The organism is Asticcacaulis taihuensis (genome assembly GCF_900100255.1).
Lineage (GTDB): Bacteria > Pseudomonadota > Alphaproteobacteria > Caulobacterales > Caulobacteraceae > Asticcacaulis > Asticcacaulis taihuensis.
Genome location: NZ_FMTS01000008.1, coordinates 1 through 115,343, shown reverse-complemented (window position 1 = coordinate 115,343; position 115,343 = coordinate 1). Strand labels below are relative to the sequence as shown.

Below are 115,343 nucleotides of genomic sequence, written 5' to 3'. Positions count from 1 at the left end.
AGGGGCCACGATCCATTCAGGCGGCAGCCCCGTTTTTTTAGCGAACGGCGGATCGATTTCTTCGGGATTTAACGTCTCGGAAAGCATGTCGCTTCAATGTGTCATAAGTTGTTAAGAGGCAAGGCCCTAATATAGGGGTTCCCTCGGAGTTTTTTTTATTTTGTCGCGCAATTTATCCGAAAACCGGGCCGCCGGTGCGGTGGCGTCCACTTTGTCAGATTGCGCTTCGGATGTGTGGGTTTAAGGGGCTGTTTTTTCGTGTCTAACCAGGTGGGCGCCGTCCCCGTTGAAATTTCGGTTCTGCTGGGGCGTTCGGTTTTGCCGATGGCGCAACTGCTGCGCATGGGTCGTGGCGCGGTGATTCCGCTGGATGCCCATGAGCATGACGAGGTGTGGATCCTGGCCAATAATCACCCGGTGGCGCGCGGCGAAATCCAGATTTTCGAGGAAAAGATCTCGATCGTGGTCACCCGCCAGGCCAATGTCTATGACTTTATGGCCATCGGTTCGTAAGCGTGACCGCTAATATTTTGGGATAGTTGCGATTAAGGGCTTCCCAAAGCGTAAAAGTGTTGCTATCTGCGCCCCTCTCCGGATGGCGTGCGGTCATGGCGGAATTGGTAGACGCGCAGCGTTGAGGTCGCTGTGGGGCAACCCGTGGAAGTTCGAGTCTTCTTGACCGCACCAATCCGGAGATCATTTTTGAGGCATACGCGATAGCGTCTGAATGGGGAGCCTGAGCGATGAGCCAGAAGTCCGAAACCCCTCAAAAAGCAGATATTTCTGAAAATGATGTACTTGTCGCCGCGCCGGTTAAAGACCGCCGCGACAATGAGGAGATTGATGCCGGGCTGATCACGCCCGAGCAGATCGAGGATTTCGCCCTTAAGGACGACTACGCCCTTAATCCGCAATATATCTCGCTGGTTATCGATGCCGCCGATCGCGGCGATGGTCTGCGCCTGCGCGAACTGCTCGACGCCCTGCATTATGCTGATATCGCCGACCTGCTGGGCTTCCTGTCGGAAGATTACCGCGAGGAGGTCATTCCGTGGATTCCCTCCGACGCCCTGGCCGATATCCTGCCGGAACTCGATGACGATATCCGCGAGGAAGTTATTGAGAGCATGCACACGGCCGATATCGCCGAGGTGCTCCAGGAACTCGATTCTGACGACGCGGCGGCCGTTTTCGAGGACCTGGAGGAAGACCAGCAGAAGGCGGTTCTGGCCGCCATGCCGGAATCCGAGCGCGAGGCCATCGTCACGTCGCTCGCCTATGAGGAAGAAACCGCCGGCCGCCTGATGCAGCGCGAAGTCATGGCCGCGCCCAGTTTCTGGACCGTGGGTCACGCCATAGACCATATGCGCGAAGCCGGCGACGACCTGCCGGAGTTGTTCTTCGACATCTATGTCATTGATCCCTCGCACAAGCCGGTGGGCGCCGTGCCGGTATCGGTGCTGATGCGGACCAAACGCGATATGGTTTTGTCGACGCTCATGGACCCGACGACGGAAATCACCGTCGACATGGACCAGGAGGAGGTCGCCTACATCTTCGAGAAGTACCACCTGATCTCGGCGCCGGTGGTGGATGCCTCCGGCCGGCTGGTCGGGCAGATCACGGTCGACGACATCGTTAACATCATTCAGGCGGAAAACCGCGAAGACATCCTGGCGCTCGGTGGTGTGTCGGATATCGAGGGCCGCGACACCGGTATTTTCGGCATGGTAAAATCGCGCCTGCCCTGGCTGCTGGTCAACCTGCTGACAGCCTTTGCCTCAGTAACGGTGATCAGTGCCTTCCAGGGCGAGATTGTAAAGATGGTGGCCCTGGCGGCCCTTATGCCGGTTGTGGCCTCGATCGGCGGCAATTTCGGCACCCAGGCCCTGACCGTGGCCGTGCGCGCCCTGTCGGCGCGTGAGTTGACCGCCGCCAATGCCGCGCGCACCTTGTGGCGGGAAATCATGTCGGGCTGGTTGGTCGGCGCCTGTGTGGCCATTGGACTGGCCGTGGTCACCTTGATCTTCTGGCATGACGCCAAACTGGCTTCGGTGATAGCCGGCGCCATCCTGATCAATTTTACCATGGCGGCCCTCGCCGGCACCCTGATCCCGATGGCGGCGTCGAAATTCGGCATCGATCCGGCCGGTGCCTCGCCGATCTTCGTGACGCTCGTTACCGATTTCTGCGGGTTTTTCAGTTTCCTTGGTCTGGCTGCCATAATCCTCTTGTAAATCTTAAATGGTCTGTGGTTTGCTAGATTGGAACACAAGGCTCGAAAACTGTCTTGTTTTGGAGCAATCGGGCGGTTGCCGCCTGTGGTGTTCGGCCCTGTGACGTTCAGTCAGGGGCCAGGTTCAGGGACTGGGATTACGGATGAGAGCGCGTCAAAAAGTCTCCCGCGCGGGGGTCGAGCTCATCAAGAGTTTTGAGGGGCTGCGCACAACTGCGGCCCGTTTGCCCGACGGTCGCTGGACCCTGGGCTATGGCCATACCTTTTCCGCTCGCGAAGGCGCCCGCGTCACGCAGGAAGACGCCGATGCCCTGTTGCGCTTCGACCTGCTGCCGGTGGTGGACGCCATCAACAATCTGGTGCTCGTGCCGCTGAACCAGAACCAGTTCGATGCGCTGGTGTCCTTCTGTTTCAATATCGGCGCCGAGAATTTCGCCCAGTCAACCGTGCTCAAGCGTATCAACGAAGGCCGTTACGCTGAAGCGGCGCTAGCCATGGATAGCTGGCGTTCGGCCGAATTCAACGGTCAGACCTATGTGCTGGCGCCGCTGATCCGCCGCCGCGCCGCCGAAAAGGATCTGTTCCTGACACCCGAAGAGGTCAGCCACCAGGCTGCCACGCTTGGGCGACCGGTGGAAGATGTGCGGCCGTCGGCTGCCGCCCCTGAGGCCAGCTATATCAATCCGTATGCCTCGCCGGCCCCGGCCGCAGCGGAACGCCAGGTCATCGATCTGGGCACGTCCGCGCCATCTGAAACCGTTGTGGAAAGCCTGCCGCAAGGTTTTACCGGTACGCCGGTGCCTCCGGCTGCGCCTGAACCAAGGACCAGCATCGATATTCAGGCCGCCATCGCCCGCGCCCAGGACGAACACAGACGACTTGAAGAGGCTCAACGGGCAGAGGCCCTGCGCGCTGAGGCGCAGCGTATCGAAGCCGAGCGTATCGAGGCCCAGAAACTTGAAACCCAGCGCCTTGAGATGCAGAGGGAGGCCGAGGCGCTTGCGGCCGCTGAAGCGGCGCGTCTGCAGGAACAGCAACGCCTGGAAGCCGCGCGCATCGAGCAGGCCAGAATTGAGCAAGCCAGACTTGAGCAGGCCAGGGTTGAACAAGAGCGCCTGGAACAATGGCGCCTGGAACAGGCCCGTATCGAAGCGGAGCAGGCCGAGGCCGCCCGTCTGGCCTCTATCCGTGCCGAAGCCGTGCGTCAGGAACAGATAAGGCTCGAACAGGTCCGTCTTGAACAGGCGCGCATCGAAGCGGAACGTCTGGAGCGGGAACGCCTGGAAACGGAGCGCCTGGAAGCTGAACGGCTCGAAAACGAGCGCCAGGAAGAGATACGCCAGGCGCAGGCCCGCCTGGAAGCCGAACGTCAGGCTGTCGAGCGCGCGCAGGCGGAACAGGCCAGACTTGAGCAGGCCAGACTTGAACAAGCGCGTCTTGAACAGGCCCGCCTTGAGCAGGAAAAGCGTGATCGGGAAGCGGCGGCCGCTCAATCGGCCCCTCCGGCTGATGACGAAGCGGAAATGGCGCGCAAGGCCGAGGCCGCCGCCGCCCTGATGCGGCTGTATTCGCCTTATGGCGGCGGCAATCTGGGGCGTCCGCTGGCCGGGCCTTTCCCGAAGCCGGCGCCAGACCCACAATATGCGCCGCAAGCCGCGCCGCAACCTGCCCCAGTGGTAACACCGACGGTGCAGCCAGGCCCCGAATTTACCAATCACAGCCTCATTTCGCCTTCGACCGCTGAGTCGGCGCCATTTGAAATTTCGTCACGCGCGGAAGCTGTGTCAGAAACCCCTGAGCCGGAAGTGGCGCCAGCGGTGGTGGATTTCAGCCCGACCGGTTCGGCCTCGACCATGCCGCCGCCGGTGATTACCGCCCTGAACCCCTACGCCAGGCCGATCCCGGCCGCCGCGCCCGTGATCGCGGCGGCAACTGAAACCCTGGTCGAAGTCCCCCGTCCAGCGCCGGTCGATCTGTCGGCGCCGTCCAATGCGCCGATTGCGGCGGAAATGGCCGGCCTGCACTGGCGCGAACAGCTCCAGCGTCCGCTGCCGCAGGATTACCAGGCCCCACAGGCAACACCGCAAAGGACGGAGCCGGAACAGCCTTTCCTGCGCGCTGGCCCGTCATCGAATTTCCAGACCGCGGCCTATGAGGACGACAGCGAGTCGTGGATGATGAATGGGGATCGCATCGCCCTGTCCGCCGAAGAGGCCGATGAGCCGCATGAGACCTTGTGGCAGATGATCATGAAGACGCTTTGGCTCATCACCATCAGTGGTATTGGCCTGGGGTGCCTTGGAGCCGCGACGGGTGCGTGGTGGCAGGCGACGCACGATCAGACCGTCATCCGCAACGGCATGGTCGATACCTACACCTTTATTTCCATAGGCACCGCCGCGCTGGGCATCCTGTTCGTTTCGATATCGGTGTGGCTGATCCTGAAACGCCTGGGCGGCTTGAAGGATTAGGTTCTGGCGCGTCCCGTATTCGCCGGCGGCTCGACGGCGGTTGCCATATAGCTGTCGTCCGGCGTGAAGGCCGGGATATTGGGATGCACACTCTTGCCCAGCTTGCGCAGGGTCGTCACCGGCGAATCGAGTTGCGCCAAGGTGGCCACGGTCGTCTGGTAACCGCTCTCCACCGCCTTGTCGTAGGCTTTCCAGTCACGGATCTCGACGCCTTCCGGCTCTGGAATGATCAACAGGTCGGTGGCGGCGCGCGAAAGCGCCAGGTCGGCGGCGGTGATGATGGTGGCCGAGCGCATCATCACCGAGACAATCGGCGGGCCGCGGCGCCAGTCGCCCTTTGCAAACCACGAGCCGAGGTTTTTCGGGATGACCAGTGCCCGCGGATCAAGCCCGCGCGCCCGCGTGACATCGACGCCGATGACCGTGCCCAGGTGCGTATTGCGCATCATGGTGGCGGGGAAGGAGCGCATGACCGCACCATCGACCAGCACCTCGCCATCCTCCACCACCGGTGGCAGGACCCCCGGCAGGGAAATGGAGGCCCTGAGAGCGCGGCGCAGTGTTCCGGTCTTGTGAACCTTCAAAACTCCGGTGGTCAGATTGGATGACAGGCAGAAGAAAGGAATGGGCATATCCTCGATCTGAACATCGCCGAAATGCTTTTCCAGCCGTTTGTCGACCTTGGCGCCGGATACCATCGAGATAAATGGCATGACGATGTCATCGAGTGGCGAGGAGTTGACGAAGGCATCACGGATACGCCAGTCGATTTCGGCTTCGTCCCAGCCCAGCGCCAGGCTGGCGGCGAGAATGGCGCCCATAGAAGAGCCGCAGACGAAATCAACAGGAATATGCGCCTCGCGCAGGGCCTGAATGGCGCCGATCTCGGAAAAGGCGCGGGCGCCACCGCCCGAAAAGACGACGCCGACACTGTGGCCGGTGATGATACGCGCCAGACGGGCGGCGTCATTGACATTATCGGGATGGGTATGGAACCAGCGCGTCGGCTCGATGACATTCAGCCAGGCTTTTGTGCGGCCGGGGATATGCGGCCGGATGTCATTCGGATAGAGCAGGATCAGGTCGGGCGCGCGGTGGAGCAGTGATTTCTCCCAGGCGCTGGCCAGGGCATCGGGTGGCCGCTCGGCATTGGCCAGCAGGAAGACATGATCGACCTGGCGGGCGCTCAAAAGCCGCCAGTGGCTTTCATGGCATTCGGCCACATGCAGCACATAGTCGTTCTCGGCTTCGATCTGGCTGAAGGCTTCTGGCGCGGTGCCGTGGAAGGCCTTGTCGATGATGGCGACCGTATAGCCAAGCGCGCGCACCTGCACGGCGATACGGTCGATCAGGGGGCGGATCGGCTGGTCGCATATGGCGTAGAAGGCAAAGACATTGGGCGTGACATTCGGCGTTTCACGCCGGGCGCGCTCGATCATCTTGCGGGCCAGGGCGAGCGTCAGTTCCGGACGCGATTCCATGGCGGCGAAGAAGGCGTCGCGCGGCATGGCCAGAAGGTCGGAATCACGCAGGGCCATGACCGTGGAACTGTGCGAGGTGCCGGCGATCAGCGACATTTCACCGACCGGTTCGCCGGGCCGGATAATGCCGATCAGGGAAAGTTCGTCGTGGTCTTCATCATGGCGAAAAGCCCCAAGTCGGCCGGAGCGCAGCAGGTAGAGGTGATCCGACTCATCGCCGGCGCTGAACAGGCGCGATCCACCGGGCAGGGAAATCAGGCTGGCGCTCTGGCCCAGGGCGGTGCCGAACAGGCTTTCCATTGCCGCTTGCAGGGAAGGGGTATCCTTGGCCATTCGTATACGCAAAACCTCTTATCGCCGGTACGCACTTTAACTATAGAAGTGCGCCCGATTTGCTTCTAAATATTTAAGCCTCTTTTTTAACGCTGTTAAGGGCACTGTTCGTTTGAGTGACATACATCTGGTAAAATTATGCGTCGGCGCCGACAGCCTGGATGACCTGCTGCGCTGGGAAAAGGCGCGCGGGGAAATCTCCTACATTCACACGCGCAACCGCCCGACGCGCTGGGAAGAACTGCTGGAAGGCGGTTCGCTCTATTGGGTGATCAAGGGCGTGATCCTGTGCCGGCGCGAGATCGCTTCGTTTGACGAGGAAGCCGATCACTGGCGGATTGGTTTGCGGACGAAGAACATCCTGACCGAGGCGCAGCCGCGCCGCGCCTTCCAGGGCTGGCGGTATCTGAAGGCGGAAGATGCGCCGCGCGACATCATAGAAGGCGAGACTGACCTGCCGCCGGACATGATGAAGGCGCTGAAGGAAGCGGGTGTGTGGTGATCAAGCCGGAATATTATCGATCAGGCGCGTCTTGCCGAGCCACAGGGCGGCCAGCAGACGGCGAGAGGTCGTCTCCGGCGTGACCTCGCCGAGCGTGTCGGCATCACGCAGGGCGATATAGTCGATCTGGCCGAAACCGGCGGCTTGCAACTCGGTCTTGGCCGTATCGATTGTCAGGTGGCCATCGCGGATGGCTTCCAGCGCCTGATGCAGTTTCGGGGCGATGGCGCGTTCTTCCGGAGAGAGGTAGGCATTGCGCGAGGAGAGGGCGAGGCCATCGGCTTCGCGCACGGTCGGCATACCGATAATCTCTATGCCCATATCGAAATCACGGACCATGGCGCGGACGACCGCCAGTTGCTGGAAATCCTTTTCGCCAAAGACGGCGACGTCCGGCCGCACCTGGTTGAACAGCTTGGAAACGACCGTGGCGACGCCGGAGAAGAACTGCGGGCGGAAGTCGGTTTCCAGGCCAAGCGCCGGGCCGGCCAATTCAATCCGGCTGACGAAGTTTTTCGGATAGAGCACATCGACGGTCGGCAGGTAGACCAGGTCGCAGCCAACACTTTGCAGGCGGGCGATGTCGCCGGCTTCGTCGCGCGGATAACGGTCGAGGTCTTCGGTCGGGGCGAATTGCAGCGGATTGACAAAGATCGATACCACCACCTTGTCGCACAAGGATTTGGCGTGGCGTACCAGGGCCAGATGGCCGTCATGCAGGGCGCCCATGGTGGGGACGAAGCCGATGGTGGCGCCGCCGGTGCGCAAGGCGGCCAGTTCGGCCTTCAGCGCGGGCAGGGTACGAGCACGGGCGATTTCGAAGGGTTTGGCGGTATCCGGCATAAGCGCTTTCCGAAAAGTGTAACGCACTTTTTGGTTTAAAAAGCGCGTATACTAGAAAGATTAGAGCGTTTCGGAGATGGTGATCAGATCGAAGACGCCCTAATCACTTGTCCGTTATTAACCATATTCGCTAACCCTATTTTTGCGGGTCTGGCGCATAACCGGCCTTATGACTGATATGGCCCCCTTTCGTAAAGCTCTCATTTTGTGCGCTGCGGCGATCTGCGCCATCAGCCTGACGGCGTGCGACAACCAGAACCTCAAGGAATCCCTGGCGAGGATCAAGGAAATCCCGGTCGATGACAGCGGTGCGAACCAGTCGGCGGATGCGGATGCGAAGAGCCTGAGCAAGGAAGACGTACAACTGGTCGTCAACACCGCGAAAGATCTGGCGGTCGGTAAGGGCGGCCTGCTGCATGACGGCGATGGTCCGATCGCCAGACCGAAGGTCAGGATCGCCATTGTAGACCCGCTCAAGATGCCGACCGAGGCCAATGCACCACTGGAAACGGGTGCCGCGGCCTCTTCGCCGACGCCGCAACCGGTGACGACGGTGGTGACCACGCGCGGCAATCGCGTCATTCAGATCGGCTCGTTCGGATCGGCCGAAGCGGCGCAAAACGCCTGGCTCGGCCTGCAGGCGCGCTATCCCGGCGTCGAGCAGTATCATCCGGTCTACCAGAAGATCACCACGGCTTCCGGCAAATCCATGGTACGGCTGAAGGTGGGGCCGGTGGCCAGCGAAGACCAGGCGCATTCGCTCTGCCTGCAACTGGATATCCGCGATAGCTGGTGCAGCAAGGCCAGCTAGACCTTGGCCGCGAATTGTGGTGAATAGCCACGCATGACGGCCCTACAGCATCGCGCGAACCTCAACCATATATTGTTCGACTTCGCCACGCGGATGATCCCTGCGGCGTTTGCCACCGTCATGTTCGCGGCGGGCACCCTGCTGCTGCTGTCGATCCTTACCCCCATTGATCCGGCCGTCATGCCATTGGTCAAGAAATGGCTGCCGCTGGGACTGGTCGAATTCTCGCACATTATCGGCCTGGTCATCGGCGTCATGATGATCTTCCTGGCGCGCGCCCTGTGGGAGCGCATTGAAACCGCCTGGTATCTGGCTATCGGATTGTTCTGCGCGGCTGCGGTCCTCTCGCTGACCCGTGAACTGGCGCTGATAAATGCGGTCCTGCTGACCATCTGTGCCCTGCTGCTGATCCCTTGCAAGGGGGCTTTCAACCGGCGCTCTAACCTGCTCAGCCTGTCGATCAATCCGTTGTGGGCCTTCACCAGCCTGTTCACCCTGGGCCTGATCATCTGGGGCGGCTTCTATGTCTACCAGCATGTGCCCTATGCCCACTCGATGTGGATCGACTTTTCCTACCATGCCAATACCTCGCGCTTTCTGCGTGGTGTTGTCGTCATCATTGTCACCATTACGCTGATCACGCTCTACCGCCTGTTTGGCATCGCGCGCCAGACGCCGCCCGTGCCGGACATGTCGGACATGGACTCCCTGAAACAGGTGGTTTCCGGCGCCTCCAATCCGCAGGCATGGCTGGCCCTTTTGCGTGACAAGCAGATATTATGGAATGACGCCCGCACCGCCTTCATCATGTATGGTGTTTCGGGCAAGCAATGGGTGGTGATGGGCGAGCCGGTCGGGCCGCGCACCGAGGCGACGGCGCTGTGCTGGGAACTGAAGGAAATGGCGGCCATGGCCAATGCCCGCCTCAGCTTCTACCAGGTCAGCCCGGCGCTTCTGCCACTGGTGCTCGATCTGGGCCTGTGGCCATACAAGATCGGTGAGGAGGCCATGGTCGATGTGCGCTGTTTCGACCTGGCCGGCAAAAAGGGCTATGGCTTCCGCCAGACCCTGAAACGCTTCGAGGGATTAAACGCGACCTTTGAAGTCATTGCACCCGAAGATCTGGAGCCGCATATGCTGCGCCTGAAGCAGGTGTCCGATGCCTGGCTGCAAACCAAGTCGGCAAAAGAAAAGAGCTATTCGCTCGGCTCCTTCAAGGCCGATTACATGCGCCTGACGCCGGTGGCGGTGGTGCGGCTGGAAGGCGAGATCATGGCCTTCGCCAATCTGTGGCCGACCCAGGACAAGACCCTGCTGACGCTTGACCTGATGCGCTACGATCCGGCCTCGCCGCCAAGCATCATGGAATATCTCTTCCTGCAACTGATCGCCTACAGCCGCGAGCAGGGCTATGGTCATTTTTCGCTGGGCATGGCGCCGCTGGCCGGTCTGGAAGCCAAGCCGCTCAGCCGCGCCTGGTACAAGATCGCCTCGGTCATCTATCAGTTCGGCGGCGACTTCTATAATTTCGAGGGCTTGCGCGCCTATAAGGAAAAATTCAAACCGGACTGGGAGCCGCGTTATTTCGCCGTGCCAGGCCAGGAAGCCGCACTGATGCCGGCCCTGCTGGCGGTGGTGGCGCTCGGTTCCAGGAAACCTGGACACGGCAAGGCTGTCAGATGATTTCCAGCCCAGTGGCCAGGCGCAGGCCCGTTTCGGAAAAGCCAAATCCGGTGGCGATAAACTCCACGCCGGCCTCGCGGGCGGCATCATAGGCGCGGCCGAAACCGGGATCGCAGTCGCGGGCGATATCGAAACGCTGGCAGTCATCGCGCTGAACACAAAAAACAACGACGGCGCGAGAGCCGGTCTTCACCATTTCGATCAGTTCATAAAGATGTTTAGTTCCGCGTTGCGTCACGCAATCGGGGAATTCCGCCAGACCTGCTTGCCGTGAAAAATGGACGTTCTTGATCTCGATATAGGCGTCAGGGCGGAAAGCGTGGCCGCTGGTATAGAGGTCAATGCGCGAATTGCGGCCGTATTTTTTCTCCGGCTGTATGGCGGCGTAGCCGGTCAATTCGGGCACGAGGTCCAGCGCGACCGCCTTGTTGATCAGGCGGTTGGGCCACTGCGTATTGATGCCCACCCATATGTTATCCTGCGCCAGCGCCTCCAGCCGGTACTGCAACTTTTTCTTGGGATCATTGAGTGGCGTGACCAAGGCAGGCGTCCCTGACGTCAGCAGGCCCAGCATCTTGCCGGGGTTCGGGCAGTGTGCTGTAATGATTTCACCTGTATCGAGTTCGATATTGGCGAAGAATCGCTTGTATCTGGTGACGAGCCGCCCTTTTATGAGACCGCTCATGCCGATAAGTGAATCTGAGACCACTGGAGCCCTTCCCATGACGACCAATCCGACCGCCGCCATTCTGATTATCGGCGACGAGATCCTGTCCGGGCGTACCACTGACTCCAATATCAATACAATCGCCCGGTTTCTCGGCGCGCTGGGTATCGACCTGCGCGAGGTGCGGGTTGTGCATGATGAGGCGGACCAGATCATCGAGACCGTCAATGCGCTGCGCAATACTTATGAATATCTTTTTACCACCGGCGGCATCGGACCGACGCACGACGATATCACGGCCGACTGCATGGCAAAGGCTTTCGGCGTGGATATCAGCGAGCACCCGGCGGCGCTGAAATTGCTGATGGATCGCTCCATCGCCATGGGCTGGACGCTGAATGAAAACAGCCGCCGCATGGCGCGCATTCCCCATGGCGCGGAACTGATCAAAAATCCGGTTTCGGCCGCGCCCGGCTTCCAGTTGGGCAATGTGTTCGTCATGGCGGGTGTCCCCAAGATAATGGAGGCCATGCTGGAAGACGTGGCGCCGCGTCTGCGCACCGGCGCGCGCGTGCTGTCGCGCACCCTCAAGCTATCCTATGTCGGTGAAAGCGCGGCAGCCGATGCCCTGCGTGAGATTAATGCACGTTATCCCGACCTGTCGCTCGGCAGCTATCCCTATGGCCTGTCGCTCGATGGCGCCTTCGGTACGCACCTGGTGGTCCGCGGCCGGGATGCCGAGCAGGTCGATGCTGCCACGAATGAACTGAAGGCGGCGCTAGCCTCGGTGGTGGAAGCCGGCAAGGCGCGCAATCCGCTGGCCAGTTTTGAAGAAATTACCGCGTAACTTTGAGGAATATCATGAAATTAGCTGTCACCGGCCTTGCCGCCGTTCTCACCCTGAGCGCCCTACCGGTTATGGCCAAACCAAAGCCTGTCCCTGTGGCGGCCGCGCCGGTGTCGGTCGAGGTTCAGGCGGCCGCTTTGCGTGACGACGCGCTGAAATCCAATGTCGCCTATGATTTCCTCTCGGAACTGACCACGCGCTTTGGCCCGCGTCCGGCCGGCAGCGATTCTGAAAAGCGCGCCGCCGAATGGGCCGCCGCGCATCTGAAGGAACTGGGCTTTCAGAACGTCCATATCGAGACCTTTCCGCTCCATGTCTGGGCGCGCGGCGGTCCGGAAACCATCGCCATCACCGGTGAATTTGCCCAGCCCCTGGTCGGTGTGTCGCTCGGTGGCACCACGGCCGGCGAGGTCGAGGCCGAAGCCGTCATGTTTGATACATATCAGGAATTTCTCGATTCCGCGCAGGACTTGACCGGCAAGATCGTTGTCATTCTCCAGCCCATGGCCAAGGCCAGCAATGGCTCAGGCTATGGCCGCATGTCGGGCACGGTGCGCGCCAAGGGGCCGATGGAGGCCCAGAAGCGCGGCGCGGTCGGCTTTGTCATGCGCAGTCTCAGCACGGATGGCAATCGCTTCCCCCATGCCGGCGCCTCGGCCTGGTCGGATGGCAAGGGCATCCCGGCCATGGCGATCAGCGCGCCGGACGCTTCCCAGCTTGGTCGCATCGAAGCCCTGCAAAAGGCCGGGAAGGGCGGACCGGTCCGCATTCACATGAAGACGACCGGCCAGTTCCTGGGGCTCAAGACCTCGCAGAACGTGGTGGCGGATCTGGTCGGGTCTGAAAAACCGCAGGAAACCATCGTGGTCGGTGGTCACCTCGATAGCTGGGACCAGGGCACGGGTGCGATTGATGATGGTTCCGGCATCGCCATCACCATGGCGGCGGCCAAGGTGATGATCGATCATAATCTCAAACCGAAGCGCACGATCCGTGTTGTTTTCTGGGGCTCGGAAGAGGTCTCGCAACCAGCCGGGGATACGACTGAAACCGGCGGCGGCGCTTTCCGCGAGGCGCACAAGGCCGAACTGGCCAACTATGTGGCGCACGCCGAGTCCGACTTCGGGGCCGACAAAATCAACAACTTCTCCCTGATGCCGACCGACGATGCGGCTTTTGTCACCAAACTGGGCAACCTGCTTTATCCGCTGGGCATCTATCAGGACACCAAGGCCACGCCGGGCGGCGGTGAGGATTCCGGCGCCATGAACGGTTTCGTGCCGGCCTTCGATCTCAATCAGGACGGCTACCGCTATTTCGATACCCACCATACGCCCAACGATACGCTGGACCGCATCGATCCGCAGCAACTGAGCCAGAACGTCGCCGCCTGGACCGCCACCCTGTGGCTGATGGCCAATACTGATGTCCGCTTCAAGCTGCCCGCGAAAGACACAAAGTAGGCTTTACGACTCCCTCCGTTTCAGGCAGAAGCATCCCCCTGCCTGCCTGGACATGCGGCCATGGCGAAATTGGTAGACGCAGCAGACTTAAAATCTGCCAGGAGCAATCCTATGCCGGTTCGACCCCGGCTGGCCGCACCACCAGGGGGCAAGCCCCCTGGACCCATAAGTTTTACAGAGCAGGCGGCACTGTCGCTGTTTATCGGAATGTTTTCACAATGTTCCCATTGCGCGCCAACAACGTGGTCTGTGGTTCGACAGGCGTCCATGTCTCGTTGCGGGTGAGGGGTGTCGAGGCCAGGATAACCACGCGGTCATCGGGCGTTGTTTCCTGGGCGAAATCGACCTCCATGTCCTCGTCGATCAGGCTGGCCTGGCCAAAAGGCGCGCGGCGCTCGACATAGCACAGTTTGGTCGAGCAACTGGCATAGAGGGCGCGGCCGTCGCTCAGCAGCGCATTGAACACCCCCAATCTGCGCAGTTCCGCGAACAACTCGGCTATCGCGCGGGCCAGCACGGGATCGGACGGACGTTTCGGAAACTGCGTGCGCAACCGATCGAGCAGCCAGCAGAAGGCATGTTCGCTGTCCGTCGTGCCGATCGGTGAATAAAAGGTCAGGGGGCGCTTCTTGATGCCCTTCAACTGGCCGTTATGGGCGAAGCTCCAGGCGCTGCCCCACAGTTCGCGGCTGAACGGATGGGTGTTTTCCAGCGCTATCCGGCCGCGATTGGCCTTGCGCACATGGGCAATGACGATCAGGCTCTTGATGGGATAGGACTTGATGAACCGCGCCAGCTCCGAATGGGCGCTGGGATTGGGGTCGTGGATGCTGCGGCAGCCCTTCTGCTCGTAGAAGCTGATGCCCCAGCCGTCGGTATGCGCGCCCGTGGCACCGCCACGTTGTGATAGGGCGGCGAAGCTGAAGCGCACATCGGTGGGCACATTGGCGCTCATCGCCAGAAGTTCGCACATAAAGGGTCTCGTCAGAAGCAGGGCCTGGGGAGCCCTCTAAAAGCATAGATGTTTGTGCCTGGCCACAGAAGCCTTGATTTGGGCTCGGATAAGTGTTCTTATTTTGTTCTGAAAAATGAGAGCGCTGAATGCCTGCCTTACCGAGCCTGTCCCTGTTTGAAGATGAGCTGATATCCGGCCTGGATTACGTGGACGACTATATCACGCCGTCGGAGGAGGAGGCCCTGATTGGTGAGATCGACAAACAGCCTTGGTCGATGGAACTCCTGCGTCGGCGACAGTGGTATGGCTGGGCCCCGGATGACACGGCCTATGGCGCGCCGGACGAATACCGGCCGCAGCCCATGCCGGACTGGCTGCGCTGGCTGGCGGCGCGTCTCCATGCCGATGGCATTTTCCAGGGCGTGCCGGAGCGGGCGCTGGTCAATGAATATCATCCGGGGCAGGGGATTGGTGCCCACAAGGACCGGGACGCGGAGCGCATAAAATCCGTGGCTATTATCAGCCTGGGGTCTCCGATCATGATGGATTTTACGCGGCTGGGCCACGCCCCGCGCGCACAGTATCTTTATCCCCGCAGCCGGTTGACCATGCAGGGCGAGGCGCGGGAAAAATGGATGCACGGCATTACCGGCCGTAAGACGGACAAGGTGGGCGGGCTGATCCTGCCGCGCCAAAGGCGACTGTCAGTGACCTTTCGCTATGTCAGCCCTTGATCAGGGCGGCGCGTTCTTCCGGCGTGATAAACCGCCATTGGCCTTCCGGCAGGTTTCCGATGCGCAGACTGCCAATGCGGACGCGGTAGAGATCGACCACGCGCAGTTCGCACATGTCGCACATGCGGCGGATCTGGCGATTGCGGCCTTCTTTTAGTATGAAAGTCAGGGCCTGATCGCCGGTCTGGATGACCTTGGCGGGCTTGAGCTTGCGGCCGTCGAGTTCGAGGCCGTGGCGCAGCCATTTCAGTTTTTCCTCGAAGATCGGCCCGCGCACTATGACGCGATATTCCTTTTCCAGGTCGCTTTCCGGGCCGATGATCGCCTTGGCCAGCACGCCATCTTCGGAAAGGATCAGAAGGCCGCGCGAATCCTTGTCGAGCCGGCCCACCGGCGCCAGCTTGCTGTTTTGATCGGGATAGACATCCGCGGGGCCGAAAACATTGGCGCGGCGGATCATACGGATAGCCGGCGTTTCGCCCGGCTCCGGCTGGCCGGACACGATGCCGATGGGCTTGTGATAGATAATGGTCATGCGGGCATCGAGCGCCGCTGCGCCGCCGTGGTCGAGCGTCAGCGTCTGGCCGGGCTCGATCTTGTGGCCGGCGGATGTGATGGTTACGCCATCGATTTTAACCAGTCCCTCCGCGATCAGGCTGTCGGCCTCGCGCCGCGAGCATACGCCGCTCTGGGCCAGCCACTTGTTGACCCGTACCGGCTCATCGCCATCATATGTTTTGCTTATGGACATGCGGCTTCCTACAGCCTGATTGCCGGGCGGGCAAGTCTGGGCTAGGTTTGGTGGGATGACTTATGCGCTTTATACCGACTGGCTGAAAACCGCACCGCCGCGCGCCGAAATCATGCGCGGGCTGCATACGCGCTTCGAGCCAATCCGTCTCGATGCCCAAGGCGCGCGGAGGCTGGGGCTGATAAACGGCCTGTCGGGTGATGCCGTTCTGGCAAAGGGTTTGCTGGTTGGGGGCTATGACGAGGAACGGGCTATCTATTCCGGACCGGTGTTTGAAACGCCTGATGGCTCTGAGCCGCGCACCATCCATCTCGGAATCGATCTTTTTGACGCGGCCCGAATGCCTGTTTTTGCGCCGCTGGCAGGGCGCGTACACAGCTTCCAGGATAATGCCAATCCGAAAGACTATGGGCCGACGATCATTCTCGAACACGAAGTCACGTCAGAACTGATTTTTTACACACTCTATGGTCACCTGAGTCGTGACAGTCTTGACGGCCTGTTTGTTGGCAAGCCCGTGGCGGCGGGCGAAGAGATGGCGCGACTGGGCGAAGCGGCGGTAAATGGCGACTGGCCGCCACACCTGCATTTCCAGCTTATCCTCGATATGCAGGGCAAGCGGGGCGACTATCCCGGGGTTTTCAAGAAGAGCGAGCGCGAACAATGGAAACAAATCTGTCCCGATCCCGCCCCGTTGCTGGGGATTTGATGAGGCCGCTGCTGGCGGGCCTGTGTCTGCTGATGACCCTGGCCTTGCCGGCCTGTTCAAAGGCGGCTTCGCCGGAGCAGATTGCGGCAGGCAAGGCGGTTTTCGCCGCTAATTGCGCGCTGTGCCACGACGCCAGCCCGGCCATGGGAACGTTTCAGGGGCCGCCCCTGTTTGGCGTAGCCGGCCGCAAGATCGGCGGCGTGGCGGGCTTTGACTACTCCGATGCCCTGAAGGCGGCTCATGGCCGCGGCGAAACCTGGGGTGAAAGCAACCTCGATGCCTTCCTGGCCGATCCGCAGCAGGCCATGCCGGGCACGCAGATGCCGGTCAATGTGCCGGACGCTACCGACCGCCGTAACCTGATCGCCTACCTGACCAGCCTGAACGGCAAAGCCGCTGCCGCCACAAAGGCTGTGGCGCCGGTGAGCGGAAACGGCAATTTTGACTGGCGAAAAGACGCGCCGGGCGTCCTGCACCAGGTGACGGTGGCGGATTTGCCGAAGCCCTTTGCCACCAATTCCGCCGGCAACAGCGCGCAATATGTCGCGCCATCGGCGAATTTCCTGCCGAAGGCGCCGGCAGGTTTTACTGTGTCGCAGTTCTCGAATGACCTGGACGGGCCGCGCAATATGCGCACGGCGCCGAACGGCGATCTTTACATAGCGGAATCCGGCCGGGGGCGCATCAGCGTATTTCGTAATCAGGGCGGCAGGGTCAGCGCCGCACGGGAGACCTTTGCCGAAGGACTGGATCAGCCGTTCGGCATCGCCTTCCTGAACGGTTATGTCTATATCGCCAATGTTGGCTCGGTCGTGCGGATTCCGATCGCTGGTGGTAAAGCTGAAACGGTGGTCGCCAATCTTTCAACGACCGGCGGCCATTCGACGCGCGATATGGCTGTCTCAGGCGACGGCCAGTATATCTATGTCAGTGTCGGTTCTGCCAGTAATGTGGCGGAAGGGATCGGCAAGGCGCCGAAGGACTTCATCGCCGGTCACGCCCTGGGCGAAAGCTGGGGCAGCGAGGCGGGGCGGGCTTTGGTGCTGCGTTTCCGGACGGATGGCAGCGACCGGCATGTGTTCGCCACCGGCATCCGCAACTGCGTTGGCCTGGCCTTCAGGCCCGGCACGGATGACCTCTACTGCACGACCAACGAACGCGATATGCTGGGCGACAATCTGGTGCCGGACTATTTCACCCGTGTCGCCGACGGCCAGTTTTTCGGCTGGCCGTGGTACTATCTCGGTGATCATGAAGACCCGCGCCAGGCCGGCGTGCGCCCGGACCTGAAAGGCAAGGTCAGTGTGCCCGATACGCTGTTCGTTTCGCATTCGGCTCCGCTCGGCTTTACCTTCTACCAGGCACCGGCGGGCGCGGCCTCGGCCTTTCCGCCGCAATATGACGGCGCGGCCTTTATCGCCTTGCATGGCTCATGGAACCGGGCGGCGCGCACTGGCTCTAAGGTGGTGATCGCCCGTATGAAAGACGGCCGCCCGACTGGCGAATATGAGGACTTCCTGACGGGGTTCATTCTCGATGACCGGCATGTGTCGGGCCGCCCTGTGGGTGTTGCGGTCGGGCCGGATGGCGCGCTCTATGTGTCGGATGATGCGGGGAGCCGTATCTGGCGCGTGGCGGCCGGATAGAAATTTCCGGCGCATTAGCGGTTCTTAAATGACCTTCGTATAACATCGGTTCATTCGATTTGCGTAGAAGGTTTACCTGAAATGGCCATGCCGGAAAAAGCTCAGATTATTCAAGTGCCAAACACCTTACGCGCCAAGGTGGGCGGACGGCTGGGCGCGCTGGATGCCCAGGCCGTCGCCAAGGCCGAGGCGGCCCTGGCCGATCTGTCCAACCATTTTGAAGACTGGTTGATGGATGAAATCAGGAAGCTGGAAGAGGTTCAGGCCCGGATCAAGGAAGAAGGGCTGAACATGGTGAATTCCGACCAGCTCTTTTATCGCGCCCATGATCTCAAGGGGTTGGGCACAACCTACGGGTTCCCGCTGATCACGCGCGTGGCCGGTTCGCTGTGCAAGATGCTGGACGAGGAAGAAAAGCGCATGATCGCGCCGTGGAAACTGGTCGAAGCCCACCTCGATGCCATTCGCGCTATTGTGCGCGGCCAGATCAAGACCGTGGATCATCCGACGGGCCTCATGCTGTCCGAAACACTGGAAGCCCGCGTCAAGGAACACCTCGAAGCGGCTGGCCTCTACACCTGATTTCCCGCTGAATCTGGAAACAAAAAGCCCCCGCTGGCAATACCGGCGGGGGCTTTCTTCATTATGCAGGCAGGTATTTAGTCCAGCGAAACGACCGTGACCGATTCCGGCGCCAGCTTCAGCACCAGTTTACCGCCCTCGGCCGTGGCTGAGATGGCCTTGGGCACGACCGTATTCGGCTTGTCGAAGGTGTTGATGCTGTCGATCTTCGGCGCCGTCAGGGTCTGGCCGGAGGCAGATTTGGCCTTCAGGCCCAAGGCATCCAGGTCAACTTCCAGCGGCTGTGTCGGGTCGATATTGGTGATCGAGACATAGACCTTGCCGTCTTTTGCCTTGGCGGCGGCGATATCGGCACGCGGCAGGGTGACGCCGCCGTGGCTATAGGTACCGGCGTCATAGGTGACCGGCAGGAAGGTGGCATCCTGCCACGGCACGTACATCTTGAAGACGTGATAGGTCGGGGTCAGCACCATCTTGTCGCCATCGGTCAGGATCATGGCCTGCAGGACGTTGATCATCTGGGCGATATTGGCCATGCGGACACGATCGGCGTGGCGCGTGAAGATATTGATCGTCACGGCGGCCAGGACGGCATCGCGCTGCGAGTTCTGCTGGAAGAGGAAGCCAGGATTGGTGCCGGGCTCGTTCTTCAGCCAGGCACCCCACTCATCGACGACGAGCGCGACCTTCTTTTGTGGGTCGTACTTGTCCATGATGGCCGAATGTTTGGTGACCAGTTCGTCCATGCGCAGGGCGGTCTTGATCACCTTGGCGTATTCGGTCTCATCGAAACCGGAGGCCGGCTGGTAGGGCGGCCAGTTTTCAAAGCCGGAATAGAAGTGCAGCGACAGGCCGTCGATCTCCTTGCCTTGGGTGTCCTTCATGACCGTTTCGGTCCAGTTGTAGTCATCGACATTGGCGCCGGAAGCGATCTTCATCATGCGCTTGTCGCCCGTCTGTTCCGGATTGTAGTTCTTGGCGTAGGTCGAGAAGGCACGATACTCGTCGGCATAATGTTCCGGCGTCATGTTGCCGCCGCAGCCCCAGCTTTCATTGCCGATGCCGAGGAAGTTGACGGCGTAAGGCGCTGGGTGACCGTTTTCGCGGCGCGCCATGGCCAGGCTCGTTTCCTTTTCCGAGGTCATATATTCCAGCCACTCGGCGGTTTCGCGCGGGGTGGAGGAGCCGACATTGGCCGAAACATATGATGCGGCGCCGATCTGGCTCAGGAAGTCCATATATTCGTCGGTGCCGAAGGTGTTAGGCTCGATCACGCCGCCCCAGTTGGAATTGAGCGTGACAGGGCGCGGCCCTTTGCCGATGCCCTTCTCCCAGTGGTATTCATCGGCGAAGCAGCCGCCGGGCCAGCGCACGTTCGGCACCTTGATCGCCTTCAGGGCGGCTACGACATCATTGCGGATGCCACGGGTATTGGGGATGGGCGAATCCTTGCCGACCCAGATACCGCCATAGACGCCGGTGCCGAGGTGTTCGGCGAATTGTCCGAAGATCTGGCGGCTGATCGGCGCGCCGGGCTTGGTCGTATCGACGGTGACCTGGGTGACAGGCGTCGCGGCATTGGCCATGGCCGCCCAGCCAAAGGCGACCAGGCCGAGCGCGGTTAAGGAAACTGCGTAGTGACGCATGGAAAAAAACTCCCTGAGGTGTCCGGTATTATGATTGGGTTATTTTGTAGGACAATTGAAACGGGCTGACAAGGCGTCTTTTTCGGCTATTTTTCGCGTAAGGATTGGCCGAGCGCCTTGACTTCCTCACGCAAAGCCATGAGGCCGTCGAGTTCCATGCCGGAGGCGCACAGTATGGCCTGCGGGATGGCGCGGGCCTTTTCCCTCAGACTTTTGCCCTGTGGAGTCAGGTGAACACGCACGATGCGTTCATCCTTTGCGTCCCGGCCACGTGTCAGCAGTCCGGCCTTTTCCATGCGCTTGAGCAGGGGGGTGAGGGTGCCCGAATCGAGATGCAGGGGATGGGCGATCTCGTTGACCGAACGGCCATCCTGGTCCCACAGAAGCAGCATGACGAGGTATTGCGGATAGGTCAGGCCCATAGGCTCTAGGTGCGGTTTGTAAGCCTGTGCAAAAGCGTGCGCCGCCGAATAGACGGCGAAGCATATCTGGTTTTCCAGTTTCAGCTCTGGCGGGGAGGTATCGGGCATGGCTAGGCTCACAAAACTTTTTTAATTATATAGCGCACAATTTAGTTGACATCAAATTGTGCGCAATATAATTGTTCATTATTGAATTTAACGAAGGAGACTGACCAATGACTGAATCTGTAACCGTTCTGTACACCGCCCACGGCAAGGCCACCGGCGGCCGCGAAGGCACCGCCTCGGCGGGCAATCAAAACCTGAAACTCTCGACGCCGAAGGAGCTGGGGGGCGCCGGTGGTGACGGCACAAATCCGGAAGAACTGTTCGCCATGGGTTATGCCGCCTGCTTCATCGGTGCCTTGAAAGCGGTGGGCGCCGGCCAGAAGATCGCCGTGCCGGCCGATACCCACATCGAATCCAGCGTCGGCATTGGCAAGATCAGCCACGGCTTTGGCATTACGGTCGAGCTGAAGATTTCCCTGCCGGGCTTGTCACCGGAAGTGGCTGATAAGTTAATTAACGACGCGCACCAGGTTTGCCCGTATTCCAACGCCACGCGCGGGAATGTCGACGTAAAGCTGTCGCGGATATGAATTGACCTGATCTACAGGATAAAGCCCTCCGGTTTTCCGGAGAGCTTTTGTTATGCGGCGGGTTTTACCGGATGATAGATATCAGCGATGATATGCCAGTCGGCAGCGTTCGGGCCGTCCTTGCGCCAGACGCGGATATAGTAGCCCTGAATGGTGGCGTCATGATTGTCCGTGGCGGAATGTCCCCAAGTATAGCCGAAATCACCGGCCTTCGAGACGCCCTGGCCCTCAGGTGTCCAGGCGAGTCCCTGGGGACGGGCATCGAGGATCGGCAGGCGGGATTCCAGCGTCTGGGCCGGCGCGCCACTCTCCTGGCTGGCTATGCTCGGCGGCACGAGGAAGCCATTATAGGCCGTGGTGGCGGCCTGTACGGTCAGGGCCTTGTTGAGCGTGACATCGGCGGCCATCATTTCGCCGGCGGCGGTGCCGGGGCTGTCGCTTGTGCCGTGAGGAATGAAGTCGGTATAGGTCGGTTGTTTCGGCGGCAGGGCATCAACGGAACCACTGCCGGCGCGCGTATCGATCAGCCATTTCCATGAGCCGTCCGCCTGCTTTTGCCAGACCGTGAAGAACCAGCCGCCGTCTGGATTGTCGCCATACGTCCAGCCGCCGAGATCATAGGCGAGATCGCCAGACGACGAAATGCCGAGCCGCGCCGGCCACCATCTGAGTTGCGAAGGCGGCTCGTTTGGAGTGGCGGCTAGGGCAGCGGCGGTTGTGTCGTGCGTCCGTTCCGGCGCGGGACCGAAGGTCAGGGCGTCCGGCGCCGAGAACTCATGGAAGCCGGCATTGAAGCCGTGTTCGGCGGTGAAGGCGTCAAAGGCGCGCTCGGCAGCGATGACCTCTTCGGAAGGCAGGGGCGGCGGCGCGGGCGGCGCCTTTTTGGCAAAGGCCGGCGCGGCCAATAGGCCGCTGGTCAGAATGCCGATGACAACCTTTTTCATGCAGACCCCCATCTAACCCATACAGATTATAATGCGCCGCAATATGAATTTGACAAGGGGCGTGCGCCGGAAAAGGGAATCAAGCGAATCCGGCCGCTATAGACAGGGCCATGGCGTCGCTGACAGCGCGTTTGTAGTCGTTGTCGAGCGGGTAATATTCCAGCCCCATCGGTCCTTTATAACCGGCGGCCCGGATGGCTTTCAGCAGGTTGACATGATTGACCTCGCCGGTGCCGGGCTGGTGACGGCCGGGCACATCGCCAAGCTGGACGTAGCCGACCTGATCGATAGCGGCGGTGAACTTTTCGATCAGATCGCCATCTTCGAGTTGCATATGGTAGAAGTCCCATTGCAGTTTGATCATCGGCGAATTGACGGCGTGCAGCATGGCCACTGCCGGACGTGAACCATTCAGCAGATGGCCCTGATGATTGACTGTATTGAATGGCTCGATAAGCGCCGTCAGGCCGGCCTGTTCCAGCAGCGGGGCGATCCGCATCAGGCCCGTCGTATAGCCGCTCAGCATGGCTTCGCGCGACATTCCGTCGACAATGTGATGCCCGACCAGGGTGATGGCCTTGCAACCGAGAATGGCCGAGTCGGCTATGGCCTCGCGGATCATGGCCGTGAGGGCGTCATGATTGGCCGGATCGGAAAAGTTCGGCGCCGCGGGCGCGTATTGTGTAAGCGTCAGGCCATTGGAATCAAGCAGGGCACGGGCCTTCGTGGCGTCCATGCTCTCTTCATTCTTGGCACGCCGCACCGGCCAGAACTCCACCTGTGTGAAGCCGATTTTTGCCGCCAGCGCGAAACGACCGGCGAACGGCGTATCCATGAACCAGGTATCGAGATTACAGGCAAAGGGTTTAAGCGCCATACGGATGTCTGTCGCCGCCGCTGCCGGCGTATTCAGGGCCGGGGTTGTGGCCGCCAGTCCGGCCAGGGCGAAAGCCGCCCGGCGCGTCAGATTGCTCATAAAGTATCTCCCTGTTTGGCAGACACCTTATGATGGTCAGGCGATTTGCGCCAGCCCGCGTTCGAGGGCGGCGATCAGGTCGGGCGCTTCTTCCAGTCCGATCGACAGGCGGATGAGACCGTCGCTGATACCGGCCGTGGCCAGGGCTTCGGCCGACATGGCGGCATGGGTCATCGAGGCCGGATGGACGATCAGGCTCTCGATACCACCGAGTGATTCCGCCAGCGAAAACAGCTCGATATGATCGAAAAGCTGCTTGACCGCTTCCAGCCCGCCGGCCAGTTCGAAACTCATCATGGCGCCGAAACCGGCCTGCTGCTTTTTCGCCAGTTCGTGCTGCGGATGCGAGGGCAGGCCGGGATAGTGGACAGTCTTGACCTTTGGGTGGGCATAAAGGAACTCGGCCACGGACTGAGCCGATTGCTGCTGCTGGCGGACGCGCACGAACAGGGTGCGCACACCGCGTAAGGTCAGGTAGCTGTCGAACGGGGCGGCGGTGGCGCCGACGCAGTTCGCCCACCAGCGATAGAGCGTCACGTCTTCCGCCGTGGTGCAGACCAAGGCGCCGCCAATCACATCCGAGTGGCCATTGATATATTTAGTCGTCGAATGAACGACGAAATCGGCGCCGAACCTGACCGGGTTTTGCAGGGCGGGCGACAGGAAGGTGTTGTCCACGGCCACTTTCGCGCCAGCCTTGTGGCCCAGGGCGATCAGCTTTTCCAGATCGATCAGGCGCATCAGCGGATTGGAGGGCGTCTCCAGCAGGAACAGGGCGGTCGGTTCGGACAGCGCGGCCTCGATTGCCGCGTCATCGCCCTGATCGACATAGACGACCTTGATCAGGCCCTGTCTGGCGCGAGCATTGAGCAGGCGCTGGGTGCCGCCGTAGCAATCGTGCGGCACGACGACGCGGCGATTACCGGGCAGATCCTGCCAGAGGAGGTCGAGCGCCGCCAGGCCGGAGGCGGTCATCACCGCGCCGACGCCGCCTTCCAGTTCGGCGATGACCTCGGCGATGATGTCGCGGTTCGGGTTTCCCGACCGGCCATAGTCGTAGGTCCGCTTCTTGCCGAAGCCCTCGAAGCTGTAATTGGTAGTCAGGTAGATCGGTGGCATGACCGCGCCATGCGTCGGATCAGAATCGATGCCGATATTGATGACCTTGGTGCCGAGGCCGGCATTCTTGAGATAGTCTTTGGACATGTTACTTTTCGAGAGACGTGCGAACAATATCGGAAACGAGCTTGATTTCCTTAAGGAAAGCATCGTGACCATAAAGTGAGGGGAAGTCGTTGAAAACGCTGTCGGACAAGGCTTCATGCAGCGCCTTCATGTCTTCGTAAGGCACCAGCCGGTCGGTGGGAACGGCGGCCAGGAAGACCCTGGCCTTGATCTTCGACGGATCGACGCGGTGGCGGTCAAGGCTGTCGGACATAGAGATCCAGCGGTTGACGTCGGTGGCGGTATAGGCGTCACCACGGGCGCGCAGATAGCCGCAGACGACATAGTTGCCGCCGGCCGCTTCAGGCGGCGGGCCGTCGAAGCGTTCGGAAAATTCGGCGTCGGAACGATAGGTCGTCATGGCCAGTTGCCGGGCCAGGGAGATGCCATCCTGCGGCCGGCCGGTCTCTTTTCCGAATTGCAGCAGGCGGCGTTGCAGGCCGCGGAAGGCGGTCGCCATCGGATGGGCACGGTGGGCGGCGGAGATCACGCACAGGCGCTCGACGGCATCCGGATAGAGCTCCGCAAAGGCCAGGCCGATCATGGCGCCATAGGAGGCGCCGATAAAGCTGTAGATTTTCTCGACGCCGATCTGATCGAGCAGCAGCTTTACCAGTCGCGCCTGATCATGCGTAGTGATGGTATAGACCTGGCTGGCCGGCAGACGCGGGGCAAATTCGATGGAAAGAACTCGGAAACGGTTGAGATCGAGCGCTTCGCCCGGACCGGCGACGCCTTCCCACCAGCCGGGGGCGGTGTCGGTGGTGTCTTCCTTGGCGAACAGCACGCGACCGGCCGAAATGCCGCCGGCGGCCACCACCATAGGCGCGTCCTTCGGGCCATAGAGCCGCGCGACCACATCCTCTTGTTCCAGCTTCATGCCGCTTTGCAGGCGGAAATCGGCGGGAATAGGAGCGATGATATCGGTGCCAATCAGGTCGGGCGCTGAAAAGGTGAGAGCGTTCATGGTGTGTCCGGTCACGGGTTTAGATAATCATCGTGACCAGTCGAGAGAAGGGGACGCACCCGCGCAAAGGCGGATCATGTCTCGTCTCTCATCTGTCAGGGCTTTCTTGCTTTATCGCTTTCGCAAAAACGCGAAAGCTTGGGCAGCCCCGTAGGAGTTGGCACCATACCAGATATCTGGCGGTTGCCCCAGCGTCGTCGGGCCTTTCCCTCGGCTGGTCTCGATGAGTAAGGCCTATATGCGCAAATGCTGCGCTTGCGTCAAGTAGCTGACAAAATCTGCCAGCGCTGAAAATAAGACGGCCAACGAAATTGTCTTTGAAAAGTCATGAAATTCTTATAGCGACGCCTTAAGCGGCAAACAGCTTTGGCTGCGGGTTTGGGGAGAGGGTGCATGACAGCAGGCACACTGACATCAGGTACGGACAACACAGACACGACCGTCCCTTCGGATCACATGGCTGAAACGGAAGCCATGGCCGAAGCCATGAGCCACAGCATTTCCGAGGCGAAGGTCAAGGCCCTGCGCCTGCGCGATGCCATTTCCGGCACGACCCTGAAAAAGAAGGACGCCGTGCGCATTGACGATCTGCGCCCGACCCTCGTCGATTATATCCGTATGGACCACCCGCAAATCGGCTCTGATGACTATATCAGCCGTAAATCCGTGGATGAGTATCGTGGTCGTTATATCTCGGAATTGCTGGTTAATGAACGGGGGGAACTTTCGACTCTTGAGGGGGATGTTGTTGAATCTCTCCGCACCCACGATACCCTGGCCGAGAATATTGAAGAGGACTACGACGAAACCCGGACGCTGGGGGACAGGGTCGCAGATCGGGTGGCCAGCTTCGGTGGGAGTTGGACCTTCATCATCTCTTTCAGTGCTTTTCTGGGCGTCTGGATGGTTATCAATGTGGCGCTTGGGCAAAAGAACGCCTTTGACGCCTATCCCTTTATCCTGTTGAATCTGGTGCTTTCGACGATCGCTGCCCTGCAGGCGCCGGTGATCATGATGAGCCAGAGGCGAACCGAAGCCAAGGATCGTCTGCGGGCGCTGAATGAATACAAGGTCAATCTGAAAGCCGAACTGGAGATTCGCCATCTCCACGAAAAGGTGGACCACCTGCTTAACCGGCAATGGGAGCGCCTGACTGAAATCCAGCAAATCCAGGTGGAGATGATGCTTGAACAGGGCCGCAAGGCCAGCAAGGTCGTCAAGGTGCGGCGGGTGGTGAAACGCAAGGCGAAGGGAGCGAAGAAGTCTCCGCGGACGAACACGCCGGCCGAGCCAGCCGCCGACACGGACGCTGTTTAGGTTTTAGCCGGACGCAGACGGCTCCATTCCGACAGGACGATGCCGCCGCAGACCAGTGCCAGAGCCACCAGATGGAAGCCGTGCAGCGGTTCACGCAGGATCAAAACAGCGAGGAATACGCCGAAGATCGGCAGCAGATTGATGAACAGGCCGGCGCGGTTGGGGCCGATCAGTTCGATGCCGGCGATATAGGTGGTCGAGGCCAGCAGGGCGACGAATAGCGAAGCATAGACAACGACGCCCCAGCCGGTGACGTCCGGCGCGCCAAAAGGATGGGTAAAGGCGCGCCAGATCAGGAAGGGCACGCAGGTCACGGCGCCACCGATGCAGGGAATGGCCAACAGGCTCTGCCAGTGGATCATCGGCTTCCATTTCAGGCTGATCGTATAGCCGCCATAGACAAGGATAGCGCCCAGCATCATGACGTCGCCGATATTGAGCTTGAGGTGCAGAAGCTGGTGGATATCGCCGTGGCTGGCGGTGATCAGCACGCCGGCGAAGGTCATGACGAAACCGACAAGCTGAGCCGCCGTCGCCTTGATGCGGAGCAGCAGGAAATTGCCGAGGAAGATGATCAGCGGAATCCCGGCCTGCTCGATCATGACATTGACCGCCGCCGTCTGGGTAAGGGCGGAATAGAGCAGGATATTGAACAGGGCAAAACCGCTGGCGCCATAGCCGAACAAAAGCGGCCAGTGATGTTTGATCACCGGCCAGTCGGCTTTCAGGTGCTTGATCGAAAGCGCTGTGATGACCAGGGCGGCGATGGACCAACGCAAAGTGGTCAGCAGGATCGGATCGATATGGCCGGCGGCGATCTTGCCCGCCACGCTGTTTCCGGCCCAGATCAGGCTGGTGAGGGTAAGGAGGCCATAGGCCCGGAACAGAACGGCGCGACTGTGCATGGGCCGGTTATTAGCGGCATATCGGGATTGACTGCAAGCTGTTATAGGCTGCGTCTTCTTGGCTAAAGGCAGCCTTCAGTATACCGGATTGATCGCCCGCCCGCTGATATGAGCCAGACTTTACGCTGAATATCCGTCTTGAAACGGATGCCCGAAACATCTTCCTTTACCCACAAGGTCAGATTGAGCGCCGGCGCTTCTTCAAAATCTGCCGGTTCGATCTTCAGATTTGTGTAAGCGGCTTTAACATCGGTCTCGGAGCTGCCGATACCAATGCCTTGAAACGTTTTCACCTCACTTGGCTTCGTAATGAGTACGCTTGTGAGGCGGCGCTTTTCGAACAAAAGGAACAAGCCGCCGTAACCGGCGGGCTGTATTTGCGCGCATACATCAGGATCGTCGCTAATCTCATCGTCAGTAAGGTTAAGCTGAGCGTCGATAGCCTTGGCGGCCTGTTCGACCGTCATGCCGATTTTTAGTGGTCCGATGCCGTCGGGGGAAATGGTCCAGCGTGGTGCTGCTTGTGCATTCGCACATGCCAGCACAAAAAAGGCGATAAAAAGCGCTGCCGATAACTTGTGCATCCCATCCCCTATGCCCACCCTGATCATATGTCAGTTGTTTTGAATTGTCATCCTGGCTGACGGGTGAAGATTGCTTTCCAGATGATTGCGTCCGTAACCAACATCAAGAATCTTAACGGTAAAGACGTTTTTTCTTGGCTCCGGCGCCAAAGTCTTATAGCGACCGTGCAAATTGGTCTGAAACGGGTGAATTATGTCTGTCCTGGTCGTTAAATTCGGTGGGTCTGTGCTGACGAGCGAAAGCGCGCTGCAACGCGCCGTCTCAGAGATTTACCGCTATGTCCGCGACGCCCACAAGGTGATCGCCGTGGTTTCGGCCTTCAAGGGCCAGACCGACCAGCTTCTGCGCCTGGCCGGCAGCTACACGCAAGCCTCGGTCTCCTCGGCCACGCCGCACCTGGTGGCGACCGGCGAAATGCGCGCCGCCACCCTGCTGGCCATGGCCTGCGAGCGCTCCGGCATCGTGACGCAGTTCCGTTCGGCCAACGAAATCGGCCTGATTGCCGAGGGCGAACACCTGAACGCCAATCCGGTCTCTATCAAGTCCGAAGTGCTGACCGGTGACCTGGCAAAGGTCGATCTGGTGGTTGTGCCGGGCTACGTAGCGGAAAACGCCGCTGGCGAGCCGGTCCTGCTTGGCCGCGGCGGCTCCGACCTCACCGCTGTCTATATCGCCAAGGCGCTCGGTGTCACCGCCCGCCTGATCAAGGACGTTGATGCCGTCTATGACGCCGACCCGGCCACTGTCGGCGATTCCGCAAAGCCTTATGAGTCGCTCAACTGGGAAGAGGCGCTGAAGATCGCCTTCCCGGTGGTGCAGGGCAAGGCCATGCGCTTCGCCGCCGATAACGGCCTGACCGTACAGGTGGCCGGCCTGGCGCGCAGCTATGAAACCACCCTCGGCACTGAGACGGTCTACCGCAAGGCGGCCGTGCTGAAGCGCCCGATCCGCATTGCCGTGATGGGCGCTGGCGGGGTCGGCTCGAAATTCCTGGAGCGCTGCCTGGAATGGCCGGAAATGATCGAGGTCGATCGCATTCTGGTGCGCGATGCCTCGAAGCGCCGCGATCATCCGCTGGCGGCGAAATTCACCTCGGACGCGCGGTCGTTCGTGCGCAATGATGTCGATGTCTTCGTCGATATCGGCACCGGCGTGTCGCCCTCAGCCGAACTGTTGGAAGGCTTCCTCAAAGCCGGCGTTTCGGTCACCAGCGCCAACAAGCAGGCCGTGGCCGCCTCGGCGGATAAGTTACGTGCCGCCGCCAAGGCTTCCGGCGCCATGCTGACCTATTCGGCTTCGGTCGGTGGCGGTGCCCCGATCATCGAGGCGCTGAAACGCGCCGTGGCCACTGGTCACAAAATCAAATCGCTGGCGGGCGTGCTCAACGGCACCTCCAACTTCGTCATCGACCAGGTGGAGTCGGGCAAGACCTTCGATGCGGCCATGGATGAGGCGCGCCGTCTGGGCTTTGCCGAGCCGGATTCAACCGCCGATCTCGACGGCACCGATGTCGGCGCCAAATTGAAACTGCTGCGCGAAATCGCCTTCCCCGGCCAGACGCCGAAACATATCGAGGTCGGCCAGATCACCGAGGACTCGCTGGTCATTCCGAAAGGCAAGGGGCTGCGCTATGTGGCGCGCGCCTATCCCACAGCCGACGGCCTGCAAGGATCGATGAAGCTGGAAGTGCTCGACGCCGATCATTATCTCGTCGGTGCGCGTGGCGAGCAGAACCGCGCGATCATCGAACTGGATAATGGCGAAACCTGGTACGTCACGGGCAAGGGCGCGGGCGCCTGGCCGACCTCGGAATCGCTGCTGGCCGATACCCTGCAAATCGCCCGCGAGATGCCGCTCAAGTAGATGACGCCAGTCGCTTTCAACGCCTTCTGCGCCACCTTGCCTCAGTCCACCCATGTGGTGCAGTGGGGCGGGGCGGATGTCTGGAAGGTGGGGGGCAAGGTTTTCGCCATCGCTGGCTGGACGGAGGATATCGGGCTGTCGGTCAGTTTCAAGGTGACGCCGATCGGCTATGAGATCCTCAGCGATGCCGAGGGTTGCCGACCGGCGCCCTATCTGGCTTCACGCGGCATGAAGTGGATTCAGGCGCGGGGCATTGCGGATGATGACCTGAAGGCTCATGTGCGCGGCTCTTATGATCTGATCGTGGCTGCCCTGCCGAAGAAGACGAAGCGCGAACTGGGACTTTCATGAATTACCGTCACGGCTTCCACGCCGGAAATTTCGCCGATCTCGCCAAGCACGCCGCAATGCTGACCCTGCTGCGCCTGCTGCGTAACAACGAAAAGCCGCTGCTGGTGGTCGATACCCATGCCGGTGCCGGTTATTATGACCTGTCCAATCCGGATTTTGCCCGCTCGAAGGAAGCCGAGGCCGGCATCAAATACCTGATGGGGCGCGACGTGCCGGAAAGCCTGAAGCCCCTGGCCGATTATGTCCGGGCTAAGAATGCCAAGGCGGGGTTCAAGGGACAGATTGGCATCTATCCCGGTTCGCCGGTGCTGATCCTCGATCATCAGCGCGCCGGTGACCAGTATGTCGGCTGCGAACTGCGCGATGATGATTACCGCCTGCTGCATGACCGCATCGAACCGCGCGGCCAGGCTATCAAGGCCGATGGCTACAAGGTGGCCCTGCAAACCACCGAGGGCGATGAGGATTTGCTCTACCTGATCGATCCGCCCTTCGAGAAACCGGACGATTACAAACGCATCACCGAGACGGTGCGCGATGTACTGACTTTGCGGGCGGATGCGCGCTTCCTGATCTGGCTGCCGCTCAAGGATCTGGAAACCTTCGATTCGTGGCTGCGTCACATGGAGCGTGAAATCGGCGAAATGGCTCCGATGGTGGTGGCCGAACTCCGCCTGCGCCCGTTATGGAACCCGATGAAGATGAACGGCTGCGCCCTGGTGACGGTCAATGCGCCGGACGACTTCGCACCGCTTTTAACGGCAATCTGCGAAGACGTGGTGGCGACCTTTGGTGAAGCCAGCGGTCAGGCGCGCATACGGATTTTATGATCGCCAATCTTTTGTGATCGCTCGCCATATTGGCGATTTATGCCCCCTATGCTATGTTGCGCCGCAATATTCCCATAACCCAGAGGCCGAGATGTTGAGCATGACCGATTATCCTACGCCGAAATTTCCCGCCACGCCGGAAGAGGTCAAGGCGGCCTCCGAAAAAGTGGTGAACTTCTGGGTCGGTGCGCTGTCGCCGATGTGGGTGCCCTTCTGGGCTGCTTCCAGCTTCGGCCTGGGCGCCTGGGCGATGACGCAAAGCCTCAGCAAGAGCGAAGGTTTGCTGAAGGACATACCGCAAATGACCGACCTCGCCGGAAAATGGCCGGGCTTCGGTGTTTGGGGAGCGTCAACGGCCGCTGCGGAACCTGTGGCCAATGCGGCTGAAAAGGAGGCCAGCGCCATGGCCGATAAAACAGCGGATGTGGCAAAGGCTACTGTCAAGGTCGCCGCGGAAGCCGTAGAAAAGGCAACGGATACAGTCGCGGAGGTCGCGCCGGAACCTGAAGTGGTCTTTGATCCGGTGATTGAAGCCCCCGTGGCGGTCAGTGATCCGGCGGTGAAAGCGCCGGCCGTTCTTAAAGCGGCCGCCAAGGTCGAACCCAAGCCGATCGCCAAGGCCGTCTCGGCTGTGAAGAAGCCCACGAAAAAGGTTTAAGCGCCCGCCGGCCGGATATCGACCACAATCGGCCGGTGGTCCGATCCGTTATCCGGCCCCACCTTGCGGCGTGACAGGCTGAAATGCTTGCCGGCGAAAGCGTTGTCGATGCCGATGCGCAATACGCCCGGCAATACCGATGGCCATGTGCCGATCGGCGCCGCCATCGGCCTGAAACCCATGTCGTGCGCGAAATCCTGTAACAGATAGGCGCTTAGGTCAGAGTTGAAGTCCCCGACCATGACTGTGTTCGGGCGCTGATCCGCTGTTATGTCTGCCCGCAAACGCATCATTTGCGACGACTGGCAGTCATGGGTCTCGATCTTCGGCTGGCAGAGATGCACGACCGCCAGGTGCATCAGGCCCTGGGGCGTGCGGATATCGAGCATGTCGAAGCTGTATTCCGTATCGCCGCGATGGCTTGCCAGTATTGGGTAACGTGAATAGACGACCGTATCGCGGTATTTGTACTGGTAAGGATAGCGGCGATTGACCGTCGGCGTGAATTTGGGATCGGTCAGGTTTTCAACCGTGGCGATGATGTCAGGCTTTTCCGCATCCACCCAGTCCAGCAGGCGCTCGGGCGTTTTGTTGTAGATATACAGGTTGGAAAACATCAGCCGCACAGCAGGCACCTTGTCCGGCGCCGGAGCTTGCGTCACGAAGGCTTGCGGCGCCAGGGCCAGCAGCCAGACGCCACTGGCGACCGCACCGAGCCGCCAGGCGGTTTTTTCACGGATCAGCCAGAAGGCGATGGTCAGACCCACTGTCAGTGTCAGAAACGGCAGGGTGAAGATATCGATGAGATAGAGCAGGGGGTAATGAAAGGTCTTGAGGCAGATCAGTCCGCCCGCCAGTGACAGGGCTGATGCGCCGATGCACAGACTTGACCAGCTTGTTCTGAGGACAGTGATCACGCGCATCTGAGTCCAATCAGTATTGACAAAAGCGGTGTCCGCCCCGCTACTGGTTAATAGTGCCAGTCTGTAGCGTCTATATGTGTCGATCCATTGGGGGGCAAGGGCCATGTTCGCAAAAACACATGACGAAGTGCGGCGCATCTATGACTCGGTCGATACGGTCAAGCGACTATCCGATCGCATCATCGGCATCGGACCGATCAATATCATCGGTCTGGATGGTATTTTGGCCTGGTTTCCGGGCGTAGCACCCGTCTATTCGGTGCTGGCCGGCGGGTTTATCCTCCTCCAGGGGCTACGCGCGCGCTGCGACCCGGTAACCCTGGTGGCCGCCTTTATCGTTCTGGCCATGGATAGCGGCATCAGCGTGTTCGATGGTATTATTCCGGTAATCCCTGCCGGCAGTATCCTGGATACCTTCTTCCAGGGGCATCTCTATGCCGCCCACATGATCCAGAAGGATATCGATAAGACGCTCTTTATCGAAGGTAGCGCCTCCCAGGCCCACCGGGACGGCAGTCATCAGGACAATATCGGCGAAATGCGCGCCACAAAAGGCAAGAAGCGGCTTGTCTATCTCGGATAAATAATCCCCGCTGATCGTTACCGCCTCATCCTTCAGGCATCTGTCCATTCCTGAAGCAAAGGTGAGGCGTGAGCGATACGACACCCCGACTCCAACTGCCGCTGATCGGCGATCACAGCCAGAAGCGCATTGTCATGAACGCCGGCCTGATGCGGCTGGAAAGCCTCGTCCAGGCGCAGGCGCTCAGCCGAACCCTCAGCGCGCAACCGGCCACGCCTGCCGACGGTGACAGCTATATCCTGCCGGCCACCCCCACGGGTGCTGCGTGGGCGTCGCTTTCCGCCGGCACTTTTGTGCGCGCCGAGGGCGGCATCTGGGAAACGGTCGTCTTTCCCGAAGGTGCCATTGTCTTTGTCAAAAGCGAAGGCGTTTTCCTGCTGCGCACGGCCTCGGGCTGGACGGCGTTCGAGGACGCGATCAAGGCGCTGGCCAATCTTAGTCGCCTCGGTGTCGGCACGACGGCGGATGCCTATAATGTGCTGGCCATGAAGGGGCCGGCGGCGCTGCTCAGCGGCAGGACGGTGGCCGAAGGTGGTAGCGGCGACATTTCGCTGACCCTCAACAAGGAGGCCGATGGCAACAGTGCGCAGATACTGCTGCAGAAAGGCTATAGCGGCCGGGCCATCATCGGACTGCTTGGCAATAATGATCTGACTTTGAAAGTTTCAGGCGACGGGGCGGCGTGGCGCAATGCCCTCACGATCAACCGTTTCAGTGGTCGCGCGCGCTTCGCCAAGGGCAATTTTCAGACGCCCCATATTCCCGCGCGTAATTACGTGACGGGCGCGGCCTGGCTGGTCAGCACCAGCGCCGCTGACAACGGCTGGCGATCGCTGTGCTGGTCGGCGGAGCGGGGGCTGTTCTGCGCTGTCAGTGAAACCGGCACGGGCAATCGCGTGATGACCTCACCGGACGGCATTACATGGACGGCGCGGACCAGCGCGGCCGATAATAACTGGCTTTCGGTCTGCTGGTCACCAGAATTGGGGCTCTTCTGTGCGATTGCCAATTCCGGCACAGGTAACCGCGTCATGACCTCACCGGATGGCATCACCTGGACGGCCCGTTCAAGTGCAGCCGACAATGCCTGGCGCGGCATATGCTGGTCGCCGGAGCTCATGCTGTTCTGCGCGGTGGCGGCGACGGGGACGGCAAACCGTGTGATGACCTCGCCTGACGGCATCACCTGGACAGCGCGCGCCAGCGCCACTGACAATAACTGGATATCCGTCTGCTGGGCGCCGGAACTGGGCCTTTTCTGCGCCGTCAGCGACAGTGGCACAGGCAATCGTGTCATGACTTCCCCTGACGGCATCATCTGGACCGCGCGCACTAGCGTGGCGGACAATAACTGGCACGGGGTCTGCTGGTCGCCTGAACTGGGGCTTTTGTGCGCCGTGTCCGTCACCGGTACGGGCAACCGGGCCATGACGTCGCCGGACGGGGTGGCCTGGACAGGCCGCACCAGCGCCGCAGACAATACCTGGCAAAGCGTCGCCTGGTCGTCTCAACTCGGCCTGTTTTGCGCCGTCAGCGACTCGGGCACTGGCAATCGCGTCATGACCTCACCGGACGGCGTCAACTGGTCGACCCGTTCAAGCGCTGCCGACAATGGCTGGTATGGGGTCTGCTGGTCGGCCGAACTGGGCCTTTTCGCCGCCACCGCCAATACCGGGACAGGCAACCGCGCGATGACTTCCGTTTCAATGTTCAAATTTCCCTACAGGAGCTAATCAAATGAAGCTGATTGATAACTGGCGTGCGACCCTGAAAGCCTATTCGACCTGGGCGCTCGGCGCGGTGGTGGCCATCCCCACAATCTGGTTACAGGTGCCGGACGAACTGAAGGCACTGATCCCGGCACAGGGCATGGCGAAGATCACCGTGCTGGTCGCCGTGGCCGGCCTGATCGGCCGTTTCGTCGACCAGGGGCACGATCAGTAAGCCGGTGACGGCGCGGTCGTCCGGTTTATTTACACCGTTTTTGCGGGATTAAGCCTAGGCTGGTATCGCGTCATCACTCACGAAAAGCTATTTATCGTAACAATTCATTACAAGGATAGCTTCATGTTCCGCATCGATTTCAATTTTACCCAACGCACATTTGATGATGGCCGGAAGAGCCAACACGTCAGCGACGCGGTGTTTCGCCGCAAGCTTGATACATCGGATACCTTGCGCCATATGTGCGGCTTTGATTCCGAGCTCTTTCTGGCGATAAACGGCCTGAAAAATTAGAGAAGGCAAACTTGTAAGGAGAGGGTTGGTGCTTCCCCAACCCTTTTCAGGGTCGGGGAAACGTGGTGCCACGTGAGAGACTCGAACTCTCGACCTCAGCCTTACCAAGGATGCGCTCTACCACTGAGCTAACGCGGCGAACGGGGACGCGAACGTCACCCGAGGCGGGGGCTATAGCCAAAGTTTGTGAAAAGACAAAGCGAAAAATGCGCGGGCCGGGTCGAAAAATCATCCCGCTTGCAATTAATCCCCGGATTTCTTAAGCCCTGAGCCTCTCGTCCCAAACCGAGTGGCTTTTTTTATGTCTGAAATGCCCAAAATTCCGAAACGCAAGCTGACCCAGGCAGAGATGCGCGCTGCGCGTCTTCAGTCGGCCCTGCGTGATAATCTGCGCCGCCGTAAGGCCGCTGCCGCCACCCCTGACGAACAGGCTGCCGCTGATAACGAAAAAGGGAAGCAAAACGAGTCCTAAAAGCGCAAGCATGTATTGCGCAAGGCTTAATGTCATGTAGAACCGCGTATTCGCCGCTTTGGCGCCAAGGTTCGAGTTACAGGCCGGTTCATGGATCGCATAGCTATCGAGGGGGGCACCCCTCTTTTCGGAGACATTCCCGTTTCGGGCGCAAAGAATTCCGCCATCAAGCTGATGGCCGCGTCCCTGCTGACTTCCGAACCGGTGCGCCTGACCAATATGCCGCGCCTGGCCGATACCCGCCTGCTGGGCAGGCTTCTCACGCGCTTCGGCACCCAGATCACCGAATCGGATGGCGCGGACGGCCAGGAAACCCTGCTGCATACCCCCGAAATCACATCGGCATTTGCGCCCTACGACCTGGTGCGCCAGATGCGCGCCTCGTTCAACGTACTGGGGCCTTTGATCGCCCGTACCGGCCATGCCAAGGTCTCCTTGCCCGGCGGCTGCACCATCGGCGCCCGTCCGGTTGATCTGCATTTGAAGGCGCTGGAAGCCCTGGGCGCCCATATTGATATGCACGAAGGCTATGTTTTCGCCCAGGCGCCGCGCGGCCTGAAGGGCGCCGAGATCGAGTTCCCCTTCGTTTCCGTCGGCGCCACCGAACACGCCCTTATGGCCGCCGTACTTGCCCACGGCACGACCGTCCTGAAAAACGCTGCCTGCGAACCGGAAATCTCCGACCTGGCCGAATGCCTGAACGCCATGGGCGCCAAGGTCTCTGGCCACGGCACCACCACTATCGTCGTGGAAGGCGTCGCCAGCCTGCATGGCACGGACTGGTCGGTGATCTGCGATCGCATCGAGGCCGGCACCTATGCCGTGGCGGGCGCCATGGCTGGCGGTGAGGTACGCCTGACCAAGGTGCGGCCGGAACTGATCTCCATCCTGCTCGATAAGCTGGTCGAGGCGGGCTGCGAGGTCCATCGCGGCTTCGATACCGTCACCATCAAGCGCTCCGGCGCCATCAAGCCGGTTGACGTGACCACCGATGTCTATCCCGGTTTCGCCACCGATCTCCAGGCGCAGTTCATGGCTTTGATGACCCTGGCCACGGGAGAGAGCGTCATCAAAGAGACCATCTTCGAGAACCGTTTCATGCACGTCCCTGAACTGGGCCGCCTGGGCGCCGATATTCGTGTCACCGGCAGCGAAGCCCGCGTCCATGGCGTGGCGGAACTGCGCGGTGCGCAGGTGATGGCCACCGACCTGCGGGCTTCGGCCTGTCTGGTGATCGCCGGTCTGGCGGCGCGTGGCGAAACCACGGTCAACCGCGTCTATCACCTGGATCGCGGCTTTGAGAATCTGGAAGGCAAGCTGTCGGCCTGCGGTGCGAAGATACGCCGCATCAAAGGCGACACGCCGGTCATGGAAGACGAATAGATGGGGCTTTTCGGGCTAGGAAAAGCGCCGGCAAAGCCCTTGCGCCTGATGGCGCAGGACGCCGACGACCTGCCGGCCATTTCGGCCCTGGTGCAGGATGCCGCCCTGCGCGCCGGCGACCTCAGCTATGATCCGGCCGGCCGTCACTTCACCCTGCGCATGAACCGCTTCTGCCACGAGGCCGGAAAAGGCATTCCCTTGCGTGCGCCGAGCGTCCTGCGGGTTTCGGGCGTGACGGCGGTCAAAATGCGCGGGCTGGATATCAAACAGGCGAACCTGCCGCTGAGCCTGCTCGATATTGCGGTCGAGCCCCTGGAAGCGCCTGCCGTTGCCCTGATCCTGCGTTTTGCCGGCGCGAGCCACCGGGACATCCGCATCGAGGCGGAATGCATCGACGTACTCCTGCTCGACCTCGCCGCCCCGCGCCGCGCCCGCAGTACGCCGGAGCATTTCTGACCCTTTGGGACTTGCCCTTGCCAAATCAGGCGCAGTTATGCTCATCCTGCTTTGGGACCGAAAGTGAGAGGTTTATTGCCATGCGTATCGCCCGGATCGACATCGATGAAGCGTCCTTAAGCGCGCCCTCGGACCAGGTGGAGCACGAGCGCAAGGTCGCCATGTTCGACCTGATCGAGAAGAACAGTTTCGTGCCCGAAGGTGTGGCGGAAGGGCAGGGGCCGTTCGACCTGCGGCTGGCCCTGGAAGACAACCGGCTGGTTTTCGATATCACCGGGCCGGACTTCGCCCGCAAGATTATGCTGTCTCTGGCGCCTTTCAAGATGATGCTGCGTGATTACCGCCTCATCTGTGAAAGCTATTACGAGGCCCTGAAGAACGCCACGCCGGCGCAGATCGAGTCAATCGATATGGGCCGCCGCGGTGTCCATAATGAAGGCGCCGAACTGCTGGCCGAGCGACTCAAGGGCAAGGTGGCCATCGATCATGAGACGGCGCGACGCCTGTTTACGCTCGTCAATGCATTGGTGCGAATCTGAGTCGGCATATTTTTCCTATCTTTATGATTTTATTACATTTATTTCATTCATCTTCGTTCAGCAACGAGGCGTGAATCGGGCTAAAACCGGCCACATATCACACGGTTCGCCTTAATCGGGGCGGAAGGGTGACCATAAGGTCTTATTTGGCCGCAAAGACCTCAAAAAGACCCTGCAATCGCCCCACGAAGGCCCGCCGGCATCGCCATATTGAACTCGGACGACATGATGCCAAATGGCGAAGATCGTCCGGCCCGCATTCTCCCCGGTGCGTGACCAGTTCAAATATGGAGCACATGCTATGAAGACCCTTCTTATCGCCACGGCTGCCGTGGCCACCCTTGCTATCGGTTCGGCTGCCAGCGCCCAGGACGTGGGCCATGTCTACGGTTCGCTTGGCTATCAGCAGACCGACAATGACAACACCGATTCCAAGCTGGGCAGCGTCAATGCCCGTGTCGGCACAAAGATCACCCCCCATTTCGGCGTTGAAGGCGAAGCCGCTTTCGGCACCAACGATGACAATGGTGTTGGCGGCAATTACAAGCTGACCAACAAGGCCGCTGTCTATGGCGTTGGCTACCTGCCGGTATCGCCGAGCTTCGACCTGATCGGCCGCGTCGGTGTCTCCGACACCGATCTTAAGGCGCCGGCCGCTGCCGGCAAGATGGAACAGGGTACCGCGCTCGATTACGGCATCGGCGGCCAGTACCACATCAACCCTGAATATGCCGTCCGCGCCGACTATACGCGTTCGGATTTTACCGGTGACAAGGGCAATGCCGATACGGCCACCCTCAGCCTCGTGAAGAAGTTCTAATTCCCCCCTCCGGAACCTCTTCACTTCAAACGCGCCTTGCTTCCCCCGGCAAGGCGCGTTTTCCTTTTTGGGCTTTCCACTGGCTGCCTTTGGGTATAAAGGGCGCAATCTGATATTTTGAGCGATGTGAGTCCGGTTGAGGATTCCGTCCGCATCCAGAGGGGCCGTATGGCAAAAGAAGAACTGTTGGAATTTCCGGGCACGGTCGTTGAACTGCTGCCGAACGCCACTTTCCGCGTCAAGCTGGAAGAAAGCGGCCATGAAATTATCGCCCACACTGCCGGCAAGATGCGCAAGAACCGCATCCGCGTGCTGGCCGGCGACCGTATCCTGGTCGAAATGACGCCCTATGACCTGACGAAGGGTCGTATTACCTACCGCTTCAAGTAAGTTAAGCGCCTGATGGCTGAGCGCGCGAACCTGATTTTGGCCAGCGCCAGCCCGCGCCGCCGCGATCTTCTGGCCCAGATCGGGATTGTCCCTGACCATATCGCGGCGGCTGATCTTGACGAATCCCCACTGAAAGATGAAACCCCGGCGCAACTGGCGCTGCGTTTGGCTGTCTCCAAGGCGCAGGCAGTGGCGGCCGTAACGCCCGGATATGTTCTGGCGGCCGATACGGTCGTCTGTGTTGGGCGCCGGGTACTCGACAAGGCCGATACCGAAGCCGACGTGGCGGCCTGCCTCAAATTGCTCTCCGGTCGAGGCCACCGCGTCTATACCGGCGTGGCCGTAGTCAGCCCGGTCGGTAAATTGGCGTCTCGCCTGGTCGAGACCCGCCTGACCTTCAAGCGACTGAGTGACGTCGATATTGCCGCCTATCTGGCGTGCGGCGAGGGGATCGGCAAGGCCGGTGGCTACGCCATCCAGGGCCTCGCCGGCAGCTATGTGACCCAACTCGTCGGCAGCTATACCGGCGTCATGGGATTGCCGCTTTACGAGACGCGCTGCCTGCTCGATGGCGCGGGCTACAGGCCGTGATTACCCTGCATTATGAAAGCCGGTTCGGGCTGGCGCGCGGTGCGGTCTGCATCAATGGCCTGCCGCATCTCTATGCCGAGGGTTATGAATTCAATCAATCGTTGACTATGGTTAATGTCCGCTCGGTGGCCCGCCTGAAAAGCAAGGCCGGGGGCCTGGCCTTCTTGGCGCTGGCCGATGGGAGCGAGGCCGTGCTTGATGTGCCGCAGGAGGTCTTTGCCAAGTTGACCGAAGGCACGGCGCTGGAAGTCGAGATCATTGCCGAATCACGCGTGGAGAAATTGGCGCGGGCACGCTTGATCGGGCCTGCAACCGGCGAGCCGCGCCGGATATCTCCGGTTCAATCCCTAAAGGATCGCTTGCTGGCGCGCGCCGCCGAGCTGGGTGAACATGTTGAATCAATCGTTGATTTTGATGTTCTCGATGCGGCGGAAGACGCTGCGCTCAATCCGTCAGAACCATTACCGGGCGGCGGTTATCTCAGCGTTGAGCGCACGCGCGCCCTGATCGCCTGTGATGTCGATTCGGCGGGCGGGGAGGGCATCACCACGCCGAAGGCTTTCGCCAAAGCCTGCAATGAGCGCGCCGTCAGCGATATCGGCCGACGGCTGCGGCTTTCCGGATTGGCTGGATTGATCGTCATCGACCTGATCGGCAAGCGGCATGATGCCGGGCGTTTGCATAGTCTGCTGCGGGCGGGTTTCGGCCCGGAGGCGGACAAGCTTATCCTCGGTCCGGTCGGCAAGTTCGGCACGCTGGAATTTGTCCGCCCGTGGGGCGCCACGCCGCTGATGGATACGATTCGATCGCCCATCCGGGCGGCACACCTGTTGCTGCGCGAAGCCGTGAAGCGCGCCGGGGGAGCGCCAGGGCGGCTGCTGACCTTGCGCGCGCCGGCGGCCGTACTAGATATTATCCGTCCGCTGCTGGCAGCGTCGCATGATCCGCTGTCGGCGATCATCCGTCTGGAAGCCGCAGTCCAGCATGAGGTTGTTATCATATGATCCGTAAATGCACTCGCTGTCAAAAGCCTTACGGCGAGGCGCTGGAAGGCGTGGCCAATGCCGCGAAAAGCTTCGCGCCGTTCTGTTCCAAGCGCTGCGCCGATGTCGACCTGGTCCACTGGCTGAAGGGAGATTACGTCATCGATGGAGGCGGCAGCCTATCTGTCAGCGAGGAAGACAGCGATGCCGGACTGACTTCGGCGACCTCATCAGAGGATGATGTGGAAGACTGACAGTTTTTCGGAAATCCTTGTCTTTTTCGTCTGGACAAGGGGATATAGCTCCCCTATAGACCTGCCTCCGCCCCAGGCGCCGCGAACATACCGGTGCCGGCTTTGAGGGCCTGGATAGCTCAGTTGGTAGAGCAGCGGATTGAAAATCCGCGTGTCGCTGGTTCGATTCCGGCTCCAGGCACCACAAAATCAATGACTTAACTGAGTTGTGGTTTTGCAGGTTGGCAGTATGGTTGGCAGTTTCTGGTTCTGGCCATGTTCTGTTCTATCGGCGCTTTTCATGCGCCTGACGTGCCCGCATGATCTGTCTGGCCTCACCCGCGTATTTCCGAATCATGGCCATCGTGGCGTGTCCTGAGAAGGATGCGATCTCATCATCACTGCATCCGGCCCATGCCAGTTCCATAACACCGCGATATCGCAGAGCATGAAGGTCATAAGCCTCAAGACCTAATCTGATGCGTTCGGCCCGCATGACCTTGGCCATGTAGAAGTACGTCATGCGATTGCCGTTATCCAAAGACAGGATAGCCTTCGACGCGAGCGGGAAATAGCCCAAACCAGCCCTGTGAGCATCAAGGGCGACTTTCAAGCGATCGGTGCAGGGTATGCGCCGCAATTGCCGATGTTATGGCAGGTTTAGGTGACAATCTTGGAGGCGGCGTTTTCAAAAAACGCCTCAATAAGAATAGGCACCGAAGCATCATTCTGGCGTGCGGTGGGAACTATTGGGTTTGACCTGCTCCCCGAAAATCGAGGCCATTTAAAACTGGAATTTTCCATTTAAGATTCCGCTTGCGGGATGAGGAGAATTTCATGAAAAAATCAAAGTTCACCGAGTCACAGATCGCATTTATTTTAAAGCAAGCAGATGACGGCATGGTGGTTGCGGAGTCTGCCGTAAGCTTGGCATTTCGGACAAATCAGCCTTTTTAAATTAATCATAAATATTTCTTTGTCATTTTGCAGCAGTTTCCACTGGCAGCATTGCCTTTATGGGAGGGCAGGCGGTTTCTTCGACGTTTAGGGTAATGAAACAAGGATGACCGTACTTTTAACTGTAATTTTTGTTATATTTGCCGATCGGATCATTCCACTAAATATGAGAATATTCGTAGTGAATGATCATGTACCCATTGGGTTGCGGCTGCTTTACAAAAATTACAGACTTATAAAATTTCCACGAACTTTATTCGCTGTACTAACTTGCGCTGCCTCTAGTCTAAATTTTTTCATCGAAATTGACAGAAATTTACAAGCTTATATTATCGCAGGGTGCGCAGCTCTATTCGGAATATTTGCTTGTGTGGATGCTTGGAAAGCCGAGAAAATGCGGTCCTAGACGATCGTGTGCCGGGTGGCGGTGGAACAGGTGAAGATTTTTTGAAGCAGATGGTCCTTGAGTTCCGTGATGACGACCGGACTGCGCCCGTTCTCTAATGCCTCCAGGATGTCATTGAATATGAGATCATTTCATCCCTTTTCGGCCGCAAGTTGTTTGGAGAGACCCTGGATCGGGAGCTTTTTTCACCCGCAGCTCGTTCGGCCCTAAATGTCGTATTTCGGAAAATGACTTGGTGACTGAACTGTCGCAGAGCCGCCTGCTACTTCCCGCGAGCAATCATCCACGACACACAGTATGCGCAAATGGCGCCTCAGTGAGCTGATCAGACACGAAGTCCAGAGACCGGTGCTCGTTCGGCGCCATAGGCAACAGCATGGGCGAGCGCGTGCCCATGGCACGCTTAAGCGTTTGTGAACCACCTCCCACCGGACGAGGATCATTGGTATATGAAAACCTTTTGTGGCCGCAGTCTCAACCGGTCACCGTGGGCGTAGGTCAAGGCGGGGTTACGCGGCTGTTCGGTTTCGAACAGGGCGCCATCCGCGCCTCGCAGTTCAAGGCGTAAGGCGCTGCCTGCCGCAAGGATTGCGCTCACAGTCACAGGAATGCCGGGCCCATCCGGGCTCAACGCGGTCTCGAACGGGCGAAAACGGGCGATATAATCCCCGTCTCCGCCCGCCGTGTTGGCGATGGGGGCCTCGAAACTGTCGAACATGGCCTTGCCGGCTTGCACATGGCACGGCAATTTATTGGCCGAACCAAGGAAGTCAAAGACGAAGGCCGATGCGGGAGAATCGAATATTTCCAGTGGCGTGCCGATCTGTTCGACCCTGCCGGCTTTCAGCACAACGACGCGGTCGGCGAGATCGAGCGCTTCTTCCTGATCGTGGGTCACGAATATGGTGGTGACGCCGGTCTCGTGGTGGATGCGTTTCAGCCAGCGGCGCAGGTCCTTGCGCACCAGGGCATCGAGCGCGCCGAAGGGCTCGTCGAGCAGCAGGATGCGCGGATTGATGGCCAAAGCCCGCGCCAGGGCCACGCGCTGACGCTGGCCGCCTGAGAGCTGGGACGGATAGCGTTTGCCGAGGTCCTCCATCTGAATCAGCTTGAGCAGGCGCTCCACAGTGGCCTTGATTTCGGCCTTGGACGGGCGCTCTTTCGCCGGACGGACGTTGAGACCAAAGGCGATGTTCTGCGCCACAGTCATGTGACGGAACAGGGCGTAGGACTGAAAGACCATGCCAATGCGGCGATCACGTGGATTGAGCCGGAGGTAGTCCTCGCCCTCGAAGGTGATGCCGCCGCTGCTGGGCGTATCCAGACCGGCCAGCAGGCGCAGAAGAGTGGTCTTGCCGGAGCCGGAGGGACCGAGCAGGGCAATGAACTCGCCCGATTTCGCCTCGAAGGTCACATCCTTAAGCGCCGGGAAGTTGGTGAAAGTCTTGTTGACGTTGTTGATAATGAGCGACATTTCAGTGTCTCCGTGAGGCAGCGAGTTCACCCGCAAAGCGCCATTCCAGAAGGGTTTTGAGGACGAGGGTGACGATGGCGAGGCCGGCCAGGATAGAGGCAGCGGCGAAGGCGCCGATCGTGTCGTACTGGTTGTAGGTGATCTCGATATAGAGCGGCAGGGTGTCGGTCAGGCCGCGGATGTGGCCGGAAACGACCGAGACGGCGCCGAATTCGCCCATGGCCCGCGCCGTACACAGCAGCACGCCGTAGAGCAGGGCCCATTTGATATTGGGCAGGGTGACGCGGAAGAAGATATCCCAGCCGCGGGCACCGAGTGTGCGGGCGGCGACCTCTTCATCGGTGCCCTGGTCTTCCATCAGCGGGATCAGTTCGCGGGCGATGAAGGGCAGGGTGACGAGGACGGTGGCCAGCACCAGCCCCGGCAGGGCGAAGACGATCTTGATATCGTGATCGCGCAGCAGGAAACCGAACCAGCCCTGGGCGCCGAACAGCAGAATCCACACCAGGCCGGAAATGACCGGGGAGATGGAGAACGGCAGGTCGAGGATGCTCAAAAGAAGACTCTTCCCTTTGAACTCGAAGCGCGTGATACACCAGGCAGCGCAGATGCCGAAGATGGCGTTGAGCGGCACAGATATGGCGGCGACCAGCAGGGTCAGGAGAATGGCGGCCCTGGCGTCCTCGGTTTGCAGGGCGGCCAGATAGGGCGGCAGACCCTGCGAGAAGGCAGTGACCAGCACATTGATCAGCGGCAGAAGGATTATGAAGCCCAGCCACAGCAGGGTAAAGGCCAGCAGGGCGAAAGCGCCGAGGGTTTTTGGCGAACGGGCGGCTTTGGCGGTCATTTGGCGCTCCCGATGTTAGCAAAGAAGCGCTGGACGATATTGAGGAACAGCAGGATGACCAGCGAAATGGCCAGCATGATGACGCCGACGGCGGCCGCGCCGGCATAGTCATATTCCTGCAGCTTGATGACAATCAGCAGCGGCGCGATTTCGGAAATATAAGGCATGTTGCCGGCTATAAAGATGACCGAGCCATATTCACCGACGCCGCGCGCCAGGGCGAGCGAGAAGCCCGTGACCAGCGAAGGCATCAGGGCGGGCAGGATCACGCGCAGGGTCGTTTGAACGGCATTGGCGCCCAGGGTTTCGGCGGCTTCCTCAATCTCGGCTTCGAATTCAGCCAGGACCGGCTGAACGCTGCGCACCACGAAGGGCAGACCGATAAAGGTCAGGGCCAGGAAAATGCCGATCGGCGTATAGGCGATCTTGAGACCGAACGGTTCGGTGAGCGAACCGACCCAGCCGGTTGAGGCATAGAGGCTCGACAGGGCGATACCGGCCACGGCGGTTGGCAGGGCGAACGGCAGGTCGATCAGGGCGTCGAGCAGCTTGCGGCCGGGGAAGTTATAACGGGTCAGCGACCAGGCAACGATCAGTCCGGCAAAGACATTGACGGCGGCGGCGGCAAGCGCAGTGAAGAAACTCAAGCCCAGGGCATGGAGCACGCGCTCGTCAGTCAGGACGAACAGGAAGCCTTGCAGGCCATGTTCCCAAGGCCTTGCCACCAGCGCCGCCAGCGGGATGATGACGATGGCGCTTAGAAAAAAGAGCGTGATGCCGAGAGTGATCTTGAAGCCCGGCAGCACATGGGTGGTGCCGGTGGCCGGATGCGGCGCCTGAAAATGGTCGGGTATGGCCGGCTCGGTCGCGGTGTCGGGTTGTCCCGTCATGAAAGTACCTGTCAGGTTAAGGGGAAAGCCTGGCAATCAAGTGTTGATCAGGAATTGGCGGCAAGGGAACGAGACGCGGCCGTAGGCGCGGCAGCGTCTCGCTTTTGGCCATCACCCGGAAATCATATCCTGGTGATGGCTGTGGTCATTTCCGGGTGATCTGGTCGAAGACGCCGCCGTAATCGAACTGTTCTTTCTGCACCTTCTTCCAGCCACCGAAATCCTTGATGGTGACCAGCGGGATATTCGGGAAGGTGCTGGCATATTTCGCCAGGATCGCCGGGTTGGACGGGCGATAATAGTTCCGGGCAATGATGTCCTGGGCTTCATCGCTGTAGAGGTAGTTGAGATACTCTTTGGCGGCCGCCAGGTTGCCCTTCTTGGCGGCGTTCTTGTCAACCACGGCGACCGGGGGCTCGGCCAGGATCGAGATCGATGGATAGACGATATCGAACCTGCCTTTGCCGAGTTGGTTGACGGCCAGATATGCCTCGTTTTCCCAGGCGATCAGCACATCACCGACGCCGCGCTCAACGAAGGTGACAGTCGAGCCGCGCGCGCCGGTATCGAGCACCGGCACACGGTTGAACAGGTTGGTCAGAAATTCCCTGGCCAGGGCGTCTGTGCCCCAGCGCCTTTTGGCGTAGGCATAGGCAGCCAGATAGTTCCAGCGTGCACCGCCCGAGGTCTTCGGGTTCGGCGTGATGACCGAGACATCGAGGCGGATCAGATCATCCCAGTCCTTGATCTTCTTCGGATTGCCCTTGCGGACCAGGAAGACAATGGTCGAAGCATAGGGTGTCGAGTTTTTGGGAAAACGGCCCTGCCAGTTGGCGGGAAGAAGCCCGGCCTTCTGCGAGATCGAGTCGATATCGGCAGCAAGAGCGAGCGTGACGACATCGGCCGGACTGCCGTCGATCACCGAGCGCGCCTGAGAGCCGGAACCGCCGTGGCTCTGACGGATGGTGATGTCCTCGCCGGTGGTGGCCTTCCAGTGCTTGGCGAAAGCAATATTATAGGCGGTGTAAAGCTCGCGGGTCGGGTCGTAGGAGACGTTGAGCAGTTCACGCGTCTTGGCGAGGGCAGGGCCAGCCAGGGTGAGCGCGCCGGAGGCCAGGAGACTGGCGCCGCCGAGCAGGCCGGTCAGGAAGGTTCTGCGTTCTGGGGTTCTGAAAGACATGTCGAAGTTCCTTCTATGGAAGCTGACCGAATACCCATCTGGCCAGCTTGCCTCAATTGATGTAAGAAAGCGATAAGTGGGCTTTGGGCCTAGTAACGGAACTGGATGCGGCCGGAGGTGAATGCTTCCTTGCGGCGGTCGGCGCCGGCAGCGGCCCCGCCGTCGAACTCGGTCGAGTCATAGTCGGCCAGAAGCTTCAGGTTTTCGCTCCAGTACCAGCCGATGCCAAAGCCGGTGGAAGTCGCTTTCTGGGCCGCTGAGGAAGCCGAGGCGAAGCCGCCGGTGAAGGTGTCGGGGTCGATTTCGGTGTAACCGTAGCGGGCGGTCAGTTCGAAAGCGCCCCAGGTGCCGTTCTTCAGGCTGAAGTCCTTGGCCGGCTTGACCCCGCCCTTATAGTTGACGTTCTCGCCGGTGATGACCCACGAGGCCGAAACGTCGAGCGCCTTGTTTTCCAGTTCGGCTGTAGCGGACGCCGAGGCGACGTCCTGCTTCACGGTTACATAATCGGCAAGGACGCCAAAGTTGTTGACATAGAACCAGGCTTGCGGGTTGGAGCGCGTTTCCTTGCCGTTGGAATAGACGCCGGTGCCGTACTTGAAGAAGGTCTGCTGGCCGGGGGTCTTGTAGCTGCCAAGCTGGGTGTCGGTGGCATTGCCGAGGTGCTTGCCATCCGAGCCGGCATAGCCGATGCCGAAGCCTTGCAGGAAGACGACGCTGGAATTGAGGAAAGGTTGGGCGAAGACGCGATAGACGACATCCTTCTGGTTATCGAGGTCGTTGTTCAGGTTGACGCCGTCGGCAGCACCATTGAACAGGCCAACCTGGTATTCGACGGCGTTGTCGAACAGGGTGCCGAAGACCTGGTAGCCGACATCGCGGTTGGGGACGAGGTTGGTTGAGTGGCCGCGTTCGGTCCAGATGACGTCCGCATCCGATTGCAGGCGCTCAAGGCCGAGCGGCGACTTGAACTTGCCGCCGCGAAACTGCACGGCGTCGGAAAACTTGTATTCTACATAGGCGTCAACGATGGATGCCGCAGCAGAGGAGGAACCGCCCAGTTCCGGCGTGAAGCGGAAAGAGGCGTTGCCGGCCTTGCCGGTAAAGGTTGGGCGGATCAGGCGATCGACGACTTCGTCACGCAGGGCGCCGCCATCATTGCTGAAACTGTGGATGTCGACATTGACCTGGGCGTTGAGGGCGAAGGCATATTTGCCATCGGCCGAGGTGAAGGTCAGGCCCTTCTTGTCGAGCGTGGCGACCGGTGTCTTGGTCGCCGTGGAGGTGGCGATCTCCTGGTCCAGTTCCCGCTGGCGCTTCAGGGTGTCAAGTTCCTGTTCGAGGCGGGCAATGCGCTCGTCCTGGGTCAGGGGAGGCGTGTCGGTTGCGGCGGGAGCTTCCTGGGCGGAAGCAATGGCAGGGGTGAAGACGATGGCGGCGGCAAGCGCGCCGAGGCTTAAGGCAGTGTGAGAGATTCGCATGAGGATGATTCCGTGTGGGGTGCATCACTTCCGGTGGTCCGGTCAGCGAAATATGATTTTTATGAGTAGGTTACGCTTATAACTTGGATATCAGGACAGGCTCTCATTGAGGGCTTTTCCCTTGGCGTCGAAACGCAGCTTTTCACTGCGTTCGATCTGCACGACCCGGGAGTCGTGAATGACGATTTCCAGCGAACCGAAGCGGATTTGCTGGAGACTGGTGAGGATCTGGCGTTCGACCTCTGTCAGGCCGGACGCGTTTAAATCTGAGCGCATGGGAGCGCTGGACGGTACACTCATGGTGGTCCTCGTCTTGATAACTGATTTAAGTAAAGAAGGTTTTGGGACGTCTTACAAAGCCGGATCGGTAACCAGGTCCTGCAAACATCGGTTGTCGAGGACGCCGGACATGGCGTTGCGGACATCCAGCATCAGGTGACGCAGCCGGCAGGCGGCTTCATCGCGGCAATCCTCGCATTTCTGGTAGGCCGTCAGGCTGGCGCAACGGATCGGCGCCAGCGGGCCGTCGATAATGCGGATAATATCCCCCAGAAAGATGTCGCTGGCGCTTTTGGCCAGGAAATAGCCCCCGAAGATACCGCGCTTCGAATCGACAATGCCGTTCTGGCGCAACTCCTGAAGAATATTGTCGAGGAACTTCTGCGGTATGTCTTCTGCCTCGGCAATCTGTTTGCTGGGCAGCATGGGTTTGTCCATTTGTGCCATGTGAATAAGCGCTTTCAGGGCGTATTTGGCTTTCATGGATAGCATATGTTGCCTCTCCGGAAGCGAGCTTCGGTTGTGACCATAAGGTGTAAAATCAAATCTACACCAAGTCAATGGTAATTAATCTAAACTTATCAGATAGAGATATTGACCACGCCAGATGATCGTCCGCTTTGCTAGCCGAGCTTGTAAGCTGAATGTCCGCGTTGGGGGGAAGACCGGTCTCCGTTGGCAAGCTTATGCCCAGTGGAGAAACGTATATTATCCCACTGAAGTCATGCTCGGCTCGCCCCGAGCGTTTGAGATCAGCCTGAATGGACACTTCTAAATATGTCACCTGCGGCTGAATTTGAAAGCCTCAAGGGCCGGATTGGTGGTGCGACCGGGCGCATCCTTGTGGTTATGGATCGCAGCCGCAAAAGCCTATGCCTGGATCTATTACGCCCTGCATACCTGGAATTGGCCGTTCCTGGCCGACCATCCGCTCATCCACAACACGCTGATCTTGATCCTGCTCCTCGCAGGTTTCAGTTTCATTCTGACCAGTCTGGTCATCGGTGTAAAACATATACGACTATATTTTAAGTGAAAGGGATTAAAACCATGAAGGATCAATTGTTCGCTATCAGTCGAGCCAGTTCGACCTGAGGCAAGCTGGTTAGGCGCTCAACTCGGCGATGTGCGCTTTCGGGCCTTACGATGTAATAAACCCCTAAATGACCGGATGGGGGCGCGAAGGCGCTTAATGGATATGCTGGGTTCCGGACCTTTTTCCGACGATCGGGTAGGACGGTTTTGCCCAAGAGCGGCATCATCTATCGCGTTTATCCCGCTTCTATTACATCCGCCGCGTCGTCTAGGCCACGCAGACGGGCGGCCTGGGCGGCCGTCTTGCCATGAAGATTACGTGTGGTCCTATCGGCGCCGCGCATCAGCAGCAGGCGGGCGACGGAGGTCGCCTGGTCCTCGTCGTCCGGAAGACAGAAGAGCAGGGTTGGGGCATCTTCGCCGGGAAGGGTGTACGCGATGCGCGTAGGGTCTTCATCGAGAACAGCGGCCAGGCGGTCCGTGAGACCGAGCCAGGCCAGGCCGCGCACGTCGCGGCTGAGCGGGGCCAGCCAAGCCGTCAAGTGTGGGTGGCCAAGGACGCGCGACCATGTCAGCGGTGTACCCTGCCATTTGCGTTCGCGCAGATCGATATCGGCGCCGGCCGCCAACAGCTTTTCGACGGCGGCCTGGGAGCCTGATTGCACGGCACGGTGCAGCGGCGCGATGCCGTCATGATCGAGGCCGTGGGGCGAGGCGCCGAGGTCGAGCAGCAGGCCGACCGCTTCTGCATTGCCGAATTCCGCCGCCGCCAGCAGCGGACCGGGATGGCGGATCAGGCCGGGATCAGCGGCAAGGAGGGTTTTGGCGGCGTCGGCATCGTGGGCCAGGACAGCGGCGCGAAAGGCCTCGAGCCCCGTTAGTGGCGTGACCGTTGCGCCGTGCTGTTGCAGCAGGGCCGACATCTGACCGAAGCCCGACAACCGCGCCATGACCTCAACCGGGCGTTTGCTATAGCCGTTGATCGCATTGGCATTGGCGCCGCGCGCCAGCAGCCATTGTGCGCGCTCCAGGTGATTCTGAGCCACGGCATTGCCGAGCAGATAGTCGAGCGTGCTCAGCCCCATATGGAAGCCCAGCCCGCCTTCGCCGGGCACCCGCCAGGCATCTGTCACGTCGGCGGCTTCGGCATAGCTCCATAGGTTGTCGTACCAGTGGGTGTCGACGCCGACGATCGAGACATTGTAGAGCGACTGGGAATCGTAGGCGTCCGCGCCCGAAGCGATTAGCAGGTCAAGAAGGGCGTGCACTTGAGGGTGGCTGGGGCGGGCGCCTTCGCCGAGACGGATGGCGCCGGTCAAGACCTTGAACGGCGTGCCCCAGCCGTCATCGAACTGGAAGTTAGGGTCCGCCCCCGCTTCGAGTAGTTTTTGCGCGATTGTGACCGCATAGACGCCGTCAAGCCGGCCGTAGGTGACGTAGGCTAGTGCCGTCCATTGCCGCCGGCCGTCGGTGCGTGTGGCGGCTTTCGAGTCGCGGGCGAGGAAACGATCGACGGCGTCGACGTCGCCGCATATCGCCGCGGTGAACAGGTTTTCGGTGGCTATTGACGGGTCGCGGGCGAGGATGCGGTGGGCGACGCCGACGTCACCTTCCCAGGCGTGCGCAAGTACCAACTCGATGCGTTCGGCACGATCGGTGCGGTCGAGGGCAAGGTCATCGAGCGCAGCCCTGAGCGCCATCCAACTGGTGTGGCCGTATTCACGCGCCACGGCATGCTGAATGTCGCGCAAGGCTGGCGCATCCGGCGCCTGTGGCCAAGCCGTGATAAGGCGCTCACGCGCCTCGGCGTCATCGGCGCGGATCGCTTTCAGCCAGCGCTTGGCGTCTTTTTTGAGCGTGTCGAGTGCGGTTCTAGGGGTAATGACCCGGGACATGGAAAACCTTCCTTCCATAGCCAGACGTCCGCTTACGAAAGGCTGGAGGGACAGGTTCGTAAGATATCAGGTTCGGGATGGATGGGAGCGTTCTCCCTTGCCGCGGACAGGCGGCGCTCCACTGGCGCGCTAGGGAGACACTATGAAGGCGTGGGACGTTTGTCAAATGACTGTTCTTCAACCATCGCTAAAGCTCAGACTGGCATACCCGTGTGCATAGCCGCCTGGTTAGCTTTGGAATAAAGGGGCTATGTCCGCCTCGGAGCGAAAAATTGCAAACCGTGACGCAGATCGTTCCGCGTCTCCTTTGGGGCGCAAATACGCCTCCGTTTGTCGCTAACCTTTTGTTTAAGCGAAAACTTCACGAATAGTTTAAGGATCAGATTGCAATCATGAGTTGTGGTATTTTTGTACCATGTTAGCGAAGGCCTCGGGACATGCAGGGTGAGAAGGTCTTTGGTGCAAATGATAAATGTCGATGTACGAGTTCGCTTCCTGTTGCGCGCTTTTGCGACTATGACATTGATTTGTTCGCCGCTGGTAACTCTTGTTACTCCTAAGCACAATCCAACACATGGGTTTCCCCTATTTCATCCGCTCGTGCGGAGATACCACGTCGTGGCAATACTTTGGTGCGGATTTCCTGTATCAGGATAGCATCATCCGCATCGCCGTCGTCGACTGACCAGACATTGATTTCGATTACCGCCTGAGCGCTTTTCATCAAATTCTGCCATTCGTGAACCGGGAACAGTGATTCCATCAAAAAGGCCGTCGATAAAAGGATAGGGATATTGGCGTCAATGCGGCAAGCGCCGTGCCCCTGTTTCTCCGAGGTGATGCGGTTTTTGAAGCGGTTTGACCATACCGAACGCCGGGCCACTTTTCGTCCGTACGGTAAAAACTTGTTCGTGTCAGACCCACCACCTGATTGGCCGTCACACGATCTTTTAAAAGGACTGGATTGACGTAAAGACCGTTGGGCTCGCGGCGGATAAACAGGCCCTCACTATCAGCTTCTGATACGCCAGGAGCACGGTATTCCGGGATAGGCACAGTTGCAATGTCAGAGCGCGCGAAGACGGCAGACGCTTCTCCGGCGCGAAAGCCCCAGCTGTGGCTGTAGCTCATCCTGAAACGTCACGTCGCCTTCTGCGTCGATAAATAGAAATGGACTGCGTGCCTGTTTAGCTATCCGGAAAGGACGGGGAATTATAGCGAACGCGTCAAGATAAACCGGAGCGTAGGGCGCCCTTATGGATACGGGTAACGTCTGGTAAGAGCGCCCAACATCGATTGGCCTTTTTGCAACTAGGGAATCAGAGATCTATTCAGTTGGGCTGTATTGGGTGCCGAGATCATCTCTGCTTGAAATTGTTTAACCAATTTCGATATAGTGTAGAATTGAGATACAAGTGCCCCGGCGGGGATGCAGGATATTTAGGCAGAGTTTGCGACAGGGGCGAACAGGCATGACGGAGTCGGGTGATATTCTGACGGCAAAGACTGAGGCAGACAAGGAGGTCCGCGCTTACCAGAGCGTGGGGAATTCCCTGCTGCAACGCATTCGCACCGGTGAATTCCGGGCCTCCGGAAAATTGCCGACCGAGCGTGAACTGGCTGAGGTTTATGGCGTCGGGCGGGCCGTGATTCGTGACGCTCTGGTCATGCTCGAAGTGAAGGGGCTCGTACAATCCCGACAGGGCTCCGGAATCTACATCACCCGCAAGGCCTACGAAATACAGCCTGTTGAGGTCGTCGAGATCAAGTCACGTCCGGCCTGGGAGCTACTGCCTGCCGGCGGACCTTTCGAGCTGATACAGGCACACCAGTGGTTTGAAAGCCATATCGCCCGCCTGGCCGCCACCCAGGTTACCGAAGACGATATTCTTCATATCCAGCAGGCATGCGATGATTATGGCCGGGCCGACTTTGCGGATGTCAGGGAAAAGCTTGAGCTGCAGGTGCATATGGCGATTGCCGCCGCCACGCAGAACGCAGAACTGACCATCATGGTTGGACAATTATGGATGCGACGGGATAACGACCCGTTCTGGAAAGCGGCTGGTCCAAGATTGCACAGCGCCCAGAATCGTGACCGATGGGTTGAAGATCATGCCCGCCTGGCAAGCGCCATCCGCAGCCGTGATGGAGATGGCGCCTATGTCGCGATGTGGCAGCATATGGACGCCGTGAAACAACTGCTCGCCGGTGGCGAAGGTTTTAGTGTGGCTGAGGGCGGCGCGGAAAAAGCGGGTGGCCGTGGCCGCGCCGGTCGTCGCAGGCTGAAGGTCAGCGTCTGACTTAGAGCCCTTTCTGAAAGGTGCATTTAGAGCATTGGCCTGCTGCATCAGAGCCGGATAGGGTATCATTCTCATCTGTCTCATGACCCCCGATGCGGCGGTTGCCAGGTCGCGCCCCGCAGGTCTCTCTGACGAGGAAAAAATCGGGTGGTTCTATGCCCAACTTTCGGTCTGGCTGGCATTATTGGTTGGCCAATGTATTTGGCAAACCAATTTTGGTGTGATTTCTTGCCCATCTGGTCGATGAATATAGTATTTTTATCACAGAGGTTGACCAATATGTGGGCGGGAAATTGGGCGAATTTCTCATTTAAATGCACATAAATATCTAAAATTTAATATTAAATCCGGAAAACTCGGAAAACATCTCACTGTTAAACAAATTTGAAATTTGTAGAGCTTCGACAAAAAGTTGTCATGCTGCCAATAATGAAATTGACAGGCCAATTTGGCAGCCATAGTCTCAATTTCACAATTGGCGCTCCAATACGGTCCTAATGGTATCGTCTCCCGCCAAATTGGTTTGAAGGCTGAAAACATGACACCTGTCACGTCAGAAGCAGACCGGCCACGCATACCTAAACGCCGGCTGTTCGTGACTTTAATCTAAAAGGGGATAGACTATGACGTTCAAGAACTACGCCTTGCTCAGCACGGCTCTCGCGGGCCTGCTCACGGTGTCTTCGGCCATGGCCCAGGAAGCGGCCTCGCCCGCAGCGCCCGCCGATGATGCCACCGAAGTGGTCGTGACCGGCTTTCGCAAGAGCCTCGCCTCGGCTCTGAAGAACAAGAAGAATGACACGCGGGTTTCTGATGGTATTTCATCTGAAGACCTTGGCAAGTTCCCCAGCGAAAACATTGCCGAAGCGATTCAGCGCATTCCGGGCGTGCAAATGGCGAACGTCAATGGTCGCGGTGCGACGATCAGTATTCGTGGGCTTGGTCCGCAGTATGCCATGACGACCGTCAACGGCCAAAGTTTCGCAAGCGCCGATTTTAACGACGGCTTCCGTTACGACATCATTCAAACCGAACTGGCCAGCAGCATTCAGGTTTACAAATCCCCAACCGCAGATATGGACGCCGGCGGTCTGGCCGGCACTGTAAATATCGAGACCGTTCACCCGCTCGACAAGAAGGGCCGCGAACTGGTTGTCTCGGTTAAGGGGCAGAAGTCGAACAATGCCAAGGGCGGAATAACCCCAAAAGCCAGCATTTCTTATGTTGACCAATTTGACGGCGGGAAGCTCGGTGTATTCCTCGGCGCCAATTATCAGGAACTGAGTGACCGCGCCGACTATCTGTTTATGGACCGTTGGTTTACTTCCGCCAATACCGACGGAACGACACTCTATACGCCTCGCCGTATCCGCTATCGCCGCATTGATCGTGACACTCTGCGTCAGCAGTTCAATGTTGCCGTTCAGTACCGGCCGGTTGCCGGCCTGGAACTTGGCCTTTCGGCGATCCATTCAAAAGATAATACCCGTTATGATACCATTCAACAGGTTTTCCTGTTCAGTCAGAGCAATATCACGACCCAGGACAGTGACGGCCTCACCGCCCTCAAGACAACCCAGACCAACTATACCGCGGAAAATAACCGTCAACTGGAAACCCGCAATCTGTCGAGCGAGGCCCTGACCGGCACTGTCAAGTGGACCGGCTTCGACAACTGGACCCTCAAGGGTGTGCTGCACTATACGCAGGGCAAGGCCTACCTGACCGAAGAGGCCGCCATTCTCGGCATCAATATCGCCTCGTCGACCCTTGATATGAGCGACCCGAACGATATCAAATTCACCACTTCGAACGATCTGTCCGATGCGGCGTCCTATGACAGCGCCCTACTGACGCGTAACGAATATCCGGACGGCGCCCAGCACGCCAATATCTCCGATGAGGTCGCTGCCCAGTTCGATGCCACGCGCTGGATCGACATGGGCATATTGAGCTCGGTGTCGTTTGGCGGCAAGGTCAAGCGCGATACCCTGTCGCGTTATTCGACCCGCCGTGACCTAGATGGAAGCCTGTCGGCCGCCAATACGCCGGCCAGCCCGGTATCCACCACGATCGTAGACAACTTCCTGGATGGTGCGGATACGGTTGACCGGACCTGGGCGGTGCCGGATATCATCGCTTACCGGGCAGCTTTGGCCGCATCGGGCATCGATGTGCCGACCGTCTTCGATCCAACAGGCAGCTACAGCGTCAGCCGTAACATCTCGTCGGTCTACGCAATGGCCAATCTGAAGGGCGATGTTTTCAACGTGCCATTCCACGGCAATCTCGGTATCCGCTACGAGGACACCAAGCAGTTGGTGAACGGCTATCTGGCGTCGGGTTCCAATCCAGTGAATTCGAATGTCTCGCTGGTAACGGGCACCTATTCGACGCCAACCGATTACGACAACGTCCTGCCGTCGGCCAACTTTGTTTTCAACCTGACGCCTGACCTGCTTATCCGTGCGGCAGCGGCCAAGGTTCTGGTCCGGCCGATTCTCGACACCAATTCCAATCTGGCGACGACGATCAGCACCGGTACGAATTCGGACGGTGTAACGGTCAATACCATTGCGCTGGGTGCAGCCACCCTGAAACCTCTGACGGCCAACCAGTTCGATCTCGGTATTGAGTGGTACTATGGTGATGGCAACGGGTTGAGCCTTTCAGGCTTCTTGAAAGACGTCAAGAACGGCACCTATTCGTCCCTGGTTTGTCCGGCATCGTTCGATGGAACGGCGCTTTCGACCAACAGTGACGGCGACTGTGTCTCCACGACGGGCGCGATCTACGACATAACTGAAACAAAGAACGATACCTCGGTCGTCAAGATCAAGGGCTTCGAAATTAACTGGCAGCAATCGTTCGACCACTGGCTTCCCGTTAAGGGCTTCGGTGTAACCAGCAACTATACGCACGTCGAGCCGTCCAGCAAGGGCACATCCGGTTTCCATCTCGCCAATCTGTCGGAAAACACATTTAACGCGACAGGTTATTGGGAAAACAAGACCTTCAGCGCCCGTCTGTCTGCCAATTATCGCAGCGCCTACACACAGACCAGTGCGGAAAGCTTCTTCGCACGTGAAGGCCACACGATCCGCGGCCGCACCCTCTACGACCTGACACTCGGTTATAATATCAACAGTCGCCTCAGCGCGTCCTTCGGTGCGCTCAACATCACCAATGAAAAGGAAGAAGCGTATAAGGACATCGCGAGCCGCTGGCAGATGACCAGCGTCACCGGTTCCTCTTATTATATCAGCCTTCAATACAAGATGTAGGCGAGCGCGCGGGGTGAGGTCGCCATCTAAGCCCTGCGCTTTCGTCCTGCATGGCCCGTTGGGAGAGGTTTAAAGTATTTCCTCCCCCTGCTTCCCTCCACGGGTCAAACCCGGACAGTGTAATGTGTGCCATTACGCTGTCCGGACTTTCTGTCTATACTGAATGGATTTTGGGATTTCGCCTATGCCTTACCCGCTCTCACGTCGCCAGGCGCTCCTGCAGTCCCTCGGCCTGGCCGGCTTGGCGCTGCTTCCGGGGGAAGCTGCGCAGGCCGGTGAGGCGACGGCCGCCAGTGGAGTACTGACGCGACTGATTGGCGGGACGGCAAAATCGGTTATTTTCAAACTGTCTCCTATGTCCGGCCCACGACCCTGGTACAGTGTGGCCACGCGTGGCGGCAAGCTGATGGTGACCGGTTCAAGTCCTGTGGCGCTGACACGCGGCATCTACAGCTATCTCAAAAACAATGGCCTGGCCGAAGTGAGTTGGGAGGGTGACCGTATTGCGGTGCCGGACCAATGGCCGGCCACGGCGGAGCGCCGGGTCGAAACGCCCTTCCGCCATCGCGTCTATATGAATACCTGCACTTTCGGCTATACCACGCCCTGGTGGGGCTGGCCGCGCTGGGAGCGCGAGATTGACTGGATGGCCCTGCATGGCATTGATATGCCGCTGGCCATGGAAGGCCAGGAATTTGTCTGGCAGGCGCTATGGCGTGAAAATGGCCTGAGCGACGCCGAACTGGCCGCCTATTTCTCGGGGCCCGCCTTTACGCCCTGGCAGCGCATGGGCAATATCGAAGGCTATGACACGCCAGTACCGCAGGCATGGATCGTCAAGAAACGCGACCTGCAACGCCGTATTCTTAGCCGGATGCGCGAACTGGGCATGATGCCGATCCTGCCGGCTTTCGGCGGCTATGTGCCCAAGGCCTTCGCCGAAAAACATCCCGACGCGCGGATTTACAAGATGCGCGCCTGGGAAGGCTTCCACGAAACCTACTGGCTCGATCCGGCCGATCCCCTGTTCGCCAAACTGGCGGGGCGCTTCATCGCGCTTTACACCGAAACCTATGGCGAAGGGCAATATTACCTCGCCGACTCTTTCAATGAAATGCTCCCGCCGATTTCTGCGGATGGTTCCGATGCCGCTAAGGCCAGCTATGGCGACGCCACGGCCAACGTGAAAGCCGCCGAGGCCGTCGATCCGGCGGTCAAGGCTGCGCGGCTGGCAGATTACGGCGCCGCCATCTATCAGTCCATTCGCCAGGCGCGGCCCGATGCTGTATGGGTGATGCAGGGCTGGCTCTTCGGCGCCGACCGTGATTTCTGGTCGAGCGATGCCATCGGCGCCTTCCTGAGCCACGTCCCCGATGACAAGCTGATGGTGCTCGATATCGGTAACGACCGTTACCCGGATGTCTGGACCCGCGCCGACGCCTTCAAGGGAAAGTCGTGGATCTACGGCTATGTCCATAATTACGGTGGCTCAAACCCGGTCTATGGCGATCTCGATTTCTACCGCACCGACCTGGCGGCCATCAGGGCCAGCGACAAGACGCGCAATCTCAAAGGCTTCGGCGTTTTTCCCGAGGGCCTGCACAGCAACAGCGTCGTTTATGAATATCTCTACGACCTGGCCTGGGAAGATGCGGCGCCTGCCGATTGGCTGAAGGTCTACACCCGCGCCCGCTACGGCCAGACCTCGCCAGCCCTGCTGGCGGCCTGGGGTAATCTGCAAACCGCCATCTATCAGACGCGCTACTGGACGCCGCGCTGGTGGAAAAGCCGGGCAGGTGCCTATCTGTTCTTCAAGCGCCCAACAATCGATGCAACGGAATTTCCGCCCCTGCCAGGCAATCCCTTGCTGCTGAAACAGGCGCTGGCGCAGCTTCTGGCACTTGGTACTGAGCTTGGTGGCTCGAAGCTGTTCCGCAACGATATCATCGATGCCGCGCGCCATCTGGCCGGTTTCGAGATCGACGCCAGCCTGCAGGCGGCGATCGGTGCTTATAAGGCCGGCGATCTGGCGGGCGGCGATGCGGCCGTCAAGCATCTGAGCGACTTGGCCCGTCGCGTTGATGCCCTTCTGGGCGCGCAGCAGGAAACCCTGTCGAGCTGGATTGACGACGCTCGCGCCTATGGCGACACGCCGGCCGAAAGCGCCTACTATGTCGAGAACGCAAAGGCGCAGGTGACGGTGTGGGGCGGCAAGGGCAATCTCAACGACTATGCGTCGAAGGCCTGGCAGGGGCTTTACGCCGATTTCTACCTGCCGCGCTGGACGCAGTTCCTAGCAAGCTTGCGCCAGTCTGTGATCGCGCAAACACCCTTCGACCAGACCGCTTTTACGGCCGCCATTACCGACTGGGAACATGAGTGGGTCAAGGCCGATACCGCCTACACCCGCCATGTGCCCGCCGATCCGCTGGCCGATATCAAAACCCTGCTGGAGCTTTGCGCATGAAGCCCGCGCGCTATAAATCCCTGGATGTCTTCCGCGGCCTGACCGTCTGCATCATGATCGTGGTCAATACGGCCGGCGCCGGAGCGGAGCCTTTCGCCACCCTGCAGCACGCCCAGTGGTTCGGTTTCACCCTGGCCGATGTTGTTTTCCCCTCCTTCCTGTTCGCGGTCGGCAACGCCATGAGCTTCGCCATGAAGCCCGGCGTCAGCCACCAGGACTATCTGCTGAAGGTGTTGAAGCGCACGGGGATCATCTTCCTGCTCGGCTACCTGATGTACTGGTTCCCGTTCGTGCATCAGCAGGGCGATGGTAGCTGGGCGTTCAATCCGATCGGCGAGACCCGCATTATGGGCGTGCTGCAACGCATCGCCCTGTGCTTTGGCATTGCCGCCATTGCCTGCCGCTATTTGTCGGTCAAATATCTGATTGCGCTGTGCGTTTTGCTTCTGGTCGGTTACTGGTCGATCCTGATGATGTTCGGCGTGCCCGGCCAGCAACTGACGCCGCTTGGCAATGCCGGGGCCTTGCTCGATCAGGCCGTGCTCGGCATCAACCATATGTATCGCAAAGGGCATGGTTACGATCCGGAGGGCCTGCTCAGCACCTTGCCTGCCATCGTCAATGTGATCGCCGGCTATCTGGCGGGCCGCTATATCAGCCGCAGTGAAAACAAGTCGCTTCTGGTGCGCAACCTGCTGATCGGTGGTGCGGTGTTCGTCGCGGCAGGCCTGCTGTGGAGCCTGGGTTTCCCGCTGGCCAAACGTATCTGGACCAGCTCCTTCGTGCTGCTGACCATCGGTATAGACCTGGTGATCCTGGGTGGCCTGATCAGCTATGTCGAGATCGCCGGACAAACGCGCGGCACTAAATTCTTTGAAATCTTCGGGCGAAATCCGCTTGCCATCTACCTGTTCTCCGAACTGTTCGTCACCGTGCTCCAGTTGATCAAGGTGAACGGGGAGGGCCTCTATGACTGGATCGGTATTCACCTGTTCCAGGCGGTTATTCCCGGTGCGCTCGGTTCGCTGATCTGCGCCATCGTCTATATGCTGGTCTGCTGGGGCTTAGGCTTCCTGCTCGACCGCAAGAATATCATTATCAAGATTTGAGTTTACGATCATGTTACAGGCTAATACCCCTCTCTATTATATCGGCATCGATGGCGGCGGCACCAAATGCCGCGCACGCCTGAAAAACCGTGCCGGAAAAATCCTGGGCGAGGGACTTGGCGGCGCCTCCAATATCCGTCTGGGCCTTGTCACGGTCTGGCAGAATATTATGGTCGCCGTCGACGAAGCCCTGGCGCAGGCCCAGCTTTCCCACGCCGATTTGCCGGATATCCACATTGGCATGGGACTGGCTGGCATTACCACCGAGATGAATGCCCAGGTGACGATCGATTCCGGGCCAGACTTTGGCAGTATTTTCGCGGCGAGCGATGCCCACGCCGCCTGTCTGGGGGCCTTTTCCGGACGCGACGGCGCCATACTGATTGCCGGCACGGGCAGTGCCGGCTATGCCTTTGTGGATGGTGTGGGCCACGCCGTCGGTGGCTGGGGCTTCGAGGTGGGAGATGATGGCTCCGCCGCCGGTCTGGGACGTGCGGCCCTGCGTGCGGCTCTGCGCGGTCATGACCAGGTCGCGCCGTCCAGCGCCTTTACGCGCGAAGTCATCGCCTCCTTCGGCGGCAATCCGGCCGATGTGATCGCTTTCGTCACCACGGCCACGCCCAGCGATTTCGGCACGCTCGCCCCCATGATCATGGAAGCCGCGGATGCCGGCGACCCGATCGCTACCGGACTTGTACGGGACGTGGCCGATGATATTGGCCGCTATATTGCCCGTCTGCGTGATATCGGCGCGTCACGCATCGCCCTGGTCGGTGGTCTGGCAGAACCTATCCTGCCTTGGCTGGATGAGGACGCGAGACGCCTTCTGACGCCGGCCGAACAGGATGCCGTGGAAGGGGCGCTGCTGCTGGCCCACGGCGCCGATAATGGTCTGAACAGATGAATACATCGGTCCCCCATTCCAACCTGACTGGTCGGTTGTCCTTGCGTGATACGCTGGGAGACCTGACAAGCGAAGATCCCGCACCTTTGTATATTCAGTTGCAGAACAACCTGCGCCGCGCCATCCATACCGGCGCCCTGGCCGTCAATGATGTTCTGCCCGCCGAACGGCAGATCGCCGAGGATTTCGACATTGCGCGGATCACGGTCCGTAAGGCCATCGAAGGGCTGGCCGCGGAGGGCCTGATCGCGCGGCGCCGGGGCGCCGGCACATTTGTCATTCGCCGTCTGGAGAAGAATTTCGCCAAACTGTCCTCCTTCAGCGAGGACATGCTGGCGCGCGGCAGTACGCCACGCTCGGAATGGCTGAGTAAGGCGCGCGGCACGGTCACGCCCGAAGAATCGCTTTCCCTGGGTCTGTCGCCCGGTTCGGAGGTCTGCCGGTTCGTGCGCCTGCGTTATGCCGATAATACGCTGATGGCACTTGAATATACCACCATTCCCGCCTTCTGCCTGCCGCCGCTCGGGCTGATCACGTCCTCGCTTTACGCTGCCCTCGACCTGACGGGGCATCGTCCGGTGCGCGCCCTGCAGCGCCTGAGAGCGGTGTCCCTGGCGGCGGAACAGGCAGAAAAGCTTGAGGTGGCGCCGGGTGAGGCCGGCCTGTTCATCGAGCGGCGCGGGTTCCTGGCCGATGGCCGGACCTGCGAACTCAGCCATTCTTATTATCGCGGCGATGCCTATGATGTGGTCGCGGAACTGAGCCAGCAATGATGAAAAGTAAGCACACATATTTGCGAAACTGCCGCTGATCATCCTGTCGGAAGCGTTTACCCCTCCGGTTCCGGCCGGGTGGGTTTCTGGGATGACCGGCCCTTGGGCGCCTTCGCCGGCTAACGGCGAAGGCGCTTTTTTTATCCTGTGGCTCAGGAGTAAAATTAATCAAGTATAGGCGCGGGATAACCAATTGCGCCTGTTATAGCTTTCGGCTAAATTGTCTGACTATAATACATAATAGAGGAAATGTGATATGAAAATCAGATCCCTGGTCTCCACGGCCTGTCTGTCGCTGGCTTTGGCGGCGGGCGCTTTTCAGGCTGCCAATGCCGATACCCTGCGCGCTGATGCGGCGCTGAAAGCGGACGAAAACGGTGGCACGATCAGCCGCTATATTTACGGACAATTTTCCGAACACTTGGGCGGCGGTATCTATGACGGTATCTGGGTCGGACCCGACTCCAAGATTCCTAATGTCCGCGGTATCCGCAGCGATGTTGTGGCGGCGCTGAAGGATCTGCATGTGCCGGTCGTGCGCTGGCCAGGTGGCTGCTTCGCCGATGAATATGACTGGCGTGATGGCATCGGTCCGCGTGACCAGCGCCCGGTACGCAAGAACAACTGGTGGGGCGATGCGCCGGAAACCAACCAGTTCGGCACCCATGAATTCATGGACTTCATCGACCAGATCGGCTCGGAAGCCTATCTCTCGGTCAATGTCGGGTCTTCCTCGCCGAAGGATATGCGCGAGTGGGTGGAGTACATGACCTCGCCGGGCAACGATACCCTGGCCAATGAACGCCGCAAGAATGGCCGTGACGCGCCGTGGAAGGTCGCCTTCTGGGGCATTGGCAACGAAAGCTGGGGTTGCGGTGGCCAGATGCGTCCGGAATATTATGCCGACGAATATCGTCGCTTCCAGGCCTTCTTTCACAAGAGCGCCACCAATCAGGGGCTGAAGATCGCTTCGGGCGCCAATGCCGAGCAGTATGAATGGACCGATACCCTGATGAAGATGGCGGGCGGGGAGATGGATGGCATTTCCCTGCATTATTACACCCTGCCGACCGGTGACTGGAACGCCAAGGGGGCAGCGACGGGTTTCGGCACCGACCAGTGGGTCAGCACCTTCGCCCGTACGCTCAAGATGGAAGAGATCATCACCAAGCACGAAGCCATCATGGACAAGTACGATCCGCAAAAGCGCGTCGGTCTGTTTGTTGATGAATGGGGCACCTGGTACGACGTCGAAAAGGGCACCAATCCCGGCTTTCTGTACCAGAAGAACACCCTGCGCGATGCCGTGCTGGCCGCCGCCAATTTCAACATCTTCCATCACCATGTCGACCGCGTGAAGATGACCAGCATTGCCCAGACGATCAACGTCCTGCAGGCCATGATCCTGACCGATAAGGACAAGATCGAGCTGACGCCGACCTATTACGCTTTCAAGATGTATGTGCCCTTCCAGGATGCCACGGCCCTGCCGCTAACCTTCACCGCGCCGCAATACAGCGCCGGCGGCAACACCATTCCAGCCTTCAACGCCTCGGCGGCGCGCGGCAAGGATGGTCACGTCTATATCGGTATCGCCAATATGGACCCGGCGGATAATATCGTCCTGTCGGTCGATGTCAGCGGCTTGAAGGTGACAAAGGTCGGCGGCCAGGTGCTGACGGCGGACAAGATGGACGCCGCCAACCTGCCGGGCGAAAAGGCGCTGGTCGCGCCCGTCGACTACAAGGGCGGCAAGATCAAGGGCAACCAATTGACCCTCGACATTCCGTCGAAGTCTGTTGTTGTCGTCCAGTTAAACTAGTCCAGAGGTGCGGCGGGTCGTGTCTGGCGGCCCGCCGCGTATCTATTCCCCTGGCCTCAGCCGGCTTCGCTGCCGTCATTCATCTGGGATTCCAGGAACTTGCGGACATTTTCAATGTGACGCCACATGGCGACATAGGCCCCTTCCGGATCGCGGCGCAGCAGGGCGTCTACCAGTTCATTGTGGTCCATAACCCAGCGATCGCGGTAGTTTGGGTCGCGGATACGCTCGCTCAGGCGCGCCCACAGCGGATTGTTTTCCCGGCGATTGCGCAGTTGCTGTACGACCGCCACCAGTTCCATGTTCTGCGTGGCGCGGGCGATCGTCAGGTGGAAGCGGATATCCATGGCTTCCTTGACCTCCCCATAGGGGGCGCGCTGATGATCTTCATAGGCTTCGGAAATGGCCTTCAGGTCGAAATCTGTGGCATAGGTGGCGGCCAGGCGGGCGATATGGCTTTCCAGCCATTGCCGGGCCTGGAGCAATTCGAATGGACCGGCGGCGGGCAGGGCCTCCGGCATCTGGCTGGCCGGAATGTCGTTCAGTTTCAGGGCCTGCGCCTCCCAGGCGCGGCGTGTGACGTAGATGCCTGAGCCCTGCCGGACCTCGACAAGCCCCTTGACCTCAAGCATGACCAGCGCGTCCCGAATGACCGCCCGGCCGACATCGTAGGCCGCCGCCAGTTCGCGTTCGCTGGGCAGGCGTTCCACGGCCTTGAACTCGCCGGACATGATGCGCTCGATCAGATCCTGGCCCACGGCCTGGTAAAAGCGCGGTTCCTTATCTGGCGATGTGATCATTTTGGCCTTTTTCGGATTTAAGGCGGGCTTGGTTGTGCGCGCATTTGTATCGGTCCCGCGAGACGCCGGCAATATGACGTGTCCCCCCGATATGTACAATGGCTTTCTCTTCGAATCGGTCATCCAATTTCGCCCTGTTTAACGGCCGCAAGCTGAATGACGCGGTGTGGCGTCTTAGCGGTCCATCCTGCTTTTGTACAAACTGTTATCGCTCACATTGGTCTGCAACTCAACGGCGTGGGGTATTTGGATAACCAATTTGTGAAATTCGTCAAGTATGTGTCAATTTTTTGAAGCGGCAATAAATGCGTTAATATGCTGAATTAATACAGAAAAATATTTTTTGGCCAACCAATTTGAAGAAAATGATGTGCGAGATCAAGAAATATTGGTTGATCTATTTTGCTAAAAGCGTATATTGTGTGACAAAAGATATAAACCAAACAGGGTTCGCCAAAATGCTTATCAGTGAGTCAGGCTAGTTGGTAAATGGCATGATCGGTCGGCGGGTATCCGTACCACATGCAGAAGTGAAATGCGAAACCATCGAAATTGGTTGATGTGTCGCGTGCGATGAATTCAGTTTTCTAGTGTGATCTGCCGGCTGCAATTGCGGGGGCGGTAATAAGGTCCATCGCGACTGCGGCGGGCGTGCGTATTGGCTCAACCTGAATTCTGCGGGGCTTGCCGCGCAGAATTCAGAATAATCAAGAATAAAGGGAACAAAAAATGCAAAAAAAACACATTATCCTGGCGGGGGCGGCGACAGCGGCCTTGCTGATCGGCTCGTCGGCCTTTGCGCAAACGGCTTCAGGCACAGCGGATGCGGCAGCTCAGGCATCCCCGTCAGATACGACCGAAGTCGTAGTAACGGGTTTCCGCAAAAGCTATGCGGACGCAGTAAAATCCAAGCGTAACAATATTGAAATTACCGACGGTATCTCTTCGGACGGTCTGGGGCGTTTTCCGGATCTGAACGTGGGTGAAGCCCTGCAGCGCGTGCCGGGCGTCCAGATCAACCGCGAAGCCGAGGGCCGCAACGCCACCATCAACCTGCGCGGTATGCCAGGTTCTTATGCCCGCACCACTCTGAATGGTCAGGCGTTTGCTGATCCGCCCTCCCTGAGCAACGATTCCTCCGGTCCGCTGGGCGCCTTCAATTCGGATATCTTCAGCGCCTTCATGATCGAGAAGTCGCCCATGGCCAATGCCCAGTCGGGCGGCCTTTCGGGCAATGTCGACATGCAGATTGCGCCCGCCCTGTCGCGAAAGGATGGCGGCTTCGCCAAGGCAGCTTACGAATATAATACGCTTGGTAAGCTGTCGTCGCCGGCCTTTACCCTCGGCTACAACAAGCATATCAGCCCGACGCTCGCCGTTTTCGGAACGCTTGCCTACAAGCACGAAAACTTCCGCCGCGATACCCTGCGCTTCAACACCTACAGTGTCCTCACCGCTCAGGGGACTGGCCTTTCCGCCAGCGATTTTGCATCAAAATACGGCGCCTTCTATTCCCCGACGGCCTGCACCAGCTCTGGGACGGCCTTCTGTCGCTCCCTGGGCAGCGCTCTGAACATGACCGATGCTCAAGCGGCGGCCTATGTGGACAGCACGACGGGTTCCAAGGGCACGGCCGGCGCCTGGTATGACAGCGCCCTGCGTCAGTACACCCGCGTCAACGAGGGCGACCTGTGGACCGGTTCCGCCGGCCTTGAATGGAAGCCCAATGACGAAACCAAGCTCGGTATCGTCGGCTTCTATACGGATCGTAACCTGCCGAAGACGACGCAGTATTTCCTGATCAACTCGATGTGGGATGGCGCGGGCACTGTGGCCACGAATGGCGACCCGGTGGCGACTTCAGACGGACGCTACCTCTATCCTGACATCACGATGACCAATTTCCCGGCCAAGTCATCGACGCGCCTGTATTCGCAGCACCAGCAATCCAAGGGCCTCGTCGCCAATGCCGACTGGCGCAATGAAAAGTGGCGCGCCGCAGCCGTTCTGTCGATCTCAAACGGCCTGAGTTCGTCGCTTGAAACTGAACTCGATCTGCAGACCAATCCGAACTATTCGGGCGGAACGAATGGCATTACCGCCAATTTCAACACCGGCCTGGGCAGCCTGAGCGACTTCAGCTATGCCGTCACACCGACGCCTCAGAACTCCTTGATGCACGACTGGACGGTCTGGTCAGCGAGCGATCCTGAGAACTGGTACACGGCGGATGGCGCCTATAACCTCAACGTGTCAGGTTCTGAGAGCTATGCCTACAACCAGGTCAATTCGGCTCAGTTCGATCTTGAACGCTTTGTGGAGTTCGGCCCTATCACCAGCATCCAGGGCGGCGTGCGCCTTGAGCAAAACCGCTTCAAGTCCAAGGGCTTCCGTAACATGGCTTACGGGCTTCAGTTGCAAAACCTGACCGCCGATATGCTCGTCACAGCCCCGTCCGTCGATGACTTCATGGACGGCAACGCGGCGATCTCCAAGAACTGGCAAGTTATCGACCCTGAGAAGTTCCTGTCCGCCGTGACGCCGGTCACCGCTTATAATGGCGGCGGTCTGTCCAGCGTCGGTCTGAATATCCTCTATGCCGATGGCGCCTTTGCCAATTACAACTACACCAACAGCAACGACCTCACCGAAGCTTATATCCAGGCCAAGTACGACACCCAGATCATCGGGCATCGTGTCCGCGGTAACTTCGGCGTGCGCTATGAAGACACGGCCAACACGATACAAACGCTTGACCAGACCTCTGCGTTTGCTGACGGCGTAGGCTCGCTGTCCAATTTCAGCCTGCATGAAATCAAGAACAAGTATCATTACTGGTTGCCGTCGGCCATTTTCGCCGCCGATATCCAGGAAAATCTGGTTCTTCGTGGCGCCTACTACAAGACCTATGTCCGTCCGCAGGCGCGTCAGTATTCGCCGGTCTCCATCTTCGGGCAAGTTTTGCGTGACGGCAGCTCATCGACTCCGTCCATGGAAATTGACACGGCGTCTGTCACGATCGGGAATAACCAGCTCCATCCCTATCTGGCTGACTCTTACGACCTGTCCCTGGAATGGTACAATCGTCCGAACAGCCTGATCTCCCTGGCCTATTTCGACAAGAAGATCACGGGACGCATTGCCGGCACCAGCGATCCGGCCATTCTGTGCCCGGCGGATGGTTCCAACTGGGGTTATGGTGCGCTCAACTGGAACGGCACGAACTGTATCGCCACCAGCCTGAGCAGCAGCACGAAGACCGTCTACATCTACGCTTCCGGCAGCTACAATCTGGACAAGCCGACCTATGTGCATGGCCTTGAGTTCAACATCCAGCAGAACCTGGACTTCCTGCCGGGCTTCTGGAAGAACTTTGGCGGCAACTTCAACTACGCCTTCACACAGGCAAAGAGCCCGTCGCTGGCGCCGTTCCCAGGCATCTCGAAACACACCTATAATGTCATCGGTTATTACGAGACCACAAAGTGGGGCGTTCGCGCCACCTACAACTGGCGTTCGGATTATCCGCTTAACGCGAACGGCACCTACAGCGGCAGCGCCCGTTCGGTCAAGGCTCGTGGCCAGCTCGATCTCTCCGCGTCATACAATGTCAATGACCGGGTTACCGTATCCCTGGATGCGTACAACATGACGAACTCGAAGCGTTTTGAATACGAAAACGACTACAAGCTGGTTCGCTGGATCGACTACGATGGCAGCACCTATACCCTGACCGTCAAGGCGAACTTCTAGTCCTCTGCTTACCGTGCGGGTGGCTTTTCCCTACTGCCCGCACATTTGGGACCTCCAGGCGTCAATCTGCCCTATCTCCCTGATTGACGCCCACCTTCCCAGAAGCCTGGCTCCCTTCCCCAGGGGCCAGGCTCTTTTTTTGGAGTCGCTTTTCGTCGTCCTTTGTCGTTGGATGGGGAAGGGGGCGGGAAATCACAGGAGCCTGAATGCCTGAACCTATCCGAAAAATTGTCGTCGCCGGCGGTGGCACGGCCGGCTGGATGACGGCCGCCTGGTTCGCCCGGCTGTTGCACGGGACGCCGGTTGAGATCGTTCTGGTGGAAAGCGATGAGATCGGCATTGTCGGGGTAGGGGAGGCGACAACCCCCTACCTGCATGTGTTTAATCAGGTCATGGGCATCGACGAAGACGACTTTCTGCGATTCACCAGAGGGACGTTCAAGTTCGGTATCGAGTTCGTCAACTGGGGTGGAGCCGGACGGGCCTACCACCATCCCTTTGGGGCGCCTGGCCGGGATTACGGCCCCTTGCCATTTCACAGTGTCTGGCTGCGGCACGCGCTTGCCAATCCGTCTGACACCCTGGAAGCCTATAATCTGCAAAGCCTGGCTGCCCGGCACGGCAAATTCATGCGACCTTCCGGGGCCAATTCGCCTCTGGCGGACCTCACCTATGCCTTCCATTTCGACGCCAGCCTTTACGCCAGGTATTTGCGCCAGATTTCGGAAGCTGCCGGCGTCCAGCGTATTGAGGGCCGGATCGAGCAGGTTCGGCTGACGGCGGACGGTTCGATCGAAGGTCTGTCCCTGAACGAGGGGCGGTCCGTTGATGGCGATATCTTTATCGACTGCACAGGCTTCCGGTCGCTGCTTCTGGGCGAGGCCCTGGGTGTCGGGTTCGAGGACTGGTCGCACTGGCTGCCATGCGATCGCGCCTGGGCCGTCCCGACCGCCCGCGATGGCGCGCCGCTGCCCTTCACGCGGTCTACGGCGCGTGCTTCGGGCTGGCAGTGGCGCATCCCGTTGCAGCACCGCGATGGCAATGGCCTGGTTTTCGCCAGCGCTTTCATGAACGAGGCGCAGGCCGTCGATCAGTTGGTGGCCAATCTCGAAGGGCCGCCCCTGGCCGATCCGCGCCTGATCCGCTTCCGGACCGGCCGGCGAAAAAAGGTCTGGGAAAAAAACTGCGTTGCTATCGGCCTGGCCGCCGGTTTCCTGGAGCCGCTGGAATCGACCGCCATCATGCTGATCCAGAAGGCCATCGCCTATCTGCAATATCTCTTCCCGGACAAGGGATTTTCCGATGCGGACCGCGACCTCTACAATGCCGATATGGGGCGCGAATATGAGGTCGTGCGCGATTTTCTCATCCTGCACTATCGCGCCGGCGAGCGCAGGGACTCTGATTTCTGGCGTTACTGCGCGTCCATGTCCATTCCCGACAGCCTGCAAAACAGGATAGATCTCTTCCAGTCGCGCGGGCGTATTCAGGAAATTCCCGGAGAACAGTTCCGCATTCAGAGCTGGCTGGCGGTGATGTGGGGGCAGGGCCTTCGGCCCGCGGCGCCTGATCCCCTGGCCATGACACTTGACGAGGCAGCCTTGAATAAGTGGCTGGCGGAAATGCGCGATGTCATTGCCCGGTGCTGCGACTACATGCCGAGCCATAGCGACTTCATTGCCCAACATTGCGCGGCCAACCTGACCGTGCCTGAATGATGAAGCGGAAAGACGTATGAAAACCATCCTGTTATGCGCCGTCGCCTGTTTATGGACGCTTCCGGCCTACGCTCAGGTACCGCTCTACACTTACGTCAATCCGATGGTTGGGGTGGGGAATGACAATCAGGGCGATACAGTGCCGGGGCCGGCCCTGCCGTCGGGCTCTATTCATCCCAGTCCGGAAACCCTGACCGGCAGCAATGCCGGTTATGATCCAGCGGCGCCGATCAGCGGTTTTGGCCAGTTGCATACGCAAGGCTCCGGCGGGGTGACGACCTATGGCACCTTCCTGGTATCGCCGCAGGTCGGTGCGCCGGTGTTCGATGAGGCGGCGCACCTTTCCGAGAAGTCCGGCGAGCAGGCGGCGGCCGATCTGTATGCTGTGACGCTTGATCGCTACCAGACGCGCGTCGAGGTGACGCCCTCGCACTATGCCGCCATCTATCGCGTCAGCTTCCCGCAGACGGATCAGGCGCAGCTCGTCTTCGACATTACACGCAAGATCAAGGGACTGGTGGCCTCTGATCAGGCGGATGTGACGCTCTATCCGGCGGAAGGCAAGATCATCGGCCATGTGAAGGCCAAGGGCTACTGGAACCCGGCCCTGGTCGATATCTGGTTCTGCGCCAAGGTCGACCAGAAGCCCAAGGCCTGGGGCGTATTCAAAGGCGGCGAAACCCTTGCCGGCGCGACCTCGGGCGCCACCCCCGCCGATCAAAGGCTCGGCGCCTGGTGGTCATTCGATGCGCAAGGCGGGAAGCCGGTGCTGATGAAGATTGCCGTCTCCTTCACTTCCGCCGAGAAGGCCGAGGCCCTTCTGGATCATGACATCCCCGGCTGGGATTTCGACGGCGTCCGTCAGGCGGCGCAAGCGGCCTGGAACACCTCGCTCAGCCAGATCGAAATTTCCGGTGTGTCGGAAGCCAACCTGAAGCGCTTCTATACGGCGCTTTACCACACCGCCATCCAGCCGCGCGACCGCTCGCTCGACCAGGCCGACGCCGATCTCGGCACGCCCCATTGGGACGACTACTATACCCTGTGGGATACTTACCGCACAGAATTTCCGCTTATGTCGCTGATCCGCCCGCATGACTATGCCGGCAATATCGCTTCCATCGTCCATGCCTTTGATCGCTTCGGCGCCTTCGATACCGCCTTTATCGCGGGTCGGAACTACCATGTGGGCCAAGGCGGTGACGAGGTCGATAATGTCATCGGAGAGGGGCTGATCCGCGGCGTGCCCGGTGTCAACTGGCAGAACGCCTATCGCGTCACCCATTTCAACGCCTTCCAGCGCCGCAGCCCGCGCTACCTGAGCCAGCTCTATTTCGCGGTCGGCGACCAGAGCCCGGAGCCGGATAACCAGCGTGCCCGGTCGGGGTCATCCACCATCGGCTTCGCGCTCAATGACTTCTATGCCGGCAAGCTGGCAGAAGGCACCGGCCACACAAACGAGGCGGCGGTGTTGGCCTCGCGCGCGAAGATGTGGCGTAATGTCTGGAATGCGAAAACGGAAAGCGACGGCTATACCGGCTTCATCCTGCCGAAACAGGTTGATGGCGCCTTCCAGGACATCGATCCGAAACTGGGCTGGGACGGCAAGACCTACAACAATGTCGGTTTCTACGAAGGCACGGCGTGGATCTATTCCTACGACATGCTGCACGATATCCCCGGCATGGTCACCGCCATGGGCGGCCGCGATATGTTCATCAGGCGTCTCCAGCATGCCCTGTCATCGGGCCTGATCGATATCACCAACGAGCCATCCTTCGCAACGCCCTGGCTGTTCAGCAATGTCGGGCGGCCCGACCTGAGTACCTACTGGGCCAATGAGATTTTCAAGAAGTTTTCCGCCGACGCTTATCCGGGTGATGAAGACAATGGCGCCATGAGTTCGCACTATGTCTTTAACCGTATCGGCCTGTTCCCGAAGCTCGGCACCGACCTGTTCTATCTGCACGGGCCGCATCAGCCCAAAACCGTCATCCATCTGGAAAGCGGCAAGACCTTTACCCTCATCGCGCGCAATGCCGGCCCGGACCAGATCTACATCCAGACAGCCACTCTGAACGGCCGACCGCTGAATACACCCTGGATTTCGCAGGCCGAAATCATGACAGGCGGCACCCTTGAACTGACGCTAGGCAGCCAGCCCGGCCGTTGGGCGATGAAACCATAACCGTCAGGAGTCACAAGACTATGAAGACCAAGTGCAAATTGAAAACGGCAATAGGCATCGTCCTGGGACTGGCGGCTTTTTCAGCGGCGGCCCACGCCTTTGTAGGCGCGCCGATATCCACTCGTTTCAATGGCGACCCGTCGCCGCATTATTTCAAGGGCCGCTACTATCTGTACGCCACTAATGATCAGGACAATTCCGGCAAGTACTGGGATTCAACCGACTGGCGCGTCTTCAGCTCCAGGGACTTGGAACACTGGCAGGACGATGGGTCTTTCCTGTCGGTGAGCGTGTTCAAATGGGCGCGTCCTGATGCCAAGGCCTGGGCGCCGGAAGCCGCCTATCGCAATGGCAAATACTATTATTATGCGCCTGTCGGCGGCGACAAGATCGGTGTGGCCGTGTCGAAATCACCGGAAGGGCCGTTTGTCGATGCCAGGGGCGATGCGCTGATCGACAAGGCACGCGATGCCAATGCCGGCGCCGAGCCGATCGACCCTACCGTGCTGATCGATGACGACGGCCAGGCTTACCTGGCTTTCGGCACGCGCGTGCCCAAGATCGTCAAGCTGAAGCGCGACATGATCCATACAGACGGCCCGATCATGGACCTGGTCATCACCGGCTTCCCGTCGGATGATCCGAAGAAGAAGTACGGTGAAGCGCCGTTTTTCCATAAACATAACGGGCTCTACTATTTCAGCTTCTCGACGGGCTGGCCGGGGCAAATCGTCTATGCCACGTCAAAATCGCCGATGGGACCGTATGCCTACCGTGGTGTGATCCTCGACTACCTGCCGATCTCGACCAACCACCAGGCGATCATCGAGCGTCAGGGCAAGTCCTGGCTGTTCTATCATAACAGCCTCCTGCCGGGCGGCGGCGACTACAGGCGCTCCATCGCCATAGAGCCGATGATCTATAATCCGGACGGCACGATCAATGAAGTCCACCCGACTGCCCCGGCCGTTACGCGCCCAAAATAAAACCCGTGCTCTTTATCCTCCCCTCTTGGAGGGGAGGTGTCGAGCAAGCGAAGCGCGTCGAGACGGAGGGGTAAGAAACGCGCCCGCTTATGATTGCCACCTCTCCATCCCATCGTGGTTTGCGGCACCGGCTGCTGGCTGCTTTTCCGAATTTATACTAAATTTCCGCCGGCAAGGGCACGTCCATTGCCTTGAGCGTCACCCGGCCGGAGACGAGGCCATTGCTGCGTGCGATCACCGTCACGGTGCCGGCGGCTTTGTGCTGGCCTTGCAGGATCGCCTGAGCCAGACCATTGAAGGCCATGCGCGAGGTGGCATGATCGGCCTCATGGCTGGTCGGATTGCCATTGCCGACACCGATGATACGGGCCGGGCCATCGACATCGAAGTGGATCAGGTTGTCGGCCCGCGGCACGGGGACGCCGGCGCGGTCGAACACCTCGGCCTTCAGCATGATGACATCGCGCCCATCGGCACTGAAGCTGCTGCGGTCCGCCGTCAGGGTGACGCTGTAGGCCAGCCCCGCCGTCTTGCGCGTCTGCTTCATCACCACCTTGCCGTTCCTGTAGCCATAGGCGGTGATCGATCCCGGCGCGTAGGGCACCGACCATTCGAGGTGGCGATCTTTCACGACCGTCTTTTGGCCCGCGCTCTTGCCATTGACGAACAGTTCTACCGCGTCGAGATTGGAATGGACCCAGACCGCGATATCCTGGCCTTCCTGTCCCTCCCAGTTCCAGTGCGGGAAAAGGTGCATGACCGGCTCGGACTGCCACCAGGATTTGTAGTAATAATAGATGTCTTTCGGGAAGCCGCAGGTATCCAATATACCGAAATGCGAGGAAATTTCCGGCCAGCGATTGAAGGGGGTCGGTTCGCCGCGATAGTCGAAACCGGTCCATACCAGCCCGCCGGAGAGATAGGGTTTGGAATTATACAGCGTCCACCAGGCCTCGGCCGTCTTGGCATAGGAGGGGGCGTCGAGATCATAGGCGCGTACATAGCCCTTCACATCATCACGGACATATTCGCCGCGTGTCGAAACTGCGCTGGCTGTCTCGGTGCCGACGATCGGCATGTCGGGGTAGAGCTTGCGGAATGGCTCGATATCCGATTCATGATAGTTGAAGCCCATCACATCAAGCGCCGGCGTGATGCCGTGGCCCATATAGTGGTTCATGGCGGCCGTGACCGGCCGGATGGGATCGAGCGACTTGACCAGTCGGCGCATGTCCATGGCGATCTTTAAACCCCGTTCGGTGCCCTGTTGCGCCGTTTCCTCATTGCCGATCGACCACAGGATAATGCTCGGATGATTGCGGTCGCGGCGGATCAGGGTTTCCAGTTGTTCGAGCCCGGTCGGCGTCGAGGTCATCATCCGGGTCTCATCAATCACCATCATGCCCAGCTCATCGCAGGCGTCCAGCAGTTCGGTCGTCGGCGGGTTGTGCGAACAGCGCCAGGTGTTTGCGCCCATGTCTTTCAGTTGCTTTACGCGCCAGTATTGCATGGCATCCGGAATGGCGACGCCAACGCCGGCATGGTCCTGGTGATTGTTAGTGCCCTTGATCTTCATTCCCTGGCCATTGAGGAAGAAGCCTTCCTTGGCATCGAAGCGGACATCGCGGACGCCGAACCGGCTGATGCAGGTGTCGATGACCGTGTCACCGTCCTTCAGCTCTGTGAGCACCGTGTAGCGGTGCGGGTCGTCCAGCGACCACAGTCGTACCGGCGAGAGGACGCCGGTCTGACTGAGGGTGGCGCCCTTGCGCGCTTTCACATCGGTGGCGCCGGTCAGTTGCGTCACCACCTTGCCGTCCTGGTCCATCACGGTCGAGACGACCTGGAGTTGGCGGTCGCTATCGGTGGCATTTGTCACATCGGTGTCGATCGACAGCTTGCCGGAGGTATCGGCGCGAACGCATACGCCCCACTGATCGATATAGGTGCGCGCCGTCTTGACCAGCCAGACGTGGCGATAGATGCCGCCGCCTTCGTAGAACCAGCCTTCGCCCAGGGTGGCGTCGGCGCGGACCACAAGCACGTTCGGGCCATCGACATTGATGAAGTTGGTGATATCGACGGTCACCGGGCAGTAGCCGCTGTCATGACGCGTCAGGATATAGCCGTTGAAGATGATGGTGGCGTCGCGGAAAATGCCGTCGAACTCGATCGTCAGGCGCTTGGCTTCGTCGGCCTTGGTGAGGGTGAACACCTTGCGATACCAGCCGATGCTGTTTTCCGGGAACTTGCGCCCCACGGCCTTGTAGCCATGACCGGCGGCGGAATCACCGTCCTCGGGGTTCGCCGGCGGTATGAAATAGTCGTTTTTGGCGAAAGGCAGGTCGATCACCCAGTCGTGCGGCAGGTTTACCGGCTGCCAGGTGCTGTCATCGAAATCGAGTGCGGCGGCGGTGGCGACATTGGCGCCCTGTTTGGCGAAGGTCTTCTGGTCGAGGCCAAAGTCGAAATCACGATGCACCTCGGTGGCGTGGCCCAGCGCAAAGCGCCAGCCGAAATCCAGCGACATGCGTTCGCGCGGTGCGAGGTCATCGGCGGGCTGAGCCTTTTGTGGCGCGCTCCAGGCGGGCGTAGCGGTCACAGAGTTTGGCAGCGGCACCGTCAGGAGGGCGGCAGTCTGGAGCAGGGCGCGGCGACTGTGCTGTATCACGATGAGTCCTTTCCGGCGGGATTTAGCGTTTTGGGGAGCCTATAATTGGTTGGCCAAATGATCAAGATCGTAACATGGCCGGCTTTGAAAATAGAGTGATTTAGACAGGATTTGTTTAGAGCGCTCTGGTTTTGCCTTGCGTTTACGTGACTGATCTGCTTGATAATTGGTCGATCAGTTTAAAGCGTGTCGCAAATAAGCTAGCGCTGATCAGGACGAGGAAGCGTCAATGAAGCGAAGCCGGCGAATATATGTGTCTGCTGTGGGGCTGATGGCTGCCATGATGGCGGGAGGCGCCTGGGCGCAGTCGCCGGATTTCGCGCTTTATGACGGCGGACATGTGGCCAGCGTCGTCTACAGCGGAAAGGGCGCCACTCCCGGCCTGGCGGCGCGAATGCTGGCCGGTGATCTGCAAAAAATAACCGGCCAGGCGCCGGTCGTTGCGACCCGCCTTGCGGCGTGCCGGCCCGACTGTGTCGTGATCGGCGATCTGGAAAGCCCGCTGGTGAAGCAACTGGCGCAATTCCATCATATCGATCTCGCGACCCTTTCGGGCGCCTGGGAACGCTACGGGCGCGTAGTCATCACCACATCTGCGCACCAGAATATCCTGCTGATCTACGGCGCCGATCGAAGGGGCATGATCTATGGCGTGGTTGACTTGAGCCGCGAAATGGGTGTGTCCGCGTGGGAATGGTGGGCCGATGTCGCGCCGCGCCGCGTCGAGCGCCTGCACGTGTCCGCCGCGCCCGTCACGTCGAAAGCCCCTTCCGTGACCTATCGCGGCATCTTTCTCAATGACGAGGATTGGGGCCTCAAACCCTGGGCAGCCAAGACCTACGATCCCCAGACCGGCAATATCGGCCCGAAAACCTATGCCCGCATTTACGAACTTATGTGGCGTCTGAAGGCCAATACCCTGTGGCCGGCCATGCACGATGTCTCGACGCCGTTCTACGATATGAAGGCCAATCCGAAACTGGCCAATGACTATGCCATTGTGATGGGCACCTCACATTCCGAAGCGCTGATGCGTAACAATTTCGGCGAGTGGAACGAAAAGCGTGATGGCGCTTTCAATATCTTCACCAATCGCAACCGCATGACGGCCTACTGGCAAAAGCGCGTGTCGGAGGTCAAGGGTTTCGACAATCTCTATACGGTGGGCCTGCGCGGCGTTCACGACACCCCGATGGAAGGCGCCGACACCCAGGATCAGGCGCGCCAGGGACTGCAAATCGCGCTCGACAGCGAACGCGATATCCTGAGCCGGACCTTAAGCAAGCCCGCTGACAAAATTCCGCAGACCATGACGCTCTACAAGGAGGTACTCGATACCTACCAGTCAGGCTTCAAGGTGCCGGAAGACATTACGCTTCTGTGGCCCGACGACAATTACGGCTATATCCGCCAGTTGCCGACCGAGGCGGAAATCCAGCGCCCCGGCGGTACGGGCGTCTATTATCACCTGTCCTATTGGGGGCAGCCGCACGATTATCTCTGGCTGGCCACCACCCATCCCGGCCTGATCGCCGAGGAAATGGGCAAGGCCTGGTCGCGTCAGTCGCGGCGCGAATGGATCTTCAATGTCGGTGATATCAAGCCCGCCGAGTTTCTCACGCAATATGCCCTCGATCTGGCCTTTGACGCCGATGGTTTCAGTACGTCACCGCGCGAGGCCTTGCGCCGGTGGGCGGCGACGCAGTTCGATGATGGCTCGGCGACGGACATTGCCGCCATACTGATGGATTATTACGACCTGGCCTTTAGCCGGCGGCCGGAGTTTCTCGGCTGGAACGGCGTCGAGCCGGTGACGCGGCCGCAGACCGATGGCTTTATCGGCGAGGATGGTTACGAGGCGCAGGCGCGCCTGGCGGCCTATGCCCGCCTGACCGCGCGCGCTGAAGCGCTGGGCGCCACCCTGCCGGTGGACAGGCAGGCCGCCTATTTCGAGCTGGTGCTTTACCCGGTGCGCAGCGCCGGTAATCTCAATAAGCGCATCCTGTCGCTCGATCTGGCGGCGCTTTATGCGCGTGATGGCCGCGCGGGCGCCAACAGCTATGTCAGGGACGCTCAAGCAGCGCAGGCGGGCATCGATACGGATACCGCCGCTTACAACGCCCTGGAAAACGGCAAGTGGCGCCATATGATGGATGCCCGGCCGCGGGATTTGCCGGTCTTTACGCCGCCCGCCTGGCCGCACTATGCCGCCTCGGACCGGACCGGCTGTGACCTGGCTTTTTCCGGCGGGCGGGTGATCAATGCCCATGATTTCCCGCGCCTGACCTTTGTGCGTGGCGTGCCCGGCGATCAGGTGATCGAGGTCTACAGCCGCGAGGCCAAAGACACGCCGGTGACGATCACGCCAATCGCCGGTATCAGCACCGATACGACGCGCCTGACGCTCGATGAAGCATCGCGCTGGCAGTCGCGTCTTGGGTTCCACTGGAACGGGCAGGGGCAGTCAGGCCGGATGACGATCACCTGCGGCGCCCAGACCTTCAACGTGCCCGTTGATGTGGTGGACGGGCCTTCCGCACCGGTCGATGCCGTTGAGACGGAGCGGCAGGTGACGATCCCGGCGGCGTCGACCGCTTCGGGTGACTGGGAGGCAATCGACGAACTCGGCAGCCAGGGTCGCGTCCTGCGTTCGCGCCTCGATCTGCCGGGCCATCGCCAGCCTCAGGTTGTCACCCCCCTGAGCTACAGTATTTTCACCACCAGCGCAGGCGAGGCTGACCTCACCGTGATTGCCCTGCCGACCCATCCGCTATCGCCGGAGACCGGGCTCAAGGTCGGCGTTCAGGTTGATGACGGCCCCATCCAGACGGTCGATTTCAAGACGGTCGGCCGCAGCGATACCTGGAAGCGCAATGTGCTGAGCAATACGGCCTTGGGGCAGGCGGGAAAGGTTAGCCTGTCGCGCGGCGACCATGCGGTGAAAATCTATGCTCTCGATCCGGGCGTTGTGTTGGATCGTATCGAATTGACCTTCCCCGGCGCGCCGCAGCGATATGCGCCCTGAGATAAATGGATTCACACATGTACCGGTTTCAGATTCTGCCCCTCGTGGCGTTGTTCACTGTCGCTCTTAACGGGACGGCCCTGGCTGACCCCGCCGGATCGGTCGCACAGGCGCAGGAGCTGTCCGCTCTGGTCGATCCCTTTGTAGGCGTGGATGGCGGGTCAACCGTCGGCGGCAACACCGTGCCCGGCGCGCAGATACCCTTCGGCTTCGTCACCTTCAGCCCGGATACCACCAGGGGCGATACCAATGGATATGACTCAGCCAGCCCGATCATGGGCCTGAGTCTGACCCATGTCAGCGGCACCGGAGGTGACAGTCAGTACGGTAATTTCAGGATATCGCCGACCGTTGGCCTGCTGCGTGCCAATCATCTGGTCTTTGCCAAGAGTCAGGAGACGGCCTCGCCCGGCTATTACAGTGTTGTTCTGGGTAATGCGCCAGACGAAGCCATCAAGACCGAAGTGACGGCCACGCGCATGGTCGGCTTTATGCGCCTGACATTCCCGACGGCTGCGGGCGAGCGGGCCTCTATGCCAGGCAATGTTATTCTGAATGTCAGTTCCATTGTCGAAATGGGTGGCAAGGGGCAGCGCGCAACCGCTTCCCATGTCGATATTATTGACGATCATACTCTGTCCGGCTGGGCCAGTTTTGAGGGCGCCTGGAACCCGACGCCTTACAGGATTTATTTCTATGCCGTCTTTGATAGGCCGTCCCAGGAGGTCGGTGCCTGGAGGGCCAGCCAGGGTGGCTTTGAAGCACATCCCGGTACCGGCAGTCTGAACGGCCTTCCGCAAAGCCTGAGCCCGGCTCATAAGCAAAGCGTCATGGTCGATTACGATATCGACCAGGCCTTTGCCCACAAGTTAGGCGGCTATGCACGATTTGACATTGCCAAAAACCCTGTCGTCCAGGTGAAGGTCGCAGTGTCTTTTATCAGTGCGGAAAAGGCGAGGGCGCATCTGGCCGCCGAGGCGCCGGGTTGGGATTTTGACGCCGTGCGCCTGCGCAGTCAGGCGCTCTGGGACCAGGCACTGTCAAAAATCACCGTGGACGGCGGCACGGAGGCGCAAAGACGCATCTTCTATACGGCGCTCTATCACAGCGAAACCATGCCCCACGATCTGAGCGGCGACAATGCCTGGTGGGACTCGATCGAGCCGCATTACGAAGACTTCTATACGCTGTGGGACACCTTCCGGACCCTGCATCCCTTGCTGACACTGATAGAACCCCAAAGGCAGCGCGACATGATACGCTCCTTACTGGACACCTATAAGCATACCGGCTGGCTGCCGGATGCCCGCATAGCCGGCGCCAATGGCATGACACAGGGCGGATCGAACGGCGATGTGGTTGTGGCGGATGCTATCGTCAAGGATCTGGGCGGCTTTGACTACGATCTGGCCTATGCCGCGCTGAAGACCGACGGGGAGGTCGAACCCGATCAGCCGCTGCTTCAGGGCCGGGTTCTGAAGGACTATCTCAAGCTCGGCTATGTGTCCCTAAGCCAGCCGCGCTCGGCTTCGCGCACCCTTGAATATGCCTATAACGACTTCGCCATAGCCGAGGTGGCCAGCAAGCTTGGCAAACATGACGATGCCGCGCGTTATCTGGCGCGGTCTCAGGGCTGGAGAAAACTGTGGGACGACAAGCTGGGCTGCATCCGTCCACGCTATGCCAATGGCGAGAGGCTTGAGAATTATAGCTGTACCTATGACTATCCGGACAAGTCCACGCCCTGGTGGGAAGCGCCCTATTATGAGGGCAGCGGCCAGCAGTACTCAACCTACGTGCCGCACGATGTTTCCGGCCTGATCAGCCAGGTCGGCGGTTCGGAAGCCTTTACGGGCTGGCTCGACCGCCTGTTCGACACGGGCCATTATTCCCAGGGCAATGAGCCGGATATTCTGGCGTCTTATCTCTATATTCACGCCGGTCGACCGGACCGGACCGCCAAACGAATCCGCCAGATCATGGCGGATAACTATAGCCTGAAACGGACAGGCCTGCCCGGCAATGATGACGCCGGCGCCATGTCGTCATGGTTTGTCTGGAATGCCATCGGCCTGTATCCCAATGCCGGACAACCCTTTTACTATATCGGCTCCCCCCTGTTTGCCGCCAGCACCGTTCATCTCGAAGGCGGCAAAAACTTCACCATCCGCGCCCATAACAATTCTGCCGATAATATATATGTGGTCGCCGCACGCCTGAACGGCAAAGCGTTGAGCCGCGCCTGGCTCACCCATGAGGAAATCGTCTCAGGCGGCACGCTTGACCTCGATATGGCGCCCGTGCCCGGCACATGGGCAAATCAGTTTACCAGTCCCCCAAGCATTATCAGCCCGCAATGACCCGTTCCCGCATCCTGACATTCGCAACCCTTTTCCTGTGCCTGGCCGTCCTTCCGCACTCAACGGCCTATGCGAAGAATAAAAACCTGACCCTCGAAAGGGTGGTCATCCTGATGCGTCACGGCATAAAGCGGCCCAATAGTGATCCGCCCCTGCCTGCAGGGCTCACCAATCAGGCCTGGCCGGCCTGGACTGTACCGCCGGCCAGCCTGACCCCTCATGGCGAGCAGGTCATTGCCCGCATAGCCGAATTCGACCGCTTGACTTATTCAGGCTTACTGGGCCCGGCTTGCCCGCCGGCGGGCGCCGTACATATTGTGGCGGATACGGATCAGCGCACAATAAGGACGGCTGAGGTCTATGCCGCCACGGCATTTAAAGGCTGTGATCTTAAGGTGGAACATGCCGGCGAGGGCCATACCGATGCGCGGTTTTCGCCGTTTAACGCAGATGTGGTGTCGCCGCCACTGGATCGAAAAGCCTTGATCGATGAGGCGCTGCCGTCGGGCGGCATGGCCTCCATTGATAAGGCTCATAAATCCGATTACACGCTTTTGAGTGAGGTTCTAAACCTTAAAAACCAGCCGGGCTGTCAGGTCGATAAGGTTTGCAGCCTGACCGACATACCCTCTGTGCTTGATGTCAGTGGCCGCGATCCAAAGGTGAGCGGTGCCCTTAAGATCGCCTCCAGCCTGTCGCAAATTCTCATGCTGGAATATGCCAATGGCTTCCCGATGAATGAGGTGGGATGGGGCAAGGTGAGCGAAAGGCAAATTACCGCCTTGTCGGCCCTTCACGCCGAAGAATTCCGGCTGATTGCCCGCCCTAAGGCCGTGACGACCTATGCGTCTGCCGCGCTTTTGAAAGAGATTGAGGCGGCCCTGTTTGATCCGACAGCCAGTCCTTATACGCTGCTCGTCGGTCATGACGGCAATATCGCTTATGTGGGCGGCGCCTTGGGTTTACACTGGCAGGCCCGGGGGTTTGCCGCCGATGATCCTCCGCCCGGCGGTGCGCTGATTTTTGAACTCGGGCATGATGGCGCTGGACAGGAATTTGTACGTGTGCGTTTCCGCTCTCCATCGCTGGATCAAATGCGGAACCTTACGCCACTCGGAAGCAGGGCATCGACCCGCATTCCTCTTCCACTTTGCGGAAAAAAGGCCGAGTGCGGAGCGGCCGAATTTCGGGCGCTTATCCCTTAAGACAGATTTGAATCCGTCAGCGGGTGCCTGATTTTTTCTGTGGTAGTGTGGCGACGTCGGCCGTCTGCATTTGGCGCAAAAGATCCTCGATCTGGGCAACCTCTACGGGGCGGCTGAACAGATAGCCCTGAATTTCCGCGCAGTTTTCACGGCGCAGGTGTTCAAGTTGCTCCGCCGTTTCGACGCCTTCGGCCACGCAATCGAGATTAAGGTCTCGTGCCAGTCCCAGAATACTATGGACGATGGCGGCCGTGCTGTGATCATTCACGATGTCGCGCACGAAAGAACGGTCGATCTTGATCCGGTCGAGCGGAAACCGCCGCAGATACCCCAGAGACGACCAGCCGGTGCCGAAATCATCAAGAGACAGCTTGACGCCCATGGCCTTCAGTTCTTCCATGACCCTTACGGTCACTTCGGTGTCATCGAGCGTCAGGCTTTCCGTCAGTTCGAGTTCGAGCCATTCCGGGGCCAGGCCGGATTCGTCCAGTGCGTCGCGGACCGCCCGGACGATATCCCCGCGATAAAACTGCTGGGCAGACAGGTTCACCGCAACGCGCACCTTAGGCAGGCCCTGGGCCTGCCAGGCGGCGTTCTGCAGGCAGGCGGTACGCAGCACCCAGCGGCCGACCTCGACCATGCGCCCATGTTCTTCCAGCAGCGGGATGAACAAGGCCGGCTGGATAAGGCCCTCGGTCGGGTGATGCCAGCGCAGAAGCGCCTCCAGGCCCGTGATGCTGGAATCGCTGACCGATACCTGCGGCTGGTAATGAAGGGCAAATTCGCCGCGTTCGCAGGCGCCGTAAAGATCGTTAGACAAGGTGTGCCAGCGTTCGGCCGCCATGGTCAGGTCGCTGGTGAACAGGCGGTAGGTGCCGCGGCCGTTCTTCTTGGCCTGGTACATGGCGGTATCCGCGGCCTGGAGGAGGGCGGAGGGGCTGTCTCCATCGGCCGGATACATGCTGATGCCGATACTGGTGCCGATGCGAAGCGTGTGGCTGCCGAAATGGAAGTCCGGCTCCAGGGCCGCCTGGATGCGCTGTGCCAGGCTCTCGGCATCGGCGCTGCCGGACAGGTCTTCGGCCGCGATAACGAATTCATCTCCGCCCAGGCGCGCCGGGGTATCACTGTCGCGCAGGACGCTGCGCAACCGCTTCGACACCTCTTCAAGCAGGGCGTCGCCGACAAAATGCCCCAGGCTGTCATTGATGTGTTTGAAATGATCGAGATCGAGGAGAAGCAAACCGACCTGCGTGTGGTCGCGGCGCGCCCGCGCAATGCCATGGCTGAGGCGGTCCATCAGCAGGGTGCGGTTGGGCAGGCCCGTCAGGGCGTCATGCATGGCGAGATAGCGGATACGGGCTTCCGCCTCTTTTCGCGCCTTGACATCGCGCAGGGTGCATTGAGCCAGCAATCTGTGGCCGACACGATAGGTGGTGCAGAGCACCTCGACGCTGACCGTGGTCGCGTCCGGGCGTTCCCAGGTCCATTCGGACCATTTCATTTCGCCGCTCTGCCGCAGCGTGTCGACGATCGTGCGGGCATCGCCCGCGGCCGCGAAAATGGGCAGGTCGTCGAGATAACGGCCGCGCACCTCATCCAGCGGCATGGCCAGGATATGGGCGCATTGCGCGTTGAGATCGTGGATCGTCCGCGCGTCGCAATCGATGACCAGTATGCCGTCGCCGGCGGTTTCAAAGAGGCGGCGATGCCGCAGTTCTGAGTCGCGCAGCGAGGCTTCCACAAGGTGGCGCGCCTCAACCTCCGCCTGGAGCGACATCTTCTGCGCCATAAGCTCGACGCGCGCCTTGCGAAGGGCGATGTGCGTCCGGACGCGGGCAATCAGTTCCTCGATCTGGAACGGCTTGGCGACATAGTCGACACCGCCGGCCGCAAAGGCCGATACCTTGCTGTCCACATCGGTCAGGGCGGTCATGAAAATGACCGGTATGTCGCGGGTCTGCGCATCGGCCCTGAGCCTGCGGCAGGTCTCGAAACCGTCCATGCCGGGCATCATGACATCAAGCAGGATAAGGTCGGGCTGGGCGTAGCGCAGCCGGTCGAGCGCTTCCTGACCGCCCAGGGCCACGAGAACCTCGTAACCACGGGCTTCCAGATGGTCGACCAGAAGGCCCAGATTGGCCGGGGTATCGTCCACCACCAGGATCTGCGGCAGGGCGGGGGACGGGTCCTGACCGTGCGGTAACAACGGGGTCATGCGGCGTCTCTTTCTCTGGCGGCGTCTTCGATCAGGCGTAAAACGGCAGGGGATTGATAGGCGGCGGCCAGGGAATCAAGCCGTTCGGCGAAGCCGCGATACTCAGGGCCGGCCGCGATAATTGCCGGCACGGCCTTGCGGATGGCTCGCAGGTTTCCGGCGCGGGCCAGAAAAAGCAGGTGGTCCAGTTGTGGCCCGAAAGGGGCTACCAGCGGTGCGCCAGCTTCGGTTTCTGGCAGGGGGGCTGCGCTGTCATCTGGCGCCTCAGCCACGGCATCCGGGGCCTCGAGCCTGGCCATTTCCTCATCCGAGCGGCCAAACGGCGCCTCGACAATGAAGCGGCTGCCACTGCCGATCCCGCTTTCCACGCGGATATCGCCGCCCATCATCTGGACGATATGGTAAGTAATGCTGAGCCCAAGCCCGGTGCCGCCACTTTTGTCGATGGCATTGCCGGCCTGCTCGAACGGCTGGAAAATGCGCTGGAGTTGATCCGGGCTGATGCCGACCCCGGTGTCGGTAACGCAGAAGCGCAGGCCGGTGTCATCCGTCGCGGAGGTGACGCAGGACACCTCAAGGCGGACCTCGCCGGACGGCGTGAACTTGATGGCATTGCCCAGCAGGTTGATCAGCACCTGGCGGATGCGCTTCTGATCCGCCATCACTAGACGGGGCACGTCATCCGCGATATCCACCGTGAATAACAGGCCCTTTTCCTCCGCGCGCAGACGTACCATCTGCGCCACGCTGAGCACGCACAAACGGATATCGAAGATGCCCGGCAGCAGTTCAAGCCGGCCGGCCTCCACCTTGGCGATATCCAGAATGTCGGTGATCATCGTCAAAAGATGCTCACCGCTGTGCTCGATCGTCTGGAGGGCCGCCAGGTCGCGCTCGCTTGAGTTCGTGGCTTTCAGAAACTGGGCATAGCCGAGAATCGCATTGAGCGGCGTGCGCAATTCATGGCTCATATTGGCGAGAAACTGCGACTTGGCCGAACTGGCGGCTTCGGCGGCCGCGCGGGCCTCGGCCAGCACACGGCTTTCCTCGGCCTGCTGGCGCTGGCGCGCTTCATAGAGCCGGCGCATCCCAAGGAAACGGAAGACGAGAAAACCGCCGGTCAGGACCAGCCAGACGCCCAGAATAATGAGATACCATTGATCAGTTGACAGCGAGACGCCGTGAAACTCAAGGGAGGTGACTTTTACGTCAAAGCGTCCATGCGGCGTCTGGCTGCCCGATGAAAAGGCGAGGGACACGATGTCATCCATGTCGGTGCCGGCCTCTTCGGCCGTAACGCCATGGCTTGTCAGCCACCATTGCTCGACGGCGAACTGCTCCGCGTTCAGGTGGATTTCGTTTACGCCTTGCGTCACGGGGAACTCCGCAACGAAGGGCATGGTCTCGCCGGGCTTGACCTTGCGGCCGAGTGACGCCGGCGCCGTGCTTTGCAGCAAGAGGCGCAGATGATCGCCGACGCCATGATAGGTCAGCCGGATCGTGACATTCTTATATTTCGAAAAATCGATCCCCTTGCCCTTGCCGGGAGCTTCGAACTGTAGGCCGTAGCCGCAATAGACGAATTTCGCGCCCTCGCGCAGATCACAGCTCCAGGTCAATGGTTTGGTCGTGTCGTGATCGATGGTGGAATTGCCGCCATCATCCTTGTCGCCATAGACGAAAGGATAATACTGGCCGACCCGCGATGTGAGGTCGAGGTGGCGGCTGGTTATGGCCTTCTGACCAAGCACTGCAGCGAAGGTCAAGGCAATCAGGAGGAATATCGCCGCCTCGACCTTTAGGTTGCTGTAGTGAAGCCAGCGATGGCGGGTATGCGTCTTGCGGTCGGAGGCCGAAGACTGCGGGCCGTCTTCCAGCAGGTTATGCGCCACAACCGTGGGGGCGATATCGTTGGCAAGCTTAACGCCTGATGTCCTGTTGTAACGCTTAGACAAACTGCACTCTCATACTTTGGGCGACTATTTGTATTTTTATGTCCTCCCTGTCGCCGGAGGTACGTATGATAATTATACAGAATGCTTATTAATCGGTTTCTGTCGGAAAATAATTATACTGCCCATGTTTATAGAGCACAATTTGTGCGCATATTGATTACTTGCTGCGGTATATGGATGCTTTATCCAGCAAAGGGCGCGATCAGTGCAGATGAGCCGCCGGTGTCTTGCGGGCCAGGGCCTTGGTCGGCGGAATAACCGGTGGTGCCGGTGGCGGGCGGCGCCAGCCTTTCCAGTGGCGGTTCACATCCGCGGCGAAGTCATCCGCCGAGCGGGCGTAAAGCGCCTGTCCCAGCCGGATGGCATCGTTTCGCAGCTTGCGGCGCTGACGCCTGGTCGCAGTGAGGAGGCGATCCGCCGGACTGCCCTCCGGGACCGGCCGAATTTGCTTCAATCGTTTCCTGAGGACGGCAAGATCCTGAATATGGCCCAGTATCTGGGCCAGGTGCCGGGCATCATCCTCGGTGCCGTCCATCGGCTTCGGCCAGATCGTGTTCAGATCATGTAGCTGATATTCAAGCACCTTTATCTGCTTGCGCCATTCGTGCAGATTGATGCCCGAAGGCTCCCGAACGACATTGGCAAAGGCGTTGCGATTGCGTCGGTATGTGCGCCGCATGGCTTTGGTGAGATCGGATTTTTTGATTTTCAGCGCGGCCAGGTGAAGCGTGGTCCGTCTCGCCTGGATATTGTTGCGCACAGTTGCCAGGGCGTCATCACGGCCAGCGGGCAGCGGGGGCGCGATCAGGATTTCGCGCAGCCTGTCCGTTTCACCGGCATCGAAGTCGGTCGCCCCGGTTTCATTCAGATAGGCGAGGACTTCGGATATCACTTCATCATCGCGGTAGGTCCGCAGGCTTTTCGCGCAGTCCCTGAACAGGGTATTGGCCTTGTCGAACGCGATGCGGTCGAGTGATCCCCTGACCAGACGCAGGCAGGCGCGAATCTTCTTGGTGCCTGCCCGTACCGTATGCACGGTCGAGGTCTCGCCGGGGCCGGCATCCGGGGCCATCAGGAGATTGATCTCCTGATGCAGAAGGCGATCGAAGGTGGCCGCAAGCGCCTCGTGTTCCGTCTTCCGTGTCATGGCTGTTGCCCGTAAATCCGCTGAAGACCCTGTTTTTACCTCAAGGCGCCGCCGTCTCATTTGATTGGGGTCAAAGCCGTCAGATCCGTTTTTCCGCACACTGGGAAAGCTTTGTTCCAGGAGTGTGGACCATGATTTGTTTCCCTGATCGTGAAGCGGCGGGCCGCCAATTGGCGGCCGTGCTGAAGCCCAGACTAACCAGGCCGGATGCGCTTGTCCTGGCCTTGCCGCGTGGTGGCGTACCCGTGGCGTTCGAGGTCGCGCGCCTTTTGCACCTGCCGCTCGACCTCATGCTGGTGCGCAAGCTGGGCGTGCCGGGACATGAGGAACTGGCCATGGGCGCCATCGCCGACGGCGGGGTTGAGGTCATTAATGAGGATATCGTGCGCAGCCTGAGCATTGGTGATCACACCATAGCTGCGGTAGCGGCGCGCGAACGGGCCGAACTCGACCGCCGCAGCCGTGTCTACCGCCAGGGGCGGCCGGCGCCGGAGCTGAAAAACCGGACGGTCATCCTGGTCGATGACGGATGCGCGACGGGCGCCACCATGGAAGCGGCCATTCAGGCGTCGCGCCGGCGGGGGGCGGCCTGGATTATCGCCGCCGCACCGGTGGCGTCCGATTCGGCCTTCGCCATGATGGGCCGTCTGGCCGACGAGGCGGTTTGCGTCGCCGTGCCGGAGCCCTTCTATGGTGTTGGCCGCTTCTACACCGATTTCGGACAGACGCAGGACAGCGAAGTCATGAGCCTGCTGGCCCGGGCGGCGGAAACAAAAAGGCAGTCCCATGTCTCATGACGCCGCCCGCCACCTGGAGCGGCTGATCGCCGGCCAGGCGATCGCCCTGAAGGGAAATTCCGGGGATTATGACGCCGTACGCCGCCTGATCGGGAACGCGCGCTTTGTGCTGATCGGCGAGGCGACCCACGGCAGCGAGGAGTTTTATCGTTTCCGTGCCGGCCTGACCCGGCAGCTTATAGAGCAGGATGGCTTTTCGGCCGTCGCGGTCGAAGGCGACTGGCCCGATTGTTACCGGGTGAATCGCTTCGTGCGCGGTGACGAAAGGATCATCACGGCTGAGGACGCCCTGTCGGATTTCAAGCGCTTCCCGGCGTGGATGTGGCGCAATGAGGTTGTCGCTGAATTCGCGGACTGGCTGAGGGGGCACAATGCCGGCAAGCCAGCGGAAAAGCGGGCCGGTTTCTATGGCCTTGACCTCTACAGCCTCTACGCCTCCATCCAGGCGGTGATCACCTATCTCGATGAGGTTGATCCGCCCGCCGCCCACCAGGCACGGGACTATTACGCCTGCTTCGACCACGGCCACAAACTGGCTCGAAACCCGCAGCAATACGGTTATTCGACCGCTTTTGGCATCAGCGAGAGCTGTGAGCGTCACGCCATAGACACCCTGGTCACTCTGCGCCGGAATGCCGCGCAATATCTGGCGACGGACGGTTTCGACGCCGCCGAGGATTATTTCTCCGCCGACCACAATGCCCGGACTGTTGTAGATGCCGAGACCTATTACCGGGCCATGTTCCGCGGGCGTATCTCATCGTGGAACCTGCGCGACCGGCACATGGCGGAAACGCTCGACGCCCTGACGGAACATCTGGACCGGCAGACCGGGGCGCCGGCGAAGATCGTCGTCTGGGCGCATAATTCGCATGTCGGGGATGCGAGGGCCACCGAAATGGGGGCGGCCGGCGAGTTCAATATCGGCCAGCTCGTGCGCGAGGCCCATGGCAAGACGGCATTTCTGCTCGGCTTCTCCACCTGTTCCGGCGAGGTGACGGCCGCGTCCCGGTGGGACGGTCCCGCCGAACGCAAGTCCGTGCGCCGGGCCTTGCCGCAAAGCTACGAGGCCCTCTTCCATGACAGCGGATTGCCAAATTTTCTTCTGTCGCTGAAGGGCAGCGAGGCTCTGAACCTGCGCCTGGACATCAGCCGGCTCCAGCGCGCCATCGGCGTCCTCTACCTGCCGGAGACGGAACGGCAGAGCCATTATTTCTTCTCGAAATTGCCGGAACAGTTCGACGCCATCATCCATTTTGACCGGACGCACGCCCTGCGTCCCCTGGAGCCTTCGGCGCCATGGCACGAGGGCGAGGTCTTTGAAACCTACCCCAGCGGCTTTTGAGGGCATTCGTCATGATACCGCACACCCATTTGGCCGAAGTGCTTTCCACCCCTGTCGTCGTGTCGGCGGGCGATATCGGGCTTGCCGGAGACCTGACCGTTCCGGAGGGCGCGAAGGGGCTGGTCGTCTTCGCTCACGGCAGTGGATCAAGCCGCAGGAGCGTGCGCAACCGGCGCGTGGCGAAAACATTGAACGGGCGGGGGCTGGCGACCCTGCTGATCGATCTTCTGACCAGCGGGGAGGAAGAGATCGACCAGCGGACCCGCCAGTATCGGTTCGATATACCGCTGCTGGCCGACCGGCTTGTTGACATTGCCCGCTGGGTGGGTGCGCAGCCGACGCTTTCCGGGCTTCATCTGGGATATTTCGGCGCCAGCACCGGCGGCGGCGCTGCTTTGATTGCGGCCGCGCGCCAGCCGGACCGGATCGGCGCGGTCGTTTCGCGCGGCGGCCGGCCCGACCTGGCGGCGGCTTTCCTCGATAAGGTCAGGGCGCCGGTGCTCCTGATCGTCGGCGGCAATGATCCCCAGGTGCTTGAACTGAACGAGCAGGCCCTGCGCGGCCTGAATGCCCGGTCGAAACTGTCGGTCGTGCCCGGCGCCACGCACCTGTTTGAAGAGCCCGGATGCCTGGAAAGCGTGGCGGATCAGGCCGCGGACTGGTTCAAAAAGTATTTGGGTTAAGGACCTGCGGGGGGAGGGATTGGCTGCGCTAAGCTTCGCCGAAACCATCGCTGCGCTCGGTTTAAAAACCCGGCATTTTTCCAGTACCGATCGGTTCTGAACCTCGTTTTCCGCCATTAAAAAAGGCCCCCATGCGGGAGCCTTTTTTAATGGCGGACAGAGAGGGATTCGAACCCTCGGTACGCTTGCACGTACACACGCTTTCCAAGCGTGCGCGATCGACCACTCCGCCATCTGTCCATCCATCAAGCCGCACCAGGTCGGTGGTGCGCGGAAGGCGGCCTTTATACCCATGCTTTGCGAATGAGCAAGCCTAGTTTGCCTCTTACCACCGCTTTTTTTTGTAACTATATTGGCGGCAAGCGCGTATATTCGGCGCAACAAAAAGGAAAACACCATGTTCGGCCTTAAATCCCAGATGATTTCCGCCAACCAGGCCCTGCCGGGCCGCAGCGAAGCCATTCCGACTGAAGAGACTCACTTCGTGCTGCATACGCCGCTGAAGGGGCCTTATCCGGCGGGCATGGAGACGGTCGTCTTCGCCATGGGGTGTTTCTGGGGCGTCGAGCGCAAGCTTTGGCAGCAGGAAGGCGTCTATGTTACCGCCGCAGGCTATATCGGTGGCTACACGCCCAATCCGACCTACAAGGAGGTCTGCACCGGCCAGACCGGTCATACCGAAGGTGTGCTCGTGGTCTTCGACCCGAAAAAGATCAGCTTCCAGCAATTGCTGAAAGTGTTCTGGGAAAGCCATGATCCGACGCAGGGCTATCGCCAGGGTAACGATATCGGCACCCAGTACCGTTCGGCCATCTTCACTACTTCGGAGGCGCAGTATGATGCCGCCGTCAGCAGCAAGGCGGCGTTCCAGAAGTCGCTGAATGCGCTCGGCAAGGGGCTGATAACCACAGAGATCGAACCAGAGGCGCCGTTCTATTTCGCCGAGGGCTATCACCAGGGCTATCTCGCCAAAAATCCGGAGGGCTATTGCGGCCTGAAAGGCACTGGCGCGGTCTGCGCCATCTGATCAGTGGGTTAACTGGCGCAGGACTTGCGGCACCATTTCGCTGAGGTCTTCCGAGATAAGGCCGGGGCCGAACAGGCGCGCCGCTTCGGCGTGTATCCAGGCGGCGGCGCAGGCAGCATCGAAAGCCTCCATGCCCTGCGCCATCAGCCCGCCAGCGAAACCGGCCAGCATATCGCCGGAACCGGCCGTGGCAAGTGTTGGCGGGGCATTGCGGTTGATGACAAGGCGGCTATCCGGTGCGGCGATGACCGTGTCGCGGCCTTTCAGCAGCACCACGGCCCCGCTGGTTTTCGCGGCCCGTAAGGCGTCGCTTGCCCGGTCGGTGACCTGGCCGAAAAGACGGGCAAACTCGCCTTCATGCGGAGTGAGCAGGACCGGCGAGCGGATGGCATCGAAAAGCTGCGAGGGATCGTCCTTGAAAACCGTCAGGGCATCGGCATCGAGCAGGCAGGGTTTGCCGGCTCGCAAAGCCGCCAGCACAAATGCCTTGGTGCGATCATTAATGCCAGCCGCCGGCCCCATAACAAGCGATGTGATACGCGGGTCGCTAATCAGTGCAGCAAAGGCGGCCTCATCCTTCACCGGCTTGGTCATCACCGCTTCGAGGGCCGTGGCATAAACCATCAGGCTCGATGGATCACAGGCCACACTGACCAGCCCAGCACCGATCCGCAGGGCCGCCCGCGCCGCCAGCCGCGCGGCTCCGGTCGAAGCCACAGGCCCGCCCAATACAATGCAATGGCCGCGATCATACTTGCTGCCGTCCGTCTTGAGGACGGGCAGTTTCGAGAGCCAAAGATCGGGAGAATTGTCCAAGTGTACCATCTCCTTAAGTAAGAACCCCCACCACCACATCTAGCCGCTTCGCGTCGTCGTGCGGTCCCCCTCCCCGACAAGCGGGGAGGCACAAGTGGAACTATATATCGTCTTGATCCTCCCCGCTTGTCGGGGAGGGGGACCGCGCCGAAGGCGTGGTGGTGGGGTTTCTTATTTCACAAAAGGCAGTATAGCTACCAAAGTTGAGATAGTCACATCGCCGTATCTCGGTGGCAATCCGGCGCGCAGGCGCATCCAGTCCTCCATGATCGCGGCCTGCTGCTCATATCCATAATCAGTATAGGAGCGGTCATCTATCCGGTAATGATACTGTCCGCGTTCGCGCCACACATAGCGCCAAAGAGTCATGCCGGTCTCATATTGCCAGACATGAACCAGTTCGTGGGCCAGAAGACTCATAGCGACCGCGTTATCGCTCATATCCGCCGGCAGGTGTGGCCAGAAAATCCGACGGCCGCGCACCACGATCTGCGGTCCGCGCCCGATCAGCCGCGCCAGCCACGATGCCCAGTGATGGCCGTCGATCAGCCGGACCGCTTCAAAGGGGACGGCCGCCAGCAGTCCCATTGGAAGGGCGTTGATCTCGGCAGCAGTGAGCGAGCGTATTTGAACCATTGTGACGAAGCCTAACCGCTTATACAGTGTGCGCCAATAATAAACGGGGCGGCCATGCCAGAGAATAAGATAAGGAAACCCTTTTACCGCCATCTCTATGTGCAGGTGCTGTTTGGCGTAGTCATTGGCGCCGCCATCGGCCTGATCTGGCCGGAAGTGGCCGCGCAGCCCTGGGTCAAGGCGCTGGGCGATGGTTTCGTCAAGCTGATCAAGATGACCATTGCCGTGCTGATCTTCTGCACGGTAGTTTCCGGCATCGGTCAGGTGGCGGAAGCCAAACAGGTGGGGCGTGTCGGCGTCAAGGCCATCGTCTATTTCGAGATTATCTCGACCTTCGCCCTGATCATCGGCCTGATCGTCGGTCATGTGATCAAGCCGGGCGCCGGTATGCACGCCGCCGGCAATGCCGCGGCGGTCGCCAAATACGTCGCGCCGGAAACCCACGAAAATCTGGTCGATTTCTTCCTGCACCTGATCCCGGACACCTTCCTGAGCGGCTTTGCCGAGGGCAATATCCTGCAAGTTCTGCTGGTCGCCATCCTGACCGGCTTTGCCCTCCAGCGCATCGGGCCGCCGGTGCAGGAAATCCGCAACCTGATCGACCAGGGCAGCCAGATCATCTTCGACATCATCACAATGATCATGAAACTGGCGCCGATCGGCGCAGGCGCGGCCATGGCCTATACGCTTGGCAAGTTCGGCGCGGCGGCGCTGGGATCGCTGCTGATGTTGATCGGCACCTTTTACCTGACGGCCATTCTCTTCGTTGTGGTCGTCCTCGGCATCGTCGCCTGGCTGTGTGGCTTTTCGATCTTCCGCTTCGTCGCCTATATCAGGGACGAACTGTTGATCGTGCTCGGCACCTCGTCCTCCGAAAGCGCCCTGCCGAACCTGATGCGCAAGATGGAAGCGCTCGGCTGCTCCAAGCCGGTGGTGGGCCTGGTGATCCCGACCGGCTATTCGTTCAATCTCGATGGCACCAATATCTACATGACCCTGGCGTCTCTGTTTATCGCCCAGGCGCTCGGTTACGAACTGAGCCTGATGCAGCAACTGACATTGCTGGGCGTGGCCGTGCTGACCTCGAAGGGCGCGTCGGGTGTGACCGGCGCGGGCTTCATCACGCTGGGAGCGACCCTGGCCGTGGTCAATCCGGCTCTGGTGCCCGGCATGGCCATCGTGCTTGGCATCGACAAGTTCATGAGCGAATGCCGGGCACTGACCAATTTCATCGGCAATGGCGTCGCCTGCGTGGTCGTCTCCCGCTGGGAAGGTGAACTGGACAAGACGGCGCTTAAGGATGGCCTGCACCGCAATGCGCTGGAAATACCGGCCGATTAGGCTCATTCCCGCCGCAAGCGCGCCTTATTGCATACTTATACTTATGGGTTCAGGCTGGCAGGCAAAGGCTTTGCGCCTGGAGGAGAACCTTGAGATGACACAGCACAAGACATATCTGGCGCCTTCGCTGGCCGTGCTCGGCCTGATGGCGGCCACCCTGGCCACGCCCTTCGCGGCCCATGCCCAGTATGACACACGATCCTATGATGGCTATTGTTATGCCAAAAAGGACAATGCAGGTACCAATGGCGCGGTCATCGGCGCCGTGGTGGGGGGCCTGGCCGGCAGCCAGGTATCGAAGCACGAACGCGGCCTTGGCACGGTCGGCGGCGCGGTGCTCGGCGGCGTAATCGGCAATCAGGTCGGCAAGTCGTCGGTGAAGTGTTACAACGGTGCTTATTACGCCTATCGCCAAGGCCAATATTATTCGCCGCCGCCGGCGCCGGATGGCTATCAGGTGCTGTATTTCCGCGACCGTCCGCAAAGCGGCTATTACGACAACGTCTATTATGATCCGCCGTCGAACCGCTACAGCCAGTCGGACGACAGAGGCTATAACACCGTCCCCTACAGCGATAACAGCGATTACCAGACCCGGCCTTACGACAATAACGGATCGGATCGTCCTTATGTCGATGACCGCTATAACTCCGGTTCGCAATATGGTTCCAGCCGTCCGTACAATGCCGATGAAGGCTGGCGCGACGATCAGGGCCAGTGGCACTATGGCCGTCCGCGCGCCGTGGGCTGGCAGGACGATGACGGCCGCTGGCATATCGGTCAGGTGGTCGCCTATGGCTGGCGCGACCGTGATGGCGGCTGGCACGAGGAATCGTCCAGCTATTCGAGCAGCAGCTATTCAAGCTCCGGATACTAACAGGAAGGCGGAAGGTGGGAACATCTTCCGCCTTTATCGTCTTCACCTGCGGGCCCTTTTGTGAAAAGGTGAGGGCAGACGGCGCGCCAAAGACGCCGTCATTTGCCCGGAGGATATCATGAAAGCGGTTGTCAGCGTCGTTTTGGCTCTCTGTTTGTTAGCGCTACCAGAAATGGCGCCGGCGCAGGCTTTAACGACCGAGCAGGATCATCAGAATATGATGGACCAGCTTGGCATCCAAACCCTGCGGCCCGGTCCGAATGGCGATGAAAAGGCGCCGGACCATGCCAATTATGACGAAGCCAAGGCCAATCCTTATCCCGACTGGCCGGATATCCTGACCCTTAGCAACGGCCAGAAGGTCACCACGGTCAATGACTGGTGGCAGAAGCGCCGGCCGGAAATTGCCGAAGCCTTTGAGCGCGAAGTGGTTGGCCGCGTTCCTGCCGATGTGCCCGCCGTGACCTGGCGTGTTGCCGAGAGCGAGGCGGAAACCCTCCAGGGCACGGACATTGTGGCGTCGCGCCTGGTGGGGCATGTCGATAATTCGGCTTATCCGGCGATCAGCGTTGATATCGACGCCGTGCTGATTCTGCCGGCGAAGACGAAAGCGCCTGCCCCGGTGCTGGTCATGTTTAACTGGGGACCGGCCCAGTTCCCGGCGCCGAAAGTGCCGCCAGCCCCGCCGAAAGACCTCGATCCGCGCATGGCGGGCTTCCTGGCCGCGGCGCAGGCCGCCAATCTCGATCGCATTCACCAACTCGTGGCCGATGGCTGGGGCGTGGTTATCCTTAACCCGACCAGCTATCAGGCCGATAATGGCGCGGGCCTGACGCAAGGCATCATCGGCCTCGTCAACAAGGGCCAGCCGCGCAAGCCGGACGATTGGGGCGCCTTGCGCGCCTGGGCTTGGGGCGCCGGTCAGGTCTTCGATTATCTCACCACCCGGCCGGAGGTGGATAAGGCCCATATCGGCATCGAGGGCGTGTCGCGCTACGGTAAGGCAGCGCTGGTCACCATGGCCTTCGACCAGCGCTTTTACATGGGGCTGATTGGCTCGTCCGGCGAAGGCGGTGCCAAGCCGCACCGGCGCAATTTCGGCGAGGCGGTGGAGAGCCTCACCGGTTCCGGCGAATATCACTGGATGGCCGGCAATTTCCTCAAATATGGCGGACCGCTCAATGCCGGCGATCTGCCGGTGGATGCCCACGAACTGATCGCCCTGGCGGCGCCGCGTCTCGTCTTTATCTCCTACGGCGTGCCCGAACAGGGCGACGCCAAGTGGCTGGACCAGCAGGGCAGCTATATGGCCACCGTGGCGGCGGGCCGCGTCTGGAAACTGCTCGGCGCGAAGGATCTCGGCGTCGGCAATGACTACAAAACCGCCGTCATGCCGCCGCCCCTGACCGACTTGCTGGATGGCCAACTGGCCTGGCGGCAGCATATCGGTGGTCATACGGATGCGCCGAATATCGCCAGCTTCATCACCTGGGCCGACCGAAACATGGGCCGCCAATAGCCATCCCGTACTGATCCTTTACATGCGTCGGGCTATGGTCCGCGCACGTGTAAAAGGGTGTGGCATGAGCGAACTCAGCCCCAAGACAAACCGTCTGGTCCTTGTGGCCGATGACAATGACGAGACCGCCTTCGTCATCGAATCCATGCTCGACCTGCTGGATTTCGGCGTCGAGCGCGCGCGCGATGGCCGCGAGGCGCTGGAGATGTCCGCCAATTCGGCCTATGCCCTGATCCTGATGGATATCGAGATGCCGGTGATGGACGGCCTGGCGGCCACCAAGGCGATCCGCGGCCAGGAAGGCGAGGGGCTGGTGCCACCGGTGCCGATCGTGGGGATCACCGGGCATTCGGACATGGGCACGCGCCGGCTGTGCGAACTGGCCGGTATGGATCAGGTGTTGTGCAAGCCGTTCCTGATGGAGCAGTTGGAGGAAATCGTGACGGCGGTTTCGGTTAAAAGGGTGAATTGAGGGTAAGACGCAAAGATCCTCCCCTCTTGGAGGGGAGGTGCCGAGCAAGCGCAGCGCGTCGAGGCGGAGGGGTAAAACCCCAAGTGAGGTGCGTGGACTTTACCCCTCCGTCTCGACGCACTTCGACCTGCGGTCTACGCTTGCTCGCCACCTCCCCTCCAAGAGGGGAGGATCAAGAAAGATTGTACCTCCCCAGCTTGCTGGGGAGGGGGACCGCACGAACGCGTAGCGTGAGATGTGGTGGTGGGGGTTCTTACTTTCTACACCTAAGGCGGCACCTTGCGCACCAGCCAGGCAGGGAAGCCGATGGTGTTGGGGAGTTCCTTGTGGTCCGGCGGCGGATCAAGTTTCGGCTTATTGAGCACCCTTTCGTCAAAATCCGCCGCCAGGCTGTAATAGTCCGGATCGTCTTCGCCAAAGGGCGAATAGTCGGGCCAGCGGCCATCACGGCGGGCCATGGCGCGTATGACCGCATTGGCGCGGTTCAGCATCAGCAGGGCCGGCCAGCGGTCCTTTTGCGCCGGATCGCTCTCGCACTGGAAAATGGTGAGGCTGTCCGCCAGCCGCCACGGACTTCGCGGCGCGGGGGCGTCCTTGTCGAAGGCGGTGCCGTCCGGCCAGATGCCGCTGTTGCGGGCGCAGCCGATGGCATAGCGATCGGCCTTCGCCAGGAATTCGGCGCGCCCGTCGGTGGTGTCTTCCGGATCGTCGTCTGGGTCGTTTTCTGGATCGAGATCGTCGGCAAAGGCGGGGGATTTGGGGAAGCGCGCCTTATACCTATCGGGGCTTTGCGGCGCTTCGTAAAGCTGGGAGAGCATACGGTCGGAAGCCAGCAGGCAGCGGCTTGCGCGTTCGCCTTCGAGGTAGCTGTCCGGATCGGGGATCAGGCCGATAACCTCCAGCAACCGGTCGGCTCTGGCGCGCAGGCGCAGGCGCGGGCCTTGCGGGCGGCCGGAGGGTTGTCCGGTGTCGTGTCCGGGGCGGTGTCTTCGGGGGTGAGAGGCAGTTGCTGGATAATTCGGTCGGCGGCGGTGATGGCGCGCGCGGCGCGCTCGGCCTCCAGAAAGGTATCGGGCAGGTCCAGCCCCTCGACTATCTGCGCGATATGGTCGGCATAGGCGCGCAAGGTCAGCCGGCGCGTGGCCAGCGCCGTGGCATCATCCTGATCTGGCGCAAACCCATCGGCAGAGGTGTCCATACGGATATGATGCGGCCGGATGGCGGGGAGGGGGATTTCTTGCTTTACGAATTTTAAGGCGGGACCTTGCGAGCCAGGCAGGCGGTGGATCAAGCGGCGGCGGCTCGAGGACATTCTCATCAAAGTGCGCCGAGATGTCGTAGAAATCGTTATCGCTCTTGCAATAGGGCGCAGATCGGCCGGCGCTACCCCCAAGCCTATCTAAGGACGCGCCGGCCTTTCCCCCTGCGCGGTGCAGTCAGGTAAAGCGAACCTGAGCCGCGCCGCCCGCCGTGAAGATGGCCAGCATGGCCTGGCGGACCGAGTTATCGGCTTCGGTGCGCGACTGGAAAACGCCCCAGAAGGCGGCGTTACGCGAGACCTGCCAGGATTTGCCGCGCGGCAGGATGCAAAAGCGAACGGGCACGACCTGGTGCTTCAGTCCGGTTTCGCCGGCGGTCGGCCAGATGTCGTCCCAGCGCGGGGCCGCCAATGAAAATTTTTGTCTCATGATGTGCGGGCGAGGGACCGGCGTGACCGGACCTGGCCCTTCCTTTCGCTCAGACTGTGCTGAGATCAACCGCGGCGTTCTTGCCGCGCTCATTTAAGAGCTGATAAGTGATGGACTGGCCTTCGTTCAGGCTGCGCAGGCCGGCCTTTTCGACCGCCGAGATATGGACGAAGACATCGCCGCTGCCGTCTTCCGGCTGGATGAAGCCAAACCCCTTGATGGGGTTGAACCATTTAACTGTACCATTGGCCATGAGGGCCTCCTTGAGAATCGCACAATTGTGCGGTTATGCGGCGCGAAAATGCGCGGCACGGTCCGAAATTTGCGATGCTTGAGAGAAAGCCTGAGCGTGCAGACAAGTCAAAGGTCTGGTTTCGAATAAGGGGATTGTGTCATAATGGGTGAAAAATTGCAATAAAATTCGGTTTTATTGAAAAGTTTATATTAATAATTATTGTTATGCGGCTCGTATTGTTGACTATTTTCTATAATTATACGGGTAAATATTTATCAAAGACGGAAAATATCAGACATTTGCCGATCCTGGCGGAAGGCGCGTCTGGCCTCCAGAAAGGTATCGGGCAGGTCCAGCCCCTCGACTGGTTAGGGAATTTTGGCTGCGCGATAGGGTCGGCATAGGCACGCAGGGTCAGCCGGCGCGTGGCCAGCGCCGTGGCATCACCCTGATCTGGCGCGAACCCGTCGGCTGAGGTGTCCATCCGGATATGATGCGGCCGGATGGCGGGGAGGGGATTTTAGGTTACGCGCTGGTTTCTATTGAAAATCAAATTTTTTAGAAGTACCACTTAGGCGGGTGATGGCGCTTTGGGGGCGATGGTGTCTGGAAAAGGACCTGATTTCTCTGAGAATAGTTTAATAGGTGCGTTCCTGATCATTGGATCTGGAGCAGCATCTATTGTAGGCATAGCTTCGATATTTTGGCATGATAAATTTGTTGTTCTTGCCATAGTTGCTGGATCGGGTTGGACGTTAAGTGTCGGACTTTTGGTAATTAATGGAATTTTGCGAGCAAAAATAAACAAAGATTTTCCTTTGTTAAAGGGAGAACTTGAAGAAACAAAAATTCAGGCATCTGAGTGGTCTGGAACTGCCAACAACGTGGCGGAATCTATGAGAGTTGCATTAGAGATTATTCAAACCCGCGAACCAATACCTCGAACGTTGCCAGGTCGAGTTCCATCGAGAAGGTCTCGAGCACAATCTGGGGCCGCGCAAGAAGAGGGAGGAAATCAATGAACTTGCATGGCCAGCAATTGCTTGATTCAATTAAATACTTACCATGCCTCCGTTCAAGGCAAGCGGAAGTTAAGGGGTACATGCAACTGTCTCCAATTGCAAAGGCTTCGCTTCATCCACTTATTTCCATTGGTAAATTTGGAAGATTAACCCAAACATCCAAGGTTTTGGAAGCAATACAAGCCAAAATTGGTGGGTGCTTTGTTGATTTAAATATGGTTAGTGACCAGTCATGTGATGATTTGGCCGAAGTCACGAATCCAGAAAATCATTATTTAAATTGGAGAGAGCTAGTTCGTGGATATCCAGGGCTTACTCCCGCGGCAATTATTGATTCTGACGGCTCGGAAAGGGCATTTATTCGGCAAGTTGTTGAGATAGAAGCGGAGTATAATACGGTTCTGATCCGAACCAAAAAGCCGTCAATCGATCTAGGGTTTTTAAAAGCAGCATTAGCCGCTGTGGCAGATGTTAATAGTGTATTCATTGTACTAGATTTTGGGTACATCCGCGGTGCGCTTGAGACAAAAATTGTTGAGGCCCGCCGTGTCATTACGGCTCTACGCGAGACTGAGCCAAGTGCTCGGATTGCCGTAGTGTCTTCTAGTTTTCCTAAATCCGTAGCCGCTTATGGTGACGGCCAAGCTAGCTTGGAGATCATTGATCGAGAATTTCACACTCAGTTGGGGGGGGATGAGGTTGCAATATATGGTGATCATTCTGCAATTTATCCTGAACCTTTTGAACCAATGATAAGTCGGTGGGTTCCAAGAATTGATTATTGCACTGAGTACAGCTGGTTTTACGCTCGCCGCAGAGATGACGATGGTGGTTATGTGGAGTGCGCTCGTAGAATTGTAAGCCTTGAAGATTGGGATGTTGAATTTGCGCGAGCCAATTGGGGGGCGGACATAATTCTACAGACTGCAAACACGGGAGTTGTTCCTTCTGGCTTTGGCGCTCCTGCCAATTGGATTGCTGCCCGTGTTAACATGCATATTGAGCGTCAACTTTCGGTCAGTTTCCCTGATGAAGCGGACGCAGTAGACCCGTATGATTTAGATGATTTAATGTAATTAATCCACTTTACGTTTTAAGATGGGCCCGCTGGGGGCATGTACTAAATATGGGTTGTCATGACTGATGGGAATATCTTTTATTTCGACAATTGCGGGCGGGGCATGAGTCTGTCTAGGTATTTTAAGGGGAGTTCGGGTTAGGAAAGAAAGGGCTTTGATTGTTTTTTTACTTTCTTTTTCAGATAAAAATCTATGATATCTTTCCTTGTATCTATTTTTTACTGCTTCCCGAGCGGCTGAAGAGAGGTCTTTTATTGGTAATTTAATTGCTTCATTCACCAGCGCCATTCGATGGCAACCTTTTTCAGTTTTCAGGCCGTTACAGGTCAGTAATTTCTTTATCTCGGTAGCTGTCATTAAAGAAATATAAGATTCTGCAGATAGTTGTGTTTGTTTAGGGGCAATTTTTTGAGTTAGATTTCCAACCTTATCGGCAGACCACAGACCAACGCCTTCGGGAATTGATTCCAGCATCTCGTCAACAAAACGCTCTGCCAGCACCAAAACAAATTTTTCAAAATACTTTGTGAAAGTCTCTACCTGCCCTTTTAGGCGAGACAAGCTATCGAGTTCGGATTTGATCTCGAAACCCCACAGTTTTCCATTGGCGAGTACTACGTCTGCACGTCTCGACCAATTTGCGACCGTCATTTCGGTCACAATGACTGAATTATCATCGGCATGTCTTGTTGCAATTAAGCGGTCTATTACGGCAGCTTTAAGTGCAGCTTCATCAATTCTCGTCAAGTTGTGCGCCATTCTGGTGATTTCGCGATTACGCGATGCACTGAGTCTCACGCAATCAAATGGTAAGCTAATTTGTCATGCCTGTGAATTCCAAATCGTCAGCCTCTCGCACCCGCGAAAATAATCCACCGGTGGCTATGGCCTTTTGAGGCGGATTCGGTTATAGAGCGCGCAATCTCAAACGATCCAACCCTTCCGGCCTCTCTAGTCGAGAGGCTTTTTTGGTGTTCGGAGCGGGAGAGCCCTGAGGGGCCCCCTCCGTCAGCGACACCGGCCCTTAAGGGCCTCGCGCTGACACCTCCCCCGTTTCACAGGGGAGGAGGGAAGGGTTCCTCCGTCGCTTCGCGCCACCTCCCCAGATGAGGAGGAGGAGAGGCGAGAAAGTAAGAACCCCCACCACCATTGGCTTCGCCAATGGTCCCATGGCTGGCGAAAGCTATACTTTCGCTGGCGCCAAACCCCGACAAGCGGGGAGGTACAAGAATGAAAGCCTGCCCATAGCGGGGAGGTACAAGATAGAAAGACCTTCCTGACCTGTTGGGGAGGTGCAAACGACAATAAAGCCGCCCTGACCCGTTGGGGAGGCTTGAAGATAAAGCCCCCTCCGGCGCTGCGCGCCACCTCCCCCATGAATAGGGGAGGCGTATATTGAATAAAAGGCCCTTTATGAACCTGCGTAATATCGCCATTATCGCCCACGTTGACCACGGCAAGACCACGCTCGTCGATGCCCTGCTGGCCCAGTCCGGCGTCTTCCGCGCCAATGAGGCGACCGTCGAACGCGCCATGGACTCCAACGACCAGGAACGCGAGCGCGGCATCACCATTCTCGCCAAGTGTACCTCCGTTCTGTGGAACGGCAAGGCGGGCGAGACCCGCATCAACATCATCGACACGCCGGGCCACGCCGACTTCGGCGGCGAGGTGGAGCGCATCCTGGGCATGGTTGACGGCTGCGTCATCCTGATCGACGCCGAGGAAGGCGTCATGCCGCAGACCAAGTTCGTGCTTGGCAAGGCGCTGAAGCTGGGCCTGCGCCCGATCCTCTGCATCAACAAGGTCGACCGTCCGCACGCCGATCCGGACCGCGTGCACAACGAAGCCTTCGACCTCTTCGCCGCCATGGGCGCCAGCGAAGAGCAACTCGACTTCCCGCACATCTACGCCTCCGGCAAGAACGGCTGGGCGACGATGGACCTCAATACGCCTTCGGAAAACCTGGCGCCTTTGTTCGACCTCATCGTCGAACACGTTCCCGCGCCGGCCGTGCAAAAGAATGTCGACCAGCCCTTCCAGATGCTGTCGGTGCTGATCGAATCCGATCCGTTCCTGGGCCGCCTGCTGACCGGCCGCGTGCAATCGGGCAAGGCCGTGCCGGGCCTGGCTATCAAGGCGCTGAACCGCGACGGCGTGGAAATCGAGCGCGGGCGCATCACCAAGGTTCTGGCCTTCCGCGGCCTGAAGCGTCAGCCGATCGACGAAGGCACGGAAGCGGGCGACATCTGCGCCATCGCCGGCCTCTCCAAGGCGACCGTGGCCGATACGCTGTGCGACATGAGCCTCGATACCGCCCTGCCGGCGCAACCGATCGATCCGCCGACCATCTCCATGACCGTGTCGGTCAATGACTCGCCGCTGGCCGGCCGTGAAGGCACCAAGGTGCAGAGCCGCGTGATCCGCGAGCGCCTGCTGAAGGAAGCCGAGTCGAACGTGGCCATCCGTGTCACCGAAAGCGCCGAGAAGGACGCCTTTGAAGTGGCGGGCCGCGGCGAACTGCAACTGGGCGTTCTGATCGAAAACATGCGCCGCGAAGGCTTTGAAGTGGCCATTTCGCGTCCGCGCGTCGTCTTCAAGACGGACGAGGAAACCGGCGAGAAGATGGAGCCGATCGAGGACGTGGTGATCGACGTGGACGAAGAGTTCACCGGCATCGTCATCGAAAAGCTCTCCGCCCGCAAGGCCGAGCTGAAGGACATGGCGCCTTCGGGGGCCGGCAAGCAGCGCGTGGTGCTGAAGGCGCCGTCGCGGTCGCTGATCGGGTATCAGGGCGAGTTCCTGACCGATACGCGCGGCTCCGGCGTGCTGAACCGCGTGTTCTCGCACTATGAAGGCTATAAGGGCCTGATCGACCAGAACCGCAAGGGCGTGCTGGTGTCGAACTCGGATGGTGAAACGGCGTCGTATGCGCTGTGGAACCTGGAAGAGCGCGGCGTGATGTTCGTAGGCGCCGGCGAGAAGACCTATATGGGCATGATCATCGGTGAAAACTCGCGTTCGGACGACCTGGACGTCAACCCGATGAAGGCCAAGCAGCTGACCAACGTCCGCGCCTCGGGCAAGGACGAGGCCGTCCGTCTGACGCCGCCGCGCCGTCCGACGCTGGAACAGGCCATCGCCTATATCGAGGACGATGAACTGGTCGAAGTGACGCCGAAGTCGATCCGCCTGCGCAAGAAGGAGCTTAATCCGAGCTTCCGCAAGAAGCGCGTGAAGGTAGATGCATAATGAGAACGGCCTCCGAAAGGGGGCCGTTTTTTGTTGCCGTAGATAAATTGCAACTGTGACTATCCGGCTTGCTAAAGCGGCAATTCGGCGTACTTTGGTTAACAAAGTCGTCGGGGAGCACGGCATGTCGGACGGGGTGGATGCTTTAAAGGCGGGGCAACGCCTCGCGGTAATTGATATCCTGCGTGGGCTGATCATCGTGATCATGGCGCTGGATCACGTGCGCAGATATACGCATATCAGCGGTTTCGCGCTCGATCCTATGGATTTTCATGTCAGCAATCCGATTCTCTTCGCCATGCGCTGGTCGGCGCACCTGTGCGCGCCGGCTTTTGTGTTTCTGGCCGGTGTTTCGGCCTGGCTGCAATATGTAAGGCTGCCGGATATCCGCCGGTTGTCCATATTCCTGTTGAGCCGGGGGGTATGGCTGATGGTGGTGGAGGTGACCATTGTGGGGCTGGGCTGGTCGTTCGGCTGGCCGGTGCCGGTGCTGCTGGGGATATTGTGGGCCATTGGCTGGTCCATGATCGCGCTGGCGGGATTGGTTTATCTGCCGCGCAAATGGGTGCTGATCGTGGGGCTGGTCATCACTCTGGGACATAATCTGCTCGATTCCATACATGCATCACAACTGGGGATGTTCGGCATTGTCTGGAACTTCCTGTATGAGCCGCGACTGTTCAGCCTGGGCGGGATGCCTGTGCTGGCACTGTCCTATTCGGTATTGGCGTGGATTGGGGTGATCGCGCTGGGCTACGGCATGGGCCACATCTTCCTGACGCCCGACCGGGACAGGCGGCTGATGCTGTTGGGGGCGGGATTGCTGATCCTCTTCCTGACCCTGCGCGGCGGTAATTTCTACGGCGATCCGCGGCCGTGGGCCATGCAGGCGCACCTGGAAGACACGGTGATGGACTTCATGAACGTGCAGAAATACCCGCCTTCGCTGCTGTATCTGTGCGTGACGCTGGGCGTGGTTCTGTTGCTGGCCCCGTGGCTTGAAAGGTTGCCGGCAAGGCTGGAGCGCATTCTTGGCACCTTCGGCGCCGTACCTCTGATGGCCTATGTCGCGCATTTGTACATCGTACATGCGGTCGCGATTGTGGCGCACCTGGCGATGGGCAAGCCGCTTACCGGGGCATTCAACAGCCTTTATATGTCCATCAAGCACCCGACGGCATTGCAGGGTACAGACCTGCCCTTATGGATGGTCTGGGTCTGCTGGGTTATCGTTATTGCGTTGCTTTATCCCGTCTGCCGGTGGTGGCTGGGTATCAAGCAGCGGCATAAAAACTGGTGGCTCGCTTATTTGTAGCCCGCCGTATTGATCCGGGGAGAGAATGCATTCCCCTCAACAAGCCGCCAGTCTGGGCAAATTAGGCGCGTCACGCCGACGCTTATGAATGTTTCCGCTGTTGATTGCGGTCAAACCGGCTGGCCCTTCCTTCCATTAGAAATACCTCCACAGTTTGCGGGATTTTGCCGACCGGCGGTTTTCACGCATGAAAGGAGAAAGACATGTCTTTAGCCAAATTATGGGTCATTCCGGCAGTATTGGTGGTAGCGGTGGCGGGCGAACCCGCGCAGGCGCAAGGCGGCGGCGGCGGCGGCGGCGGCGGCGGCGGCAGTGGTGGTGGTGGCCAGGGGCGTGGCGGGGCAATGAATATGCCTATGGGGACACGTACCACCGATCAGGACCGCCTCAAGGATCAGGACCGCCTTAAGGATCAGGATCGTTTGCGCACGGATCAGGCTCTGCGCGACCAGATCAGCAACTGGAGCTTGCTGACGAGTGAGGAGCGCTCGCGCTTTCACCAGGAAATGCTGCAGGCATCGACGGACGCGGAGCGTACGCGCATTCGTACCGAGCATCGCAATATCATAGCGGAACGCGCGCGCGAACTGGGCGTTGATGCGCCGTTTGGTTCGGGCTCGGGGGCCGGCCCGGCACAGAATCGCTATCTGATGTCACTGCTGCTCACCGATCAGGAACGTTTGCAGTTTCATGAACGGATGCGCATGGCGGGCAGCGAAGCCGAGCGCGACCGCATCCGCAATGAACACCGGGATATGGTGCATTCGCGCGCCCGTGAAATGGGCATTGATTTACCCGACGGATTCTAGGGCGCGCGCCTCGCAGACATCACCCCCGCCGGTCTGGCGCAGGTGATGTCTGCGTTTCAGGGTTGCTGTCCAAAAGCGTTCGAAAGAGGTGTTTTGTTTTTCTTTTGTTCCCATGGTTGACTTTATCCACAATATAGAACAAAATGGGAACATTGATCATGTTATTCCCTTGAGGATGTTCGTCATGCTGGATAGCAAAGTCTATACATGCCCGCCGCAGGTGAAGGATTTGCCGCGCGACACCCGGATTGGCGCCACCTGCCGGAATTGCGGGCGTCAATGGGGAGAGAGCGTGCAGGGGCTGATCGACAGGCACTTAGGCGTGGAATTTGTCGATCTGCTCGAATGGAAATATCGCTGCCGTGATAAGGCGTGCGGCGGCATGGTGCGGATCGCCATTAATGGTGAGGCGCCGTCCGTGCCGCAGGTGAGCCCGCGTGTCTCCGTATTGGCGCGGCCGAAGCGGGTGGAACGGCCACTTTATCCGGTCAAGGCGGTGGTCAAGCCGCGGCCGCGTATCGCCCCGGTCATTCCGGCGACGAAACGGCAGTTATCCTTGCCGTTGGTTCCACATTGAGTTTTTAGGGCAGGGCAGCTTAGGGTTCGGGCATGAGTAAGGTGCCTGTTTCCAAGCCCCATTCCGCTGCCGCCTGGTGGCGTCTGCTGGCGGTTTTTGTCTTTGCGGCCGTGCCGGCGGTCAGCCTGCCGCTGTTTATCAGCCATCTTTATGCGGTGCGGCCGCATGTGACCGATGCGCCCGGCGGGTTTGTGCTGCCGCATTACCGGAATGGCGTGACCTGGTATTTCGCCCATTCCGACGAAATGCTGATCCGCGGCCTGTCCTTCTGGCTGCTCGCCGCGGTGATCCTGCTGTTGTTTGTCGGTGGCCAGATGATCCGGCGGCGTCTGAAGCAATGGCTGAAGCCGCCGGTGACCGAAGCGGATGATAAAACGGCTGGGGCCAGATGACATTGGTTTTCGCTTATTCTAAGTCCTCCCCTCTTGGCGGGGAGCCGGGCGGCCGGTGCCGGGGTCCCGCAAGGGGGGTAAGACAGGCGGGCGTGGCCTTACCCCTCCGTCTCGACGTGCTTCGACCTGCGGTCGGCGCTTGCTCGCCACCTCCCCTCCAAGAGGGGAGGATTAACGATTTCAGCTGACATCATCACGGCTAGGCCAGTGTGATATCTGCCGTTTTGACCACGCGGGAAATGCGCGGGAAAATGTACTTGAAAGATGCCGCATGGGCCTCGGCGGCATTGGTGGTGCAAGCGTCTTCGACCACGACGAGATTGTAATTGCGCTCCCAGGCGTCGCGCGCGGTGGATTCGACGCCGATATTGCTGGCGATACCGGCCAGTACGATCGTCTGGATGCCGCGCCGGCGCAGGTGCAGGTCGAGGTCCGTGCCGTGGAAGGCGCCCCAGTTGCGTTTGTGGATGATGATATCGCCGTCCTGCTTCAGACCGTCGACAAATTCGTAGAAAGCGGGGGGCAGGCCATCGGCGGGGAGAGGCGCCGGCTGGTCGACCGGCTGGTTCAGGGCGTCGGCATAGTCCTTCGCCCAGTAGACGCGGACGAGGAAAACCGGACTGCCGGCGGCACGGAAGCGTTCGGCCAGGGATTTCGCTTTCGACACCACGTCGGTACTGTCATGGGGCGCGCGGCCGGGTGTGGCAATGCCCTTTTGCAGGTCGATCAGGACGAGGGCAGTGGTGCGGGGATCAAGCGGGGGGAGGGACATGGCGCTGCCTTATTGATAATAACCCCGGAGCCCTTGGTTTAGCAAATGGGAGGCGTGAATGTCCAGGTAAGATGGCCCCTCACCCGATCGCCGTCGCATTGCGCGGCTCTCGTCCTCTCCCCATAGTCATGAGGAGAGGGGATTTATTATTGTAACGCCGCGCAGGCGACACGGACGCCAGCGCCACCGATCGGCTGGGTGGTGTAGTCATCCGCCATGGCGTGAATGACCACGGCAGAGCCGTCGCTATCCATCAGGGCGGGCAGCTTGCCGTCTTCGCGGGCGCTGACGAAGGTGGAATAGACTTCTGCGGTGGCGGTGCCGTCGACATTGGCGAAGAGATTGGGCAGGTCGCCGGCGTCATTGGCGCCGGCATTGAGCAGGCCGTGGGTGACCGGGGTCATGTTATGGACATGGCCGCCGGCAGAGGCGAATTTCTCATCCGAGCAGGCGCCTTTTTCATGGAAGTGCATGGCGTGCCAGCCGGGGGTAAGGCCCTTGGCCTCGACGCGCAGGATGACGCCGTTCGGCGCCGGTGTGATGGTGACGCTGCCCATATCGGCACCCTCAGGGCCGGCCAGCTTGCCGGTCAGGGTATCCGAAGCGGGTGCCGGGGCGGGCGTCGATGTTTGCGCCAGCACCGGCGTGGCAATCAGGGCGAGGGCGGCGAGGCTGTAACGGATCATGCGAGGGCTCCCGGTTTGCGAATAATTCTGAATAAGGCGTTCGTAGCATCCGCGGCATAAGGAAACCATAAGGGAATAGGGCTGCGGATCGTCAGATGACAAACTATTCATGTGCGGGCGGTTGCGGGCGAGACAAGTTCGGCATAGGTTCGCCGTCATAATAAACCATAAAGTGGGTTCTTATGATTGATCGTCGTTTTCTGGTGGGCGCCCTGGGTGCCCTGCTGGGCCTGACCGCCACGGAAGCCCTGGCCGCCGCCAAAAAGAAAAAAACGGCCGCGAAGAAGACTTCGGGCAAGAAGAAATCAAGCAAAACGACGAAGAAATCCAGGGGCAAGGCTGCCCCGAAAAAGACCGTAAAGAAGGCGCCGCCGCCAAAGCCGGTGGAACCGCCGCCCCCGCCGATCCCCGAGGTGACGCCGCCGGAAGTGGCCCAGGCCCTGACCTCGGCCTTTGGCGCCATCCTGCGTGATATGTTGCTGGCCTCGCCGGTGTTGGCCACCTATGCCGGGCTCGACAAGCCGGAATATGGCGAATTCGCCGCCCTGAAAGCGAAGGTAGATGACCGCGGTGCCGCCGCGCAATCCGCGCATGTCACGCGGCTGCAACGCGCCGTCGATCGCCTGAATGCCATTCCGCGTGATCAACTGGCGGCCGCCGACCGGGTCAATTATGACGCCGTGCTGTGGGACAACAGCAACCAACTGACCCTGGCGCGCAGCTTCACTTTTGGCGATGCAGCCCCCTGCGCCGGGCTATGGAGCGGCGGCTTCCCCAACCCCTACATCATCAGCCAGCTTTCGGGCTCGTGGCAATATATTCCGGACTTCCTCGACAGCCAGCACACCATTGAAAGCACCGCTGACGCGCAAGCCTATCTCAGCCGCCTGACGGCCTGGGCCGGTGTGCTCGATCAGGAAACGGCGCGGGCCAGGGCCGATTTCGCGCGCGGCGTGGTGCCGCCTGATTACATCATGAGCAAGACGATCGCGGCCATCACCGCCCTGCGCGACGCCGATCCGGCGACCTCCGGCCTGGTGACCTCGCTGGTGACGCGCACGGCGGCTAAAAACATAGCTGGTGACTGGCAGGCCCAGGCCGTGGCCATTGTTGCCGGTCCGGTGAAGGCGGCGCTTGGCCGCCAGGTTGATGCCCTGACCGCACAGCAAAGCGTGGCGAAACACGATGCCGGCGTGCTCAACCTGAGCAATGGGGCGGCCTATTATGCTCAGTGCGTCAAGCTCAATACCTCATCCAGCCTGACGGTGAAGGACATCCACAAGCTGGGCCTGCAAAAGGTCAGCGAGATCACCGCCGAACTCGATACGCGCTTCCGGGCGATGGGGCGCAGCCAGGGCACCGTGGCCGACCGCATGAAGGCCATGTACAAGGACCCGCAGTATCTCTATTCCAATGACGACGCCGGCAAGGCGAAGCTGCTCGATGATCTGAACACCAAGGTCAAGACGGTGCAGATCCGGCTGCCGCAATGGTTTGGCGTGCGGCCCAATACCCAGGTTCAGGTCAAGCGCGTGCCGGTGGCGATCGAGGCCGGTGCGCCGGGCGGCTATTACAGTCCGGGATCGGTCGATGGGTCGCGGCCGGGCATGTATTACATCAATCTGCGCGATATTTCCGAGTTGCCGAGCTGGACCCTGCCCACGCTCACCTATCACGAGGCCATTCCGGGCCACCATCTGCAAGGCACGATCCAGCAGGAGACCAAGGGCCTGCCGATGCTGCGCAAGCTTTCCAGCTTCAATGCCTATGTCGAGGGCTGGGCGCTCTATGCCGAGCAACTGGCCGGCGAGATGGGCATGTATGACAGCGATCCGGCGGGGCGCATCGGCTATCTGCACGACGCCCTGTTCCGCGCGGTGCGGCTGGTGGTCGATACCGGCATTCATGGTTCGGGCTGGAGCCGCGAGCAGGCGATCACCTACATGATGGATACGGCCGGCAAGGCGCAGGGCGAGGCCACCGCAGAGGTGGAACGCTATTGCGTCTGGCCGGGCCAGGCCCTGGGCTACATGGTCGGCAAGCTGGAATGGCTGAAGCTGCGCGATGCCGCCAAGGCCAAACCGGGCTTCGATATCAAGCGCTTCCATGATGTCGGCCTGACCTGCGGCGCCGTACCGCTGGATGTGCTGGATGATGTTTATAAGGCTGCGGGCCTGATCTGATGAAAAGGGATAGTTCCATGATCAATCGTCGTAATCTGCTGGCCGGAGGTTCCGCCCTGGCGGCCGTGGCGGTCACCGCCTGCTCGAAGCCGGTGGCGAAAGCCGCCAATCTCAACACGCTGTTCCAGTCGATGTACGACGAGACGGTGGCCAATTCGCCGATGCTGGCCACTTCGCTGGGGTTGGACAAGGACAAGCTGGCTCCGCTGAAATCGAAGCTCGATCCGGCCACGCCGGAAGAACGCGCCCGCCTGACCGCCTATTATGAGAAATCGGCGACCGCCCTGAAGGCAATCGACCGCAAGACGCTTTCCGGCATGGACCGCATCAATTACGATACCGTGCTGTGGGATACGGAAACGACGCTCGAAGGGTACAAGAGCTTCAAGTTCGGCGACGGCGGCACCTATTGGGGGCCGTACCCGATCACGCAGCTTACCGGCAGCTATCAATCGGTGCCGGACTTCCTCGACAGCCAGCACTCGATCGAGACCAAGGACGACGCCGACGCCTATCTCAGCCGCCTGAACCAGTACGCCCAGTTGCTGGATCAGGAAACGGCGCGCTTCAATGCCAGCATCGCCGATGGCATAGTGCCGCCCGATTTCGCCCTGCAAAAGGCGATCCGGCAGATGGAGACTCAAAGCAGCACCAAGGCGGACGCCTCGCCGCTGGTGCAGTCGATCGTCAACCGCACGAAGGACAAGGCGATTGCCGGCGACTGGTCGGCGCCCGCGACCAAAGCCTATCAGGAGGCCATCCTGCCGGCGCTCGGCCGCCAGATCGAGGCGCTGAAGGCCGCCCTGCCGAAAGCGACGCATGACGCCGGGGTCTGGCATATTCCGAACGGCGACGCGCGCTATGCCTTTGGCGTCAAGGCCAATACCTCGACCACGCTGACACCGGATGAAATCCACCAGATCGGCCTCGACAAGGTGAAGGAAATCTCAGCCGAGATGGACGCCATCATGAAGGCGCAGGGCATGACGAAGGGCACGACCGGCGAGCGCCTGGCGGCCATGCACAAGGACCCGAAGTTCTGGTATGAAAACACCGACGCTGGCAAGGACAAGCTGCTGGCCGACCTGAACAGGCAGGTCGAGGTCGTTTTCGCCAAGCTGCCGCAGTTCTTTGGCGTGCTGCCGAAATCGAAGGTGACGGTCAAGCGCGTGCCCAAGGCGACCGAGCTGGGTGCGCCGGGCGGCTATTATCAGGGGGCTTCGCTCGATGGCAAGCGTCCGGGCGCCTATTACATCAACCTGCGCGACACGAAGGAAGTGCCGAGCTGGACCCTGCCGACGCTCACCTATCACGAGGCGATCCCCGGCCACCACATGCAGATATCCATCCAGCAGGAAAACAAGAACCTGCCTGAACTGCGCAAGATTTCCGGCTTTAACGCCTATATCGAGGGCTGGGCGCTCTATGCCGAACAACTGGCCGGCACCGATATGGGCATGTATGAAACCGATCCGTTTGGTCATATCGGTTACCTGAGCGACGCCATGTTCCGCGCCTGCCGCCTGGTGGTCGATACCGGGATGCACGCCAAACGCTGGAGCCGCGAACAGGCCATGGCCTTCATGATGACCAATCTGGGGGATTCAAACGAGACCGAGATCGAGCGCTATTGCGTCTGGCCGGGTCAGGCGCTGGGCTATATGGTCGGCAAGATCCAGTGGCTTAAACTGCGTGCGGCGGCCACTACCAAGGCGGGCGCAGGTTTCGACATCAAGAAGTTCCATGATACCGGACTTCTGTGCGGCGCCGTGCCGCTCGATGTGCTGGAGCAGGTCTATAAGGATGCGGGATTAATTTAGAGCACTTTCCGAAAAGTGTGACGCACTTTTGGCTTCGCCGAACTACGTTTCGGATTAAAAAGTGCGTTAAAGCAAAGAATTAGAGCGCCGATCTGATGCAATCAGATCGGCGCTCTAGCCTGGCGCGCAGTCGCCTACCTTGCCGGACTATTCGCGGCGAGGAAATCGACCACGGCCTGCGCGGTTTGCAGACGGCACGCTTCGGTGGCGAGGTCGTGGCCGCAGTCGGGCAGTTCGGTATAGCTGGCAGTCTTGCCGGCCTTTTGCAGGCGATCGCGCAGAGACCGGCTCTGGTCGGCGGGCACGGCCTTGTCGTAGTGACTGGCGACCAGCAAAACCGGCGCTTTGACCGAGGGCGCCGATATGGCCGCCGGTGTCTGGCTGCCGTAATAGCCCTGCACCAGCGCCGGTGAACGGGCATCAGCCATGAAGGCCCGCTGCGCTTGCGGATCGGCCCTGAGCGCGGCAATTTCGTCAGCCACGGCGTTCTGTTTCGCCGTCTTCAGATAGTCCGCCGGGTCGGAGATGCCGTTGATGGCGATGGCGCAGCGATAGGGCCCGCCTTCTGCACCCTTGAGCGCCGCATAGCCGCCATAGCCCTCACCGGCGATGCAGACCCGCTTCGGATCGATTATCCCCTGGGCCGCCAGATAGCGCACGCCATCAGCCATGTCGCTCAAGCTGCGCCCGGCCCACTGGCCCTTGCCGGCTGCGGTCAGTGCCGCACCATAGCCCTCCGAGCCGCGGTAATTGGGTTGCAGCACCACATAACCGCGCGACGCCAATACCTGGGCCAGCCAGTTGAAACCGCGTCCGTCGTGCCACAGTGGGCCATCATGCGGCAGCACGACCAGCGCCCGGTGCTTCGCTTCGCCCTGCGGCGGCAGGGTCAGTTGCGCCGATATCGCCAGACCGTCGGCGGCGGTGTAGCGGACCTGCCGCTGCGACGCCACCCATTCGGCCGGCACCGACGGATACTGGCTGCCGATATCGACGCGCTTGCCGGTGGCGAAGTCATAATAGTGCCACGAGCCGGGATCGTCACCGCCCTGGGCGAACAGGATCATCTGCGCCGGATCGCGGCCCATGGCAGCGACACGCACGGACTGGCCCGGCGCCGTATCGAGCGCGTGCCGGTAGATATCCGCCAGGTCAGGATCGAAGAAGGTGTAGGTGGTGATCTCGCCATCATGGGCAAAGCCGGACAGGGCGCCGCTCTC

Annotated in this window: 102 protein-coding genes, 5 tRNA genes, 2 pseudogenes and 1 riboswitch (1 of these 110 running past the window's edge); of the genes and pseudogenes, 66 read left to right on the top strand and 43 right to left on the bottom strand. The window is 59.8% G+C overall.

The genetic code is table 11. The features are described 5' to 3' along the window. Positions 1-87, bottom strand: partial view of a lipoyl(octanoyl) transferase LipB gene (gene lipB, locus BLO49_RS16490; RefSeq protein ID WP_090650534.1) — the 5' end (the start) only. The gene continues 630 nt to the left of window position 1, outside the view; only the first 87 of its 717 coding nucleotides appear in the window; the start codon lies at positions 85-87; its stop codon lies beyond the left edge, outside the window. Positions 88-219: 132 nt separating this feature from the next. Here lipB and BLO49_RS16485 point away from each other — a divergent pair, with 132 nt between their 5' ends. The 4 genes from BLO49_RS16485 (at position 220) to BLO49_RS18690 (ending at position 4,707) form a co-directional block, all read left to right on the top strand. After that, entirely contained in the window at positions 220-513 is a 294-nt protein-coding gene (locus tag BLO49_RS16485; protein WP_090650533.1) for a FliM/FliN family flagellar motor switch protein, read from the top strand. 89 nt (positions 514-602) lie between these two features. Then, positions 603-687: transfer RNA gene (locus tag BLO49_RS16480), tRNA-Leu, on the top strand. A gap of 56 nt (positions 688-743) precedes the next feature. Continuing rightward, positions 744-2,237, top strand: coding sequence for a magnesium transporter (mgtE, locus tag BLO49_RS16475; protein ID WP_090650531.1), 1,494 nt, complete (start codon positions 744-746; stop codon positions 2,235-2,237). A gap of 142 nt (positions 2,238-2,379) precedes the next feature. Next, positions 2,380-4,707 carry a lysozyme gene (locus tag BLO49_RS18690; protein WP_090650529.1) on the top strand — a complete coding sequence of 776 codons (2,328 nt, stop codon included), beginning with the start codon at positions 2,380-2,382 and terminating at the stop codon, positions 4,705-4,707. On the opposite strand, the gene BLO49_RS16465 is transcribed toward BLO49_RS18690, so the two are convergent. Then, positions 4,704-6,521, bottom strand: coding sequence for a patatin-like phospholipase family protein (locus BLO49_RS16465; RefSeq protein ID WP_090650528.1), 1,818 nt, complete (start codon positions 6,519-6,521; stop codon positions 4,704-4,706). The two genes, BLO49_RS18690 and BLO49_RS16465, sit on opposite strands and share 4 nt — an antisense overlap. 112 nt (positions 6,522-6,633) lie before the next feature. Between BLO49_RS16465 and BLO49_RS16460 the strand changes: the two genes are divergently transcribed. Beyond that, a complete protein-coding gene (locus tag BLO49_RS16460; protein WP_090650526.1) occupies positions 6,634-7,023 on the top strand; it encodes a DUF1489 family protein in 390 nt (129 codons plus the stop codon). Here the strand turns inward: BLO49_RS16460 and panC are convergent, their stop codons facing one another. Further along, positions 7,024-7,866 carry a pantoate--beta-alanine ligase gene (gene panC, locus BLO49_RS16455; protein WP_090650525.1) on the bottom strand — a complete coding sequence of 281 codons (843 nt, stop codon included), beginning with the start codon at positions 7,864-7,866 and terminating at the stop codon, positions 7,024-7,026. Positions 7,867-8,035: 169 nt separating this feature from the next. Between panC and BLO49_RS16450 the strand changes: the two genes are divergently transcribed. Together BLO49_RS16450 and BLO49_RS16445 are read left to right on the top strand one after the other, a co-directional pair. Then, positions 8,036-8,677, top strand: a complete 642-nt coding sequence (locus BLO49_RS16450; RefSeq protein WP_090650523.1) for an SPOR domain-containing protein — start codon at positions 8,036-8,038, stop codon at positions 8,675-8,677. A gap of 33 nt (positions 8,678-8,710) precedes the next feature. After that, positions 8,711-10,360 carry a phosphatidylglycerol lysyltransferase domain-containing protein gene (locus BLO49_RS16445; protein WP_090650522.1) on the top strand — a complete coding sequence of 550 codons (1,650 nt, stop codon included), beginning with the start codon at positions 8,711-8,713 and terminating at the stop codon, positions 10,358-10,360. Here the strand turns inward: BLO49_RS16445 and sfsA are convergent. Beyond that, entirely contained in the window at positions 10,353-11,045 is a 693-nt protein-coding gene (sfsA, locus tag BLO49_RS16440) for a DNA/RNA nuclease SfsA (RefSeq protein WP_090650520.1), read from the bottom strand. The two genes, BLO49_RS16445 and sfsA, sit on opposite strands and share 8 nt — an antisense overlap. 37 nt (positions 11,046-11,082) lie before the next feature. On the opposite strand from sfsA, the gene BLO49_RS16435 reads away from it, so the two are divergent. From BLO49_RS16435 to BLO49_RS16425, 3 genes are all read left to right on the top strand, one after another. Then, a complete protein-coding gene (locus tag BLO49_RS16435; RefSeq protein WP_090650518.1) occupies positions 11,083-11,874 on the top strand; it encodes a competence/damage-inducible protein A in 792 nt (263 codons plus the stop codon). Positions 11,875-11,888: 14 nt separating this feature from the next. Then, positions 11,889-13,337 carry a M20/M25/M40 family metallo-hydrolase gene (locus BLO49_RS16430; protein WP_090650517.1) on the top strand — a complete coding sequence of 483 codons (1,449 nt, stop codon included), beginning with the start codon at positions 11,889-11,891 and terminating at the stop codon, positions 13,335-13,337. 54 nt (positions 13,338-13,391) lie between these two features. After that, positions 13,392-13,478 (top strand) — tRNA-Leu (locus BLO49_RS16425). A 58-nt stretch (positions 13,479-13,536) separates the two neighbouring features. Here the strand turns inward: BLO49_RS16425 and BLO49_RS16420 are convergent. Then, a complete protein-coding gene (locus tag BLO49_RS16420; RefSeq protein ID WP_090650516.1) occupies positions 13,537-14,310 on the bottom strand; it encodes a class II glutamine amidotransferase in 774 nt (257 codons plus the stop codon). A 128-nt stretch (positions 14,311-14,438) separates the two neighbouring features. Between BLO49_RS16420 and BLO49_RS16415 the strand changes: the two genes are divergently transcribed. Further along, positions 14,439-15,026: an alpha-ketoglutarate-dependent dioxygenase AlkB gene (locus BLO49_RS16415; protein ID WP_090650514.1), complete on the top strand. Its 588-nt coding sequence runs from the start codon at positions 14,439-14,441 to the stop codon at positions 15,024-15,026. On the opposite strand, the gene BLO49_RS16410 is transcribed toward BLO49_RS16415, so the two are convergent. Beyond that, positions 15,016-15,777: a pseudouridine synthase gene (locus BLO49_RS16410; protein ID WP_090650513.1), complete on the bottom strand. Its 762-nt coding sequence runs from the start codon at positions 15,775-15,777 to the stop codon at positions 15,016-15,018. The two genes, BLO49_RS16415 and BLO49_RS16410, sit on opposite strands and share 11 nt — an antisense overlap. A 55-nt stretch (positions 15,778-15,832) precedes the next feature. Here BLO49_RS16410 and BLO49_RS16405 point away from each other — a divergent pair, with 55 nt between their 5' ends. The 3 genes from BLO49_RS16405 to BLO49_RS16395 all read left to right on the top strand — a co-directional run bounded on the left by BLO49_RS16405 (position 15,833) and on the right by BLO49_RS16395 (position 18,714). Further along, positions 15,833-16,486 carry a peptidoglycan DD-metalloendopeptidase family protein gene (locus BLO49_RS16405; protein WP_090650511.1) on the top strand — a complete coding sequence of 218 codons (654 nt, stop codon included), beginning with the start codon at positions 15,833-15,835 and terminating at the stop codon, positions 16,484-16,486. After that, complete coding sequence (locus tag BLO49_RS16400; protein ID WP_090650510.1) at positions 16,486-18,132, top strand: PQQ-dependent sugar dehydrogenase; 1,647 nt, start codon at positions 16,486-16,488, stop codon at positions 18,130-18,132. The genes BLO49_RS16405 and BLO49_RS16400 overlap by 1 nt, the downstream gene beginning before the upstream one ends. Positions 18,133-18,219: 87 nt before the next feature. Next, the gene (locus BLO49_RS16395) at positions 18,220-18,714 is read left to right on the top strand and encodes an Hpt domain-containing protein (RefSeq protein ID WP_170828374.1); all 495 of its coding nucleotides are present in this window, start codon (positions 18,220-18,222) and stop codon (positions 18,712-18,714) included. A 77-nt stretch (positions 18,715-18,791) separates the two neighbouring features. On the opposite strand, the gene BLO49_RS16390 is transcribed toward BLO49_RS16395, so the two are convergent. Further along, the gene (locus BLO49_RS16390) at positions 18,792-20,360 is read right to left on the bottom strand and encodes an alpha-N-arabinofuranosidase (protein WP_090650507.1); all 1,569 of its coding nucleotides are present in this window, start codon (positions 20,358-20,360) and stop codon (positions 18,792-18,794) included. Positions 20,361-20,446: 86 nt separating this feature from the next. After that, positions 20,447-20,890 (bottom strand): MarR family winged helix-turn-helix transcriptional regulator, encoded by a 444-nt coding sequence (locus BLO49_RS16385; protein ID WP_090650505.1) that lies wholly within the window; start codon positions 20,888-20,890, stop codon positions 20,447-20,449. A gap of 107 nt (positions 20,891-20,997) precedes the next feature. Here BLO49_RS16385 and BLO49_RS16380 point away from each other — a divergent pair, with 107 nt between their 5' ends. Continuing rightward, on the top strand, positions 20,998-21,420 hold the full coding sequence (locus tag BLO49_RS16380; RefSeq protein ID WP_090650504.1) for an organic hydroperoxide resistance protein: 423 nt from the start codon (positions 20,998-21,000) through the stop codon (positions 21,418-21,420). A 50-nt stretch (positions 21,421-21,470) separates the two neighbouring features. On the opposite strand, the gene BLO49_RS16375 is transcribed toward BLO49_RS16380, so the two are convergent. From BLO49_RS16375 to metX, 4 genes are all read right to left on the bottom strand, one after another. Beyond that, positions 21,471-22,364 (bottom strand): DUF4440 domain-containing protein, encoded by an 894-nt coding sequence (locus BLO49_RS16375; protein WP_170828373.1) that lies wholly within the window; start codon positions 22,362-22,364, stop codon positions 21,471-21,473. Between the two features lie 79 nt (positions 22,365-22,443). Further along, the gene (locus tag BLO49_RS16370; RefSeq protein ID WP_090650500.1) at positions 22,444-23,340 is read right to left on the bottom strand and encodes a TIM barrel protein; all 897 of its coding nucleotides are present in this window, start codon (positions 23,338-23,340) and stop codon (positions 22,444-22,446) included. 36 nt (positions 23,341-23,376) lie between these two features. Beyond that, positions 23,377-24,546 (bottom strand): cystathionine gamma-synthase, encoded by a 1,170-nt coding sequence (gene metB / locus BLO49_RS16365; protein WP_090650499.1) that lies wholly within the window; start codon positions 24,544-24,546, stop codon positions 23,377-23,379. 1 nt (position 24,547) lies between these two features. Continuing rightward, positions 24,548-25,531, bottom strand: a complete 984-nt coding sequence (metX, locus tag BLO49_RS16360) for a homoserine O-succinyltransferase MetX (RefSeq protein WP_090650497.1) — start codon at positions 25,529-25,531, stop codon at positions 24,548-24,550. A gap of 85 nt (positions 25,532-25,616) precedes the next feature. Further along, positions 25,617-25,761, bottom strand: a riboswitch (SAM riboswitch). Positions 25,762-25,924: 163 nt separating this feature from the next. Between metX and BLO49_RS16355 the strand changes: the two genes are divergently transcribed. After that, the gene (locus BLO49_RS16355; protein ID WP_090650496.1) at positions 25,925-26,848 is read left to right on the top strand and encodes a DUF1003 domain-containing protein; all 924 of its coding nucleotides are present in this window, start codon (positions 25,925-25,927) and stop codon (positions 26,846-26,848) included. On the opposite strand, the gene BLO49_RS16350 is transcribed toward BLO49_RS16355, so the two are convergent. Further along, entirely contained in the window at positions 26,845-27,753 is a 909-nt protein-coding gene (locus BLO49_RS16350; RefSeq protein ID WP_090650494.1) for a DMT family transporter, read from the bottom strand. The two genes, BLO49_RS16355 and BLO49_RS16350, sit on opposite strands and share 4 nt — an antisense overlap. 62 nt (positions 27,754-27,815) lie before the next feature. Beyond that, positions 27,816-28,337, bottom strand: coding sequence for a hypothetical protein (locus BLO49_RS16345; protein ID WP_139159725.1), 522 nt, complete (start codon positions 28,335-28,337; stop codon positions 27,816-27,818). Between the two features lie 193 nt (positions 28,338-28,530). On the opposite strand from BLO49_RS16345, the gene BLO49_RS16340 reads away from it, so the two are divergent. From BLO49_RS16340 to BLO49_RS16325, 4 genes are all read left to right on the top strand, one after another. Further along, on the top strand, positions 28,531-30,201 hold the full coding sequence (locus BLO49_RS16340) for an amino acid kinase family protein (RefSeq protein WP_090650491.1): 1,671 nt from the start codon (positions 28,531-28,533) through the stop codon (positions 30,199-30,201). After that, positions 30,202-30,552, top strand: a complete 351-nt coding sequence (locus BLO49_RS16335; protein ID WP_090650490.1) for an MmcQ/YjbR family DNA-binding protein — start codon at positions 30,202-30,204, stop codon at positions 30,550-30,552. It abuts the gene before it with no gap. Continuing rightward, positions 30,549-31,382: a 23S rRNA (adenine(2030)-N(6))-methyltransferase RlmJ gene (gene rlmJ / locus BLO49_RS16330; protein WP_090650489.1), complete on the top strand. Its 834-nt coding sequence runs from the start codon at positions 30,549-30,551 to the stop codon at positions 31,380-31,382. Before BLO49_RS16335 ends, rlmJ begins: the two co-directional genes overlap by 4 nt. A 100-nt stretch (positions 31,383-31,482) precedes the next feature. Beyond that, entirely contained in the window at positions 31,483-32,040 is a 558-nt protein-coding gene (locus BLO49_RS16325) for a hypothetical protein (protein ID WP_139159724.1), read from the top strand. On the opposite strand, the gene BLO49_RS16320 is transcribed toward BLO49_RS16325, so the two are convergent. Further along, a complete protein-coding gene (locus tag BLO49_RS16320) occupies positions 32,037-32,963 on the bottom strand; it encodes an endonuclease/exonuclease/phosphatase family protein (protein ID WP_170828372.1) in 927 nt (308 codons plus the stop codon). The genes BLO49_RS16325 and BLO49_RS16320 overlap by 4 nt on opposite strands. Before the next feature lie 103 nt (positions 32,964-33,066). Here BLO49_RS16320 and BLO49_RS16315 point away from each other — a divergent pair, with 103 nt between their 5' ends. From BLO49_RS16315 to BLO49_RS18455, 4 genes are all read left to right on the top strand, one after another. Then, entirely contained in the window at positions 33,067-33,546 is a 480-nt protein-coding gene (locus BLO49_RS16315) for a DUF4112 domain-containing protein (RefSeq protein WP_090650603.1), read from the top strand. A 68-nt stretch (positions 33,547-33,614) separates the two neighbouring features. Then, the gene (locus BLO49_RS16310; protein WP_090650485.1) at positions 33,615-35,279 is read left to right on the top strand and encodes a DUF2793 domain-containing protein; all 1,665 of its coding nucleotides are present in this window, start codon (positions 33,615-33,617) and stop codon (positions 35,277-35,279) included. Positions 35,280-35,283: 4 nt separating this feature from the next. Further along, positions 35,284-35,490, top strand: a complete 207-nt coding sequence (locus BLO49_RS16305; protein WP_090650484.1) for a DUF7940 domain-containing protein — start codon at positions 35,284-35,286, stop codon at positions 35,488-35,490. Positions 35,491-35,613: 123 nt separating this feature from the next. After that, positions 35,614-35,784 (top strand): hypothetical protein, encoded by a 171-nt coding sequence (locus BLO49_RS18455; RefSeq protein WP_170828371.1) that lies wholly within the window; start codon positions 35,614-35,616, stop codon positions 35,782-35,784. Between the two features lie 63 nt (positions 35,785-35,847). Here BLO49_RS18455 and BLO49_RS16300 read toward each other — a convergent pair. Next, positions 35,848-35,922: transfer RNA gene (locus tag BLO49_RS16300), tRNA-Thr, on the bottom strand. 163 nt (positions 35,923-36,085) lie between these two features. Here BLO49_RS16300 and BLO49_RS18450 point away from each other — a divergent pair. The 10 genes from BLO49_RS18450 (at position 36,086) to BLO49_RS16255 (ending at position 41,856) form a co-directional block, all read left to right on the top strand. Beyond that, positions 36,086-36,256: a hypothetical protein gene (locus tag BLO49_RS18450; RefSeq protein WP_170828363.1), complete on the top strand. Its 171-nt coding sequence runs from the start codon at positions 36,086-36,088 to the stop codon at positions 36,254-36,256. Between the two features lie 90 nt (positions 36,257-36,346). Further along, positions 36,347-37,639: a UDP-N-acetylglucosamine 1-carboxyvinyltransferase gene (gene murA, locus BLO49_RS16295; protein WP_090650483.1), complete on the top strand. Its 1,293-nt coding sequence runs from the start codon at positions 36,347-36,349 to the stop codon at positions 37,637-37,639. Continuing rightward, positions 37,640-38,095 carry a DUF2948 family protein gene (locus BLO49_RS16290; RefSeq protein ID WP_090650482.1) on the top strand — a complete coding sequence of 152 codons (456 nt, stop codon included), beginning with the start codon at positions 37,640-37,642 and terminating at the stop codon, positions 38,093-38,095. Between the two features lie 80 nt (positions 38,096-38,175). Next, the gene (locus tag BLO49_RS16285; RefSeq protein WP_090650480.1) at positions 38,176-38,634 is read left to right on the top strand and encodes a UPF0262 family protein; all 459 of its coding nucleotides are present in this window, start codon (positions 38,176-38,178) and stop codon (positions 38,632-38,634) included. 301 nt (positions 38,635-38,935) lie between these two features. Further along, entirely contained in the window at positions 38,936-39,454 is a 519-nt protein-coding gene (locus BLO49_RS16280; RefSeq protein ID WP_170828370.1) for a porin family protein, read from the top strand. 168 nt (positions 39,455-39,622) lie between these two features. After that, the gene (gene infA, locus BLO49_RS16275; protein ID WP_023450735.1) at positions 39,623-39,844 is read left to right on the top strand and encodes a translation initiation factor IF-1; all 222 of its coding nucleotides are present in this window, start codon (positions 39,623-39,625) and stop codon (positions 39,842-39,844) included. 12 nt (positions 39,845-39,856) lie between these two features. After that, positions 39,857-40,435 (top strand): Maf family protein, encoded by a 579-nt coding sequence (locus tag BLO49_RS16270; protein WP_090650479.1) that lies wholly within the window; start codon positions 39,857-39,859, stop codon positions 40,433-40,435. Further along, entirely contained in the window at positions 40,432-41,439 is a 1,008-nt protein-coding gene (locus BLO49_RS16265; RefSeq protein WP_090650477.1) for a ribonuclease E/G, read from the top strand. The genes BLO49_RS16270 and BLO49_RS16265 overlap by 4 nt, the downstream gene beginning before the upstream one ends. Then, entirely contained in the window at positions 41,436-41,672 is a 237-nt protein-coding gene (locus BLO49_RS16260; protein WP_090650476.1) for a DNA gyrase inhibitor YacG, read from the top strand. Before BLO49_RS16265 ends, BLO49_RS16260 begins: the two co-directional genes overlap by 4 nt. 108 nt (positions 41,673-41,780) lie before the next feature. After that, positions 41,781-41,856, top strand: a tRNA-Phe gene (locus BLO49_RS16255). A gap of 81 nt (positions 41,857-41,937) precedes the next feature. On the opposite strand, the gene BLO49_RS16250 is transcribed toward BLO49_RS16255, so the two are convergent. Further along, positions 41,938-42,264, bottom strand: coding sequence for a hypothetical protein (locus BLO49_RS16250; RefSeq protein WP_181444866.1), 327 nt, complete (start codon positions 42,262-42,264; stop codon positions 41,938-41,940). 23 nt (positions 42,265-42,287) lie between these two features. Here BLO49_RS16250 and BLO49_RS16245 point away from each other — a divergent pair. Further along, positions 42,288-42,410: pseudogene (locus BLO49_RS16245) on the top strand (type II toxin-antitoxin system RelE/ParE family toxin); the annotation flags it as partial. An 870-nt stretch (positions 42,411-43,280) separates the two neighbouring features. Here the strand turns inward: BLO49_RS16245 and BLO49_RS18265 are convergent. The 10 genes and pseudogenes from BLO49_RS18265 to BLO49_RS16195 all read right to left on the bottom strand — a co-directional run. Continuing rightward, positions 43,281-43,419 (bottom strand): annotated as a pseudogene (locus BLO49_RS18265) (IS3 family transposase); the annotation flags it as partial. Between the two features lie 34 nt (positions 43,420-43,453). Beyond that, positions 43,454-44,488, bottom strand: a complete 1,035-nt coding sequence (locus BLO49_RS16240; RefSeq protein WP_090650473.1) for a sulfate/molybdate ABC transporter ATP-binding protein — start codon at positions 44,486-44,488, stop codon at positions 43,454-43,456. A 1-nt stretch (position 44,489) separates the two neighbouring features. Next, positions 44,490-45,335 (bottom strand): sulfate ABC transporter permease subunit CysW, encoded by an 846-nt coding sequence (cysW, locus tag BLO49_RS16235; RefSeq protein ID WP_090650472.1) that lies wholly within the window; start codon positions 45,333-45,335, stop codon positions 44,490-44,492. After that, positions 45,332-46,225 (bottom strand): sulfate ABC transporter permease subunit CysT, encoded by an 894-nt coding sequence (cysT, locus tag BLO49_RS16230; protein WP_090650470.1) that lies wholly within the window; start codon positions 46,223-46,225, stop codon positions 45,332-45,334. The genes cysW and cysT overlap by 4 nt, the downstream gene beginning before the upstream one ends. Before the next feature lie 145 nt (positions 46,226-46,370). Next, positions 46,371-47,405, bottom strand: a complete 1,035-nt coding sequence (locus BLO49_RS16225; RefSeq protein ID WP_090650469.1) for a sulfate ABC transporter substrate-binding protein — start codon at positions 47,403-47,405, stop codon at positions 46,371-46,373. A gap of 89 nt (positions 47,406-47,494) precedes the next feature. After that, complete coding sequence (locus tag BLO49_RS16220) at positions 47,495-48,883, bottom strand: OprO/OprP family phosphate-selective porin (RefSeq protein ID WP_090650467.1); 1,389 nt, start codon at positions 48,881-48,883, stop codon at positions 47,495-47,497. Positions 48,884-48,973: 90 nt separating this feature from the next. Then, on the bottom strand, positions 48,974-49,159 hold the full coding sequence (locus tag BLO49_RS16215) for a YezD family protein (protein ID WP_090650466.1): 186 nt from the start codon (positions 49,157-49,159) through the stop codon (positions 48,974-48,976). Positions 49,160-49,234: 75 nt separating this feature from the next. Further along, positions 49,235-49,645 carry an RrF2 family transcriptional regulator gene (locus tag BLO49_RS16210; protein ID WP_220083763.1) on the bottom strand — a complete coding sequence of 137 codons (411 nt, stop codon included), beginning with the start codon at positions 49,643-49,645 and terminating at the stop codon, positions 49,235-49,237. 788 nt (positions 49,646-50,433) lie between these two features. Then, positions 50,434-52,092: an ankyrin repeat domain-containing protein gene (locus BLO49_RS16200; protein ID WP_139159723.1), complete on the bottom strand. Its 1,659-nt coding sequence runs from the start codon at positions 52,090-52,092 to the stop codon at positions 50,434-50,436. Between the two features lie 556 nt (positions 52,093-52,648). Beyond that, positions 52,649-52,975, bottom strand: a complete 327-nt coding sequence (locus tag BLO49_RS16195; RefSeq protein WP_090650459.1) for a hypothetical protein — start codon at positions 52,973-52,975, stop codon at positions 52,649-52,651. 589 nt (positions 52,976-53,564) lie between these two features. Between BLO49_RS16195 and BLO49_RS16190 the strand changes: the two genes are divergently transcribed. The 7 genes from BLO49_RS16190 (at position 53,565) to BLO49_RS16160 (ending at position 64,754) form a co-directional block, all read left to right on the top strand. Continuing rightward, a complete protein-coding gene (locus tag BLO49_RS16190; RefSeq protein WP_090650458.1) occupies positions 53,565-54,395 on the top strand; it encodes a GntR family transcriptional regulator in 831 nt (276 codons plus the stop codon). Between the two features lie 623 nt (positions 54,396-55,018). Beyond that, positions 55,019-57,679, top strand: coding sequence for a TonB-dependent receptor (locus BLO49_RS16185; RefSeq protein WP_090650457.1), 2,661 nt, complete (start codon positions 55,019-55,021; stop codon positions 57,677-57,679). A 184-nt stretch (positions 57,680-57,863) separates the two neighbouring features. Beyond that, positions 57,864-60,146, top strand: coding sequence for an alpha-N-acetylglucosaminidase (locus tag BLO49_RS16180; RefSeq protein WP_090650600.1), 2,283 nt, complete (start codon positions 57,864-57,866; stop codon positions 60,144-60,146). Next, positions 60,143-61,255: an acyltransferase family protein gene (locus tag BLO49_RS16175; RefSeq protein WP_090650455.1), complete on the top strand. Its 1,113-nt coding sequence runs from the start codon at positions 60,143-60,145 to the stop codon at positions 61,253-61,255. The genes BLO49_RS16180 and BLO49_RS16175 overlap by 4 nt, the downstream gene beginning before the upstream one ends. 10 nt (positions 61,256-61,265) lie before the next feature. After that, positions 61,266-62,159 carry a glucosamine kinase nucleotide-binding domain-containing protein gene (locus BLO49_RS16170; protein WP_090650453.1) on the top strand — a complete coding sequence of 298 codons (894 nt, stop codon included), beginning with the start codon at positions 61,266-61,268 and terminating at the stop codon, positions 62,157-62,159. A 35-nt stretch (positions 62,160-62,194) separates the two neighbouring features. Further along, a complete protein-coding gene (locus BLO49_RS16165) occupies positions 62,195-62,932 on the top strand; it encodes a GntR family transcriptional regulator (RefSeq protein WP_090650599.1) in 738 nt (245 codons plus the stop codon). A 256-nt stretch (positions 62,933-63,188) separates the two neighbouring features. Then, positions 63,189-64,754 (top strand): alpha-N-arabinofuranosidase, encoded by a 1,566-nt coding sequence (locus tag BLO49_RS16160; protein WP_090650452.1) that lies wholly within the window; start codon positions 63,189-63,191, stop codon positions 64,752-64,754. A gap of 56 nt (positions 64,755-64,810) precedes the next feature. On the opposite strand, the gene BLO49_RS16155 is transcribed toward BLO49_RS16160, so the two are convergent. Continuing rightward, positions 64,811-65,554 carry an FCD domain-containing protein gene (locus BLO49_RS16155; RefSeq protein WP_090650597.1) on the bottom strand — a complete coding sequence of 248 codons (744 nt, stop codon included), beginning with the start codon at positions 65,552-65,554 and terminating at the stop codon, positions 64,811-64,813. A 729-nt stretch (positions 65,555-66,283) separates the two neighbouring features. Between BLO49_RS16155 and BLO49_RS16150 the strand changes: the two genes are divergently transcribed. The 4 genes from BLO49_RS16150 (at position 66,284) to BLO49_RS16135 (ending at position 74,199) form a co-directional block, all read left to right on the top strand. Continuing rightward, entirely contained in the window at positions 66,284-69,307 is a 3,024-nt protein-coding gene (locus BLO49_RS16150; protein ID WP_090650450.1) for a TonB-dependent receptor, read from the top strand. A 206-nt stretch (positions 69,308-69,513) separates the two neighbouring features. Beyond that, positions 69,514-71,025: a tryptophan halogenase family protein gene (locus tag BLO49_RS16145; RefSeq protein ID WP_090650449.1), complete on the top strand. Its 1,512-nt coding sequence runs from the start codon at positions 69,514-69,516 to the stop codon at positions 71,023-71,025. A gap of 16 nt (positions 71,026-71,041) precedes the next feature. After that, positions 71,042-73,213, top strand: coding sequence for a GH92 family glycosyl hydrolase (locus BLO49_RS16140; RefSeq protein WP_090650447.1), 2,172 nt, complete (start codon positions 71,042-71,044; stop codon positions 73,211-73,213). A 20-nt stretch (positions 73,214-73,233) separates the two neighbouring features. Further along, positions 73,234-74,199: a family 43 glycosylhydrolase gene (locus BLO49_RS16135; protein WP_090650445.1), complete on the top strand. Its 966-nt coding sequence runs from the start codon at positions 73,234-73,236 to the stop codon at positions 74,197-74,199. Positions 74,200-74,356: 157 nt separating this feature from the next. Here BLO49_RS16135 and galA read toward each other — a convergent pair whose 3' ends face one another. Beyond that, positions 74,357-76,870 (bottom strand): beta-galactosidase GalA, encoded by a 2,514-nt coding sequence (galA, locus tag BLO49_RS16130; RefSeq protein ID WP_090650444.1) that lies wholly within the window; start codon positions 76,868-76,870, stop codon positions 74,357-74,359. Positions 76,871-77,099: 229 nt separating this feature from the next. Between galA and BLO49_RS16125 the strand changes: the two genes are divergently transcribed. The 3 genes from BLO49_RS16125 to BLO49_RS16115 are packed head-to-tail and all read left to right on the top strand — an operon-like array spanning position 77,100 to position 83,460. Next, positions 77,100-79,895 carry a glycosyl hydrolase 115 family protein gene (locus BLO49_RS16125; protein WP_245679071.1) on the top strand — a complete coding sequence of 932 codons (2,796 nt, stop codon included), beginning with the start codon at positions 77,100-77,102 and terminating at the stop codon, positions 79,893-79,895. A gap of 17 nt (positions 79,896-79,912) precedes the next feature. After that, positions 79,913-82,255 (top strand): GH92 family glycosyl hydrolase, encoded by a 2,343-nt coding sequence (locus BLO49_RS16120; protein WP_245679070.1) that lies wholly within the window; start codon positions 79,913-79,915, stop codon positions 82,253-82,255. Next, the gene (locus tag BLO49_RS16115) at positions 82,207-83,460 is read left to right on the top strand and encodes a histidine-type phosphatase (protein WP_139159722.1); all 1,254 of its coding nucleotides are present in this window, start codon (positions 82,207-82,209) and stop codon (positions 83,458-83,460) included. The genes BLO49_RS16120 and BLO49_RS16115 overlap by 49 nt, the downstream gene beginning before the upstream one ends. A gap of 16 nt (positions 83,461-83,476) precedes the next feature. Here BLO49_RS16115 and BLO49_RS16110 read toward each other — a convergent pair whose 3' ends face one another. The 3 genes from BLO49_RS16110 to BLO49_RS16100 all read right to left on the bottom strand — a co-directional run bounded on the left by BLO49_RS16110 (position 83,477) and on the right by BLO49_RS16100 (position 88,780). Then, positions 83,477-85,678 carry a putative bifunctional diguanylate cyclase/phosphodiesterase gene (locus tag BLO49_RS16110; RefSeq protein ID WP_090650441.1) on the bottom strand — a complete coding sequence of 734 codons (2,202 nt, stop codon included), beginning with the start codon at positions 85,676-85,678 and terminating at the stop codon, positions 83,477-83,479. Further along, on the bottom strand, positions 85,675-87,633 hold the full coding sequence (locus tag BLO49_RS16105) for a sensor histidine kinase (protein ID WP_220083761.1): 1,959 nt from the start codon (positions 87,631-87,633) through the stop codon (positions 85,675-85,677). The genes BLO49_RS16110 and BLO49_RS16105 overlap by 4 nt, the downstream gene beginning before the upstream one ends. A 202-nt stretch (positions 87,634-87,835) precedes the next feature. Then, positions 87,836-88,780 carry a CHAD domain-containing protein gene (locus tag BLO49_RS16100; RefSeq protein ID WP_170828368.1) on the bottom strand — a complete coding sequence of 315 codons (945 nt, stop codon included), beginning with the start codon at positions 88,778-88,780 and terminating at the stop codon, positions 87,836-87,838. A gap of 131 nt (positions 88,781-88,911) precedes the next feature. On the opposite strand from BLO49_RS16100, the gene BLO49_RS16095 reads away from it, so the two are divergent. The 3 genes from BLO49_RS16095 to BLO49_RS16085 are packed head-to-tail and all read left to right on the top strand — an operon-like array spanning position 88,912 to position 91,605. Beyond that, positions 88,912-89,577 (top strand): phosphoribosyltransferase, encoded by a 666-nt coding sequence (locus BLO49_RS16095; RefSeq protein WP_170828367.1) that lies wholly within the window; start codon positions 88,912-88,914, stop codon positions 89,575-89,577. Then, on the top strand, positions 89,567-90,922 hold the full coding sequence (locus tag BLO49_RS16090; RefSeq protein WP_090650438.1) for an erythromycin esterase family protein: 1,356 nt from the start codon (positions 89,567-89,569) through the stop codon (positions 90,920-90,922). Before BLO49_RS16095 ends, BLO49_RS16090 begins: the two co-directional genes overlap by 11 nt. An 11-nt stretch (positions 90,923-90,933) precedes the next feature. Next, positions 90,934-91,605 carry a dienelactone hydrolase family protein gene (locus BLO49_RS16085; protein WP_170828366.1) on the top strand — a complete coding sequence of 224 codons (672 nt, stop codon included), beginning with the start codon at positions 90,934-90,936 and terminating at the stop codon, positions 91,603-91,605. A gap of 150 nt (positions 91,606-91,755) precedes the next feature. On the opposite strand, the gene BLO49_RS16080 is transcribed toward BLO49_RS16085, so the two are convergent. Then, positions 91,756-91,845 (bottom strand) — tRNA-Ser (locus BLO49_RS16080). A gap of 157 nt (positions 91,846-92,002) precedes the next feature. Here BLO49_RS16080 and msrA point away from each other — a divergent pair. Further along, positions 92,003-92,632, top strand: coding sequence for a peptide-methionine (S)-S-oxide reductase MsrA (gene msrA / locus BLO49_RS16075; protein WP_090650436.1), 630 nt, complete (start codon positions 92,003-92,005; stop codon positions 92,630-92,632). Here the strand turns inward: msrA and BLO49_RS16070 are convergent, their stop codons facing one another. Together BLO49_RS16070 and BLO49_RS16065 are read right to left on the bottom strand one after the other, a co-directional pair. Beyond that, positions 92,633-93,448 (bottom strand): NAD(P)H-hydrate dehydratase, encoded by an 816-nt coding sequence (locus BLO49_RS16070; protein WP_090650435.1) that lies wholly within the window; start codon positions 93,446-93,448, stop codon positions 92,633-92,635. Positions 93,449-93,619: 171 nt separating this feature from the next. Beyond that, positions 93,620-94,084: a hypothetical protein gene (locus BLO49_RS16065; RefSeq protein ID WP_090650433.1), complete on the bottom strand. Its 465-nt coding sequence runs from the start codon at positions 94,082-94,084 to the stop codon at positions 93,620-93,622. A 54-nt stretch (positions 94,085-94,138) separates the two neighbouring features. Between BLO49_RS16065 and dctA the strand changes: the two genes are divergently transcribed. From dctA to BLO49_RS16045, 4 genes are all read left to right on the top strand, one after another. Further along, on the top strand, positions 94,139-95,425 hold the full coding sequence (gene dctA / locus BLO49_RS16060) for a C4-dicarboxylate transporter DctA (RefSeq protein WP_090650432.1): 1,287 nt from the start codon (positions 94,139-94,141) through the stop codon (positions 95,423-95,425). Positions 95,426-95,519: 94 nt separating this feature from the next. Further along, positions 95,520-96,302, top strand: a complete 783-nt coding sequence (locus BLO49_RS16055) for a glycine zipper 2TM domain-containing protein (RefSeq protein WP_090650588.1) — start codon at positions 95,520-95,522, stop codon at positions 96,300-96,302. A 118-nt stretch (positions 96,303-96,420) separates the two neighbouring features. Next, positions 96,421-97,821: an alpha/beta hydrolase family protein gene (locus BLO49_RS16050; RefSeq protein WP_090650430.1), complete on the top strand. Its 1,401-nt coding sequence runs from the start codon at positions 96,421-96,423 to the stop codon at positions 97,819-97,821. A 64-nt stretch (positions 97,822-97,885) separates the two neighbouring features. Then, entirely contained in the window at positions 97,886-98,293 is a 408-nt protein-coding gene (locus BLO49_RS16045) for a response regulator (protein WP_181444865.1), read from the top strand. A gap of 266 nt (positions 98,294-98,559) precedes the next feature. On the opposite strand, the gene BLO49_RS16040 is transcribed toward BLO49_RS16045, so the two are convergent. The 4 genes from BLO49_RS16040 to BLO49_RS16025 all read right to left on the bottom strand — a co-directional run bounded on the left by BLO49_RS16040 (position 98,560) and on the right by BLO49_RS16025 (position 100,234). Then, complete coding sequence (locus BLO49_RS16040; protein WP_090650427.1) at positions 98,560-99,198, bottom strand: hypothetical protein; 639 nt, start codon at positions 99,196-99,198, stop codon at positions 98,560-98,562. Beyond that, positions 99,177-99,491 carry a hypothetical protein gene (locus BLO49_RS18260; RefSeq protein ID WP_139159721.1) on the bottom strand — a complete coding sequence of 105 codons (315 nt, stop codon included), beginning with the start codon at positions 99,489-99,491 and terminating at the stop codon, positions 99,177-99,179. Before BLO49_RS18260 ends, BLO49_RS16040 begins: the two co-directional genes overlap by 22 nt. 238 nt (positions 99,492-99,729) lie before the next feature. Then, entirely contained in the window at positions 99,730-99,963 is a 234-nt protein-coding gene (locus BLO49_RS16030) for a hypothetical protein (protein WP_090650424.1), read from the bottom strand. A gap of 67 nt (positions 99,964-100,030) precedes the next feature. After that, positions 100,031-100,234 (bottom strand): cold-shock protein, encoded by a 204-nt coding sequence (locus BLO49_RS16025; protein ID WP_090650422.1) that lies wholly within the window; start codon positions 100,232-100,234, stop codon positions 100,031-100,033. A 584-nt stretch (positions 100,235-100,818) separates the two neighbouring features. Here BLO49_RS16025 and BLO49_RS18255 point away from each other — a divergent pair. Beyond that, positions 100,819-101,238 (top strand): hypothetical protein, encoded by a 420-nt coding sequence (locus tag BLO49_RS18255; RefSeq protein WP_139159719.1) that lies wholly within the window; start codon positions 100,819-100,821, stop codon positions 101,236-101,238. Then, complete coding sequence (locus BLO49_RS16020) at positions 101,235-102,314, top strand: beta family protein (RefSeq protein ID WP_090650421.1); 1,080 nt, start codon at positions 101,235-101,237, stop codon at positions 102,312-102,314. The genes BLO49_RS18255 and BLO49_RS16020 overlap by 4 nt, the downstream gene beginning before the upstream one ends. Here the strand turns inward: BLO49_RS16020 and BLO49_RS18250 are convergent, their stop codons facing one another. Beyond that, complete coding sequence (locus tag BLO49_RS18250; protein ID WP_170828364.1) at positions 102,315-103,064, bottom strand: sce7726 family protein; 750 nt, start codon at positions 103,062-103,064, stop codon at positions 102,315-102,317. A gap of 666 nt (positions 103,065-103,730) precedes the next feature. Here BLO49_RS18250 and typA point away from each other — a divergent pair. The 5 genes from typA to BLO49_RS15995 all read left to right on the top strand — a co-directional run bounded on the left by typA (position 103,731) and on the right by BLO49_RS15995 (position 108,662). Next, complete coding sequence (gene typA, locus BLO49_RS16015) at positions 103,731-105,569, top strand: translational GTPase TypA (protein ID WP_090650419.1); 1,839 nt, start codon at positions 103,731-103,733, stop codon at positions 105,567-105,569. Between the two features lie 124 nt (positions 105,570-105,693). After that, positions 105,694-106,884 (top strand): acetyltransferase domain-containing protein, encoded by a 1,191-nt coding sequence (locus BLO49_RS16010; RefSeq protein ID WP_090650418.1) that lies wholly within the window; start codon positions 105,694-105,696, stop codon positions 106,882-106,884. Between the two features lie 203 nt (positions 106,885-107,087). Next, positions 107,088-107,693, top strand: a complete 606-nt coding sequence (locus tag BLO49_RS16005) for a hypothetical protein (protein WP_090650416.1) — start codon at positions 107,088-107,090, stop codon at positions 107,691-107,693. 184 nt (positions 107,694-107,877) lie between these two features. Then, positions 107,878-108,270, top strand: a complete 393-nt coding sequence (locus BLO49_RS16000; RefSeq protein WP_090650414.1) for a hypothetical protein — start codon at positions 107,878-107,880, stop codon at positions 108,268-108,270. A gap of 32 nt (positions 108,271-108,302) precedes the next feature. After that, positions 108,303-108,662 (top strand): hypothetical protein, encoded by a 360-nt coding sequence (locus BLO49_RS15995; RefSeq protein ID WP_090650413.1) that lies wholly within the window; start codon positions 108,303-108,305, stop codon positions 108,660-108,662. Positions 108,663-108,861: 199 nt separating this feature from the next. On the opposite strand, the gene BLO49_RS15990 is transcribed toward BLO49_RS15995, so the two are convergent. Both BLO49_RS15990 and sodC read right to left on the bottom strand, forming a co-directional pair. Continuing rightward, a complete protein-coding gene (locus tag BLO49_RS15990; RefSeq protein ID WP_090650411.1) occupies positions 108,862-109,434 on the bottom strand; it encodes a hydrolase in 573 nt (190 codons plus the stop codon). A 146-nt stretch (positions 109,435-109,580) separates the two neighbouring features. Then, on the bottom strand, positions 109,581-110,120 hold the full coding sequence (gene sodC / locus BLO49_RS15985) for a superoxide dismutase[Cu-Zn] (protein WP_090650410.1): 540 nt from the start codon (positions 110,118-110,120) through the stop codon (positions 109,581-109,583). Between the two features lie 182 nt (positions 110,121-110,302). Here sodC and BLO49_RS15980 point away from each other — a divergent pair, with 182 nt between their 5' ends. Both BLO49_RS15980 and BLO49_RS15975 read left to right on the top strand, forming a co-directional pair. Continuing rightward, positions 110,303-112,303 (top strand): DUF885 domain-containing protein, encoded by a 2,001-nt coding sequence (locus BLO49_RS15980; protein ID WP_090650408.1) that lies wholly within the window; start codon positions 110,303-110,305, stop codon positions 112,301-112,303. 17 nt (positions 112,304-112,320) lie between these two features. Further along, complete coding sequence (locus tag BLO49_RS15975) at positions 112,321-114,123, top strand: DUF885 domain-containing protein (protein WP_090650407.1); 1,803 nt, start codon at positions 112,321-112,323, stop codon at positions 114,121-114,123. 134 nt (positions 114,124-114,257) lie between these two features. On the opposite strand, the gene BLO49_RS15970 is transcribed toward BLO49_RS15975, so the two are convergent. Then, on the bottom strand, positions 114,258-115,343 hold a 1,086-nt coding region (locus BLO49_RS15970), incomplete at its 5' end, for an alpha/beta hydrolase family protein (RefSeq protein WP_139159715.1).

Coding starts and splice junctions, on each gene's coding strand:
- BLO49_RS16410 (WP_090650513.1), bottom strand. CDS start 15,777: ATGTCCATAAGCAAAACATATGATGGCGATGAGCCGGTACGGGTCAAC.
- BLO49_RS16355 (WP_090650496.1), top strand. CDS start 25,925: ATGACAGCAGGCACACTGACATCAGGTACGGACAACACAGACACGACC.
- BLO49_RS16175 (WP_090650455.1), top strand. CDS start 60,143: ATGAAGCCCGCGCGCTATAAATCCCTGGATGTCTTCCGCGGCCTGACC.
- BLO49_RS16305 (WP_090650484.1), top strand. CDS start 35,284: ATGAAGCTGATTGATAACTGGCGTGCGACCCTGAAAGCCTATTCGACC.
- BLO49_RS16400 (WP_090650510.1), top strand. CDS start 16,486: ATGAGGCCGCTGCTGGCGGGCCTGTGTCTGCTGATGACCCTGGCCTTG.
- BLO49_RS16450 (WP_090650523.1), top strand. CDS start 8,036: ATGACTGATATGGCCCCCTTTCGTAAAGCTCTCATTTTGTGCGCTGCG.
- BLO49_RS18455 (WP_170828371.1), top strand. CDS start 35,614: ATGTTCCGCATCGATTTCAATTTTACCCAACGCACATTTGATGATGGC.
- BLO49_RS16280 (WP_170828370.1), top strand. CDS start 38,936: ATGAAGACCCTTCTTATCGCCACGGCTGCCGTGGCCACCCTTGCTATC.
- metX (WP_090650497.1), bottom strand. CDS start 25,531: ATGAACGCTCTCACCTTTTCAGCGCCCGACCTGATTGGCACCGATATC.
- BLO49_RS16150 (WP_090650450.1), top strand. CDS start 66,284: ATGCAAAAAAAACACATTATCCTGGCGGGGGCGGCGACAGCGGCCTTG.
- metB (WP_090650499.1), bottom strand. CDS start 24,546: ATGTCCAAAGACTATCTCAAGAATGCCGGCCTCGGCACCAAGGTCATC.
- BLO49_RS16200 (WP_139159723.1), bottom strand. CDS start 52,092: ATGTCCCGGGTCATTACCCCTAGAACCGCACTCGACACGCTCAAAAAA.
- BLO49_RS16180 (WP_090650600.1), top strand. CDS start 57,864: ATGCCTTACCCGCTCTCACGTCGCCAGGCGCTCCTGCAGTCCCTCGGC.
- BLO49_RS16340 (WP_090650491.1), top strand. CDS start 28,531: ATGTCTGTCCTGGTCGTTAAATTCGGTGGGTCTGTGCTGACGAGCGAA.
- BLO49_RS16155 (WP_090650597.1), bottom strand. CDS start 65,554: ATGATCACATCGCCAGATAAGGAACCGCGCTTTTACCAGGCCGTGGGC.
- BLO49_RS16290 (WP_090650482.1), top strand. CDS start 37,640: ATGGGGCTTTTCGGGCTAGGAAAAGCGCCGGCAAAGCCCTTGCGCCTG.
- dctA (WP_090650432.1), top strand. CDS start 94,139: ATGCCAGAGAATAAGATAAGGAAACCCTTTTACCGCCATCTCTATGTG.
- typA (WP_090650419.1), top strand. CDS start 103,731: ATGAACCTGCGTAATATCGCCATTATCGCCCACGTTGACCACGGCAAG.
- sodC (WP_090650410.1), bottom strand. CDS start 110,120: ATGATCCGTTACAGCCTCGCCGCCCTCGCCCTGATTGCCACGCCGGTG.
- BLO49_RS16025 (WP_090650422.1), bottom strand. CDS start 100,234: ATGGCCAATGGTACAGTTAAATGGTTCAACCCCATCAAGGGGTTTGGC.
- BLO49_RS16415 (WP_090650514.1), top strand. CDS start 14,439: ATGCCTGCCTTACCGAGCCTGTCCCTGTTTGAAGATGAGCTGATATCC.
- BLO49_RS16000 (WP_090650414.1), top strand. CDS start 107,878: ATGCTGGATAGCAAAGTCTATACATGCCCGCCGCAGGTGAAGGATTTG.
- BLO49_RS16085 (WP_170828366.1), top strand. CDS start 90,934: ATGATACCGCACACCCATTTGGCCGAAGTGCTTTCCACCCCTGTCGTC.
- BLO49_RS15980 (WP_090650408.1), top strand. CDS start 110,303: ATGATTGATCGTCGTTTTCTGGTGGGCGCCCTGGGTGCCCTGCTGGGC.
- BLO49_RS16345 (WP_139159725.1), bottom strand. CDS start 28,337: ATGCACAAGTTATCGGCAGCGCTTTTTATCGCCTTTTTTGTGCTGGCA.
- BLO49_RS16435 (WP_090650518.1), top strand. CDS start 11,083: ATGACGACCAATCCGACCGCCGCCATTCTGATTATCGGCGACGAGATC.
- BLO49_RS16380 (WP_090650504.1), top strand. CDS start 20,998: ATGACTGAATCTGTAACCGTTCTGTACACCGCCCACGGCAAGGCCACC.
- BLO49_RS16325 (WP_139159724.1), top strand. CDS start 31,483: ATGACCGATTATCCTACGCCGAAATTTCCCGCCACGCCGGAAGAGGTC.
- BLO49_RS16050 (WP_090650430.1), top strand. CDS start 96,421: ATGAAAGCGGTTGTCAGCGTCGTTTTGGCTCTCTGTTTGTTAGCGCTA.
- BLO49_RS16170 (WP_090650453.1), top strand. CDS start 61,266: ATGTTACAGGCTAATACCCCTCTCTATTATATCGGCATCGATGGCGGC.
- BLO49_RS16240 (WP_090650473.1), bottom strand. CDS start 44,488: ATGTCGCTCATTATCAACAACGTCAACAAGACTTTCACCAACTTCCCG.
- BLO49_RS16045 (WP_181444865.1), top strand. CDS start 97,886: ATGAGCGAACTCAGCCCCAAGACAAACCGTCTGGTCCTTGTGGCCGAT.
- BLO49_RS16370 (WP_090650500.1), bottom strand. CDS start 23,340: ATGAGCAATCTGACGCGCCGGGCGGCTTTCGCCCTGGCCGGACTGGCG.
- BLO49_RS16270 (WP_090650479.1), top strand. CDS start 39,857: ATGGCTGAGCGCGCGAACCTGATTTTGGCCAGCGCCAGCCCGCGCCGC.
- cysW (WP_090650472.1), bottom strand. CDS start 45,335: ATGACCGCCAAAGCCGCCCGTTCGCCAAAAACCCTCGGCGCTTTCGCC.
- BLO49_RS18450 (WP_170828363.1), top strand. CDS start 36,086: ATGTCTGAAATGCCCAAAATTCCGAAACGCAAGCTGACCCAGGCAGAG.
- cysT (WP_090650470.1), bottom strand. CDS start 46,225: ATGACGGGACAACCCGACACCGCGACCGAGCCGGCCATACCCGACCAT.
- BLO49_RS16115 (WP_139159722.1), top strand. CDS start 82,207: ATGGGCAAATCAGTTTACCAGTCCCCCAAGCATTATCAGCCCGCAATG.
- panC (WP_090650525.1), bottom strand. CDS start 7,866: ATGCCGGATACCGCCAAACCCTTCGAAATCGCCCGTGCTCGTACCCTG.
- BLO49_RS16185 (WP_090650457.1), top strand. CDS start 55,019: ATGACGTTCAAGAACTACGCCTTGCTCAGCACGGCTCTCGCGGGCCTG.
- BLO49_RS16065 (WP_090650433.1), bottom strand. CDS start 94,084: ATGGTTCAAATACGCTCGCTCACTGCTGCCGAGATCAACGCCCTTCCA.
- BLO49_RS15990 (WP_090650411.1), bottom strand. CDS start 109,434: ATGTCCCTCCCCCCGCTTGATCCCCGCACCACTGCCCTCGTCCTGATC.
- msrA (WP_090650436.1), top strand. CDS start 92,003: ATGTTCGGCCTTAAATCCCAGATGATTTCCGCCAACCAGGCCCTGCCG.
- BLO49_RS16215 (WP_090650466.1), bottom strand. CDS start 49,159: ATGCGCTCAGATTTAAACGCGTCCGGCCTGACAGAGGTCGAACGCCAG.
- BLO49_RS16390 (WP_090650507.1), bottom strand. CDS start 20,360: ATGCGTCACTACGCAGTTTCCTTAACCGCGCTCGGCCTGGTCGCCTTT.
- BLO49_RS18690 (WP_090650529.1), top strand. CDS start 2,380: ATGAGAGCGCGTCAAAAAGTCTCCCGCGCGGGGGTCGAGCTCATCAAG.
- BLO49_RS15975 (WP_090650407.1), top strand. CDS start 112,321: ATGATCAATCGTCGTAATCTGCTGGCCGGAGGTTCCGCCCTGGCGGCC.
- BLO49_RS16420 (WP_090650516.1), bottom strand. CDS start 14,310: ATGTGCGAACTTCTGGCGATGAGCGCCAATGTGCCCACCGATGTGCGC.
- BLO49_RS16110 (WP_090650441.1), bottom strand. CDS start 85,678: ATGACCCCGTTGTTACCGCACGGTCAGGACCCGTCCCCCGCCCTGCCG.
- BLO49_RS16430 (WP_090650517.1), top strand. CDS start 11,889: ATGAAATTAGCTGTCACCGGCCTTGCCGCCGTTCTCACCCTGAGCGCC.
- BLO49_RS16350 (WP_090650494.1), bottom strand. CDS start 27,753: ATGCACAGTCGCGCCGTTCTGTTCCGGGCCTATGGCCTCCTTACCCTC.
- BLO49_RS16225 (WP_090650469.1), bottom strand. CDS start 47,405: ATGTCTTTCAGAACCCCAGAACGCAGAACCTTCCTGACCGGCCTGCTC.
- BLO49_RS16395 (WP_170828374.1), top strand. CDS start 18,220: ATGCCGGAAAAAGCTCAGATTATTCAAGTGCCAAACACCTTACGCGCC.
- BLO49_RS16100 (WP_170828368.1), bottom strand. CDS start 88,780: ATGACACGGAAGACGGAACACGAGGCGCTTGCGGCCACCTTCGATCGC.
- BLO49_RS16160 (WP_090650452.1), top strand. CDS start 63,189: ATGAAAATCAGATCCCTGGTCTCCACGGCCTGTCTGTCGCTGGCTTTG.
- murA (WP_090650483.1), top strand. CDS start 36,347: ATGGATCGCATAGCTATCGAGGGGGGCACCCCTCTTTTCGGAGACATT.
- BLO49_RS16145 (WP_090650449.1), top strand. CDS start 69,514: ATGCCTGAACCTATCCGAAAAATTGTCGTCGCCGGCGGTGGCACGGCC.
- sfsA (WP_090650520.1), bottom strand. CDS start 11,045: ATGAGCGGTCTCATAAAAGGGCGGCTCGTCACCAGATACAAGCGATTC.
- BLO49_RS16020 (WP_090650421.1), top strand. CDS start 101,235: ATGAACTTGCATGGCCAGCAATTGCTTGATTCAATTAAATACTTACCA.
- BLO49_RS16210 (WP_220083763.1), bottom strand. CDS start 49,645: ATGAAAGCCAAATACGCCCTGAAAGCGCTTATTCACATGGCACAAATG.
- BLO49_RS15995 (WP_090650413.1), top strand. CDS start 108,303: ATGAGTAAGGTGCCTGTTTCCAAGCCCCATTCCGCTGCCGCCTGGTGG.
- BLO49_RS16125 (WP_245679071.1), top strand. CDS start 77,100: ATGAAGCGAAGCCGGCGAATATATGTGTCTGCTGTGGGGCTGATGGCT.
- BLO49_RS16055 (WP_090650588.1), top strand. CDS start 95,520: ATGACACAGCACAAGACATATCTGGCGCCTTCGCTGGCCGTGCTCGGC.
- BLO49_RS18260 (WP_139159721.1), bottom strand. CDS start 99,491: ATGGACACCTCTGCCGATGGGTTTGCGCCAGATCAGGATGATGCCACG.
- BLO49_RS16095 (WP_170828367.1), top strand. CDS start 88,912: ATGATTTGTTTCCCTGATCGTGAAGCGGCGGGCCGCCAATTGGCGGCC.
- mgtE (WP_090650531.1), top strand. CDS start 744: ATGAGCCAGAAGTCCGAAACCCCTCAAAAAGCAGATATTTCTGAAAAT.
- BLO49_RS16140 (WP_090650447.1), top strand. CDS start 71,042: ATGAAAACCATCCTGTTATGCGCCGTCGCCTGTTTATGGACGCTTCCG.
- BLO49_RS16220 (WP_090650467.1), bottom strand. CDS start 48,883: ATGCGAATCTCTCACACTGCCTTAAGCCTCGGCGCGCTTGCCGCCGCC.
- BLO49_RS16335 (WP_090650490.1), top strand. CDS start 30,202: ATGACGCCAGTCGCTTTCAACGCCTTCTGCGCCACCTTGCCTCAGTCC.
- BLO49_RS16285 (WP_090650480.1), top strand. CDS start 38,176: ATGCGTATCGCCCGGATCGACATCGATGAAGCGTCCTTAAGCGCGCCC.
- BLO49_RS16465 (WP_090650528.1), bottom strand. CDS start 6,521: ATGGCCAAGGATACCCCTTCCCTGCAAGCGGCAATGGAAAGCCTGTTC.
- BLO49_RS16375 (WP_170828373.1), bottom strand. CDS start 22,364: ATGAAAAAGGTTGTCATCGGCATTCTGACCAGCGGCCTATTGGCCGCG.
- BLO49_RS16135 (WP_090650445.1), top strand. CDS start 73,234: ATGAAGACCAAGTGCAAATTGAAAACGGCAATAGGCATCGTCCTGGGA.
- BLO49_RS16385 (WP_090650505.1), bottom strand. CDS start 20,890: ATGCCCGATACCTCCCCGCCAGAGCTGAAACTGGAAAACCAGATATGC.
- BLO49_RS16090 (WP_090650438.1), top strand. CDS start 89,567: ATGTCTCATGACGCCGCCCGCCACCTGGAGCGGCTGATCGCCGGCCAG.
- BLO49_RS16260 (WP_090650476.1), top strand. CDS start 41,436: ATGATCCGTAAATGCACTCGCTGTCAAAAGCCTTACGGCGAGGCGCTG.
- BLO49_RS16405 (WP_090650511.1), top strand. CDS start 15,833: ATGACTTATGCGCTTTATACCGACTGGCTGAAAACCGCACCGCCGCGC.
- BLO49_RS16320 (WP_170828372.1), bottom strand. CDS start 32,963: ATGCGCGTGATCACTGTCCTCAGAACAAGCTGGTCAAGTCTGTGCATC.
- BLO49_RS16010 (WP_090650418.1), top strand. CDS start 105,694: ATGTCGGACGGGGTGGATGCTTTAAAGGCGGGGCAACGCCTCGCGGTA.
- BLO49_RS16315 (WP_090650603.1), top strand. CDS start 33,067: ATGTTCGCAAAAACACATGACGAAGTGCGGCGCATCTATGACTCGGTC.
- BLO49_RS16445 (WP_090650522.1), top strand. CDS start 8,711: ATGACGGCCCTACAGCATCGCGCGAACCTCAACCATATATTGTTCGAC.
- BLO49_RS16005 (WP_090650416.1), top strand. CDS start 107,088: ATGTCTTTAGCCAAATTATGGGTCATTCCGGCAGTATTGGTGGTAGCG.
- BLO49_RS16190 (WP_090650458.1), top strand. CDS start 53,565: ATGACGGAGTCGGGTGATATTCTGACGGCAAAGACTGAGGCAGACAAG.
- BLO49_RS16120 (WP_245679070.1), top strand. CDS start 79,913: ATGTACCGGTTTCAGATTCTGCCCCTCGTGGCGTTGTTCACTGTCGCT.
- rlmJ (WP_090650489.1), top strand. CDS start 30,549: ATGAATTACCGTCACGGCTTCCACGCCGGAAATTTCGCCGATCTCGCC.
- infA (WP_023450735.1), top strand. CDS start 39,623: ATGGCAAAAGAAGAACTGTTGGAATTTCCGGGCACGGTCGTTGAACTG.